The organism is Pseudoduganella sp. jia 12 (genome assembly GCF_055502675.1).
The window spans coordinates 115,344-229,156 of sequence record NZ_JBUXKP010000012.1 but is presented as its reverse complement, the minus strand read 5'-3'; the positions used below and the strand labels follow the sequence as shown (position 1 = coordinate 229,156).

Sequence of the window (113,813 nt, the reverse complement as noted above, 5' to 3'; positions counted from 1 at the left end):
GCAACTGGCCGCGAATCTGGACGATGCCGCGCCGGTTGCGCAGCCGGTGCCGCCTGCCGCGCAGGCCATGGCCGCCACCGTGCAGGCCGCCAATGCCGTGGCCGCGAACCAGTTGCAGGCACGGGTGGGCTCGAATGCGTGGGAACAGCAGCTGGGCCAGAAAGTGGTGTGGATGGTGGCCGGCGGCGACCAGAGCGCCTCGCTGACGCTGAACCCGCCCGATCTCGGCCCGCTGCAGGTGGTGCTGAGCGTGTCGAACGATTCGGCCACCGCCACCTTCACGGCGCACCAGCCGGAAACCCGGCAGGCGATCGAGAACGCGTTGCCGAAGTTGCGCGAGATGATGAGCGAGGCCGGCATCGCGCTGGGCGAAGCCAGCGTGTCCGCGGGTTCGCAGGAACAGCAGCAGGCATTTGCCGAACAGGCCCGCGGCGGCCAGGGCGGCAGCCGCTATGGCGATGGCGGCGATGCGGGCGCCACGGAAGACGCCCAGCCGGTCATCCGCCGCACGGTGCTGGGCGCCGTCGACACGTTCGCCTGATCCCCGGCGTTCTCCATACTGCAGAGCTGGCGGGTTTCTTGCCCGCTGTTCCGCGTATCCCGACGCGCCGCCTCTGCCGATAATGCCATAATGGCGATAAGTATCCACCGTGCATTGCAGGAGCATGCATGCATGACAAGCAGAGTCGAAAGCGGAACCACACATGAAAGCTGACCCGAAGGCAGACGCGGCGCCCGCTGGTGGCGGTAGCAAGAAACTGGTCATCATCCTCATTGCCGTGCTGGTGCTCGTGCTGGGCGGCGGCGGCGCGGCCGCGTTCTTCCTCATGAAGGGAGGCGACGCCGCCGAAGCGGAGCACGAGGAAGAAACCACCAAGCCGAAGAAGAAAAAGAAGAAGCACGACGAAGGCCCGCCCGTCTACGTGCCGGTGGAGCCGTTCACCGTGAACCTGAACCCCGAGGAAGGCGAGCAGTACCTGCAACTGGCCTTCACGCTGCAGGTGCCCGATGCCGAGCAGTCGGACGCCATCAAGAACAATATGCCAAAGGTGCGCAGCCGCATCCTGCTGCTGCTGTCGTCGAAGAAGGCTTCGGAAATCAATACGCCGGAGGGCAAGACGGCCCTCGCGGAAGAGATCCTGAAACAGGTGAACGAACCGTTCCAGGACCGCGGCGACGAGCAGGAAGTGACGGAAGTATTGTTTACGTCGTTCATTATCCAGTAGACACGGGTATCCAACAGGACCATGGCGGATAATTTTCTCTCCCAGGAAGAAGTCGATGCGCTGCTGAAGGGCGTCAACGGCGACCAGGACGACGTTGCGGCGCCGGAAGAAGTCGCGGGCGTCAGGACCTATAACCTGGCCACGCAGGAACGCATCGTGCGCGGCCGAATGCCGACGCTCGAGATCATCAACGAGCGTTTCGCCCGCCTGCTGCGCGTGGGGCTGTTCAACTTCCTGCGCCGCAGCGCCGAGGTGTCGGTGGGGTCGGTGCGCGTGTCGAAATACAGCGAGTTCATCCGCAACCTGGTGGTGCCGACCAACCTGAACCTGGTGCACATGAAGCCGCTGCGCGGCACCGCGCTGATGGTGTTCGACCCGGGCCTCGTGTTCCTGCTGGTCGACAACCTGTTCGGTGGCGACGGCCGCTTCCACACGCGCGTGGAAGGCCGCGATTTCACGGCAACGGAACAGCGCATCATCCTGCGCATCCTGGATATCGTGTTCGAGGCCTACACGAAATCGTGGGAACCGGTCTTCCCGGTCGAGTTCGAATACATCCGCTCGGAGATGAACACGCAGTTCGCCAACATCGCCACGCCGAACGAGGTGGTGGTGGCGTCCACGTTCACGGTCGAGCTCGGCTCGGTATCCGGCCAGATCCACTTCTGCATGCCGTATTCGATGATCGAGCCGATCCGCGATGCGCTGACGTCGTCGCTGCAGGGCGAGGCGCTGGAAGTGGACAAGCGCTGGATCCGCCTGATGACGCAGCAGATCCAGATCGCCGAGGTGGAACTGGTGGCGCGGCTGGGCACCGCGAAAGTGAGCTTCGACGATATCCTGAACATGCGCGTGGGCGACGTGATCCCGCTGAATATCCCGGAAACGATCGAAGCCACGGTCGATGGCGTGCCGGTGCTCGACTGCACGTATGGCGTGCTGAACGGACAATACGCGCTGAAGGTGGAGCGCCTGCTCGCCAACAGCGATAATCTCAGCAAATAAGTAAAGCAAAGTTTAGGAGTACATCATGGCGGACAACCAGGACGATCAAAGCCTCGACGACGATTGGGGCGCGGCGATTGCCGAACAGGCCAAGGCCGAAGCGGAGGCATTGCAGAAGGAGGCCGCCACCGCTGCCGTGTTCAAGGATTTCTCGAAAGGGGCCACGAAGACGGAAACCCACAACGATATCGATTTCATCCTCGATATCCCGGTCCAGCTCACGGTGGAACTGGGCCGCACGAAGATCGCCATCAAGAACCTGCTGCAACTGGCGCAGGGCTCGGTGGTGGAGCTGGACGGCCTGGCGGGCGAACCGATGGACGTGCTGGTGAACGGTTGCCTGATCGCACAGGGCGAGGTGGTGGTGGTGAACGACAAGTTCGGCATTCGCCTGACCGACATCATCACACCTTCCGAACGCATCCGAAAACTGAATAAATGAAGCGTGTCCTGGTTTCCGCATTGCTGGCGGGTGGCATCCTCGCCGGCGGCCTCGCGTCCGCCCAGGCGCCTGCGCCTGCTTCCACGCCTGCGCAATCGCCCGCGCCCGCCGCGGCGAATGCGCCCGTCATCACCAACCCTGCCGACCGTACCGTCGCGCCCGTGAAAGCGGGCGAACCGGCCACCGTCGTGTCGCCCGAACAGGCGCCGGCCCCCGGCCCCGTCGCACCGCCAGCCGCCACGCCCGAGCAGCAGGCCGCGCTGGCGGGCGCGCGCACGGCAACGCCGACCACGTTGCCCGCGCCGCCATCGGCGGCCGGCAGCCTGCTGCAGACCGTGGTTGCGCTCGGCCTCGTGCTGGCGCTGCTGGTCGGACTGGCCTGGGCGCTCAAGCGCTTCGGGCCGCGCAACGTTACCGGTGGCGGTACCGTCAAGCTGGTGGGCGCGCTGTCGGTGGGCACGCGCGAGCGCATTCTCGTCGTCGAGGTGGGCGACCAGTGGATCGTCGTCGGCGCCTCGCCGGGCCGCATGAACGCGCTGGCCACGATGCCCCGGCAGGAAGCGGAGCCGGGCGCCACCGCCGGGCAGCACGTCCTGCCCGGCACCAATTTCTCGGAATGGTTCAAGCAGACCATTGAAAAACGCAATGGCAAGTAATCTCGGGCGCGTGGCGGCCCTGGCGCTGCCGCTTTCCTTCCCCCTGCTGGCGGCCGCGGAGCCCACGATTCCCGCCTTCACCAGTTCGCCGGCCCCCGGCGGCGGCGTCCAGTACGGGCTGACGCTGCAGACGCTGATCCTGATGACGGCGTTGACGTTCCTGCCCGCCGTGCTGCTGATGATGACGGGCTTCACCCGGATCGTGATCGTGCTGTCGCTGCTGCGCCAGGCGATGGGCACGCAGTCGGCGCCGCCGAACCAGGTCATGGTGGGCCTGGCGCTGTTCCTCACGTTCTTCGTCATGGGCCCCACATTCGACCGCATCTATACGGAAGCGTATCAACCGCTGCAGGCCAACCAGATCACGATGCAGCAGGCGATCGAGCGCGGCGCGGCGCCCTTGAAGACGTTCATGCTGAAACAGACCCGCCAGGCCGACCTGGCGCTGTTCGTGAAGATCTCGCGCAGTCCGGCGCTGCGGGGGCCGGAGGACGTGCCGATGCGCATCCTCGTGCCGGCGTTCATCACCAGCGAACTGAAGACAGCGTTCCAGATCGGCTTTGCGATCTTCATCCCGTTTCTCATCATCGACATGGTGGTGGCATCGGTGCTGATGTCGATGGGGATGATGATGATGTCGCCGGCGGTAATCTCGCTGCCGTTCAAGATGATGCTGTTCGTGCTGGTCGACGGCTGGCAACTGCTGCTGGGCTCGTTGTCCCAGAGTTTTTACTAGTGTTCAGACAGGATACGGATCATGACTCCCGAAACCGTGATGACGATGGGCCGCCACGCGCTGGAAGTGACGCTGATGGTCTCCGCACCGCTGCTGCTGGTGGCGCTCGGCATCGGCCTCGTCGTCTCGATCTTCCAGGCCGCCACGCAGATCAACGAATCGACGCTGTCGTTCATTCCAAAGCTCGTGGGCGTGTTCGCCGCGCTCGTGGTGGCGGGGCCGTGGATGATCAGCGTGATGACGGACTATATGCGCGAAATCTTCGGCAACATTCCGGGCCTCGTCACCTGACACCGCGGCGCCCATGCAGCTGCTGACCATCGCCGAACTCAATACGTGGATCGCCGGCCTCATCTGGCCCCTGTCGCGGATCCTCGGGCTGATCGCCGCGTCGCCCGTGTTCGGCAATGCGCGCGTGCCGCGCACCGCCCGCGTGGGCTTCGGCATCGTGGTCGCGATCGCCATCGCGCCGCTCGTACCCGCGGTGCCCGCCACCGATCCCGCGTCGTGGGAAGGCATGCTGATCCTGGCAAAGGAAATGATCACCGGCGTCATGATGGGGTTTGCCGTGCGCATCGTGTTCGCCGCCGTCGAGATGGCCGGCGAGATCAGCAGCCTGACGATGGGCCTGGGTTTCGCCAGCTTCTTCGACCCGATGTCGCAGGGGCGCTCGTCGGCGATCTCGCAGTTCCTCACATGGATCGCCACCTTGATGCTGCTGGTGGCGAACGTGCACCTGTGGCTCCTTGAAGCGCTGGCCGAAAGCTTCTTCACGCTGCCGATCTCGGGGCGCATGCTCCACGGTGGCGGCTTCTGGGAGCTGGCGTTGTGGGGCGCAAAGATCTTCTCGGCCGGCGTGCAGCTCGCGCTGCCGCTCGTTGCGGCGCTGCTGATCGCCAACGTCGCCCTCGGCATACTGACCCGCGCCGCGCCGCAGCTGAACCTGTTCGGTATCGGCTTCCCGATCACGCTGGGCGCGGGCTTCGTCGTGCTGATGATCGCCCTGCCCTACCTCGCCACCCCGCTCGTCAACCTGCTCGGCCAGGGCGTCGAAAAAGCCCAGATGATCCCCCGCGCGCTGCAGGGCGAAGGGCAGTTTCCCAAGGCGGTCCCGGCACCGCCCCGCTGATCGGCATTCTCTGCGTAAAACAGGGGACGCAAAACAGGGGACGTACCGGAACGCCGGACCGCCTGGTTTTACGGAAACTCAGGAACCATCACGCCGACGTGGATGGCAAAGTTGCCTCAAAACAGGGGTACGTCCCCAGTTTTACCGGGACGCCGGACCGCCTGGTTTTACGGAAACTCAGGGTCCATCACGCCGGCGTGGATGGCGAAGTTGCCTCAAAACAGGGGTACGTCCCCAGTTTTATCGTCAGATGTAGTTGAACAGCGAAAGCTGGGTGACGGAGCGAAAAGTTTGCTGGGCGGCGGTCAGGCTGGTGATTTGCTGCTGGAAGAGCGAGGCCGCGGCGATCTGCCCCGCTTCGTCGAGGCCGACGAGGTCGATGATCTGGGACGCGTACTGGATTTTCATTGCCGAGCCCGAGTCATCCAGTATGTCGATCTCGCGCAGACGTGCGCCGGTCGTTGTTTGCACGGAGAGGATGTTGTCCGCCGCGCTCTGCAGGTTCTGGTTGGCGGTGTTCAGCGCGTTCGTCAATTGCGCGTTCGCCGTGGGCCCGACAGCCGGGCTGCGCAAGGCGGCCACGACGTCGCGGATCGTCGTGAACACGGACTGGTTCTTGCTGGGTTCGATCGTGAACACGTCCTGGTCGGCCGGCGCGCCGGCGATGTCGAGCGACATGCCGTCGAAGGTGATCGGTTCGCCGGCCTTGAAATCGGTCGCCGGCACGGCCACGGAACCGTCGGTGGTATTGGTCACCGAATACTGTACCAGGCCCGACGTGGCATCTTTCGTGAAATTGATCGTGTAGTTGTCGCCGGTGAGCGCGGCCGCGTCGATGACGGTGCCCGGCGAGATGACCCCGGTGCCGCCACGGGCCGCGTTGCCCGGGTCCGCCTTGGTCTGAAACGTGCCGTTGCCGGTCAGGTTCTGTTCGAAGACCTGGGAGCCGCTGGCGCTGATCGCCATCTGCCGGCTGGCCCCCACCTGCAGTTCGCGCTGGCCCTGGTCGCCGAAATACGTGGCACCGGTGGACGTCAGCGCGAACGGTTGCGTGTTGGTCTTGAAGCCCGAGAACAGGTAGCCGCCGGTGCCGTCCGCCGTGTTGGCCTGGCCCAGCAGGTCTTCGAGGTGCCCTTCCAGCGCCTTGGCGATCGTTTCGCGGTCCGCCGCACTCTGCCCTGGATTACCCGCCGACAATACCAACGTGCGGACCTCGCCCATGATGTCGACAAGCGTGTCCATCACCGAGCCGACCTGGTTCAGCGACGATACGGCGTTTTGCCGGTTGATCTCGAACTGGTCGTTCATCTGCTGCGACTGCGTCACTTCCAGTGCACGGGCCGACGCCACCGGATCGTCGGCAGGTGTCAGCACGCGCATGGTCTGGGCCAGCTGCAACTGCGTGCGCAGCAGATTGCCCTGCAAGTTCGCCTGCAGCGACACGTTGCGGTCATACATCATCTGGGTGCTGATACGGATAGCCATTTCCTGCCTCTTACTGTGCGATCGACAGCAGCGTGTCGAACAATTGTCCCGCCACCTGCATCACCTTGCCGGCGGCCTGGTAGGCCTGCTGGTAGCGCAGCAGGTCGGCAGCTTCCTCGTCGAGGTTGACGCCGGAAACGCTTTTCTGCGCGGCGAGCGCCTGGTCGGCCGTGGTATCGGCGGCGGCGCTGCCCACCTGCAATTCGCGTGTCTTGTTGCCGACGAAGTTGACGGTGCCGGCATAGGAACCCTGGAATGTCGACGTGCCGTTGTTCAGGATGTTCCGTGTCTGCAACCCCGCCAGCAGCACGCCGTTGCGGTTGTCGCCGACGCCGCTCGTGTTCGGGCCGATGCTGAATGTGTCGCCTTCGGCCGGCGTGCCCGAGATCGAGAAATTGATGCCGCCAAAGCTGAGCGGCTCGCCCTCCTCGTACGTGACCGAGCTGCCGTCCGGGAACCCGGTGATCTGGCCGCCCGTGAAGGTGAGCGTCACGGGCGCCGTCAGCGGATTGCCGACATAGGCGGCATCGACGACCCCGGGGCTGATCGTGCCGTTGCCCGAATTCGTCGTGGGCACCGACGTCGTGACCGGCGCCGCCAGCGCGATCTTGCGGTAGTCGGTGATGGCCACGTCGAAGTTGGCCGCGGCCGTGTACGTGGGGCGCACCTGGATGCGGTCGCCTTCCTGCGGCGCCCCGGTGAACGTGTAGGTGACGCCGTCGATTTCTTGCGGCACCGTCGGGTCGGCGATCGCCGTCACGGCGCCATCCGAGCGCGTGACGGTATAGCCGGCCGGCGTGCCGCCATAGTTCACTTCATAGTCGAGCCCGGTCAGCGCCCCGGCATCGGTGATCGACGCATCCAGCTCGGCCGTGGAGAGCGGCGAGTTGCGCGCGTCGTAGCCGACATAGCCCTTCAGCGGCGTGAAGAAGTCGCCGCCCAGGTCGCCATTCAGGTCCTGCCCCAGCCGGTGCTGCTCGTTGAATGACTGCGTGAGGCCGGCGGCAATCTGGCCGATCTCGTTCTGCACGCGGTCCAGCGACTCGCGGCGGAAATCCATCAGCCCGCCCAGTGCGCCGCCGGCGAACGTGTCGTCGGCAATGATCGTGCTGCGCCCCGTTGCCGGATACGACACGACGAGACGGCCCGGGTCGGTCGGCGACTGCACGGCCGCCATCTCCAGGTGGCTGGTGCCGACGACGAGCGGCTGTCCCGAACCGAACGTGATGTTCAGCATATTGTTATCGGAAGGCAGCACGGTGATCTTCACCTGCTGGTTCAGCTCGCGCACGAGCTGGTCGCGCTGGTCCAGCAGGTCGTTCGGCGGGTTCAGCGGATCGGTGGTCAGCGTGGCGATCTGGTTGTTCAGGTTGGCAATCTGCGCCGCATACGAGTTGATGCCGTTGACCGTGCTCGTGATATTGGTGTTGACGCCGTCCTGCAGTTCCTGCAGGCGGCCCGACACTTCATGGAAGCGCGCCGCCAGGCTTTCGGCGGACGACAGCATGGAGGCGCGCGACGATTGCAGCGACGGCGTGGAATTGGCCGTCTGCACGCCGCGGAAAAAATCCTGCATGGCCGGGGACAGGCCGATCGTGGTATCCGAGACCATGTTGTCGATCTGGGTCATCTGCGTGAGATACGCATTGACCGAACCCTGCGTCGACTGCGCGGTCATGACCTGCTTGTTCAGGAAATCGTCGTAATAGCGCTTGATCTGGGCCACCTGGGTGCCGGTGCCCACATAACCCACGCCCTGGCTCAGCGGTGGCAGCGTCGCCTGCACGATGCCCTGGCGTGTGTAGCCTGGCACGCTCGAGTTCGTGATGTTGTGGCCGGTGGTGGCGAGGCCTGTCTGCGCCGCCATCAAGCCGGTCCTGCCGATGCTGAGTAGATTGCTCATGCCGTGACTCTTTCCATGTATGGCTAGTTTACGGCAAATCAAACCGAAACTTGAGTTGCCGCAAAGCTAACGTGCAAGTGCCCCTTACACGAGCGTCTTGTTGATGACCGCGGCCAGTTTCGTGGCGTAGTTGGGGTCGGTCGCGTAGCCGGCTTTCTGCAGGTTGCGCGCGAAGGCCGCCGCATCGCCGGCGCTGGCCAGCACTTTTTCGTAGCGCGGGTTGTCCGTGATGAGCCTTGCGTAATCCTTGAAGCTGTCGGCATAGCTGTCGTAGGCGCGGAAGCGTTCGATCTTGCGCTGCGGGCGGCCGTTGACGTATTCGGTGGTGGCCACGTCCACCGTCTTGCCTTTCCAGTCGCGGCCGGCCTTGATGCCGAAAAGGTTGTGGCTGCTGGAGCCATCGGCGCCCTTGATCTCGCGCTTGCCCCAGCCGCTTTCCAGCGCCGCCTGGCCCAGCATGAACTTGGCCGGGATGCCGGTGGCGCGGCTGGCTTCTTCCGCATGGCCGGACAGCTTGTCGGCGAATGCGCGTACGTGGGCATGGCGAGACGTACTGGGTGCCACTGTGCCGCTCCCCACCGTGCTGACAGCCGTGCCTGCTTTGTTGCCGCCCGCCGCATCGATCGAACGCTGCAGCTTTGCCGCGTCGAGCATCGATTTCGTGAACCCGCCCTCCGGAACGCCCGTCTCCGCTTCCATGCCCGACAGGCCGGCGGTCTTCGACAATTGCCGCACCAGCACGTCGGCCAGCCCTACGCCCTTCTTGGCGATGTTCTGGCTGGTCTGCTGGTCGAGCATCGTGGTGAACATCTTCGTCTGCGAATTGTCCAGCAAGCCTTCCTGCGGCGTGGCGTCGCGCATGCTCTTCAACATCATGTTGACGAACATGGCTTCGAACTGCGTGGCCGCGCCCTTGAGCGCCTCGGGCGAACCCGCCCTGGCGCCCTGGCGCAGTTCCGCCAGGCCCTTGTTGTCCAGGGCCAGGTTGGCGGAAAGATCAGTCGGTGTGCTGGTCTGGCGGATCATGGCGACTCCCGGTCAGATAATCTCGAGTTCGGCGCGCAGCGCCCCGGATGCCTTCATCGCCTGCAGGATCGCGAGCAGGTCCTGCGGCGACGCGCCGATGGCGTTCAGCGCCTTCACCACGTCGGCCAGCTGGGCGCCGGCCTGCAGCTGCAGCACTTTGCCCGGCGCCTGCTGGATGTCGACGCTGCCCGGCTGCGTGACGGCCGTCTGCCCGCCGGCAAGCGGCCCGGGCTGGCTGACCTGCGTATCGGCCGAGACCGATACCTGCAGGTTGCCGTGCGAAACGGCGCACGCCTGCAGCGTGACGGACTGGTTCATCACCACCGAGCCGGTACGCGCATTCATGATCACCTTGGCCGGCAGCGTGGCCGGTTGCACGTCCAGCTCTTCGAGCTGGCCGATGAAGGCCACGCGCTGGTCGGAGGCGGCCGGCGACGTCACGCGGATCACCCGGCCATCGAGCGCATAGGCAATCCCTGCGCCGAAGCGGTTGTTGATGGCCGTGACCACCCGGCTGGTGGTGGCGAAATCGGCGTTCTTCAGTTCCAGGCGGATCTGGCCGCCCTCGCCCAGCGCCGTCGGCACCGCGCGCTCGACGGTGGCACCATTGCTGATACGCCCCACCGACAGGTGATTGACGACGGTCGCGGCGCCGCCGCCCGGCGCCTGCGCGCCCACGCCGCCCACCACCAGGTTGCCTTGCGCCATGCCGTAGACCTGGCCATCGGCGCCTTTCAGCGGCGTCATGATCAAGGTGCCGCCGCGCAGGCTGCGCGCATTGCCCAGCGACGACACGGTCACGTCGAGCTGCTGGCCCGGCTGTGCGAACGCCGGCAGCGACGTCGTCACCATCACGGCCGCGACATTGCGCAGCTGCAGTTGCGAGCCGGACGGCAACGTCACGCCCAGCTGCTGCAGCATGGAAGCCACGCTCTGGATCGTGAACGGGGTCTGCGTGGTCTGGTCGCCGCTGCCATCGAGGCCGACGACGAGGCCATAGCCCATCAGCTGGTTTTCCCGCACGCCGGCAATGCTGGCGAGGTCTTTCAGGCGCTCGGCCTGCGCCGCCGGCGCCAGCATGGCGAAACCGAGGGCAATCGCGGTGAGGATGGATTTCATGTGAGCTCACTCATATCAGAACGGCAGCAGGCTCAGGAAGAATCGCGACGCCATCGACGTCAGCTCGGCGCGGTCCAGGTGGGTATTGGTGCGGTATTCGACCCGCGCATCGGCGATCGCCGTGGACGACACCGAATTGCCGGCACCGATCGTGTCCGGGTTGACCGTGCCGGAGATACGGATGAACTCGGTGCCCTTGTCCATCGCGACCTGCTTCTCGCCGGCCACGACGAGGTTCCCGTTCGGCAGCACTTCCACGACCGTCACGCCCAGCGTGCCGGTGAACGCATTGCTGGCCGTCTGCGCGGCCGAGTCGGCATAGTTGTTGTCCGTCTCCGTGGCAACCCGCGCGCCGAAGCGGCCCTGCAGGGGGCCGGGAATGCCGATGCCCACGCCGCCCGTGCGGGTGGCCGAGCTGCTGCCGTTCTTGTTGGCCGTGGTGCGCTCGGTGATGATCACATTGATGATGTCGCCCACCATGCGGCCGCGGCGGTCCTCGAACACGGGCCGGAACGTTTGCGCCTGGTAGATCGCGCCATTGGCCGGCAGGGTCATTGGCGGCGTGGGGATCGGCCGCGCGGACGTGGGGCCGGCCACGATCGACGTGGGCTCGCTGGCGCAGCCGGCCAGCAAGGCGGTGATGACGACGGCGGCGAATGCGGAGTACTTCATGATGGATCCTTGCAGGTGCATCAGGGCTGGATTGGCGCCGATCAGAGCTGGGACAGCCGCTGCAGCATCTGGTCCGAGGTGGTGATGGCCTTGGAATTGATCTCGTACGCGCGCTGCGTCTGGATCATGTTGACCATTTCCTCGACCACGTTGACGTTCGACACTTCCACGTAGCCCTGCAGGATCTGCCCGAGGCCGTTGGAGCCCGGCGCATTGGCCTGCGCCGCGCCGGAAGCGCCCGTTTCAAGGTACAGGTTTTCGCCGATGGATTCGAGGCCGGTCGGGTTGATGAACGATGCCAGCTGCAGGTTGCCGATCTGCTGCGCGGCGGCCTGGCCTGGCAGCTGCACGGTCACCGTGCCATCCTTGGCCACGTTGATTTCGTCGGCATCGATGGGAATCGTGATCGGCGGTTGCAGCGCGTAGCCGCTGGAGGTGACCATCGCGCCATTGCTGTCGCGCTGGAACGACCCGTCGCGCGTGTAGCCGGTGGTACCGTCGGGCAGCAGCACGGTGAAGAAGCCATTGCCGTTGATCATCAGGTCCTTGTCGTTGCCGGTGGCCTGCGGGTTGCCCTGCGTGTGGATGCGCTCGATCGCCACGGGGCGCACGCCGGTACCCTGCTGCAGGCCGGACGGCAGTTGCGTCTGCTGCGACGAACTGGCGCCGGGCTGGCGCACGTTCTGGTACAGCAAATCCTCGAACACGGCCCGCGATTTCTTGAACCCGTTGGTGCTGACGTTGGCGAGGTTGTTCGCCACCGTATCCATCTGCGTTTGCTGCGCTTCCATGCCGGTCTTGGCAATCCAGAGCGAACGTATCATCTGCTTTCTCCCTGCCCCGGAGGGCTTTCATCCACGAAAGCATTATGCGATGAAGGGGATCAGTTCAAAGCAAGGATCTGGGCGGCTTTCGCGGCGTTATTCTCGGCGTTCTTCAGCAGGCTCATTTGTGTCTCGAACGACCTTGCCAGGGTGATCATGCTGACCATGGCATCGACCGGGTTGACGTTGCTGAGCTCCAGGCAGCCATCGGCCACGCGCACGGCAGGATCGGCCGCGGCCGGCTCGCCCGACTGCTGGCGGAACAGGCCGTCGTCGCCGCGCACCAGCCCGGCCACGTCGGGGTTGACGAGCTTCAGGCGCCCGATGATGTTGCTGGGCCCGGCCTGCACCTGGCTCGCATCGATGCCGCTGACGGTGCCGTCCGCAGCGATCGAGATTTCCGTATTGGGCGGCACGGCGATCGGCCCGCCCTCGCCCTGCAGCGTGAGGCCGTTCGACGTTTGCAGCAGGCCGTTCTCGCTGACCTTGAAGCTGCCGTTGCGGGTATAGGCTTCGGACCCGTCCGCCGATTGCACGGTAAACCACCCTTCGCCGCGGATCGCCGCGTCCATCGGCCGGCCCGTGGTTTCCATCGGCCCGGCGCGAAAGTCCGAACCCACCGTGTTGTCGACCACGAAGGTGCGCGTGGGCATGCCTTCGGACACGACCGGCACGGCGCGGAAGGCATCGAGCTGGGCCCGGAAACCCACCGTGGTGGCATTGGCAAGGTTGTTCGACGTTGTGGCCTGCTGGTCCAGGATGTGCCTGGCGCCAGTCATCGCCGTGTAGATCAGGCGGTCCATGGATACTCCTATCGCTTACATCTGAGAAAAACCGGGGACGTACCCTGGTTTTCAGGAAATTTCTTTAAAACAGGGGTCCGTCCCCAGTTTTGCCGGGCGGCTAGCTAAAGTGCTTACCGCAGGTTGATCAGCGTTTGCAGGATCGAATCCTCGGTCTTGATCGTTTGCGCATTGGCCTGGTAGACGCGCTGGGCGGTGATCATGTCCACCAGCTGCTCGGTCAGGTCCACGTTCGACGATTCCACCGACGACGCGCGCAGCTGGCCCATGCCGCCCGTGTTCGGCGTGCCGATCTGCGGCACGCCGGATGCGGCGCTCTCGGCCCAGGCGTTGCCGCCCAGCGGCGTCAGGTTGTCCACGCTGGCGAAGTCGGCGAGCACCACCTGGCCCAGCGCGCGCGACTTGCCGTTGCTGTACTGGCCCATGATGATGCCGTTCTCGTCGGCCGCGAAGCGCTGCAGGCTGCCGGACGAATAGCCGTCCTGCGTCGAGTTCTTCTCGCTCGTTTCGGTGCCGTACTGCGTGCTGCCGTCGAACGTGAGGGCAACCGGGATCTCCAGGAAGGCGCCGTTGTCCGGGAACACCGGCAAGGTCACGTTGAAGGGCAGCGTGAAGCCGGCGGCCTGCATCGCGGCCGAATCGATCAGGCCGTTTTTCGTGAAGATCAGCGAGCCCGCCCTTTCGGCCGGCACGTTCACGGCGTTGGCGAATGCGGCATCGATCAGGTCCGGCGTGTTGCTGGCCACGTTGCCCACGCTGGTGGCGGGATCGTACAGCGCGGCGATCTGGGCCAGGGCGGCGGGCGATGCGCCGGCCGCGGTGGCGGCGGCCGTGACGGCGCCACCGACCGTCGAGGCATAGGCCTGGCGCGCCGCGATGATGGCGGCGGCATCGCCGCCGGCGACCGCGGTGTTGTAGGCGGTGCGGGCGGCGATCACGGGCTCGCTCGTCACCACGCCGCGCATCACTTCCTGCGAATTGATCTGCACGCCATCGTTGGCCACGTACACATCCCACGTGCTGCCGCCGGTGCGCACGTAGTACAGGCCCATCGTGTGCTCGTTGCCCAGCGAATCGTAGACCGGGATCACGGTCTGCTTGTTGTAGGTGCGCGGATCGCCGGCATTGAACGGCTGCACGGTCGGCGTGGTGGAGTTCGACGACAGGTTGATCTGGAAGTTCGCCTGCGTGGTCTGCACCGGCGCCAGGTCGGCCGCGTCGATCTGCAGCGGCACCGGCGCGCCCTGCAGGATCTGGCCATCCACGGTGGCCAGGTAGCCGGTCAGCGCCGCGCCTTGCGCGTTGACGATCGTGCCCGTGTTATCGAGCAGGAACTGGCCGTTGCGGGTGTACTGGATCGCGCCATCCTGCACGGTGCGGAAGAAGCCGGCGCCGTTGATCGAAATATCCAGCGGATTGTTCGTGGTCTCGATATTGCCTTGCGAGAATTGCTGGGCGAGGCGGGCGACGGTCACGCCGATGCCGGGATTGCGGCCGCTGATGCCGTTCAGCGAATTCGCGTACAGGTCCGCGAATTGCGCCTCGGTGCTCTTGAAGCCGACCGTGCTGGCGTTGGCGACGTTGTTGCCGATGACGTCGAGTTGCGTGGAGGCGGCATTCAGGCCGCTGAGACCTTGCTGGAACATGGATTTCCCCTGCTGATTAAAGATGAAGCTGATGCAAAGTGGTCAGGGCCAGGCGTGGCTTCGCAGCCAGTGCTCCAGCACGGCAAGGAGTCGCAACGACGCCATGACCGCTTTTCATCGGCTTCTTACAGAACTTGTTTGATGTCGTCCATGCTCAGCTGCCCGAGCCCAGGAACGTTGAGTTTCGCGCCCGCGGGGCCCGTGGACACGCTGGCGACCGTGCCGAACGTGAGCGACTGCGCATCGGTCAGCGCCTTGCCGCCCGTGGTCGCGGCCAGCGACAGTGTGTAGATGCCGTCCGGCGCCGTGCTGCCGTCTTCCAGCTTGCCGTCCCACGCCAGCGGCAGCACGCCGGGCTCGACGCTCGACAGCGTCAGCGTGTGCACCGCCTTGCCGCTGGCGTTCTTGATCTCGAGCTGCACGTTGTCCGCGAACGAACCAACCTCGATGCCGAAGATACCCTTGCCCTCGGTGACCTGCATCGTCTTGCCGGCGGCCAGCACGCCATGGTTGATCATGTTGACCGCCTGGGCCGATTGCGAGGCGGCCATGTCGCTCTTCAGCGTTTCCAGCGTGTCGTTCAGCTTGTTGATGCCGGTAACCGTGTTCAGCTGGGCCAGCTGGCTGGTGACCTGCGCGTTGTCGAGCGGGTTCAGCGGATCCTGGTTCTTCAGCTGCGTGATCAGCAGCGTCATGAACTTGTCCTGCTCGGCCGAGATCTCGTTGCCGGTGCCGGCCTTCTTGTTCATCGAGTCCATCAGGGACTGCGAGACGCCATTCGTGGAGGTGGGGGTGGCAATGACGGCCATGGTGATCTTTCCGGTTATTGACCGATGGTCAGGGTTTTCAGCAGCAGGCTCTTCGCCGCGTTCATCGTTTCGACATTGTTCTGGTAGGAACGCGACGCCGACAGCATGTTGACCATCTCGTCGACGACGTTCACGTTCGGCATCGTCACATAGCCGTTCTCGTCGGCCAGCGGGCTTTTCGGGTCGTAGACCTGCTTCATCGGCGACGGATCCTCGATCACCTGCTGCACCTTGACGCCGGTGGAGGCATTGCTGGCCGATGGCGTCGCTTCGAACACGACCTGCTTGGCCCGGTAGGCTTCGCCGTTGGCGCTGGTGGCGCTGTCGGCGTTGGCCAGGTTGCTGGCGACCACGTTCAGGCGCTGCGACTGCGCGCTCATGGCCGAACCGGAAACATTGAAAATGCTGAACAACGACATGGCGATCTCCTTGTTGGCCGCGTGGCTTACTGGCCCTGCAGGGCCGTCATCAGGCCCTTGATCTGGCTGTTGATGAACGTGACGCCCGCCTCGTAGCGCAGCGCGTTGTCGGCGAACTGGTTGCGTTCGACGTCCATGTCCACCGTGTTGCCGTCGACGGCACCCTGCACGATGCCGCGGTACAGCAGCGGCGTGCCGTCCGCGAGCGTGCTGCCATCCGGCGCCGGGGTCGGGAAATGGCGCGCCGCGGTGGTGGCCAATGTGCCGGTCGCGGCCGTGTTATTCAGCGCGTTCTGCAGCGCGCTGGTGAAGTCGATGTCGCGCGCCTTGTAGTTGGGCGTGTCGGCATTGGCAATGTTCGATGCCAGCACGCTCTGGCGCGTGGAGCGCAGGCCCAGTGCGAGTTCGTTGAAGCGCAGGTGATTGTCGAGTTTTCCCAGCATGACGGCATCCTTTCCATCGGTGACAGATGCCATCTTACGGATGCTCCACGGCAAATGATCCGGGGATAAGCATGGACTTTGCCACGCTGTTCGCGGCTTTCGGCGCGGCGCGCGCGCGTAAGATGGCTGGCGTTGATTCAACTTCTCACGGCACACGACCGCACATGAAACCGCTGACCCTTGCCATTGCTTCACTATCGCTGGCCGCGAGCGCCGCGCAAGCCGCAACAAGCATGGACCCGGCCGTCCTGCGCCGTACCGTCGAGGGCTTCCTGCAAGTGCAGACCGCCGGCCTGCCGGGCAAGGTGACGGTCACGGTCGGCAATGTCGATACGCGCATGAACCTGGCGCAGTGCCCCGCTCCCGAAGCGTTCCTGATGCCTGGCGGTAAAGCCTGGGGCAAGACGACAGTGGGCGTGCGCTGTGCGGCGCCGGCGCAATGGACGGTGTATATTCAGGCGAACGTTGCGGTACTGGGCAATTACATTGCCGCGGCCACGCCGCTGTCGCAAGGCCAGCCGATCCTGGAAACACAGCTCGTGACCCAACAGGGCGACTTGACGTCGTTGCCTGCGAGCATTGCCACCGACAAGGCGCAGGTGATTGGCCGAAGCACCAATGTTTCCCTTTCGGCAGGCACGCCGCTGCGGCTCGACACGCTGCGCAGCCAGCCGGTGGTACTGAACGGACAGATGGTCAGGCTCGTCACGGCAGGTTCCGGGTTCCGTATCACGGCCGAAGGCAAAGCCATCGCCAACGCGGCGGAGGGCCAGGTGGTGCAGGTGCGCACGCAGGGTGGCAGGAGCGTCAGCGGGATTGCCCGCGCGGGTGGCCAGGTCGAGGTTGCATTCTAAAAAGATTCGACTCTCGCCGCTAAAGTTTGCAATGCGGCAGTCGTTAAGAACTCGTAGACCGGAGTAAAAGCTCGGAGTCAAAGCTCCTACCAGACGAGGAAGATGCTGTGAAAATCAACGATTCAGTAAAAAACGCGGGTGTGCCGGCGGCGTCCACGCCGACCACGAGCAATGCCCGCAACGCCGAAAAAGCGGCGGAAACGGCTTCCACGCAAAAAAATTCGGATAGCGTCAAGCTGTCGGCGCAGGGGCAGGCAATGGCCACCAACAGCAACAGCGGCGTGTTCGACACGAAAAAAGTGGAACGTATCAAGCTGGCCATCGCCGATGGCCAGTTCCAGGTAAACTCGGAGAAAGTGGCGGATGGCCTGCTGGATACGGTCAAGGACCTGCTGCATTCCCGTCAACGGTAGTCAACTTCAGGTAGTCAACCTCAGGTAGCCAACCTCGGGTAGTCAACCTCAAGTAGTCAACCCTATCAACTACGAGGCAAACCCATGCATGACGGCGCCCCGATCCAGAAGCTGCGCGAAGAGCAGCGCCTGATCACCGAACTGCTCGACCTCCTCAAGGACGAGCAGCAGTCGCTGGTGGCTGCCGACATCGACAAGCTGTCCGCGCTGACGCCGCGCAAATCCGAGGTGCTGGCCCGCATGGGCACCCTGGCCAGGGAGCGCCACGAGGCGCTGGGCCAGGCCGGATTCGAAGCGCGCGAAGCCGGCATGGAAACATGGCTGTGCGCCCACGGCACGCCGGACGACAAGGCGCTGTGGAACGAATTGCTCGCGCATACCCGCGAAGCCAAGGAATTGAACCGCCTGAACGGCATGCTGATCAACAAGCAGCTGTCGCACACCCAGGGCGCCCTGCAGGCGCTGCGCCCGCCCAGCCCCGCCGGCAATGTCTATGGCCCGAGCGGCCTGACCGCCACCAGCACCACCGTCTCGCGCGGTTTCCTCGCTGGCTGACCTGCCAAAATCCCGTACATGCGCACCAACCGTGTCAACTGACAGTAGTTGGCGCGCGAACACCGGTGTCTGACACCTTTTCTGGGTGAATCTTCCAGAAAAGGTGTCAGACACCGGTTCTCCACTGCCAACGATTTCCTATTGCGGCGCGGGACCGGTCGGGATTTCCGTTTCCGGATCCGGCACCGCCGACAGGATCGTCACCGCCACGCGCCGGTTGCGGGCGCGGTTGACAGGGTCGTCGTTCGGCGCCACCGGATGGTTGGAAGCATGCCCGACGGCGGTGAGCCGCTCGGGGGCGACGCCGGATTCGATGAACAGCCGCACCACGGTGGCGGCACGCATCGACGACAGTTCCCAGTTCGACGGATAGATGTTGCGCACCGGCTGGTCGTCGGTATGCCCTTCGACCTGCACCGCGTGCGGATCGTTCTTCAGCAGCGATGCCACGGCGGTCAGCGCCTCGCGCGACTCCTCCGTCAACCTGGCTTCGGCGGGATCGAACAGCACGCTGGCATTGATCTCGACGGACACGCCACGGCTGTTCTGCGTGACGCGCACCTTGCCTTCCTTTACCAGCGGCGCCATCGTGGACTGCAGGTCCTGCGCCAGCTTCGTCAGCGACGCGCGTTCCTGCCGCATCATTTCCTGGCGTTTCTTCAGGTTCGGATTCGGGATCGGCTGGTTCAGCACCTCGGTATTGGGCTTGACGTTGGCGCCCTGCCCGCCCAGCGCATCGCCGAGCGCATCGGAGAAGATCCGGTACTTGCCGATGTTGACCGACGAGATCGCATACATCACCACGAAGAACGCGAACAGCAGCGTGATGAAGTCGGAATACGAGATGAGCCAGCGTTCGTGGTTTTCCGGTTCCTCGTCGAACGGGCGGCGCGCACGGCGGTACTGGAAGCTCATGGGGGTGTGTCCTAGTAATCCTGCATCAGCGTGGCGATGCGCTCATCCATGATGCGCGAGAAGTCGCCGCTGGCGATGTCGTGGAAGACGGCGGCGGCGATTTCCTGCTGGTGCACCTGGGCGATGACGATGTTCTTGAGCTTGTTGGCGATCGGGTAGAAGAACAGGTTGGCCAGCCCGACGCCATAGATCGTGGACACGAAGGCCACCGCGATGCCGGGCCCGAGCCGGGAAGGATCGGTGAGGTTTTCCATCACGTGGATCAGGCCCAGCACGGCACCCAGGATGCCGATCGTGGGCGAGTAGCCGGCCGCCGATTCCCAGATGCGCACCGCCTGCCGCTCCGCCGTCTCGAACGCCGTGATCTCCGTATCGAGCAGCTGGCGCAGCTTGTCGGGGTTGATGCCGTCGATCACCATGCGCAAACCCTTGGCCAGGAAGACATTGCGCGCGCCGGTCATGTGGCGTTCCAGCGCCAGCGGCCCTTCGCGGCGGATGGTCTGGTTCCATGCCTGGATATCGCGCGCGAGCAGGATACGGCTGTCCGCCGGGGGCCGGAATACCCACCGCACCATGAGGATGCCGCGCCGCAACGTGGCGGGCCGGGTCTGCAGCAGCACGGCGCCGAACGTGCCGACGACCACGATCGCAAACGCGGCGGGCTGGATCAGCGACGACGGATTGCCGCCTTCCAGTGCCATGCCCACGATCAGGCCGGCCAGCGCCAGCAGCAAACCCGCTACGCTGGACCAGTCCATGCTTGCTCCCGCAACGTGGCGCGCAGCCGGGACACCGCCTGGGTATGCAGCTGCGATACGCGTGATTCGGAAACGCCCATCACGGCGCCGATTTCCTTCAGGTTCAGTTCTTCTTCGTAGTACAGGCCCATCAGCAGCTTTTCACGCGGCGGCAACGCATCGATCGCGTCGATGACGGCCTGGCGGAACCCGGTGTCCATCAGCGAGCGCAGCGGATCGGCTTCGTCGTCCTGTGCATAGCGGTCGAGGAAGCTGTCGCTGCCGTCCTCGTTCTTGAAGTCTTCGTAGTACAGCAGCTGGTGGCCGCCGCCCTCGCCCAGCATTTCCTGGTAAGCCTCGAGGGAGAGCTTGAGGGACTGGGCCACTTCGGATTCGGCGGGCGGACGTCCCAGCTTCTGCTGCAGCAAGGCCATGGCGTTCTCGATCTTGCGCATGTCCTGCCGCAAGCTGCGCGGCACCCAGTCGCTGCTGCGCAATTCGTCGATCATCGCGCCGCGGATGCGCATCACCGCATAGGTTTCAAACTGGGCGCCGTGCGTTTCTTCATAGCGGTTGATCGCGTCGAGCAGGCCGATCATGCCCGCCTGTACCAGGTCATCCACTTCCACGCTGGGCGGCAATTTTGCCTTCATGTGGTGGGCAAGGCGCTTCACGAGGGGCATGTGCTCCGTCAGCAGCGAATCCTTGTTCACCTTCCCTTTGACCGTGTACATATATTTCTATTCTTGTTCAGTGCTGCATAGGGTGGCCGCTCCCCGAAAGATGCGACGGCGTGGCCAGCGCGAACCGCCCCGCCAGTTGACGAAACGCGACCGAGGCACCCGCCAGCGGAAACGCGTCCACCACGGCGCGACCCAGGCGCGCCGCGCGGTGCAGGTATTCATCGGCTGGCACCGAGCCCATCGATACGAGATTCACGGCCAGGTAACGGCTTGCCGCCTGTGCCATATTATCGTAAACGACCCGCGCCTCCCGTTCGGACGCACCGGTGACGACGATGCCGAACGGCCGCCGGCCCAGCTCGTGGTTGAGCCGCTTGATCATCATGTAGGCATTCGTGATCGACGTGGCGCTGTTCGATACCTGCACCACGATTTCCGAGCTGGCCATGACCGGCACCGGGAACGCTTCGCCGTCGAATTCGCCATCCACGAGCACGATGCCGGCCTGCGCGGCCAGCACGTCGAACGCCTTGGCCAGCCGGCGCGCTTCATGCGGGCCGTTGCGGGATTCGCCGCGCGTCATCGATACCACGTTGAAGCCCTGCGGCACTTCATGGATGACTTCATTCAGCGCGCACTCCTGGCGCGCCACGTTCAGCAGGCTGGCACCATTGTCGATGCCCAGCCGCGAGGCCACGCCGTGCGCGCTGGCGCAGGCGTCGACCAGCACCACGTCGTTGCCGGCGCGCGCCAGCGAGGCACCCAGGTTGACGAGCATGGCGCCCTTGTCGTCCTGCGGCGTGGCGGAAAGGAACGTGACGATGCGGGGCCGCGGCGGCCCCGCCAGCATCCGCCGCAGTCCTTCCGCCTGGTCGAAATTGAAGTTAGCCAAGGTGTACCTCGCGCAGTCCATCGTTGCCGGCGGCCGCCATCAGCATCGGCAGCTCGCCATCCGTGTATTCGGATACATCCTTCTTCAGCCGGAACGCCCGCTCCACGAGCTCGGCCGGCTGGGCCAGGTGCAGGTCTTCCGGCACGCGCTGGCCATTCGATACATAGAACAGTTGCAGCTTCTGGCGGATCACGACATCGAGCACGTTGCCCAGCGACGCCGCTTCGTCCAGCTTGGTGATGATGCTGCCGGCAAGGCCGCTGCCCTGGTAGGCGCGCACGACTTCGGTCAGCGTTTCCTGCGTGGACGTGGCGTTCAGACACAGCAGCCGTTTGACGTCGACATCGGTGCCTTGCAGCATGGCCACCTGCTCGGTCACCATCTGGTCGCGCTGGCTGACGCCGACCGTATCGATCAGCACCGTGTGCTTGTTGCGCAGCTCCTTCAGTGCGATCCGTAAGTCGGCCTCATCCTTGACGGAATGTACCATCACGCCAAGGATCTTGCCGTAAATGCGCAGTTGTTCGTGCGCACCGATACGATAGGCATCGGTGGTGATGAGCGCCAGCTTTTCCGGGCCATGGCGCATCACGCAGCGGGCCGCCAGCTTGGCGGTGCTGGTCGTCTTGCCCACGCCGGTGGGGCCCACCAGCGCGAACACGCCGCCACGCTCGATCAGCGCATCCTCGTTGGCCATGGCGCCCACGTTGCGCGCCAGGACGGTGCGGATCCAGCGCGATGCCTCCTCGGCACTGCGGCCGGCCGGCAGCTTGTCCAGCAGGCGGCGCGCGAGCGTGGTGGAAAAGCCCGCCGCCAGCAATTCGCGCAGCACGGCCGCCTTGTGCGGCTCGCGCTGCTGTGCGCTGCCCCACGACAGTTCGGCCAGCTGGGTTTCCATCATGCCGCGCATGGCGCGCAGCTCGCTCATCATGCCGTGCATTTCGGCGGCCGCGTTGGCCTTGGCCGAGTTCACCGCCTCGGCCACCAGCGCCGTGATGCCGGCCATGTCCACCGCGGGCTGCGCAGGCGGCATCGTCTGCTGCACCGCTTGCGGCACGGGCTGCATCGCCTGCGCGAACGGCGCGCGCGGCACCGGTGCCGCCGCCATCGACGGGCGGGCGGCCATCATCGGCTCCGGCGCGGCCGGGCGTGCAGCGGGCGCGGCGGGGCGCTGCATCTGCGGCACTTGCGAGCGCGGCACGGGCGCCGCGGCATAGCCGTCGTCCAGGTCCAGGTGGGGCGCGCCGGGCGGCGCATCGTCGACGGGGCTGACCAGCGACGCGGCATCGTCATTGGCCAATGCCAGGATCTCCACCACGCCATCCATCGGGCGATTCGACAGGATCACCGCATCCGGCCCCAGCGCCTCGCGCACCTTCCGCAGCGCCTCACGCGACGTGGGCGCGGTAAATTTCTTGACGTTCATTGCTGCTCCTGTTCGCCATGCACAGAGTTTTTCTCGATGGTGAAATTATTGACGATGCCGCAGAGTAAGCATCATTTGAACAGGCGGGGAAAAGGGGGGTATTTCGCTGCACGGGAGTCTGATGAGCCCGTGTCCCGTGCCAGGCAGTGGGCCTATAGGCCCACAACACGGGCTCGACAGAACTGATTGCCGGAGAGCCCTACCCCTTTCGACGTACGCAAATTGCGGATGAGGCCGTGTCCTCGTGCCAGGCAGTGGGCCTATAGGCCCACAACACGGGCTCGACAGCAGTTATCAGGTATTCCCCACCAGCGCCGTTACCCGGATCGTCTTCGCTTCCGGGATCTCCGCATGCGACAGCACCTTCAGCTGCGGCAGCGCGCGCCGCAGGAAGCGCGACAGCAGCGGCCGCAGCGGGCCCGGTACCAGCAGCACGGGGTTGACGCCGAGCGCTTCCTGCTGGGCCGACGCTTGCGCGGCCTGCTGGGCGATCGTGTCGGCCAGGCCCGGCTCGATGCCGGCGCCGTCGGCACCGCCCTGTGCCAGCGCCTGCATCAGCAAGCGTTCGAGGCGGTTATCGAGGGTCATCACGGACAGTTCGCCATTGCCGGGGAACAGTTGCTGGACGATCGCCCGGCCCAGCGCGATGCGCACGAGCGACGTGAGCTCGTTCGGATCCTGCGTGTGCACGGTATGTTCGGCAAGCGCCTCGATGATGGTGCGCATGTCGCGGATGTGCACGCCCTCGGACAGAAGGTTCTGCAGCACTTTCTGCAGCGCCGACAGCGAGATCGTCTTCGGCACCAGGTCTTCGGTGAGCTTGGGCGCTTCCTTGCCCAGGTGGTCGAGCAGTGCCTGCACCTCGCCGCGGCCCAGCAGTTCCGCCGCATGCGACGTGATCAGGTGGTTCAGGTGCGTGGCGACGACGGTGCCGGCATCGACCACCGTGTAGCCCATGCCCTGCGCCTGGTCGCGCAGGCTGGCATCGATCCACACGGCCGGCAGGCCGAACGCGGGATCGGTGGTGGCCAGGCCCGGCAGCGTGCCGCTCGCCATGCCCGGGTTGATCGCCAGGTACTGGCCGTTGAACGCTTCGCCCGTGCCCACTTCCACGCCCTTGAGCGTGATGCGGTAGGCGGAGGGCTTCAGTTCCAGGTTGTCGCGGATGTGCACCGGCGGCGCCAGGAAGCCCACTTCCTGGGCGAATTTCTTGCGGATGCCCTTGATGCGCTTGAGCAGCTCGCCGCTCTGCGCCTTGTCCACCAGCGGGATCAGGCGGTAGCCCACTTCCAGGCCCAGCGTGTCGACGGCCAGCACGTCGCTCCACGTGGCTTCCTCGCTCTCGGCCGCCGGGCCGCCCTGCCCGCCCGCTGCCGGGCCGCCTGCCCCCGCGCCCGCGCCGCCGCCGGCACCGCCACCCGGGCTTGCCGGACGGGGCGCGGTGCCGCTTTCCTCCGCCGCCTTGTCGCGCTTCGCCAGCAGGTAGCCGCCACCGGCCAGCGCACCGCCCAGCAGCAGGAACACCAGGTTCGGCATGCCGGGGATCAGGCCCAGGCCGCCGATGATGGCGGCGGTGATGTACATGACCTGCGGCTTGGCGAACAGCTGGCCGACCAGCTGCGAGCCGATATCCTTTTCCGACGCCACGCGCGACACGACCGCGCCGGCCGCCAGCGAGATGATCAGCGATGGGATCTGCGCCACCAGGCCGTCGCCGATGGCCAGCAGCGTGTACGTACGCACGGCGTCGCCGAACGCCATGTCGTGCATGAGCAGCCCCACCAGCAAACCGCCGACGATATTGATGACGGTGACCAGGATGCCGGCCACCGCATCGCCCCGCACGTATTTCGACGCACCGTCCATCGCGCCGTAGAACTCCGCTTCCATCGACACTTCGGCGCGCCGCTGCTTGGCATCGGCCTCGCCGATCAGGCCTGCATTCAGGTCGGCGTCGATCGCCATCTGCTTGCCCGGCAGCGCATCGAGCGCGAAGCGGGCGCCCACCTCGGCGATCCGGCCCGCGCCTTTCGTGACCACCACGAAGTTGATGATGGTGAGGATGATGAACACCACGATACCCACCGTGTAGTTCCCGCCGATCAGGAAGTGGCCGAACGCCTCGACCACCTTGCCGGCCGCATCGGGCCCCGTGTGCCCTTCGGTCAGCACGATACGGGTGGATGCCACGTTCAGCGCCAGCCGCAGCATGGTGGTCAGCAGCAGCACGATCGGGAATGCCATGAAATCGAGGGGCTTGACCGTGTACAGGGCGGTCAGCAGCACGATGACGGAAATGGCGATGTTGAAGCTGAAGAACAGGTCGAGGATGAACGCCGGCAGCGGCAGGATCATCATCGCCAGCAGCATGATGATCAGGATCGGCGCGGCCAGGGTCTGCGGCTTGCCGCCGGTAATGGTGTTCGTCCATGCGGGCATCTTGAGCGCTTGCATCGGGTTCTTCCTCAGGTATTGCGGTTGCGGTTGCGGTTATGGCTGCGACTACGGTTTGGGCGTTGCGGTGTTCGGGTCCATGTCCGGCGGCACGTCCAGCTTCGTGGGGCGATCCGGATAGTGGCCGCCCGGGCGGTAGGCGCGCAGCTGGTACACATAGGCCAGCACCTCGGCCACGGCCGCATACAGCCGCTGCGGGATCTCGTCGCCGATGTCGGTGTGCTTGTGCAGCGCGCGGGCCAGTGCCGGCGCTTCCAGGATCGCCACCCTGTTTTCCTTGGCCAGCTCGCGGATCTTCGCGGCCACCGCGTCCGTGCCCTTGGCCACCACCTTCGGTGCGCCCTTCGAGCCATCCGCATATTTCAGCGCCACCGCATAATGGGTCGGGTTGGTGACCACCACGTCGGCGGTCGGCACATCCTGCATCATCCGGCGCCGCGCCATCTCGCGCTGCATCTGGCGGATCTTGCCCTTGATCTGCGGGTTGCCGTCCGACTCCTTCGATTCCTGGATCATCTCCTGGCGCGTCATCTTCATCTTGTTCGCGTAGTGCCACATCTGGTACGGCGCATCGATCATGGCGATGAAACCCAGCGAGCTCACGAGGATCAGGAAGCTCATCGCCAGCATGTCGAGCATGTGGGCATAGCCTTCGTTCGCCGGCTCGGCAGGCAGGCCGAAGATCGCATCCTTGTAGCGCATCACCACCATGTAGGCGACGGCGCCGACGATGATCGTCTTGATGATCGCCTTCACCAGTTCCACCAGGGCGTTCTTCGACACCATGTTGGCGAGGCCCTTCATGGGATTGAGCTTGCCGAACTTGGGCATGAAGCCCTTGGCGGTGAACAGCCAGCCGCCCACGAACACGGGCGAAGCGATCGCCACCATCATCACGGCCAGGCCCAGCGGCAGGAACGTGATCAGCACCTGCACCACGTCGGCCAGGATGCGGTGGCCCAGCACGTCCATGTCGAACGCCTGTTCGCGCGTGAGCGACAGGCCGGAAGCGAGCGTGGCCGACAACTGGCGCGCCATGGTCGCACCAAAGACGTACAGGCCGGCGCCCGCGGCCATGAGCACGGTAAACGTCGCGACTTCGCGCGAACGGGGAACGTCACCTTCCTCGCGCGCCTTCCTCAGGCGCTGCTCTGACGCTGGTTCTGTCTTCTCGGCGTCGCTATCTTCTGACATCGGGTGCTCCGGCTACCTGTGCTCGACTGTATTGATTCTGAGCATGCATTGTCGGGCATGGTGCCGTTGGCTGAAGGAACGAACAAAGAGGGAATAGGGGGGCAATTCGATGCCGACCGCCAGCTGGTGGCGTGCCGGGCCCTGGTCCAGGCGCCGTGAGGAACTGGACAACGTGCTACTTCAAGACCATCGATCGGGTGATTTAGCCAACGCGCCATGGTGGCGGCTGCAATACAGGAAAACCGGCAGGGCGGCGGCATCGCCCTGTGACATGCGGGCCGAGGCGGTCAGGTGGCCGCCAATAACCCCAGCTGCTCTTCCTCCAGATAACACCACTCCCCTTCCTTCAATCCGAGGTCGGCCAGCTGCAACGCGCCAATGGCCGACCGGTGCAGCGCAGTGCAATGGTTTCCTGCGGCCGCCAGCATCCGCTTGACCTGGTGATACTTGCCCTGCTCCAGCACGATCTCGAGCTGGTGCTCGCCTTTCGGCGCACAGACGAGCGCCGCAAGAGGTGCCGGCTCGTCGTGCAGCTGCACGCCGGACAGCATCTGCGCCACCAGCGCATCGGTCACCGGTTCGGCCGTCGTGGCCTGGTAGACCTTCGGCACGTGGCGTTTCGGCGAGGATTGGGCATGGATGAACGGGCCATCGTCGGAGATCAACAGCAGGCCGGTGGTGTCATGGTCGAGGCGGCCGACCGGCTGCACGTCGCGCCACGTGAACTGCTCGGGCAGCAGCTTGAGCACGCCGGGGTGGTGGCTCGGCTTGCGCGAACATTCGTAGCCTGCCGGCTTGTACAGGGCAATGTACACATGCTGCCTGTACCGCCATTCTTCGTCGAAGATGGTGAGGACGAGGCCGTCGGTGTCGATGGTCGATTTGTAATCGTCGACGATGGTGCCGTTGACAGCCACTTCGCCGTCCTCGATCAGTGCGCGGCAATATTTTCGGGTACCGAAACCCTGGGATTGAAGGATGCGATCCAGCGATAGTTTGCTCATGGGCGGCATTCTACCGGATTGCAAGGAACGATCAGTTCGTAGTTGAGGAATATCAAGTAGGAAACCTGTGTCGTTGATACACTGAAACGCATGTAGGAATCTGCTGAACCGCAGCCAATCTTCCTACCCTATCGTTAAGAAAGTATCCGCGATCCCGATACGATCACCTGGAGGCCGTAATGATCACCGCTGAATGCCGCTCTGCCACTTCCCGCAACGCCGCGGGCCGGTTTGCCACCGAACTGTTGATCTCCCGCTGCCAAAGCGGCGCCGAACCGGCACTGATGCCGCAAAACCGCTGGTTCACGGCGACCGCGCAAGGCTTTCACGACTGGCTGCGCGCAGGCGGCTTCGAGAGCGGGATCGAGATCGAAGCGATGCGGCGCCAAAACACGTGACGAACAAGCAAGGCTACAGACGAAAACAGCAGCCAGAGGCTGCTGTTTTCCAGTCCCCGGAAGGGACCAGTGAGGAATATAATTCTCTCAATTCGCTGATGCGATAGATAGTCTACTACGCGAGGTGATACGGATAACAACCGCGCGATCGAATGTTGAGTGCTTTTAAGATTGCGCCCTCCGTTCAATAACTACAGGACTACTATAACCTATCTGCAGTCGTTTTCAAGCTTCCGACTGCTTTTGTTTGAAAACGGCTCATCATCACGGCGCATCACAGCGCATCACAGCGGTCACTTGATGACCGGCACTCCCACCGCTGCCGCCGCCTTCACCGCGCCACTGCCGACCGCGGCGCCGAACTTCTTCAGCACGCGCTCGGGCAAGCCTTCATGTTGCGTGTAGTCGATGATGTCCTCGGCTTTCACCACATCGCGCGCCACGCTGTCCACGCTGCCCAGTTCGTCGGCGAGGCCCATGTCGATGGCCCGCGCGCCTGTCCAGAACGAACCGGAAAACGTTTCCGGTGTTTCCTGCAAACGCTTGCCGCGGCCGACGCGCACGGTTTCGATGAATTGCTGGTGGATTTCGTTCAGCATCGCCTGGGCATGCTGCTTCTGCTTGTCCGATTGGGGGCTGAACGGATCCATGAAGCCCTTATTGGCGCCCGCCGTGATCAGGCGGCGCTCCACGCCCAGCTTTTCCATCGTGCCCGTGAAGCCGAAGCCATCCATCAGCACGCCGATCGAGCCGATGATGCTGGCCTTGTTGACATAAATCTTGTCCGCCGCGGAAGCGATGTAATAGCCGCCCGACGCGCAGATCTCGTCGACCACCACGTACAGCGGTTTTTCCGGATAACCCTGGCGCAGGCGGCGAATCTCGTCGACGATCATGCCGGCTTGCACCGGGCTGCCGCCCGGGCTGTTGATGTGCAGTACCACGGCGACGGAGCCGTCATCCGAGAACGCCTTGTTCAATGCCGGAATGACGACCGCGGCCGCGCCGCTGCCCTGTGCCTCGATATCGCCTTCGATCTCGACCAGCGCCGTATGGCGGCCAACGTCGCCTTCGCTGCCGAGCAGGTCCACTTCGAAGTAGCTGGCGATCGCAAAGAACACGAGCAGCAGCATGACCACCTTGTAGAAGATGCTCCAGCGGCGGTTGGCGCGCTGCTCCTTGATCGTGGCGAACACGAGCTTCTCGAGCACTTCGCGTTCCCACTTGATGGGCGGCGTGTCCGGGCGGGACGGCCCGGGCGGTTGGATACCCGGCGTTTCTTGGTTATCGTTACTCATAAAGCCGATGTCGGGGGACGGATGTAGTCGTCCGGTTGCCAGTACAGGTTGCCGTCGCGCTCAGCCAGCGCCACCGGTCGCAGCCGGCCACCGCGGCACGGGCCGCCGGCGCACTGGCCACTGCTGGGAATGTATACGGCACCGTGCGTGGAGCACATCAGGTACAAGCCGCTGGACTCGAAGAACTCGCCTTCGTTCCAGTCCAGTTCGATCGGCACGTGCGCGCACCGGTTCAGGTACGCATAGGCGATGCCGCCGTGCCGGATCACGAAGGCCGTGGCCGATTCGCCGCCGGCCAGCACGGCAAAACGAATGCCCTTGCCGCCGTCCGGCACCGCGTCGGCGGCGCAGATCAGTATATCGTTGCTCACAGCTTGGTCATTTCTCCTTGGGCCTGCCGATGCGCCGGCCTTCAGGCGTTGGCGCTCAGCCAGGCATGCAGCTCCGGCACGTTCTTCGCGGAAAACACGGGGCGGCATGCATGCAGCTGGTCCACCGGGTGCGCGCCGTATTCGACGGCAATGCCGGCCGAACCGGCGTTCTGCGCCATCATCAGGTCATGCGTGGTATCGCCGATCATCACGGTGCGGCGCAGGTCCTGGCCGAGCTCGCGCGTCAATTCCTGCAGCATCGCCGGGTGCGGTTTCGAAAACGTTTCATCCGCGCAGCGGGTGGCATGGAACGTGGACAGCAGCTTTGCCGCATCCAGCGCGCGGTTCAGGCCCACGCGGCTCTTGCCGGTGGCCACGGCCAGGAAATACCCCTGCTGGGTCAGCTCGTCCAGCAGTTCGCGCACGCCGTCGAACAGTGTCAGTTCATGGTCCTTGGTCAGGTAGTGGTACCGGTAGCGCTCGACCATGCGCGGGTAGTATTTCGGATCCACGTCGGGGCCGAGCACCTTTTGCATGGCTTCCGACAGGCCCAGGCCGATCACGTGCGAGGCGGCATCACGCGATGGAATGGGCAGGCCCAGGTCCCTGGCCGCCGACTGGATGCTTTTCACGATGGTTGCGGTACTGTCCATCAATGTGCCGTCCCAGTCGAAGACGATCAGGTCAAATTGCTTTCTTGCCATGTGCTCCGGCGCTGCCGGCTCCAGGTTTGTGTCCGCTATTGCAGAGCAGAGTTATCGGGTTGGCCCAAGCTTACCAAGAATTTTTCGCATTCGGGGGCAAGCGGAGCGTTCAGCGTCATGATTTTCCCGCTCTCGGGGTGGCGGAATGTGATCTGGTGGGCGTGCAGGAACATGCGCTTCAATGGCACGGGCCGCTTTTGCAGCGCCTTGTTCATCGCGAAATCGCCGTATTTGTCGTCGCCGGCAATCGGGAAGCCGGTCGACTGCAGGTGCACGCGGATCTGGTGCGTGCGGCCGGTCTTCAGTTCCGCCTCCAGCAGCGCGAATTGTGCATATTTCCTCAACAGCGTGAACACTGTGTGCGACGGCATGCCGGTTTCCATGACCGCCACCCGGCGCTCGCCGTCGCCCGTCGTGTATTTGTGCAGCGGCGCCTTCACGTGCTGGCGCTTGTTCTTCCAGTCGCCGGTGGCCAGCGCAAGGTAACGCTTGTCCGTCTCGCCCTCGCGCATCTGTTCATGCAGGCTGGTCAGCGCGGAACGCTTCTTCGCCAGCAGCAGCAGGCCCGACGTTTCACGGTCCAGCCGGTGCACCAGTTCGAGGAATTTCGCATCGGGACGGGCGGCACGCAATTGTTCGATCACACCGAACGACACGCCGGAACCGCCATGCACGGCCACGCCGGCCGGCTTGTCGATGACGAGCAGGTGCGCATCTTCGTAAATGATGGGAAATTCGGTGGCTGGCGCGCCATTGTCCGGCTTCTCCGCGATACGTACGGGCGGGATGCGCACGATGTCGCCTGCCACCAGGCGGTACAACTGGTCGATCCGGCCCTTGTTGACGCGCACTTCCCCGGAACGCAGGATGCGGTACACGTGGCTCTTCGGCACACCTTTGCAAACACGCAACAAGTAGTTATCAATACGCTGTCCGGCCTCTTCTTCGCCGATCGTCACGAATTGTGCTTGTGGCAGGACTGTCTGGGGGGAAGACTCCGCGGCGCTTTGCCGGGCCTTTTGGGTTGTCTTCCCAGAAAATCTCTCTAAGTCCTTCATTTTGAATATATAATCAATTCGCCGTAGCAATTCGGCACTTGAAACAGTGCTCTCTTGCTGTTGCAGTGTAAGAAGTAAAACCACGATTTTACACAGGGGCGCATCCGCTGGCCTCGCTTAAATGCTAATTCAGCGGAAATAAACGTATACGCACATACGGGCACGGATCAGGGTGGCAACCAATGTTGTCATCGGGTCGGTGGACGGATGTTGGAATGAGATTGGCTGGATCGTTAGGATAAATCCGGCAAGCAAGCACAGAGTCGTTGCTTGCCGGTTGATGAAGCTGATAACGCTTGCCGTTTTCGCCGGCTACCACACAAGATGGCCGGCTCGACCAATTGCGCACGCCCGCATTCTCCGCGGCCCCACCACAGCGATGGGGCCGGACAGGATGAGTTGCAGGTGGTGCGAACTCGGCATGACGATCAGCATCATGCGCCCACTGTGGCAGCTGCGCCTGCGCGCTGCCGCACGACGAGGCATTTCCCCGCAGCCTCCCTGATTCCCGCGTATATCCTTGTACGGTTGCCGCCCTCGCGGGCGGCTTAACTCGACCGAAGGGTCGCGGAGTCAAATAAAAAATGAAACGCATGTTGTTCAACGCTACGCAGCAGGAAGAGCTGCGCGTAGCCATTGTCGATGGTCAGAAACTGATCGACATCGACATCGAAACCGCTGGACGCGAGCAACGCAAGTCCAACATCTACAAAGGCGTCATCACCCGCATCGAACCGTCGCTGGAAGCCTGCTTCGTCAGCTATGGCGAAGACCGCCACGGTTTTCTGCCATTCAAGGAAGTGGCCCGCAGCTACTTCCGTGAAGGCTGCGACGTGCGCAACGCCACGATCAAGGAAGCGCTGCGCGAAGGCCAGGAGATCGTTGTCCAGGTAGAGAAGGAAGAACGCGGCAACAAGGGCGCCGCCCTCACCTCGTTCATCTCCCTGGCCGGCCGCTACCTGGTGCTGATGCCGAACAACCCGCGCGGCGGCGGCGTATCGCGCCGTGTCGAGGGCGAGGAGCGCCAGGAACTGCGCGAAACGATGGACAAGCTCGATTTGCCGCAGGGCATGTCCGTGATCGCCCGCACCGCCGGCATCGGCCGCAATGTCGATGAACTGCAGTGGGACCTGAATTATCTGATGCAGCTGTGGCGCGCGATCGAAGGCGCGTCCAAGTCGGCATCCGGCGCCTTCCTGATCTACCAGGAATCGTCGCTCGTGATCCGCGCCATCCGCGATTATTACCAGCCCGATATCGGCGAGATCCTGATCGATACGGACGAGATCTACGAACAGGCGCACCAGTTCATGAGCCACGTGATGCCCGATATGGTGCACCGCGTGAAGCGCTACAGCGACGACGTGCCGCTGTTCTCGCGCTTCCAGATCGAACACCAGATCGAAACGGCCTACAGCCGCACCGTGCCGCTGCCGTCCGGCGGCGCCATCGTGATCGACCACACCGAAGCGCTGGTGTCCGTCGACGTCAACTCGGCGCGCGCCACCCGCGGTTCCGATATCGAAACCACCGCGTTCAACACCAACTGCGAAGCGGCCGAGGAAGTGGCCCGCCAGCTGCGCCTGCGCGACCTGGGCGGCCTGATCGTGATCGACTTCATCGACATGGAAGTGTCGAAGAACCAGCGTGAAGTGGAACAGCGCCTGAAGGATGCGCTGCACCACGACCGTGCGCGCGTGCAGATGGGCAAGATTTCCCGCTTCGGCCTGATGGAGCTGTCGCGCCAGCGCCTGCGCCCTTCGCTGTCCGAAGGTTCGCACGTGACGTGCCCGCGCTGCTCCGGCACCGGCCACATCCGCGATACCGAATCGTCCGCCCTGCAGGTGCTGCGCATCATCCAGGAAGAGGCGATGAAGGAAAACAGCGCCGCGATCCACGTGCAGGTGCCGGTCGACGTGGCCGCCTTCCTGCTCAACGAGAAGCGCGGCGAAGTGCTCAAGATCGAGAACCGCCACCGCATCACCGTGATCCTGGTGCCGAACAAGCACCTCGACACGCCGCACTACAAGCTCGAGCGCATCAAGCACGACGATCCGCGCCTGGAAGAAGCGCCGGCCAGCTATTCGATGGCCGAGCAGGCGGAAACCGACATGGGCTTCGCCAAGCGCCAGAAGGAAGAGCAGAAGCCGCGCCAGGAAGCCGTCGTCAAGACGATCACCCCAAGCCAGCCGGCACCGATCGTGGACCGCACGCCGGCACCGGAAGCGGTCAAACCGGTCGTGGCCCCGGCCCCGGTCGCCGCCCCTGCCCCGGCTGAAAAAGGTTTCTTCTCGAAACTGGTGTCGTTCTTCACCGGCAAGACCGAGGAACCGGCACCGCCGGCCGCCCCGGCCATCGTTTCGAAGCCGGTCGTTGCACCGGCCGAGCGCGCCGACAAGAATGGCCGTGGCCCGCGTGGCCGCAATCCGCGCGGCCCGAAGGAACGCGAACCGGGTGCCCGCGACGAGGCCGTCAAGCCGGCGGCGGAAGCACGCCCGGCACGGCCGCCGCGCCCGCCGCGCGAGCCGCGTGAAAAGCTGGAGAAGTTCGCCGACAAGGCGGGCGAGAAAGTGGAAACGGCCGAAGGCGCCGTGGCGCCGCGAGCCGAGCGTGCCGAGCGCCCGGAACGGGCGGAACGCCCGCAGCGCGAGCCCCGCGAAGCCCGCCCGCCGCGCGAACCGCGCGAGCAGCGTGAACCGAAAGCGCAGCCTGCCGAAGCCAAGGCCGACGAACTCGCGCTGGCCGCGGCCGGTGTCGGCCCTGTCGGCACGGGCACCGGCACCAGTACCAGCACCATCGCACCAGCCGCTGCGCCATCCGTCGCGCCATTTGCCGAAACACCAGGCCTGGTGAAACCGCTTGGCAATACGGGGCCGGATAGCGACGACCTGGAAGCGGGCGAAGGCGGCGACGAGCCGCGCCGCCGCCGCCGCCGTGGTGGCCGCAACCGTAACCGCCGCGAACGCGAAGGCGCCGAAGGGATCGACGGTATCGAATCCGGCGACGAGTTCGGCAGCACCGCGGCCGATGGCGACACCATCAAGGCCGTTACCGCCACCGTCGTCGCCGAGGAAGCACAGGCGATCGCTCGCGAAGAAGCCGCCAAGCCTGCAGAGACGCCGGTTGTGACGGCTGCGGCTGCGGCTGAGCCGGTGGCTGCCGCCGCGATCGACGCTGTCGAGCAGGCGCCTGTTGCTGCGGAGCCAGTCCAGGGCGCCGCTGCGGCCGAGGTGCAAGCGGCCACGGCCGGCGTGGCGGCAACGCAGCCGGTTGCTGTCGAGCCTGCCGAAGCGGAAATCGTCCAGGCGCCAGCCGCCGAAGCGCTGCCGGTAACGGCAACAGCGGAAGCGCCAGCCGCTACCGTTGCGATCGAACCCGCCGAAGCGGAAATCGTGCAGGCACCGGCCGCGGAAACGCTGCCGCCGGTAACGGCCGAGGCAGCCGCAGCGGTGGCCATCGAGCCCGCCGAAGCGGAAATCGTGCAAGCGCCGGCTGCCGAGCCGTTGCCGGAGGTGGCCTCGCAGGCTGCGCCAGCCGAAACGCCAGTCGTCGCGGATGTCGTGCCCGTCACGGAAACCGCCATCGTCGTGCCTGCCGCCGCCGAGATTGCAACAGCCGAGGCGGTTGCCGCCGAAGCCGTGGCAACCCAGCCGATCCCGGTTGCCGAGCCGGTGACGCAGCAAGCCGCCGTGGAAGCCACTGCTCCTGCTCCTGCTCCTGCTCCTGCTCCTGCTCCAGCTCCAGCTGCTGCTCCGGCACAGCCTGCCGCTGCGGCGACGGACCTGCAATCGATCCTGGAAGCTGCCGGCCTGCAAATGGCCGCGACCGATCCGGCCAAGCTGCGCGCCGCCCAGGAAGCGGCCGCGCATGAAGAGGCACCGGTGCGCGTGCGCCGCACCCGCAAGCCCGCGCCGCCGGTGGCGGACGAGCCGCTGGTGCAGGTGGATACCCGACGCTGATCTTCAGCCGGCAAAAAGGGAAGCCACGGCTTCCCTTTTTTTTCGCTTATGATGCCAACCCCGACGCCAACCCCGACGCCACCCTCGACGCCAACCCCGACGCCAACTCCTTCCCTGTCGAGCGCATTGCGTTACTGGCTGAAGCTGGGTTTCATCAGCTTTGGCGGGCCGGCCGGCCAGATCGCGCTGATGCATGCCGAGCTCGTCGAGCGGCGACGCTGGATTTCCGAGCAGCGCTTCCTGCATGCGCTGAACTATTGCATGCTGCTGCCGGGGCCGGAAGCCACGCAGCTGGCCGTCTATATCGGCTGGCTGCTGCACCGGGCGCGCGGCGGCATCCTGGCCGGCACGCTGTTCGTGCTGCCGTCGCTGCTGATCCTGATCGGACTGGCATGGGTCTACCTGGCCTTCGGCCACTTGCCCGCCATCGCGGCCGTGCTGTATGGCATCAAACCGGCGGTGGTGGCACTCGTGCTGGCGGCCACCTGGCGCATCGGCCGGCGCACGCTGCGCAACGGCTTGCTGGCGGGCCTTGCCTGTGCCGCGTTCCTGGCCATCCTGGTGGACGTGCCCTTCCCCGCCATCGTGCTGGCTGCCGCCATGCTCGGCTGGCTGGGCGGGCGGCTGCGGCACGCGGCATTCGTTCCGGGCATGCCGGGCCACGGCAAGGCGTTGGCGAGCCATGGCCCGGCCGTGATCGACGACGACACGCCCACGCCGCCGCATGCCCGCTTCACCTGGAGCAAGCTGCTGGCGGCGTGCGCGGCAGGCGTTGTCCTCATGGCCGGCAGCTGGGGGGCGGTGGCCGTGCTCACGGGCCTGTACAATCCGCTCGCGCAGATGGGCTGGTTCTTCACCAAGGCGGCGCTGCTGACGTTCGGCGGCGCCTATGCGGTGTTGCCGTATGTGTACCAGGGTGGCGTCGAAACCTATGGCTGGCTCACGCCGGCCCAGATGATCGACGGCCTGGCCCTGGGCGAAACCACGCCCGGCCCGCTGATCATGGTGAATGCGTTCGTGGGCTTTGTCGGCGGCTGGCGCAGCATGGTGCTGGGCGATCCGGCCATGTCCGGCGTGGCCGGCGCGGTGGTGGCGGCCTGGTTTACGTTCGTGCCGTCGTTCATCTTCATCCTGGCCGGCGCCCCGCTGGTGGAAGCCACGCGCGGCAATATCGGCATGACGGCACCGCTGACGGCGATCTCGGCGGCCGTCGTTGGCGTGATCGCCAGCCTGGCCGTGTTTTTCGGCGGGCATGTCTTTTACGCCGGCGGGCGCTGGGACTGGGCGGCGCTGGCGATTGCCATGCTGGCGGCATGGGCGTTGCTGCGCTGGCAAACCGGCCCCTTGAAGTTGCTCGGCGCCTGTGCAATCGCTGGCCTCGTGCTACATTACGCTAATGAAATCAACGCTTTAGTACAGTTTAGTTAAGTCTGGCCAAGTTTGGCTTAGTTTGGCTTGGTTTGGATATGGCAGCTCCATGCTGCGAACCGGGTAATACTTGCAATGACCGAAAAAATCATCATCCTGTCCGACGGCCGCAGCCGGCCGCCGGCCATCCCCGCCACGATCGAGGCGCCCACCGGCGAAGTGCGCGACCGCCTGGCGCGGCCCCTGCGCGACCTGCGCATCTCGATCACCGACCGCTGCAACTTCCGCTGCGTGTACTGCATGCCGAAGGAAGTGTTCGACAAGGATTACCAGTACCTGCCCCACTCGTCGCTGCTGACGTTCGAGGAAATCACGCGCCTGGCGCGCCAGTTCGTTGCCCATGGTGTCGAGAAGATCCGGCTGACCGGCGGCGAGCCGCTGCTGCGCAAGAACATCGAACGGCTGATCGAGATGCTGGCCGCGCTGCGCACCGTCGACGGCAAGCCGCTCGACCTGACGCTGACCACCAACGGCTCGCTGCTGGCGCGCAAGGCGAAATCGCTGAAGGCCGCCGGCCTGCAGCGGGTGACCGTATCGCTCGATGCACTCGACGATGCCACGTTCCGCGCGATGAACGATGTCGATTTCGCCGTCTCCGACGTGCTCGAAGGCATCGAGGCCGCCCATGATGCCGGCCTGGGGCCAATCAAGGTGAACATGGTGGTCAAGGCCGGCACCAACGAACAGGAGCTGCTGCCGATGGCGCGGCACTTCCACGGTACCCCGCACATCCTGCGCTTCATCGAATTCATGGACGTGGGCGCATCGAACGGCTGGAACATGAAGGATGTGATCCCATCGGCCGAGATCGTCCGCCGCATCGGCGCCGAACTGCCGCTGGTGCAGGTGGACCCGAATTACACGGGCGAGACGGCGGCGCGCTGGCGCTATGCCGATGGCGGCGGCGAGGTGGGCGTCATTTCCAGCGTCACGCAGGCGTTCTGCCGGGACTGCACGCGGGCACGCCTGTCCACCGAGGGCAAGCTGTACACCTGCCTGTTCGCCACCCAGGGCCACGACCTGCGCGCCCTGCTGCGCGACGGCCACAGCGACGCAGAGCTGGCCGCCGCGGTCGGCGCGCTGTGGCGGGCGCGCGGCGACCGCTATTCGGAGTTGCGTACCATCAATACGGATGGGCTGTCCGGCAGCGCCGCGCGCAAGGTCGAGATGTCCTACATCGGCGGGTGATGCGAGGTGGACAATGCGAGGCGGGCAATGCGAGATGGGTAATGCAAGCGGGCAATGCGTGGCGGATGAAAACTGGGAGGTAAGTTGAGCGACAACGACATCAGCGGCCTGGTCCTGGCGGGCGGCCGCGGCAGCCGCATGGGCAACGTGGACAAGGGCCTGCAGCCGTTCCGCGGTGCGACACTGGTCGCGCACGTGCTGCGCCGCTTTGCCCCGCAGGTGGCAGCGGTGGCAATCAGCGCCAATCGCAGCCGCGAAGCCTATGAGGCGCTGGGGACGCATTGGCAGGCGAATGTGCTTGCCGATGAACTGACGGGTTTCGCAGGCCCGCTTGCCGGTTTGCAGGCGGGCCTGCGTCAATGCACCACGCCGCTGCTCGCGACCGTGCCATGCGATTCGCCTTTCCTGCCGGAAGACCTGGTGCAGCGGCTGCGCGACGCGCTGCTGGCGCAGGATGCGGACGTGGCGCTGGCCGTGACGATGGAGGCGGACGAGGCCGGCGCGGCACGCAAGCAGCCGCATCCGGTATTCGGGCTGATGAAAGCAAACGTGCTGCCCCGCCTGGACGCCTACCTGGCGGGCGGCGGGCGCAAGATGGATGGCTGGCACGACGGCCTGAAGGTGGCCGAAGTGCTGTTCAACGATGCCGCGGCGTTCCGTAACATCAACACCCCCGAAGAGCTGCGGCGCGAAGACCGCGCGCAACGCCTGCACGATCTCACGTGCGATGTCGATCCCCGCGCGATGCCGGTACGGCGTGCGCGCGAAGTCATCGAACAGTTCGTGCGCCCCGTGCGCGGCGTGGAAAAAGTGGCACTGCGCGCCGCGCTGGGCCGCGTGCTGGCCGAGGACATGATCTCTCCCATCAGCGTGCCGGCGCACGACAATTCGGCGATGGATGGCTTTGCATTCGCCGGCGCCCAGCTGTCGCCGGACCATCCGACGAAGCTGAAGGTGATCGGCACCGATTTCGCCGGCCGCCCGTCCGGCCTGCAGCCCGGCCCCGGCCAGTGCCTGCGCATCATGACGGGCGCCGTGATGCCGGCCGGTTGCGATACGGTGCTGCCGCAGGAGCGCGCCGAAGGCATCGAGGACGACTGCGTGACGATCGCCCCGCGCAGCGTGCGCACCGGCGACAACCGCCGCCTGGCCGGCGAAGACCTGATGGCGGGCCGCCCGGCCCTCGTGGCCGGCAAGCTCGTGCGCCCTGCCGACCTGGGCCTGATCGCCTCGCTCGGCATCGCCGAAGTGCCGGTGCGGCGCCGGCTGCGTGTGGCGTTCTTTTCCACTGGCGACGAACTGCGCTCGGTCGGCGAACCGCTGGCGCAGGGCTGCGTGTACGACAGCAACCGTTACACGCTGTTCGGCATGCTCACCCGCCTGGGCTGCGAACTGGTGGACATGGGCATCGTGAAGGACGACCCCGCGGCGCTGGAAGCGGCGCTGCGCGACGCGTGCCAGAGCGCGGACGCCATCGTCACCTCCGGCGGCGTCTCGGCCGGCGCCGCCGACTACACGCGCGACATCATGGCCAGACTGGGCGAGGTGGCGTTCTGGACGATCGGCATGCGCCCCGGCCGCCCGATGGCGTTCGGCCGCATCGGCGCCGAGGGCCACGAGGCGTTCCTGTTCGGCCTGCCGGGCAATCCCGTGGCCGTGATGGTGTCGTTCTACTTCTTCGCCCGCCCCGCCCTGCTGCGCATGATGGGCGCCGAAGCGCCGGCCGACCTGCTGGTGCAGGCGTGCTCCGCTGAACCGATCCGCAAGCGCCAGGGCCGCACCGAATTCCAGCGCGGCGTGCTGTCCGTTGCCGCAAACGGCACCCGCGAAGTGCGGATCACCGGCGCTCAGGGTTCCGGCATCCTGCGCTCGATGACGGAGGCGAACTGCATCGTCGTGCTGCCGGATGAGCGGGGCAACGTGGCTGCCGGGGAACCGGTGGAGGTGCTGATGTTCGAAGGGCTGGTCTGATGCCGTGAGAATGCGAGGATTTTCAGCGATGCCGGTCTGGTAGCATCAGGGGGATGATCCCGTCGAATGCCACAGCACATGAAAGCCTGTTTCTCCGCAGCGACCTCGGCAGCCGGACTGATGTTCCTGATGTGGCTATTTTTCATTCTTCCTGCCGTCCACGACGTGGAGCCTGGACTTCGCCTCAGCTCGGCGTCGATGGGCATCTGGGTGATCACGGCGGCAGTAGGGAGCGGCAAACTGGTATCGCGTATGGAAACCTGGACGCTGGGCTTGTCCGCCATCATCGGGATCGGGGTATTCCTTGTCGGGATGTTTGCCTTGCTCTTGCGGTGAACAGCTGACTCGTCCAGAGCCAGGCCGGGAGGTCAACGTCCGGCGCCCGGCCCCATCGCCCCTTCGCCGAACAGCCGCGCATCCATCGGTTTCACCACATCGGCAATGCGCGGCACGAAATCCATCCGCGCCAGGATATCGCGTTCGATATCGATGCCCGGCGCCACCTCGACCAGTTCCAGCCCCTGCGGCGTCAGCCGGAACACGCACCGCTCCGTGACGAACAGCGCCTCCTGCCCGCGCTCGAGGGCGACGGCGCCGCTGTAGGTGCGGTGCTCGACCTCGTGCACGAACTTGCGCGACTCGCCTTCGCGCACGATGCGCAGGCCGCCGTCGCCGATCGCCACTTCCAGCGCGCCGGCCGTGAAGGTGCCGATGAACACCACCTTGCGGGCACTCTGGCTGATGTTGATGAAGCCGCCGGCGCCGGCCAGCTTGCGGCCGAACTTGCTCACGTTCAGGTTGCCCTGCCGGTCGGCCTGCGCCAGGCCGAGGATGGCCACGTCGAGGCCGCCGCCGTCGTAGAAATCGAACTGGTAGGGCTGGTCGATGACGGCGTCCGGATTGACGGTGGCGCCGAAATCCAGGCCGCCGGCCGGCATGCCGCCGATCACGCCCGGTTCGGCCGTCAGCGTGAAACGGTCGAGCATGCCCTCCTCGGCCGCGACGGCCGCCACGCCTTCCGGCATGCCGATGCCGAGGTTGACGACGTTGCCGTCGGACAGCTCCAGCAGCGCGCGGCGGGCGATCACCTTGCGGGCGGACAGCGGCATGGGGGCGATGCCGTCGAGCGGCACGCGCAATTCGCCGGCGAATGCGGCATCGTAGGGCGTGCCGAAGGTTTGCATGTGGTATTCCGGCTTCTCGGCAACGACCACGCAATCGACGAGGATGCCGGGGATGCGCACCTGGCGCGGCGGCAGCGTGCCGCTGGCAGCCAGCCGCTCGACCTGCACGATAACGATGCCGCCGCTGTTGTGCGCGGCCATCGCGATCGCCAGCGCTTCGAGCGTGAGCGCTTCGCGCTCCATCGTCACGTTGCCGGCGCTGTCGGCCGTGGTGCCGCGGATGATCGCCACGTCCACGGGAATCGATTTGTAGAACAGCCATTCCCGGCCGCCGATCGTCGTCAGCTCGACCAGGTTCTCGACCGTGCGGCCATTCACCTTGCCGCCGCCATGGCGCGGGTCGACGAAGGTGCCGAGCCCCACGTGCGTGAGCAGGCCGGGTTTGCCGGCGGCCGTGTCGCGGAACAGCTGGCTGATCACGCCTTGCGGCAGGTTGTAGGCTTCGATGCGGTTGTCGATGGCGAGGTGCTGCAGCTTCGGCACCAGGCCCCAGTGGCCGCCGATCACGCGCCTGACCAGGCCTTCGTGGCCAAAGTGGTTCAGGCCCCGCTCGCCGCCGTCGCCCTGCCCGGCCGCGTACAGCAGCGTCAGGTCGCGGGGAACGCCCTGGGACGTGAAGCGCCGCTCGAGGGCGATGGCGATGTTTTCCGCGAAGCCCACGCCGACGAAGCCGCCGGTTGCCACCGTATCGCCATCGTGGATCCTGCCGGCTGCCTCCTGGGCACTGACGACCTTGTTACGCATGCGCTGCTCCTGATCGGGTTTGTCGGAAAACTTTACATATCGGGTCATCGTAAACAGCGCCGCGCGCGCAAGCCGTTGATAAAACCGTCAAACCGGCTTGTGGCATGCAATCTGCGTCACTCAATGTCCGCGGATCTGCAGGGGAGTATGCAATGAAATTCCATAAATGTTGCACGGTTTTCCTGACTGGCCTGTTAGCCGGCATCAACATGGCGCATGCCGCGGTCAGCTATGCCGTCACGCCTTTGTCCGACGACCGGTGGCGCTACGAGTACGTCGTCACCAATGCCATCCTGCCCGGTCCGATCGAGGAATTCACCATCCTGTTCGACGTGAACCTGGTCGGCACGCTGCTGGCTGCCGACGGGCCGCCCGGATGGGACTTGCTGCTGATACAACCGGACGTGCATTTGCCGGCGGCCGGCTTTCTCGACGGGCTCGCCATCACGGGTGGGATCACCCCCGGCGACAGCGCCATCTTCACGGTCGAGTTCACTTACCTCGCCGGCAGCGTGCCTGGCGCCCAGTTGTTCACATTCGTCGACCCGGTCACCTTCGCTACACTGGAAATCGGCATGACGACGCCCGTTCCCGAGCCGGAAGCCACATGGCTGCTGCTCTCGGGCCTCGGCGTTCTGCTGCTGGCGCGGCGCCGCGTCGCCGCCGGCAAGCGGCATGAAACGGAGGTCTGCCATGTCTAGGCACATGACCCGCCGCTTCGGCCTGGCTGTGCTGGCCGCATTCGCGTGCCTGGCGGCGCCAGCCCTGGCGCAGGCGGAGGACCGGTTTACCGTCACGAGCATCGAGAATGTGGGCGAGCGAAGGGTTTCCCGCACGGTGTTCGAATACACCTACCGCATCTGGGTCCGCAATGACGGCAGCGAAGAAGGGGCCGACGTGGTGGCGACGCTCGTCGCGGTACCGTCCGGTACAGCGATCGTCGACGGCAGTGTCGCGTTGGGCAACATCGCGCCCCAGGGCACGGCGGCACCCGGCCGCGATCACATCGTGATCCGCCACGACCGCACGGTGCAGTTCGATCCCACCGGCCTGGCATGGTCGTTCGCCACCGCGACGCTCGTCGAACTCGATCCGGTGAAGCCGGCGGACCTGGTGGTCCTGGCCGCCGCCGACCTGGGATTGCCTGCTTCGGGCGCGACCGTCACCACGTCCGGCGCCATCGGCGAGGCCTTGCTCAGGGATGGCACGCTGCGCTTCGCGACGCCCGGTGACAGCGGCTCGGAACAGCGGGGCCGGATAACGGTGCGCGGCGACGGCGTCAACACTGTGCTGGATGTGACGGTCCGCACCCTGCGCCCGACGGCGCCGGCGGCCTACGAGGAGCCGGGCGAGGATGGCAATCCGCCGGCAGCCGCGCCGGCACTGGAGCTGACGGGGTTCTGGCTCACTGCGCTGACCGGCGGGGATATCGCTTTCCGCCTGGCCGACAGTGCGGGCCTCGACCTCGCCGACGACAGCATCGGCACGGCGACCGGGCGCAATGGCGCGCGGATCGCGCTGCACGACTACTGGACCTTCGATCGCGCAACCGCCACGTTTTCGATCAGCGGCACGGCACGGGAACAACTGCTGGCCGCCCTGCCGGTCGGCCCGCTCGCGTTGGCGCTCAATTTCGTCTCGAAGGATGGCATGTTTGCCGCCAGCTACGATGTGCTGGCGGCCCATCGCGGCGCACAGCTGCTGGGCAGGATCGTGGACAGCAACGGTGCGCCCGTGACCTCCCTGCAGGACAAGACCATTTTGCTGGCCGGATATAACGCCGGACAGCGCGTTGCCAGCCCCATCAACTACAGGGGCGAATTCGGCTTCGTCGACGTGATTCCCGACACCTACCAGCTCACGCTGGTCGAGCTCGACAATCCGGATGTCACCAGCGTCAGCACGGCCATCTACGACACGACCACCGAAGCGACCGTGACCATCGTCTACGCCCTGCCTGGCCAGGAAACCGCGGCTGGCGGGGCGCGAGGCCCGGCCTTCTACGCGGCCAGCAGCGTCATACAGGATGGCGCGCCGCCACCGCCACGCCAGGCGGTTCGCGGCGGGCAGCGGCAGCCCGCCCTTGCGGCTGGCGCCACCGTGTTCTCGGCAGTCGCGGGGGCGCAGGACGAGACCGTATCGGTACCGGTTTCCTTCCCGGTACCGCAGGGAACGCAGGGAGTCAACGTACAGGTCTCGGTGTTTACCGAAGAGTATCCCTATTACACCTCGCAGCACAGCGAGTACAACGATACCTGGTCCTACTCGGTGAGCGGCCTGCCGGGAGTCAGCCTGTTGGCGAACGGTTCCGTCAACGACTCCCATTATCACCAGCCCACGATCACGCGCAGCCAGTGCGTCGACGTGCGCGAGCAGACCACTGCGGGCGCGCTGACGATCGGCGGCAAGGTCAGTGCCACCAATATCGGCGATGGTGAACTGCCGACCACCACCACCGTGGAGCTGACGCTGGGCTGCACGGACCTGCAGGTCTCCAGTGCCCGGTTCATGTCCCCCAACGCCAGCGGCAACCCCGTCCTGGATCCGGCCAACCCGACCGACAGCTCAGGCGACATCGTGAGCATCCCGGGGCCCTACCTGTCGATCCAGAGGACGGCGGCCGACGCCACCCACACGCTGCCACTGGAAATACGCTATACGCCAGCGAATGCCACGATCACCGAAGTGCATGTCGGTGTGTCGTCCGATCCCCTGCAACCGCGCTTGAGCAGCGTGAACCTGCTCGACCAGCCGCATGTGAAAACGCCGGGCAAGCTCACGTTCCCGCGCCTGTCCCTGCCGCCCTTCCCCGGCGATACCGTCGCCGGCAAGGTCACGGCGACAGTGCGCTTGCGTGGCGTCGTCGATGGTTCCGAAAAGGAATCAAACCCGAGAAAAGGCGGACAGGTGACATTCGACGGCAAGAGCGCCTTCATTCCGCTCTACCTCGCGGCCACGTTTGCGCCGCTCGATACCCGGCGGTACAACGCGCCGCACGATGTCGGCGGCGATTCGTGGGCCACGCGCCAGGTGATCGACTGGCTGCTTGCGCGCCCCTACCGGTTCGACGACATCAGCGGCATGCACGTGGCGCAAACCCCGGGGGGCCGTTCGATCCTCGGCCATGCGGGGCACAACGACGGCCAGACCATCGACATCCGCTATGCCGATGGACAAGGTGGTTACTCGGACGAGCTGGGCGGCCACGGCGACGGCAAGCACATCAAGGCGCTGATCCAGGCCGCCGCCCAGGAAGTGGCCAGCAATGCAGCGCAAAAGCCCAAGCTGGCCGCATTGCAGGCCTGGATCACGGCAAACCGGGCCATGCTCGAAGCCGAAGCCACCACGAGTTATACCCGCAAGATCTATATCGGCAAGAAGTTCATCAAGGTGGCATTAATCAATGGCAAGTTCGCTGCCGGTGACGAGACGCTCATTCCAGGGATTACCAAATGGAATCGGCCGCCGACAGTCCACACGAGCGGCGGCCACCTGCATCACTGGCACCTCATGATGTCGCTGCACCCGTAAAGGCAGCCGGGCGGCGCTGGAAAACCGGTGCCGCATGCCATGCATGGCCGGCGCGCGGTCAGTCCGGCAGTTCGCCGCTCGTTGCCAGGTCCGCCTGCCGGCCCAGCAGCAGTTCCGCCGCCTCGGCCGGCAGCGCCTCGACGGATTTCAGTTTCTTCGCCATCTGGCGGCTGCGCACTTCCGCCGACTCGATGTTTTTCGCCGCCCGTTCCAGCGTGGTCTTCGTGGCCGCCAGCACGTCGCCGAACTTGCCGAACTCCGTTTTCACGGCGCCCAGCACCTGCCACACCTCGGACGAGCGCTTTTCCAGCGCCAGCGTCCGGAACCCCATCTGCAGGCTGTTCAGCAGCGCCGTCAGCGTGGATGGGCCGGCGATGCTGATGCGGTTCACGCGCTGCAGTTCGTCCGCCAGGCCCGGGCGCCGCATCACTTCCGCATACAGCCCTTCGGTCGGCAGGAACAGGATGGCGAAATCGGTCGTCTGCGGCGGGCATACGTACTTGTCCGCGATGGTTTTCGCTTCGTTGCGCACGGCCCGTTCCAGTTCGCGGCCGGCCAGCGCCACGCCGTCGGCATCGGCCCGCTCTGCCGCTTCCAGCAGGCGTTCATACTGCTCCTTCGGGAACTTGGCGTCGATCGGCATCCACACCGGCGGCCCGCCCTCCTTCTGGCCCGGCAGTTTCAGCGCGAATTCGACACGCGCATTCGTGCCGGCCACCGTTTCGACATTTTTAGCATACTGGTCGGGCGTCAGCACTTGCTCGAGCAGCATTTCGAGCTGCACTTCACCCCACGTGCCGCGCGTTTTGACGTTCGTGAGCACGCGTTTCAGGTCGCCCACGCCCAGCGCGAGCTGCTGCATCTCGCCCAGGCCCTGGTGCACGCGTTCCAGCCGGTCCGATACCTGCCTGAACGATTCCGTGAGCCGCGATTCCAGCGTGGCATGCAGCTTTTCATCGACGGTCTGGCGCATCTCTTCCAGGCGTGCGGAGTTGTCGGCCTGCAGGTCGCGGATGCGCGTTTCCAGCGTGGCGCGCACTTCGGCCATGCGGCGCGCGTTCGATTCCGTCAGCACTTCGATCTGGCGGCGCATGCCGTCGAGCTGCTGGACGGTGGCGGCATGAGATTGGGCGAGGGTGTGGCTCATTTCCTGCCGCTGGGCCTGGGCGGTGGCCTGCAATTGCATGCGCACTTCGCGCTCGACCCGTTCCAGGCGTTCGGCGATGTCGGCACCCTGTCCCGCGTTGCCGTTGTTACCACGAAGGAGAATGACGATCTGCACCGCGAGGATCGCGATGGCGAGCGCCAGCAAGGCGTAGATTTCCATGGTTCAGGGCGCCCTTGTCGGCTCAGTCGGCTTTATTGCGCATCCAGTCCGCGGTCTGGTAGAACGATTGCATGAGGCGCAGGCGCAGGTCTTCGGCAATGCCCACGTCTTCCATTGCCCAGGCCATCGCGCGCAGCCACTGGTCGCGCTCGCTGCTGCCGACCGGGAACGGCAGGTGCCGGGCGCGCAGCCGCGGGTGGCCGAACTGCTCCTGGTACAGGTCGGGGCCGCCCATCCAGCCGGTGAGGAACCAGTACAGTTTGTCGCGCGAGCCGTCCGTGGCGGGCGGGTGCATGGCGCGGATGCCGGCGAATTCCGGTTCCAGTTCCATCAGGTCGTAGAAACGGTCGACCATCTCGCGGAGCTTTTCAGCGCCGCCGATGACCTCGTAAAGGGTCGTGGATTCGGTACGTGATTCAGTCATAGTCACAATGATAGCGCACTGCACGTAAGCTGATTGATCCAAATCAATTCCCCATGCGATACCGCTCAACATGGCTGGGTTTGGTAGGAAGATGGTTGCTTGTTTCGAGCCATTTACACAGCCATGCGTCACGATGCAATCGAACGCGCGGTCGGCGGCTTCATCGGCCGGCTGGCGCGGCGCCACCGCGGCGGTGAACGCGCGGCCATCCAGGCCTTTGTGCTGGGTTGGCTCAGCGTCATCCTCCACCCCCTCTATTTCGTGATGTTCACGTGGGTGTTCCCGCAACCCTACGAAAGCCTGGCTCTCCGGGTGCTGGGCACGCTGCTGGGCGTGGCCGGCATTGCCGCGGCGCGCTACCACACCCGCTGGTGCGAGCTGTACGTGCCGTTCGCGCTCACCTTCGTGCTGCCGTTCTACGGTGCCTACATGTTCATGATGAACGGCGCCGCCGGCGCGTGGACACAGTGCCTGACCGTGATGATCGTGGGCCTGTTCCATTTTCCGACGAAACTGGCGCTGCGCTGCTATGCGACCGGCACCCTGCTCGCCGGCCTGTGCGTCATCCTGCAAGGCAAGGGTGACGTGATCCTGTCGGCGGGCGTGCTGCAGCAGTTGCCCGTGCACGGGCTAATCGTCCTGCTGCTGGGGCTGGCCCGTTTTTCCCGCGTGGCGCTGGAGCAGGAAAAGATGGCGGGCCTGGGCGAAGGCCTGGGCGCCGTGGCGCACGAGATGCGCACGCCGCTGGCGAGCATGGAAGCGAATGTGCGCGGCCTGACGCGGATGCTGGGAGCGCTGCCAGCCGGCCAGCCGGACGATGTCCGCGATGCGATGTCGCGCGTGCATTACGAAGTGCGCCACATGAACCACCTGATCGACCTGTTCCTGCTGTCGGCCAACGCGGTGCGGCGCCGCCATGAGCCGTTCGAAACGGTGTCGATGGCCGACGCCGTGCAATCCGTGCTGCGCCGCTATCCGTTCACGGGCCCGGACCAGAGCGATGCGGTCACGGTGGAGGTGCGCGGCAATTTCCGCTTTGCCGGCCAGCACGAGCTCACGGTGGTCATCCTGCTCAACCTGCTGCGCAATGCGCTGAAGGCCATCCACCGCGCCGGCAAGGGCCGCGTGCGCATCGTTGTCGACGGCAACCGCAAATCCCCCAGGCTGCTGTTCATCGACACGGCCTGCGGCATCGCCGCGCGCCGCCTGCCGCTGATCTTCCAGCGCTTCTACGCCTACCCCGCGCACAACGGCACCGGCATCGGGCTCGCCCTGTGCCGGCAGATCATGCGCGCATGGAACGCCGATATCCGCTGCGTGTCGCGCGAGCACGCCTACTCGATCTTCGTGCTGGAATTCCCGACTCCGCGCACCCCGCCATCAGGTGACTCATGAGACTTCCGATCCTTTCCCATCCGACCACGGTCGTGCTGGTGGACGACAGCGATTCGTTCCTGAAAAGCCTGACGTTCCAGCTCGACCCGCTTTTGCCGAGCAAGACCTTCCACGACACGGCGGTGGCGCTGGACTGGTTCGCGCGCAGCACGCGGCGCGAAGACCTGCCCCTGCACGTGGACTTCGACAGCCTGAACCAGTCGCCCGACCAGCCCAACGTGGCGGTCGACATGCGGCGCATCCACCGCGTGTGCGAGCAGCCGATGCGCTTCACGATCCCATCCGTGCTCGTCGTCGACTACTCGATGCCGCAGATGAACGGCGTGGAATTCTGCGAAGCGCTGCAGCACCTGCCGACCAAGAAGATCCTGTTTACGGGGGCGGCGGATGAAAAGATCGCCGTGGACGCGTTCAACCGCGGCCTGATCGACCGCTACATCAAGAAAAGCGACGACGATGCGCTCGACCGGCTGGAAGTCGAAATCGTCAGCATGCAGCGCGCCTTCTTCCTCGACTACACGCAAACGCTGGGGGACATGCTGGCCCTGCACGACTTCAGCTTCCTGCGCTGCCAGGCGATGGCCGCGGTGGTGCAGGACCTGTACCGCCGCCATGGCTTCGTGGAGCACTACCTGTATCCGGGCCCGGCCGGCATCCTGTTCCTCGACCGCTACGGCCGGGCCAAGCTGATGGTCATCGAGACGGAACAGGGCATGTGCGCCCAGTACGAGGTGGCGCGCGACAACGATGCGCCCCATTCGCTGCTGCTGGCGCTCTCGGAACGGCGCGTGCTGCCGTTCTTTCCGCCCGGCGACGGCATGTATTCGACCGAAGCGGGCGACGAGTGGCACCGCCACTGCCGCGCGCCGCAGGTGTGCATGGGCCGCGAGAAGTATTACTGGGCGCTGTTCGACTTTCCCGAACACTACCTGGCCTCGCCGCCCGCGCCGTTCGAGCAGTTCCTGAATGACCGGCAGGCCGATGCCTACCTGGCGGCGTGAAAAGTGTCCGGCACCGGTGTTCGCCTGCCTTTTGATACCTCGGCAGAAAAACGGTGTCCGACACTTCTTCCGGATAACCCGCTCGGAAAGACGTCCGACACCATTACGCTGACGACTACGCCTCCCGCAGCGTTTGAAGCGGCGGTTGCCGCAGCACATTGCGCAACCCGAGCCAGCCGCCGATCGCGGCGCACATGGCGCCCACCACCACACCGGCCAGCCAGGCCGTGGGGCTGAACACCCAGTCGAACTTGAACTGGTAGGTTGCCAGTCCCCAGCCCATCGCGGCGGCGCCGGTGGCGGCCAGCAGGCCGGCCAGCGAGCCCACGAGCAGGAACTCGATCATCTGCGCGCGCGACAGCTGGCGCCGGGTGGCGCCCAGCGCGCGCAGCAGGCCCGATTCGCGGGTGCGCTCATCCTGCGAGCCCATCAGGGCGGCATACAGCACCAGCAGGCCGGAAGCGAGCGTGAAACCGAACAGGAATTCCACCGCCTGGATCACTTGGTCGAGCACGGACTGGATCTGGCGCAGCACGCCGCCCACGTCGATCACCGTCAGGTTCGGGTAGTCGCGCGACAGCTGCGTGCCCAGCGCGGCCGATTTCTTCGGCAGGTGGAACGAGGTGATCCACGTTTGCGGCGTGTCGGCCATGGCGCGCGGATTGATGATGACGAAGAAATTCACCCGCATCGAGCCCCACTCCAGCTTGCGCAGGCTGGTGATCTTCGCTTCCACCGGCGAGCCGGCGATATCGAACCGCATCGTGTCGCCCAGTTTCAGGCCCAGCGTCTTTGCCAGCCCTTCCTCGACGGACGCTTCGGCGCTGCCGGGCGCATCGTCGAACCACTTGCCCGCCGTGAGCCGGTTCTGGGAGGGCATGTCGGCCATTGTCGACAGGTTGAATTCGCGCTCGGCCAGGTTGCGCGCGCGCCCTTCCGGGTAGGTGGCGGGCGTCACCGGCTTGCCGTTGACGCCCGTCAGCCGGCCGCGGATCATCGGGTACAGCGGCGCTTCCAGCGCGCCGCCGGTACGCAGCTTGCCGGCGATTTCGTCCTTCTGGTCCGGCTGGATGTTGATGACGAAGTGGTTCGGCGCATCGGGCGGCGTGGCATTGCGCCAGGACGACATCAGGTCGTCGCGCACGATCGTGAGCACCAGCAGCGCCATCAGGCCCAGGGCAAGCGATACCACCTGCACCACGGTGGCGCCGGGGCGGCGCTGCAGCGACGTGACGGCAAAGCGCCACGCCGGGTGCTTGAGCGACGTGCGCAGCGACTTCAATGCGGCGAGGCCGCCGTAGCCGGCCAGTGCGAACACGCCGAACGCGCCCACGAAGCCGAGCGCCGTGTACAGCGCCAGCTTCAGGTCGCCGGCCTGCCACAGCAGCAGCACGACGAACGCGGCCAGGCCGAGGCCATATGTGGCCAGCGCCATCGGCTGGGGCGGCGCCTGCTCGCGACGGATCACCCGGTTGTGCGGCACGTTGCGCAGTTGCAGGATCGGCGGCAGCGCGAAGCCGGCCAGCAGCAGCATGCCGGTGGCCAGCCCCTGCAGCGCCGGCACGATCGATACCGGCGGCAGGTCGGCCTGCACCAGGCGCCCCAGCAGCTCGAGCAGCACGAAGTGGCTGCCGAAGCCCACCAGCACGCCGATCACGCTGCCCGCCAGCCCCACCAGCAGGAATTCGATCAGGTAGATGGCCGTGACCTGGTTCTGCGTCAGGCCCAGGCAGCGCAGCATGGCGCACGCATCGAGGTTGCGCAGCATGAAGCGGCGTGCCGCCATGGCCACCGCCACGGCGGCCAGCATCGCCGACAGCAACCCCACCAGCGACAGGAAGCGGTCGGCGCGCTCCAGCGTTTCACGCATTTCCGGGCGGCCTTCTTCCAGCGTGTCGATGCGGATGTTGCGCGCCTTGCCGGCATTGATCTCGCCGCGTACCCAGTCGTTGAATTCTTGCACCGCGGCGCGGCCGTCCGGCCCCTGCCCCGCGACCAGCAGCCGGTACGTGATGCGCGAGCCGGTCTGCACCAGGTTGGTTTTCGCCAGCTCGTCATGGCGCAGCATCACGCGCGGCGCGAAGTTGATGAAGCCGGTGCCGCGATCCGGCTCGGCGGCGATGAGCTGCGCGACGCGGAAGGTGGCGTCGCCCACCCGCACCGCGTCGCCGACCTTCGCGTTCAGCGCGCGCAGCACGGCTGCGTCGATCCACACGGTGCCCGGCGCCGGAATGTCGGGCGCCGGCGTGCCCACGCTGTCGTTGGCCTGCTCCGGATCGGTCGTGACCTTCACGCGGCCACGCAGCGGATACCCGGCGCCGACGGCCTTCAGCGAGGCCAGCACCGATTGCGCGGCCTCGCCTTCGCCGGCCTGCGCCATGCTGGGGAAGACGGCCGTATCGGCCAGCAGGAGGCCGCGGCGCCTCGCTTCGTCACGCCAGGCATCGGCGATCTGCTGGTCGCCGGCGATCACGAGATCGGCCCCCAGCAGCTGGTGTGCGTCGCGATTCAGGCCGGCGCGCAGCCGGTCGATGAAGAAGCCGGCCGCCGACAGCGCGGCGACGGCGACGATCAGCGCAACCAGCAGGAAGCGCAACTGGCCGGCGCGCCAGTCGCGCGCGGTCATGCGGAGGGCCTGGAGGAACATGGTTTTCTTATCCGGTATGAGTGCCGCTGCCCGCATTCAACCCCAAGGCAGGGGCCGGGGTCAGACCCGCCGGGTCTGACCCCAGGGTGACGGCGTTGGGGTGAAATTTGATCGCGACAAGCGCGTTAAACGACGTCGAACGCCGAGAAATACGCATCCACTTCATCGAGGAACTTCTGCTTCTGCTCCGCCGGCAGGAACGAGGCGGCGAAACCGTTCTTCGCCAGCTCGTGCGCATGCTGCAGGCCGAGCGGCAGCGAGTCGAACGTGGCCAGGTAGTTCTCGTTCAGGTAGCCGCCGAAGTAGGCCGGGTCGTCCGAATTGATCGTCACCACGATGCCGGCGTCGAGCAGCGACAGCAGGTTGTGCTTGCCCATGTCATCGAAGACGCGCAGCTTGACGTTCGACAGCGGGCACACCGTGAGGGCCATTTTCTCGGCGGCCAGGCGGCGCGTGAGTTCGGCGTCTTCCAGGCAGCGCACGCCATGGTCGATGCGCTCCACGTGCAGCACGTCCAGCGCCGACCAGATGTAGGCGGGCGGGCCCTCCTCGCCGGCATGCGCCACCAGGTGCAGGCCCAGTTCGCGGGCGCGCGCGAAGACGCGGGTGAACTTTTCCGGCGGATGGCCGACCTCGGAAGAATCGAGGCCCACGCCGATGAACTTGTCGCGGTACGGCAGCGCCGCCTCCAGCGTGGCCAGCGCGTCTTCCTCGGACAGGTGGCGCAGGAAGCACAGGATCAGCGTGGCCGACACATCGCTGTCGGCGCAGGCCCGGTGGATACCGCTGATCACGTCGCCCATCGGCACGCCGCGCGACGTGTGCGTTTGCGGATCGAAGAAGATCTCGGCGTGGCGCACGTGGTCGGCCTTGGCGCGCGCCAGGTAGGCGGCTGTCATGTCGTAGAAATCCTGCTCCTTGAGCAGCACGCTGGCGCCGGCATAGTAAATGTCCAGGAACGATTGCAGGTCCTTGAATGCGTAGGCCGCGCGCAGGGCATCCACGGACGGATACGCGAGCTGCACGCCGTTGCGCTGCGCCAGCGCGAAGATCAGTTCGGGTTCCAGCGAACCTTCGATGTGGATGTGCAGTTCGGCTTTCGGCATGTTCTGCACGATATGGCGGATTTGGGTGTTCATTGGTGTCCTTTGTTCCTGGTAAAGCGCATCTTATCGCAAGATCAAATCTTTTTTGAATCCCTGCCCTGGCGCACGGTTTGCATGGTCCTCAGCACAGCTTGAACAACCATGCTACTGTGGTGCCAAGCGTGAAGGAATTGGCAACAATGCCGTGCGTGGCATCAAGCGTGTGAGCGTTTTCCCTTGTGGATCATGGTTTTACAGATGAAATTGACGATGTTGGATAATCTTTTGACTTCCCGCACCATAAGCGCAATAATCAATTTCATCTGCGTAAGATGCGTTTCGGCGCACACACACGCAAGCCGGCACCTTTCCACCGCACGGCATATAAGAAACTCAGCTCACGGCGCGCGCAACGCGTGCCACAGCCAGAAGCTGAAAGTATTCATGGACAACCAAGGAGCAGCACCCAGGATCAGGCCGACAGCCTTGCATGACGACTGCCGACCGCAATAAGGGAGCCTGACGAACCGCCGCGCACATCCACAAGATTGGCGGCGCGGCAGCGACGGCGGAATCCCGTGACTTGTAGGTTTTCATCAGAGGACACGCACATGACGATCTTTGACACTTACGCAGCACGGTACGAGCGCACCCGGGAAGAGGAGATGTCCCTTTCCGAATATCTGCAGTTATGCAAGAAGGATCACCTGACTTACGCGACAGCGGCGGAGCGGATGCTGGCCGCGATCGGAGAACCGACGCTGGTCGATACGCGCAACGATACCCGGCTGTCCCGCATCTTCGCCAACAAGGTCATCAAGATCTATCCCGCCTTCCGCGAGTTCTACGGCATGGAGGAAGTGATCGAACAGGTGGTGTCCTACTTCCGTCACGCGGCCCAGGGCCTGGAAGAACGCAAGCAGATCCTGTACTTGCTGGGCCCCGTGGGCGGCGGCAAATCGTCGATCGCCGAAAAGCTGAAGTCGCTGATGGAGCAGGTGCCGTTCTATTGCCTGAAGGGTTCGCCCGTCAACGAATCGCCGCTCGGCCTGTTCAACGAAACGGAAGACGGCGTGATCCTGGAAGAGGACTACGGCATCCCGCGCCGCTACCTGCGCAGCATTCCCAGCCCGTGGGCGGTGAAGCGGCTGCACGAGTTCAACGGCGACATCAACCAGTTCCGCGTGGTCAAGCGCTACCCGTCGATCCTGAAGCAGATCGCGATTTCGAAAACCGAACCGGGTGACGAGAACAACCAGGACATCTCCTCGCTGGTCGGCAAGGTCGACATCCGCAAGCTCGAGGATTACGCGCAGGACGATCCCGATGCCTACAGCTACTCCGGCGGCCTGTGCCTGGCGAACCAGGGCCTGATGGAATTCGTGGAGATGTTCAAGGCCCCGATCAAGGTGCTGCACCCGCTGCTGACGGCCACGCAGGAAGGCAACTACAAGGGCACGGAAGGCTTCGGCGCGATCCCGTTCGACGGCGTGGTGCTGGCCCACTCGAACGAATCGGAATGGAAAAGCTTCCGCAACAACCGCAACAACGAGGCATTCCTCGACCGTATCTACATCGTCAAGGTGCCGTATTGCCTGCGCGTGTCGGACGAGGTGAAGATCTACGACAAGCTGATGCGCAACTCGTCGCTGGCCGCGGCACCCTGCGCGCCGGGCACGCTGCGCATGATGTCGCAGTTCGCCATCCTGTCGCGCCTGAAGGAACCGGAGAACTCGTCGATCTTCTCGAAAATGCTGGTCTACGATGGCGAGAACCTGAAGGATACCGATCCGAAGGCGAAGTCGATCCACGAATATGTCGATTACGCTGGCGTGGACGAAGGCATGAACGGCCTGTCGACCCGCTTTGCCTTCAAGATCCTGTCGAAGGTATTCAACTTCGACTCGACCGAAGTGGCGGCCAATCCGGTGCACCTGCTGTACGTGCTCGAGCAGCAGGTCGAGCGCGAACAGTTCCCGCCGGAGACGGAACAGAAATACTTCTCCTATATTAAGGAGCACCTGGCGCAGCGCTACGTGGACTTCATCGGCAAGGAAATCCAGACCGCCTACCTGGAGAGCTATTCGGAATATGGCCAGAATATCTTCGACCGCTACGTCACGTTCGCCGACTTCTGGATCCAGGACCAGGAATACCGCGATCCGGATACCGGTGAAAGCTTCGACCGCGAATCGCTGAACGCCGAGCTGGAAAAGATCGAGAAGCCGGCCGGCATCAGCAATCCCAAGGATTTCCGCAACGAGATCGTCAACTTCGGCCTGCGTGCCCGGGCCAACAACGGCGGCAAGAATCCGGCATGGACGTCGTACGAGAAATTCCGCACGGTCATCGAGAAAAAGATGTTCTCGAACACCGAAGAGCTGTTGCCGGTGATCTCGTTCAACGCCAAGGCCAGCGCGGAAGATGCCAACAAGCATGCGGACTTCGTGGCCCGGATGGTGGAAAAAGGCTACACCGCCAAGCAGGTCCGGCTGCTGTGCGAGTGGTATCTGCGTGTGCGGAAGTCGTCTTGAGGCTGTCGGTGCCATAATAGGTTCAACAAGCGAGTCTGGTTCACAGCCGTACCGGGCTTCGCGCTCCCGCCTTTCGGTGGGAGCGCGGTCCCAACCGCAGGAGGATTCTTTTGAGTTACCTCATCGACAGACGTTTGCAAGGCAAGAACAAGTCCGCGGTCAACCGCGAACGGTTCCTGCGGCGCTACAAGGCCCAGATCAAGGACGCGGTCGGGCGCGCCATCAAGGGCCGTTCGATTACCGACATTGAAAATGGCGAGAAGGTGTCGATTCCCGTCAAGGACGTGAACGAGCCCAGTTTCGGCCACGCCCACGGCGGCGTATGGGAAGTCGTCAATCCCGGCAACCAGGAATACCAGAAGGGCGACCAGATCGCCCGGCCCAAGGGCGGCGGCGGTTCCGGCCGCGGCAAGGCGGGCAACAGCGACCAGACTTCCGAAGACGATTTCATCTTCGAACTGTCGCGCGAGGAATTCATGAATTACTTCTTTGAAGACCTCGAACTGCCGAACCTCGTCAAGACCCAGCTCACAGCCACCACCGATTTCAAGAGCCAGCGCGCCGGGTATACCGTGTCCGGCACGCCCAGCAATATCCACGTGCTGCGCTCCCTGCGCGGCGCGCTCGGCCGGCGCATCGCCGTCGGCGGCCCGTCGCGCAAGGCGCTGGCCGAAGCGGAACTGGAACTGGAAACACTGCTGCTGGCCGATGTGCCGCTGGACGACTTCCGTGTCGTCGAGCTGAAGAAGCGCATCCACCACCTGCACACGAAGCTGCTGGCGATTCCGTACATCGACCCGTTCGACCTGCGCTACAGCAACCGCATCAAGATTCCCAAGCCCATGACGCAGGCGGTGATGTTCTGCATCATGGACGTGTCCGGTTCGATGGATGAACAGCGCAAGGACACCGCGAAGCGTTTCTTCATCCTGCTGTACCTGTTCCTGAAGCGGGTCTACGACAAGATCGAAGTGGTCTTCATCCGGCACCACACGGCGGCGGCCGAAGTGGACGAGCATGAGTTCTTCCACTCGCGCGAGTCGGGCGGCACCGTGGTGTCGTCGGCGCTGAACCTGTTGAACAAGATCATCGACGAGCGCTACGGCGCCGGCCAGTGGAACAGCTACGTGGCCCAGGCATCCGATGGCGACAACTGGGACAACGACTCGGTGCTGTGCCGCCAGCTGCTCGCCAATACGATCATGCCGAAGGTGCAGTACTACACCTACGTGGAAATCACCGACGGCCCGCCGCAGAATCTGTGGGAGCAGTATGCGCAGGTGCCCGAGATCCACCGGCACTTCGCCATGCAGAAAATCGTCACGCCGGCCGACATCTATCCGGTATTCCGCGAACTGTTCAAAAAGCAGCCCAAATAGTCAACCACCCCGCCCCCAGGGGCGGAGCTCGACAGGCACATGCCTCGACAGCTCGGGTTTGGAGCAAAACCAATGAACCAGATGATGAAACGACCGCCCCACCCGCGCGCGCTGCCGGAACAGTCGGAATGGACGTTCGAGCTGATCGAGCAGGCGCACGAGGAAATCAAGCGGGTGGCCGAGGCGTTCGGCCTCGACACCTATCCGAACCAGCTCGAGATCATCACGGCCGAGCAGATGATGGATGCCTACACGTCCGTCGGCATGCCCGTGTCGTACAGCCACTGGTCGTTCGGCAAGCACTTCCTGTCGACCGAAAAAGGCTACAAGCGCGGCCAGATGGGCCTGGCCTACGAGATCGTCATCAACAGCAATCCCTGCATTGCCTACCTGATGGAAGAAAACAGCCTGACGATGCAGGCGCTGGTGATCGCGCACGCGGCCTATGGGCATAACTCCTTCTTCAAGGGGAACTACCTGTTCCGCACGTGGACCGATGCCGAGGCGATCATCGACTATATGGTGTTTGCCAAGAATTACATCGCCGAGTGCGAACAGCGGCACGGCATCGATGCGGTCGAGCTGCTGCTCGATTCCTGCCATGCGATCCAGAACTATGGCGTCGACCGCTACAAGCGGCCGGCCAAGCTGTCGCTGGCGCAGGAGCAGCGCCGCCAGAAGGAGCGCGAAGCCTACCTGCAGTCACAGCTCAACGAGCTGTGGCGCACATTGCCGAAAAAGGCCGAAGAGGAAACGGTGGCCCAGGCCCCCAACCGCTTCCCGCCCGAGCCCGAGGAAAACCTGCTGTACTTCATCGAGAAGTACGCGCCGCTGCTGGAACCCTGGCAGCGCGAACTGGTGCGCATCGTGCGCAAGATCTCGCAGTACTTCTACCCGCAGCGGCAAACGCAGGTCATGAACGAAGGCTGGGCCACGTTCTGGCACTACACGATCCTGAACCAGCTCTATGACGAAGGGGTGGTCGGCGATGGCTTCATGATGGAATTCCTGAAGAGCCACACCAATGTCGTCTACCAGCCGCCGGTGCACAGTCCCTATTACAATGGCATCAATCCGTATGCGCTCGGCTTCGCGATGATGACGGACATCCGCCGCATCTGCGAGAATCCCACGGCGGAAGACCGCGAATGGTTCCCGGACATCGCCGGCAGCGACTGGAAGCAAACGCTGCACTTCGCAATGCGCAACTTCAAGGATGAAAGCTTCATTGCCCAGTACCTGTCGCCGCGCCTGATCCGGGAATTCCACTTCTTTGCCGTGCTCGATGACGACCGCAATGAAAAACTGTCCGTCTCGGCCATCCACGATGAGATGGGCTACCGATACGTGCGGCAGCAGCTGGCCGACCAGTACAACCTGGGCAATCGCGAACCGAACATCCAGGTCTGGTCCGTCAACACGCGCGACGACCGCGCGCTGACCTTGCGCCATACCCAGTTCAACCGCCGGCCGCTGAACCAGCAGGCACATGAAGTGCTCAAGCACGTCGCGCGCCTGTGGGGCTTTGACGTGCATCTCGATACCGTATCGCCCGAAGGCAAGCTGATCAGCACTCTGGAATGCAAGCGTGAAAAGCGCGGCCGCATGATCTGACCCGTTTCATCCGGTCCTACATATCGGCGGGCAGCCTGGCGGCTGCCCGCCGCTGTTTCTCCGGACCGGACATGGTGTCGCAAGGCTGGTTCCTCCCCCTCCCCCTCCCTCTTTGCATGCCATCGGAGCCTCTCATTGGCATGGCTTCCACGGCTTCCAAAACGGCACTGACTGGTCTGACCGCATTACAAGATCGGTTCGACCGGACCTACATTTCCTGGCTGCCTCGGCATTTTTTCTGTAGTGAACTTTCAAGCTTGTTTTTTTTGCATTCGCATACCCCGTGCGGGCTGCAAATTGCATATACTGGAAGGTCAAAGGTACCGCTCCCATTCTTATGAAATAGCAAGTTTCGGTACCAAATTTTTCATTGCTCAAAGGGAGGGAAACGCGCAGAAAATTCTGTTTTTTTCGCATTTGGAAAACTTCAGGACATTGTTTGCACGGCTTGCACAGCGTTGGTCATCGGTGCCCTGGAACGGACGCCAGATTGGTGCAAGGAAGCAGCTAAGGGCATGAAATTTAACCAGTTTTTTGAGCCCAAAATTCTATGTACAATGAAGAATTCGTATGTATAATTCGCCGACGTCCCGGATGCGGCTGTAGCTTTGTGTCGCTATTTTGGGGTTCAAGTAGAGTAGGTATTGGAGAAAGCAGGCATGAATTTTAGTGATAACGGGAAGGTCAAAAAGAACTATACCGGCATCGTGGTAGTGGTTGCTTTGCACATCGTTGCTGGTTACGCATTGGTGTCGGGCATGGGCAAACGGATCGTCACTAAAATGATCGAGCCGGTTGAAACCAAGATCATCGAAGAGGTCGCTCCACCGCCGCCGAAGGAGCTGCCTCCGCCGCCTCCGCCGCCGGAAATGAAAGCACCGCCACCACCGTTCATTCCGCCGGTCGAAGTGAACGTGCAACAGCCGCCGCCACAGCAGAACGTGATCGCCAACACGACCCAGCAAAAGCCGGCAACGACCGAGCTGGCGAAAGCGGCACCACCGGCACCTCCTGCACCGCCGGCGCCGCCAGCCCAGTCCGTACGGGTTCCTGCAGTGGCTGACTTCAGCACCTGCGCGAAACCGGAATGGCCGAAGTCGTCGCTGCGTAACGAAGAAACCGGTACGGTCACCCTGTCGTTCCTGATCGGTGTCGACGGTCGCGTGGCCGATTCCAAGATCGTGAAATCCAGTGGTTTCAGGGATCTGGACAAGGCCGCCGTGAATGGTATCGGCAAGTGCAAGTTCAAGCCGACCATGGTCGATGGCAAGCCGGAGCAGGCGTGGATGCAGATGCAATACGTCTGGACGCTGGAATAACCCGAGACAAAGTCTCATTTAGCAAGATTCGTTGTCGTTACGTTCAGCGAACTGATCTTTTATCAATTTGGAGGAAGCATGTTTAAGAATACCCGTTTGTCCGCTGTACTGGCCGCTGTGCTGTTCTCGGTGACCGCAGCAACCGCCCTGGTAAGCGCGCCGGCCATGGCCGATGCACCTGCCCCGGCCGCCGCGGACGCGCCTGCAGCGCCGGCAGCGGATGCGGCAGCAGCACCAGCAGCTGATGCTGCTGCACCGGCAGCCGACGCAGCAGCGCCTGCTGCCGACGCAGCACCAGCTGCTGCTGGCGGCCATGGCGCCACGGAAGAAGTGGAAAACCCATTCGGCTTCAAGGCAGCATGGGAATCCGGCCCTGTCGCCAAAGGCACCATCATCATCATGTCGATCATGTCGATCGGTTCGTGGTACATCATCATCACCAAGTTCCTGGACCAGATGAAGATCATGCGTCAAGCACGTGAAGCGACTGCCAAGTTCTGGAAAGCGTCGTCGATCGCCGCCGGCACCACGACCCTGGCCGAAGGCTCGCCGTTCCGCTTCATCGCTGAATCCGGCACCAAGGCTTCCGCTCACCACGATGGCGCCCTGCTGGAGCAGATCGACCTGTCGACCTGGGTGACGATGTCGATCCAGCGTTCGGTGGACAAAGTGCAATCGCGCCTGCAGGACGGCCTGTCGTTCCTGGCAACCGTGGGTTCGACCGCACCGTTCATCGGTCTGTTCGGTACGGTGTGGGGTATTTACGGTGCACTGACCGCCATCGGCATGACCGGTAACGCGTCGATCGACAAGGTTGCAGGTCCGGTCGGTGAAGCACTGATCATGACGGCATTCGGTCTGGCAGTCGCAGTTCCGGCCGTTCTGGGCTACAACTGGCTGGTGCGTCGTAACAAGTCCGCAATGGAAGAAGTGCGTACCTTCGCTGCTGACGTGCACTCGGTGCTGATCTCCGGCGCGATGTCCACCGCTGACTCCGCTACTCGTGCGAAAAAAGTAGGCTAATACCATGTCGATGTCCGTAGGCTCCGATAGCGGAGGCGAAGACCAGGTCATGTCGGAGATCAACACGACGCCCCTCGTGGACATCATGTTGGTTCTCCTGATCATCTTCCTGATTACCAGCCCGGTCGTTCTCAAACTGCAGAAAATCACGCTGCCGTCGGAGATCAACCAGGCGATCCAAACGAAGCCGGAAAATGTCAACATCGTCGTCAACAAGGACGGTGACATCTACTGGAATCAGAAGAAAATGGCGGACACCAATGAGTTGTTCGATTTTCTGAAGGTCGAGGCTGTGAAGGTGCCGCAACCCGAAGTGCATGTGCGTGGCGACAAGGAAGCCAAGTACGAGTCCATCGGCCGCGTGATCTTCACGACCCAGCGTGCTGGCATCCAGAAGGTTGGTTTCATTACCGAACCGCCTGACAAGATGTAAGGCCCCTGCCCGGCCGGCTGTTTATTTACTGCCGGCCGGGCAGTCTTTGAAAAAGGAACACACCCATGAGTATGAATGTCGGTTCGGGCAGCGCCGCTCCCAACGCGGATCCGGAACCAATGATGGAAATGAACATGACACCGCTCATCGACGTGATGCTGGTGCTGATCATTATGCTGATTATTACGATCCCGAAAGCAAACCACTCGGTGAACCTGAACATGCCGGTCGGTACGCCGCCGCCATCGACGGTGGAACCGGTGGTCGTGACGATCGACGTGGACTTCGACGGTACGATCCTGTGGGACGGCCAGACGGTCCCGGATCGCGCAACGCTGGAGCAAAAACTGATGAACGTGGCAGCGCAGGCGGATCAGCCTGAAGTGCACCTGCGTCCCAACAAGCTGGTCGAGTACAACGCCGTTGCAGGCGTGATGGCTTCGGCTCAGCGCCTGGGCGTCACGAAAATCGGCCTCGTCGGTAACGAGCAGTTCCAGTAAGAGTATTCCCTGGACAGTTTCGATTCCGGTATACAAAGATCGCGGTACTTCGGTACCGCGATTTTTGTAAGCGCGGGTAACTTTTGAAACTCAGGAGTACGGCTCTTTATTTTCCACGATAGGCAGGTTATCCTGCCTATTCTTGTTTTTTGATGAAAGATACCTCGCTTATGTCCAAGTTCCGTCTCGCCCATCTCGGCCTGGTAATGGCCGCCGTCGGCTTTACCGCTGCAGCTCCCATGGCTGGCCTGGTGTCCGCTGCCCATGCTGCCGATACGGTCCGTGCCGAAGTGGGCAAACCATTGCAGGAAGCGCAGCGACTGCTGAGCAGCGGCAAGGCCCGCGAAGCAGTGGCCAAATTGAAAGATGCCGATGCCGTCGGCAACAAGACCGAATTCGAGAAGTACCAGATCGAGCGCGTGCGCGCAGCCGCCGCCTCCACTGCCGGCGACACCCCGACCGCCATCAGGGCCTTCGAGACGCTGATCGCCTCGGGTCGCCTGTCGGCTTCCGAGAAAGGCAAGTTCCAGGAAGGCCTGGCCGGCATGTACTACCGCGCCAAGGATTACCCGAAAGCGATCACGGCGATCCAGGGTGTCCTGAAGGACAATCCGAACAACTCCACGATGCAGCAGCTGCTGACGCAGACCTACTTCATCAGCGGCCGTTTCAACGAAGCCGCTGCCGCGCTGAAGTCCGGCAAGCAGAACGAGGAAAGCCTGCAGATGCTGGCCAACATCCAGCTGAAGCAGAACGACAAGGCCGGCTACGTGCAGACCATCGAGAAGCTGGCCGCCAGCTACCCGAAAGCCAGCTACTGGGCCGACCTGCTGAACCGCGTGCAGGGCAAGCCGGGCTTTTCCCGCACGCTGGGCCTGGACCTGATGCGCCTGCGCCTGGCGCTGGGCCAGATGACCAAGCCTTCGGAGTACATGGAAATGGCCCAGCTCGCACTGCAGGCCGGCAATGCGCCTGAAGCGATCAAGATCATCGACCAGGGCTACAAGAAAGGCGCGCTGGGTACCGGCACCGACGCAGCCCGCCACCAGCGCCTGAAAGACCTGGCCAACAAGACCCTGGCCGACAATACCGCCGCCCAGGCAACCCATCAAGCCACCCTGATCAAGGAGAAGGATGCGGACGGCCTGTTCAATATGGGTTATGCCATGGTTACCGCGGGCAAGGCCAGCGAAGGCATTGCGCTGATGGACCAGGCAATGGAGTTCGGCACGGCACGCCGTCCGGAAGAAATGAAGCTGCACTATGGCATCGCGCTGTTCAACGCCGGCAAGAAGCAGCAGGCGCTGACGGCCCTGAAGAACGTCAAGGGCACGGCCGGCGAATCCGACCTGGCACGTTACTGGACCCTGTATATCAACAATCCGAACGTGGCCGCGTAATTTCCTGCACGGTTCCCGTTCTGAAAGCGCCGTCCTGCTCCGCAGGCGGCGCTTTTTACTTGGGTCGCCGCGGACTCCCCTGGTGCGCTGCGGCATTTCCCATGTGAATTTGTAAAACCGCCGTATAATCCGTGGTTCAGGCAAAAGATTGCATATCCATGAAGGTATTTCGCGGACTTCCCAACGCAGCGTCCCGTGCGCCCTGCGCCCTCACCATCGGTAATTTCGACGGCGTCCACCGAGGCCACCAGGCCTTGCTGGCCCACGTCCGCACCGCCGCATCCCGCCTTGGCCTGGAAGCAGCCGTCATGACATTCGAGCCGCATCCGCGCGAGTTCTTTGCCCACAAGCACAAAGACCTGTCGAAGGCGCCACCGCGTATCGCCAACCTGCGCGACAAACTGGCCTCGCTGGAGGCGAACGGCATCGACCGCGTCATCGTCGAACATTTCTCCGACAGCTTTGCCGCCCTCACCCCGCAGGAATTCACCGAGCGCGTGCTGGTCGATGGGTTGCACGTCAAATGGCTGATGGTCGGCGACGATTTCTGCTATGGCGCCCGCCGCGCCGGCAATGTGCAGATGCTGCACGAAGCCGGCGAGCGCTACGGTTTCGAGGTGGAAACGCTGGAAACCGTGATGAGCGGCGCCACCCGCATTTCCTCGTCGGCGGTGCGGTCGGCGCTGGCGCACGGCAACTTCCCGCAGGCCGAGCAATTGCTGGGCCATCCCTACTCGATTTCCGGCCACGTGATCCATGGCCAGAAGCTGGGCCGCACGATCGGCTACCCGACGCTGAACCTGCGCGTGCCGCACCGCCCTGCCCTGTCCGGCATCTTCATCGTGCAGGTGCATGGCATCGCCGACACGCCGCTGCCCGCCGTGGCCAGCCTGGGCGTGCGCCCCACCGTGGAAGATGCGGGCCGCGTGCTGCTCGAGGTGCACATCTTCGATTTCGCCGCCAACTTGTACGGCCGGCGCATCAAGGTGGAATTCCTGGAAAAGATCCGCGACGAGGAAAAGTTCGTCGACCTGCCCACGCTGACGGCGGCGATCGACCGCGACGCGGCGCAGGCGCGGGCCTGGTTCCGCGAACGCGGCGCCATTACGGCCACCGACCGAATTTGAGTGCCGGCGACCTGTCCCGTACAGCGCCGGCCTCCATTGCGCCGTCCTTCAAACCGACGCTACTGAACCGAATTACTCCATAAAGAATCACCATGTCCGACAAACCAAAAAAGGCCGACAGCAAGGCCCCAAGCAAATACGCGGTCAACATGACCGACACCCCGTTCCCGATGCGCGGCGACCTGGCCAAGCGCGAGCCGAACTGGGTGAAACAATGGCAGGACAAGAAGGTCTACCAGCGCATCCGCAAGGCCGCCAAGGGCCGGCCGATGTTCGTGCTGCACGACGGTCCGCCGTATGCCAACGGCGACATCCACCTGGGCCACGCCGTCAACAAGATTCTGAAGGACATGGTCGTCAAGTCGCGCACGATGGCCGGCTTCGACGCGCCTTATGTACCAGGCTGGGATTGCCATGGCATGCCGATCGAGATCCAGATCGAAAAGCAGTACGGCAAGAACCTGCCGACCGCCGAGGTATTGACCAAGGCGCGCGCCTATGCGCTCGAGCAGATCGACAGGCAGCGCGCCGGCTTCATCCGCCTGGGCGTGCTGGGCGAATGGGACAACCCCTACCTCACGATGGCCTACGGTAACGAGGCCGACGAACTGCGCGCGCTCGGCAAGCTGCTGGAAAAGGGCTACGTGTACCGCGGCCTGAAGCCCGTGAACTGGTGCTTCGACTGCGGTTCGGCGCTGGCCGAGGCGGAAGTGGAATACCAGGACAAGCGCGATCCGGCCATCGACGTGGGTTTCCCGTTTGCGGAGCACGAGAAGATCGCCGCCGCATTCGGCCTGCCGGCACTGCCCACGCAGACGGGTTTCATCAACATCTGGACCACCACGCCCTGGACGATCCCGTCGAACCAGGCGCTGAACGTGCATCCGGAAGTGACGTACGCGCTCGTCGAAACGTCGCGCGATGTCGATGGCGCACCAGCGCCGCTGCTGCTGATCCTCGCGCAAGACCTGGTCGAAGCCGCGCTGCAGCGCTACAAGCTGGAAGGCAAGATCATCGCCACGACCACGGGCGCGCAGCTGGAAAACATCCGCTTCAAGCACCCGCTGCATGCGCGCGACGCGTTCTACGACCGCTATTCGCCGGTGTACCTGGCCGACTACGTGACGACCGATTCCGGCACCGGCATCGTGCACTCCGCGCCGGCCTACGGCCTGGAAGACTTCGTGTCGTGCCGCCAGCACGGCATGAAGGATGACGAAATCCTGACCCCGGTGATGGGCGACGGCAAATACGTGTCGACCCTGCCGCTGTTCGGCGGCATGACGATCTGGGAAGCGTCGAAGCCCATCTGCGACGCGCTGCGCGAAGCGGGTGCGCTGTTCGAGCTGAAGATGTTCGACCACAGCTACATGCACTGCTGGCGCCACAAGACCCCGATCGTCTACCGCGCCACGTCGCAGTGGTTCGCCGGCATGGACGTGCAGCCGATCGATGGCGGCTCCACGCTGCGCGAAACGGCGCTGGAAGGCATCGCCGAGACGCAGTTCTTCCCCGACTGGGGCAAGGCGCGCCTGCACGGCATGATCGCCAACCGCCCGGACTGGACCCTGTCGCGCCAGCGCCAGTGGGGCGTGCCGATGGCCTTCTTCGTGCACAAGGAAACGGGCGAGCTGCACCCGCGTACCGCCGAACTGCTGGAGCAGGTGGCGCAGCGCATCGACAAGGGCGGCATCGACGCCTGGCTGGCGCTCGACCCGCAGGAACTGCTGGGCGACGATGCGGCCCACTACGTGAAGAACAAGGACACGCTGGACGTGTGGTTCGATTCCGGCATCACGCACCAGACCGTGCTGCGCGGCTCGCACGCCGCGCAGTCGCACTTCCCGGCCGACCTGTACCTGGAAGGCTCGGACCAGCACCGCGGCTGGTTCCACTCGTCGCTGCTCACGTCGTCGATGCTGAACGGCCGCCCGCCCTACAAGGCGCTGCTGACGCACGGCTTCACCGTCGATGGCGAAGGCAAGAAGATGTCGAAGTCGCTGGGCAACACGCTGGCGCCGCAAAAGATCTCGGACACGCTGGGCGCCGACATCCTGCGCCTGTGGGTCGCCTCCACCGACTATACGGGCGAGCTGTCGATCTCCGACGAGATCCTGAAGCGCGTGACGGAATCGTACCGCCGCCTGCGCAACACGCTGCGCTTCCTGCTGGCGAACACGTCGGACTTCGATCCGAAGGCGAACGCCGTGCCGACCGCGGAACTGCTGGAGACCGACCGCTACGCGCTGGCCAACCTGGCCGTGCTGCAGCAGTCCGTCGAGAAGCACTACGAACAGTATGAATTCCACCCGGTGGTGTCGAAGCTGCAGAACTACTGCTCCGAAGACCTGGGCGGCTTCTACCTCGACATCCTGAAGGATCGCCTGTACACGACGGCCGTCGATTCCACGGCGCGCCGCTCGGCGCAGACCGCGCTGTGGCACATCACGCAAAGCCTGCTGCGCATGCTGGCGCCGGTGCTGCCGTTCACCGTCGAGGAAGCGTGGGCCGTGTTCGCCGCGGGCGAGCAGTTCGCCGCGTCCGACGAAACCATCTACACGCAGACGTTCTGGCAGCTGCCGGCGATCGCCGATGCCGAAGCGCTGCTGGCCAAGTACGCGACGATCCTGGCCGTGCGCGCCGAAGTGACGAAGCAGCTGGAAGACCTGCGCACGTCCGGCGCCATCGGTTCGTCGCTGCAGGCCGAGCTGGAAATCAGGGCGGCCGGCGACAAATACCGCGCCCTGGCCAGCCTGGACGACGACCTGAAGTTCGTGTTCATCACATCGCTGGCGCAAGCCGTCGAAGTGGCGAACGATGTCGAGGAAGCGGTCGCCGTGGCCGCATCGAAGGCGGAAAAATGCGAACGCTGCTGGCACTACCGCGCCGACGTGGGCGCGCACGCCGACCATCCCACGCTGTGCGGCCGCTGCTACAGCAACCTGTTCGGCGCCGGCGAAAAGCGCCGTTTCGCGTAACGCAAAGCCGGCAGCGGATACGAATGCCGTTCGGTTGGCGGCATTCGCTGTCATTCGCGTCGCTGGCGCACTGGTGTCGGACACCCGCCTTTTGGTGTCGGACACCGGTTTTCGGCGAAGACATCTTCGAACGCTGGCTTGCACTACCAGTGTCGGACACCGGTAGTGCAAGCGCTAACTGAACGGCATGCACGATAGCGACCGGTTTTTTGAAACATTTCATTAAAACCGGTGTCTGTCACCGGTTTTTCTGCAATATTCCTGGCGGACCCACGGACCCGACAACAACAATGGCAAAATCCAAGAAAACCTTCTCCAGCAAACCCGCCGGTGGCAGCATGGCGCCGTGGCTCGGCATTGCCGCCATCATCATCCTGGTCGACCAGCTGACCAAGATCACGATCGAAAAGCTGTTCACCTATGGCGAGGAGCTCTACGTCACCAGCTTCTTCAACCTGGTACTGGCATACAACAAGGGGGCGGCGTTCAGCTTCCTGTCCAACCAGGGTGGCTGGCAGCGCTATTTCTTCACGGCGATCGGCATCGGCGCCGCCCTGTTCATCGTCTACCTGCTGCGCAAGCACGCGGCGCAGCGGCTGTTCTGCTGGTCGATGTCGCTGATCCTGGGCGGCGCAGTGGGCAATGTGATCGACCGCATGGTCCACGGCCACGTGATCGACTTCCTCGATTTCCACTGGCGCGGCATCGGCCACTTCCCGGCCTTCAACGTGGCCGATACGGCGATCTGCATCGGCGCGGGGCTGCTCATCCTCGATGAGCTGCGGCGCGTGAACAAATAATGCGAGTCCCTCAAGACAATCGCGGCGAAGGAACGGCATGGAACTGACCGGCAAGAAGATCGTCCTCGGCCTGTCCGGCGGCGTGGCGTGCTACAAGGCGGCGGAACTGTGCCGCGCGCTCACGAAGGAAGGCGCATCCGTGCAGGTAGTCATGACGGATGCCGCCACCCACTTCATCACGACGGTGACGATGCAGGCCCTGTCGGGCAAGCCCGTCTACACCGACCAGTGGGACCCGCGCGTCGACAACAACATGGCGCACATCGACGTCACACGCAACGCCGATGCGATCGTGATCGCGCCATGCTCGGCGGACTTCATCCGCAAGCTGGCCCACGGCGCCTGCGACGACCTGCTGTCGACGATGTGCCTGGCCCGCCCGCGCCACGTGCCACTGCTGGTGGCCCCGGCCATGAACGTGGAAATGTGGACCAATCCGGCCACCCTGCGCAATGCCGAACAATTGCGCGAGGACGGCATCCGCATCCTCGGCCCGGCCGCCGGTGAACAGGCGTGCGGCGAAGTGGGCATGGGCCGCATGCTGGAACCGCAGCAGCTGCTCGACGAGATCGTGGCGGCCTTCCAGCCGAAGGTCCTGGCGGGCAAGCGCGTCCTGATCACGGCCGGTCCCACGTTCGAGGCCATCGATCCCGTGCGCGGCATCACCAACCTGTCGTCCGGGAAGATGGGCTACGCTGTGGCCCGCGCCGCCCGCGAAGCCGGCGCCGACGTCACGCTGGTCTCCGGCCCCACCGCGCTGCCCACGCCGCACGGCGTCATGCGCATCGACGTGCAGAGCGCCCGGGAGATGATGGACGCCGTGAACCGCCACATCGATGGCCAGCACGTGTTCATCGCCGTGGCCGCCGTGGCGGACTGGCGGGTGGCCAATCCCAGCACGCAGAAGGTCAAGAAGACCGAAGGCGGTGCAGGGGGAGCAAAAGGCCCGGAACTGCAGTTCGAGCAGAACCCCGACATCCTCGCCACCATCGCCGCCCGCACCACGCTGGCCGGCCATCCTTACTGCGTTGGTTTCGCGGCCGAATCGGAGAACCTGCTCGAATACGGCTCGGCCAAGCGCGAACGCAAGGGCATCCCCCTTCTGGTGGGGAACATCGGCCACCACACGTTCGGCCAGGACGACAACACGATCGTGCTGTTCGACGAGCACGGCCACACGATCCTGCCGCAGGCATCCAAGCTCACGCTGGCACGCCAGCTGATTTCCGAAATCTCGAAACGCACCAGCAAACACTCGCTGTTCCAATAATGAAATCCATCGACGTCAAAATCCTCGACCCGCGCATGCACGACCTGATGCCGGCCTACGCCACGCCCGGCAGCGCCGGCCTCGACCTGCGTGCCTGCCTCGACGCCCCGCTCACGATCGAGCCCGGGCAGACCGTGCTGGTGCCCACGGGCCTGGCGATCCATATCGGCGATCCGGGCTATGCGGCGATGATCCTGCCCCGCAGCGGCATGGGCCACAAGAACGGCATTGTTCTGGGGAATCTGGTAGGCTTGATCGATTCCGACTACCAGGGCCAGTTGATGGTCTCGACGTGGAACCGGGGCCAGAACGCATTCACGCTGCAACCGATGGAACGCCTGGCCCAGCTGATCGTCGTGCCCGTGCTGCAGGTCGGCTTCAACGTGGTGGAGGAATTCGGTGCCAGCGAACGGGGCGAAGGAGGCTTCGGCAGCACCGGCAAGCATTAAGTATCAAGCATCAAGTATCAAGCATCAAGCACCAGGGTCCAGGAACAATACAGGAAGGAACCATGGCAGGAACCGCGGTACACGTCACTTTGCAAGTCGCTTCGCGCACTATTCCCATCACCCATCGCGCATCGGTCCTGAGCGCGGTCGCGGCGGCCATGCTGCTGTCCGCCTGCTCCACGGTACCGCTGTCCCAGCCCTCCGCGCCGGTCGTCGACTCGTCGCAACCGGCCGTGGAAGCGCCGCTGGTCACGCCGCGCATGCAGGCGGCACGCGCCGCGCTGGACACGATGGTCACCCAACAGGACAGGCTGTACCGTGTGGCGGCCCCCCTGCTGATCAATAACGTCGACCTGTGCCGCACCGCGGCGCGCGGCCTGCTGGGCTTTACGGCAAAGAACAAGTGGTCGTATCCGGGCGACTATGCGGATGCCGCGGCGGCCGTGCTCGGCTATGACGATACGCTGCGCGTCTCCGGCGTGCTGCCGGGCAGCGGCGCCGCGCGCGCCGGCCTGCGCAAGGGCGACCTGCTCATTGCCGCCGACGGTCGCGCGCTGCCCACCGGCTCGGGTGCTGAAACGGCCGCCGCCGGCGTCTTCGCCCCCCTCGTTTCCGGCCGTACCCAGTTGTCGATGACGGTCGGCCGCGACGGGAAGACGCAGATGCTGAAGGTGCCCGTCACGCGCGCCTGCGCGATGCGGGTCGACCTGGGCAATGCCGACAACGTCAATTCCTACGCCGACGGCGGCCGCATCGCGGTCACGCGCGGCATGATCAATTTCGCCGGTGGCGACGAAGCGATCGCCTACGTGCTGGCCAAGGACATCGCCCACAACGTGCTGGGCCACGCGGCCGTCGCGCGCAACACGGCCGCCATCGCGGCCATCATCGACAACGTCACGCGCGTGCAGCCGGACCAGACGCAACTGGCCGGCACCGGCAACGTGAAGCCGTTCGCCGCCGGCCAGGAGACGGCGGCCGACTCGCTGGCGCTGTACATGCTGGCGCGCGCCGGCTATGGCGTCGAGCGCTACAAGGCGTTCTGGCAGCGGCTCGCGGCGCAGTATCCGGCTTCGGTGCCGAACGGCTACATGGCGGTCCATCCGAACCTGGCACCGCGCCTTGCCGCGATCGACAAGGTGGTGGCCGACATCAAGGCCAAGCAGGCCGCGAAGAAGCCGCTGGTGCCGTGATGCTGCGTGCCACCCTCTTCGTCCTGTGCACGGTACCCGCCCTGGCGCATGCTGTCACGTGGACGAAGGCCGGCAGCACGAAGGACAGCCGCGTGTACATCGACAAGGCATCGGTCAAGAAGGGCGGAGCGAAAGGCGACGAGGGCGCTCGCCGTGCGTGGACGCTCGAATCGTTCGGCAAGCCGCAAACGGCGCCCGACGGCAAGCAGTACCTGTCCGTCAAGGCGCTGCACCTGTACGACTGCGAGGAGCGCAGCGTGACCTTGCAATCGCAGACGTTCTACCCCGAGGCGATGGCAAAGGGCGAAGCCGTCGGCACCTACAAGTTCGAAGCTTTCGATGCCGAGAAGGTGGAAGCGGATTCCCGCTATGCGACGGCCATGAACACCGTGTGCGGCCGGGCGCGGGCAGCGAAAGCGGCGTCGTAGTATAGTCCGGCCATGGACAGCATCGATCTCGAAGTACTCAAGACCAGCGCTGCGTGGATCGCGGCCGGGCACCGCTGCGAACTCGTTACCGTGATCCGCACGTGGGGCTCGAGCCCGCGCCCCGTCGGCGCCACCCTGGCCATCTGCGACGATGGCCGCGTCGTCGGCTCCGTCTCCGGCGGCTGCATCGAGGACGACCTGATCGACCGCGTGCGGCGCGAAGGCATCACCCGCATGCTTCCCGAAATCGTCAGCTACGGCATCACGGCCGACGAAGCGCACCGCTTCGGGCTGCCCTGCGGCGGCACCATCGAACTGGCACTCGAACCGCTGTCCGAACACAGCCGGATCGCCGAACTGCTCGAGCGCCTGGAACAGCACCAGCTGGTGGAACGCCGGCTCGACCTGCGCACCGGCGCCGTGCGCCTCGACCGCGCCGTCGCCGGCAACGTGCTGACACGTACCGACGATGAACTGGTCACCCAGCACGGCCCGCGCTGGCGGCTCCTGATCATCGGTGCCGGGCAGCTGTCGCGCTTCGTCGCGCAGATCGCCATCGCCATGGACTATCACGTCACCGTCTGCGATCCGCGCGAGGAATACCGCGCCGGCTGGATGCTGCCCGACGTGCGGCTGGTGCACGCGATGCCCGACGACCTGGTGATCGAAATGAAACTGGACCGGCGCAGCGCCGTGATCGCGCTGACGCACGACCCCAAGCTGGACGACCTGGCGCTGATGGAAGCGCTGAAGTCCGAAGCGTTCTACGTGGGCGCGATCGGCTCGCGCGCCAACAATGCCAAGCGGCGCGAACGGCTGCTGCAGTTCGACCTCGACGAAGCGCAGCTGGCCCGGCTGCACGGGCCGATCGGGCTGTACATCGGCAGCAAGACGCCTTCCGAGATCGCCATCTCGATCCTGGCCGAAATGACGGCGGTGAAGAATGGCGTGCCCCCGTCGCTCCAGGTCAATCACGCCGCCGCCCTCGAAGCGCCGGGCGACAACGTGTGCGCGGTCGAATTCGACAACAAAGTCAAGGTTGCCTGACCCGGTAGCCTGAAGCGGGCCACCGCCGCAGCAATGGCCGCAGCAATGGCCGCAGAGTGAGCTCATGTCCGCCATCCCGGGCATGAGCCGAACAATAACGACAAGCCCCATGTCCACCGCCAACCTGTTCCGCCTGATCCTGCTCGCCGCCATCTGGGGCGCCTCGTACCTGTTCATGCGCATCGCCGCACCCGTGCTGGGCCCGGCCATACTGATCGAATACCGCGTCGTGTTCGCGGCGCTGTTCCTCGCGGTCATCGCGGTGATGATGAAAAAGCCGCTGCACTGGAAACGCCACTGGAAGCATTACGTCATCCTCGGCTTCTTCAATTCCGCGCTGCCGTTCCTCCTGTTCGCGTGGTCGGCGCGCACCTTGTCGGCGTCCGTGCTCGCCGTGCTCAATGCCACGGCGCCCATGTGGGGCGCGCTGATCGGCGCCGTATGGCAGCGGCAGATGGTCGGCCCGCGCGTGCTGCTGGGGATCGCGCTCGGCACGGCCGGCGTTGCCTTGCTGGTCGGCTTCGACCATGTGAGTTCGCGCGACGGCGCCGGCCTGGCGATCGCCGCCGCGCTGTTCGCATCGTTCAACTACGGCATCGCCAGCACCTATGCGAAGGCGGCGCCGGCCGTGGAACCGTTCGCCAATGCGCACGGCAGCATGTGGACGGCCGCACTGATGGTGCTGCCGTCGCTGCTGTTCTTCCCTGCACCCGGCGAGCCGACCGCCGGCATCATGGCCGCCGCCGTCGCGCTGGGCGTGCTGTGCAGCGGCGTCGCCTACCTGCTGTATTACGGATTGATCCGCGATGTCGGCGCGACATCGGCGTTGACCGTCACCTTCATCAGCCCGCTGTTCGGCATCCTCTGGGGCGCGCTGTTCCTGGGTGAAGTCGTTGGCTGGTACACGGTGGCCGGTGCCGTCATCGTGATTGGCGGCACCGTGCTCGTCACCGGCTACCGGCCCGGCTTCGGCGGCAAGGCCAGGCCGGCATGACACTGCAGCGCACGATCCCGCTGCCGCCGGGCTACCGCCTGCGCGACGTGCTGGCCTTTCACCGCCGCGATGGCGAAAATACCGCCGAAATCGTCGGACCGGATTCGCTGCGCAAGGGCGTGATGCTGGACGGCGTGCCCGTCGTGCTGGCGGTCGGCTTCACGTCATCGGCGGCATTCTGCACGGGAGAGATCGACGGCGAGGCGATGCCCGTGCTGGAGCGCCGGATCGACGAGGCGTTTCGCAGCATCCTCGGCCTGCGCATCGATCCTGATCCGTTTTGCGCATTCGCGGCGGCCGATCCCCTGCTCGGTGCACTCGTGCAGCGCCAGCCGGGCTTGCGAATCGTGCAATCGGCTACCGTGTTCGAAGCACTGACGTGGGCCATCATCGGCCAGCAGATCAACCTGCCCTTTGCCATCGCGCTGCGCCGTACCTTCATCGTGCTGGCGGGGCGCCGGCATTCGAGCGGCCTGTGGTGCTATCCCGAAGCGGCCGACGCGGCGCGCATCGCGGTCGACGATTTCACGTCCCGCAAGTTCTCCCGTTCGAAAGCGGAAACACTGCTGCGCTTTGCCCACCTGGTGGCAAACGGCGAACTCGACCTCGAACCGGGCCCGGACAATCCGATCGAGGCAATCGGTGAGCGCCTGCTGGTGATCAAGGGCATCGGCCCGTGGACGGTCAATTACGGCATGCTGCGCGGCTACGGCCATGCCGACTGCTCGCTGCATGGCGACGTGGCCGTTCGCGCGGCGCTGCAACGCCTGCTCGGTGAGGAAAACCGGCCCGATATCGCCCGCGCCGAGCGGATCTTGCAACAATATCAACCGCACCGTACGATGGCCGCTGCGCACCTGTGGGCCAGCCTGGCCAAGCCTGAAGACCCTTCCTGAAAAAACTGTTGACCCTCACGCAACGTCAGGCTTCACGATGGCCTTACCGAAGAGGAGCTGACGATGCTGAAGATTGGACAACTGGCGAAACACGCAGGCCTGACGGTCCGCACCCTGCACCATTACGACGAAATCGGACTGCTCCGCCCTTCGGTCCGCACCGATGCCGGCTACCGGCTGTATCACCGCGATGACGTTGCCCGCCTGCAGCAGATCCAGGCGCTGCGTCAACTCGGCATGCCGTTGGCCGACATCGGACATTTCCTGGCCCATTCCGGCACCTCCGCCCTGGCGATCGTCGAACGCCAGTTGGCGGCGCTGCAAGACCGGATCGACGAAGCGACGCGCATGCATGCGCATTTGCTGGGTTTGCACGCGCGGCTGGCGCGCGGTGAACAACCGGAATTGGCCGATTGGCTGACCACACTGGAGCAAATGAACATGTACGACAAATATTTTTCAAAGGAAGAACTGGCAAACCTGCGCATGGTGCACGATGAAGATTGCCGCGCCGAATGGGCGGCATTGGTTGCCGAGGTCGGCAAGATCATGGCGGCGAAAATAGCACCGACCAGCCTGGAAGCAAAACAACTGGGGCAGCGCTGGCTTACGATGCTCGAACGCGATACCGGCGGCAATGCCTCGCTCATTGCCCGCCTCGATTCAATGCATGTCAACGAGCCGGCGCTTCAGGAAAGCACCGGCATTACGCCGGCCATGCACGCCTATATCGCCGAAGTAATCGGCGAAGTGAAACTGGATGCCTGGTCCAAGCACTTGCTGCCTGCGGAAGTGGAACGCATGCGCCGTCACCAGCGTTCGCGCGGCAGGGAGTGGTTTCCATTATTCGAATCGATCCGTCAGCAATTCCATGCCGACCCGGAGGGGAATATGCCCGAATCGAAACGCATTGCCCGCCACAAGTTTGAATTATTCCACGATATGGTGGGCGATCATCCCGAAACGCTGGGACGCTTTCGCACGGCAGTGGAAAACGAGCCGGTGCTGCGCGTGGCCCGCGGGTTGACGGATGAGATGGTTGCCTGGCTGCGCGCAGCCTATCAAAGCGCCTGAAAGAACATTTATCCGCTAGTGATCGCCAGATCATGCTGTAATCCTGTCTGATCGAACCAGATTCCAGCATAACTTTGGCGTAATTCACTTGGCGCCGCGCCCGAAACGCCTTGGGCAACTCGTCACCCTCGGTTGCCGGGCCGCCGCGCCGCCTCCGCTGTCTTCATAGATGCTCGGGTAAAACAGGCAATATGTCCCGAAGGCGGTTTTCACCTGGTAAATCTTTTTCGGATCGTTCGGTGCACTGAACAATTCAATACGCGCCGCCTCGTACCATTTGAGGGGCACGGCCAGTTTTGCCGCGGTAAAAGCCCGGTTCATGACGGCTTCGATCGAATCCGGCGTCGGGCCATATGTGTGGATTTCATTGATGGGCCGGGTTTCCCGATCGGCTTTTCCCGCCTGCCTGACCAGGCTGTCGATATCCAGGCGCGCGGGTTCCGGAAATGAATCGGCATGATCGATGGGAGCCGGCTTTTCCATGGGCTCCGGTTCCGCAGCCGTATTTACGATGTATGGCGGTATTGCCACCGCAGCCCTGGACGATAGGGTGAGCCGAGCGGTGGCGGGTGTGGCCGGAAGGGTCGGGATTTTGGCCACCACCGGCTTGCGGGGCGCCTGGATAAACACGAGGCGGGAATACCGGGAGGCCGGTGCCTGGCCTGCACGGAAATGATCCTGCAGCAGCAGATAAAATGTGAGCAGGTGCAGCGCTGCCACCAGGATAAACCCCGCCAGCGAATTTCCGCCGCGCGTCACGATTTTCATGCGAGCCGCCGATATTTACGAAATAGCAAGTATATCGGCGACGTGAAGGAAATACCGCCCTGGAAATAAAAAAACCGCCATCGTGAATGATCACAATGACGGTTTTTTCGGAATTCTGGTTGCGGGGACAGGATTTGAACCTGTGACCTTCGGGTTATGAGCCCGACGAGCTGCCAGACTGCTCCACCCCGCGTCTGATGAAATGAATTATACGGGGTTCCACTGCTTTAGGCAATATCAATCCTCGTTTTCTGCATGATAGACCGGCTGTATATGTCAGCAGGCATGGCCCGGCGGTGTGGCGCAGGTTCCGCGCGGGCAGGCAAACGGTGTAAAGTAGACACGACAACCGAAACCGAACTGTATGCAAATTTTATGAAATACTGCTCCGAATGCGCCAACCCTGTCGAGCTGATGGTCCCGGCCGGGGACAATCGCCCACGCTACGTCTGCACGCATTGCGCCGCGATCCATTACCAGAATCCGAAAATGGTGCTCGGCACGATCCCCGTGTGGGAGGGCGACGGCGAAGTGCGCGTGTTGCTGTGCCGGCGGGCGATCGAGCCGCGCTACGGGTACTGGACGCTGCCGGCCGGCTTCATGGAAAACAATGAAACCACGGCCGATGCCGCCGAGCGCGAAACCCAAGAGGAAGCGGGCGCCAATATCGCGCTCGGCCCGCTGTTCGCGCTGCTGAACGTGAAGCACGTGCACCAGGTGCACATGTTCTACCTGGCCACGCTGCGCGACCTCGACTTCGCGCCCGGCGAAGAGAGCCTCGATGTGAAAATGTTCACGGAAAGCGAAATCCCGTGGGAGGAGCTGGCCTTCCCCACGATCCGCACCACACTGGAATGCTTCTTTGCCGACCGCGCCAGGGTGCTGGAGGGCGGCAGCTACGGGTTCCACACGCAGGACATCACGCGTCCCATGCGCGGCGACTCATGATCCCCTGGCTCGGCGCCCACACCCCGTTCCCCGACGTATCCGAAGCGCTCACCACCGAGGCGCCCGGTTTGCTGGCGGCCGGCGGCGACCTGTCGCCCGAGCGGCTGCTGGCGGCCTACCAGCGCGGCATCTTTCCCTGGTTTTCGGAAGGGCAGCCGATCCTGTGGTGGAGCACCGATCCGCGCATGGTGCTGCATACGGACGAGTTCAAGATCTCGGACAGCCTGGTGAAAACGCTGAAGAAGGTGGAAAAAAGCGCTCGCACGGACGGGCGCTGGCAGGTGCGCTTCGACAGCGCGTTCGAGGCAGTGATGCGCTCGTGCGCGGCGCCGCGGCGCGACGGCCCCGGCACCTGGATTTCCGAAGACATCATCCGCGGCTACACCGGCCTGCACGGCCTGGGCTTTGCCCATTCGTCCGAGGTGTGGCTCGATGGCGAGCTGGTGGGCGGTGCCTATGGCGTGTCGATCGGCCAGATGTTCTATGGCGAATCGATGTTCGCCCGCGTGTCGGACGCGTCGAAGGTGGCACTGGCCTACCTCGTGCATTTCCTGAAACTGCAAGGCGTGGAGATGATCGACTGCCAGCAGGAGACGGGCCACCTGGCCTCGCTGGGTGCGCGCCCGATACCGCGCGCGGCCTTCCTCGCCCACCTGAAACGGGCCATCGCAAAGCCGCGGATTCGCGACTGGCGGCCGATATCGCCCGTGGTTGTCAAATAATACGCCGACACCGCTGAGGGCCGGGTGCACAGCGTTTTTCGTGAACGCGCTATGATACGAACAACCGCCATCCCCTCGACAGGTTCTGCATGACGCAGCTGAACGACCTCCCCTTTGCCGCGCTCCAGTTCTACACCACCGCGCCCTACCCTTGCAGTTACCTGGAGACGCGCCAGGCCCGCTCCCAGGTGGCCACGCCGTCGCACCTGATCAATGCGGACGTGTATTCCGAACTCGTGCGCAACGGCTTCCGCCGCAGCGGCATCTTCACGTACCGCCCGTATTGCGACGGGTGCCAGGCATGCATCCCCGTGCGCGTGGTGGCGGAAGCATTCGCGCCCACGCGCGGCCAGCGCCGCGCATGGGCCCGGCACAGCGACCTGCGCACGGGCGTGGCCACCCTGTCGTTCTCGGACGAGCATTACGCGCTGTACCTGCGCTACCAGAGCACGCGCCATGCCGGTGGCGGCATGGACCAGGACAGCCGCGACCAGTATGCGCAATTCCTGCTGCAGAGCCGCGTCAACACGCGGCTGGTGGAATTCCGCGACCCGGATGGCGTGCTCCGCATGGTATCGATCATCGACGTGCTGTCCGACGGCCTGTCTTCCGTGTACACGTTCTTCGATCCGGACGTGCCGGGCGCATCGTTCGGCACCTACAACGTGATGTGGCAGATCCAGCAGGCGCGCGAGCTGGGCCTGCCCTATGTCTACCTGGGCTACTGGATCGAGGAAAGCCCGAAAATGAGCTACAAGATCAAGTTCCAGCCACTGGAGGCGCGCCGCAAGGGCGTATGGGCCGTCATGCCGCGGGTGGAGGACGGAACGCAGTAGCAGGCGGGCAAGGTAGAATATCGGGCATTGCGCTTTTATTGCGTCTTCGACCCATCCCGCTGTTTTCCTCGCCCCCTCCATGTCCGACAAATTCCTGTATTCCCTCGCGCGTCCGGCGCTGTTCTCGATGGACGCCGAATCCGCCCACCATTTCACCCTCGACAACCTGAAACGCCTGGCGAAACTCGGCCTGCTGCGCACGATCGTACGGGCGCCGAAACCGGACCCGCGTACCGTGATGGGCGTGCAGTTCAGGAACCCTGTCGGCCTCGCCGCCGGCCTGGACAAGGATGGCGCCTACATCGATGCGCTGGCCGACCTGGGCTTCGGCTCGATCGAAGTGGGCACCGTGACCCCGCGCGCCCAGCCCGGCAACCCGAAGCCGCGCATGTTCCGCGTGCCCGCCGCGCACGGCATCATCAACCGCATGGGCTTCAACAACGGCGGCGTGGATGCGTTCGTCGCCAACGTGCAGTCGTCGCGCTTCTACCAGCAAGGTGAAGGCGTGCTGGGCCTGAACATCGGCAAGAACGCCGACACGCCGATCGAGCGCGCGGCCGACGACTACCTGCACTGCCTGCAGAAGGTCTATCCCTACGCCAGCTACGTGACCGTGAACATCTCGTCGCCGAACACGAAGAACCTGCGCCAGCTGCAGGGCGGCTCCGAACTCGACGGCCTGCTGGGGCAACTGAAGGATGCCCAGCAGCGCCTGGCGGACCAGCACAAGCGCTATGTGCCGCTGGCGCTGAAGATCGCCCCCGACATGGACGAGGACCAGGTGAAGAATATCGCCGATGCGCTGGTGCGCCACCGCATCGATGGCGTGATCGCCACGAACACCACGCTGTCGCGCAGCGCCGTCGAAGGCATGCAGCATGGCGCCGAAGCGGGCGGCCTGTCCGGCGCGCCCGTGTTCGAACTGTCGAACCGCGTCATCCGCCTGCTGAAGGCCGAGCTGGGCGACGCCCTGCCGATCATCGGCGTGGGCGGCATCATGCGCGGAAATGATGCAAAGGTTAAGATCGATGCCGGTGCCCAGCTCGTGCAGCTGTACAGCGGCCTGATCTACGCGGGCCCGGCGCTCGTTCGCGATTGCGCGGACGCCATCCGTAAAACCTGACGCAAATTCGAGGAGTTCATGGAAAAAATCAAACTGGGCCGTACCGATGTCGACGTCACGAAGATCTGCCTCGGCACGATGACGTGGGGCCGGCAGAATACGGAAGCCGATGCGCATGGCCAGCTCGACTACGCGATCGAGCGCGGCATCAACTTCATCGACACGGCCGAGATGTACCCGGTGCAGCCGAGCGCCGAAACGCAGGGCCTCACGGAGCGCTACATCGGCACGTGGCTGAAGAAGAGCGGCAGGCGCGACGGCATCGTGCTGGCCACGAAGGCGGCCGGCCCGAACCCGAACATCCACTGGGTGCGCGGCGGCGAGCAGAACTTCGACGAGAAGAACCTGCGCGCCGCGGTCGAGACGAGCCTGCAGCGCCTGCAGACGGACTACATCGACCTGTACCAGCTGCACTGGCCGAGCCGCAACGTGCCCATCTTCGGCAACAACGCCTTCGATCCGGCCGCCGAACGCCCTTGCGTGGCGATCGAGGACACGCTGGCCGCGTTGGGCAAGCTAGTCGACGAAGGCAAGATCCGCCATATCGGCGTGTCGAACGAATCGAGCTGGGGCGTGTCGGAATTCATCAAGCAGTCCGAAACGAAGGGCCTGCCGCGCATCGCCACGATCCAGAACCTGTACAACCTGACCGCGCGCCACTACGAGACGAGCTTCCTGGACGAGACGTGCTTCCGCGAAGACGTGACGCTGCTGGCCTACAGCCCGCTGGCGTTCGGCCAGCTGACGGCGAAGTACCACGACGACCCGAAGGCGCACGGCCGCCTGACGATCTTCCCGCCGACGTGGAGCCCGCGCTACCTGCGTCCCGCCGTGCTGGAGGCCGTGGCGCAGTACACGAAGCTCGCGCGCGACAATGGCCTCACGCCCACGCAGCTGGCGCTGGCCTGGTGCTACTCGCGCTGGTTCGTGGGCTCCACCATCATCGGCGCCACCACGCTGGCGCAGCTGCAGGAAAACATCGACGCCTACGCCGTGAAGCTGCCGCAGCACGTGCTGGAAGCGGTCGATGCGATCCATGCCAGCCTGCCCAACCCGGGGCAGTAGCCGAGGGCGTAAGCCTGGTTCCATCCACCCGCAACTGCCGGGGTCAGACCCGGCGGGGCTTTGCCGGGGTTTCAAGGAGCACTGCTCCTTGCCGGCAAAGCGGTGTTGGCATGCAGGCCAACACTCTTCCTGACCCCAGGGCCTGCCTTGGGGTGGAAGCAGGCCCGCGGCTCACTGCCTATATGCACCCCGCGCATAAGCAAACCCCTACTCCGTCGTTCGTGCCGTGCGGTCGACCAGCTAACATAGCGCGGTCAATCAACTCACCACCATCACGATGAGCACACGCTACAGGCATTCCCCCTTCGTCCTCACCCTGATCGCAGCCGCTGCGGCCACCGTCACCGTTCCCGCCGGCGCGCAGCAACAGCCGCAAGCCCCCGCCGAAGAACTGCAGACCGTCGTGGTCACCGGCACGTACGCGAAGAACCGGCGCACCACCGATTCCGAATCGCCGATCGACATCATCGGCGCGAAGGAATTGCAGGCCACGGGGTCGACCGAGCTGGCCACCGTGCTGTCACGCCTGCTGCCATCGATGAACTTCCCGCGCCCGTCCGGTGCCGATGCATCGGACGCGGTGCGTCCCGCGCAGCTGCGCGGCCTGGCGCCCGACCAGGTGCTGGTGCTGGTGAACGGCAAGCGCCGCCATGCTTCGGCCGTGGTCAACGTCAACGGCACGGCGGGCCGCGGCTCGGCGCCCGTGGACCTGAACGCGATCCCGCTGGCCGCGATCGATCACATCGAGGTGCTGCGCGACGGCGCCTCGGCGCAATACGGTTCGGATGCGATCGCCGGCGTCGTCAACATCATCCTCAAGAAAGGACCGACCGGCGGCGACGTTGAAATCGGCACCGGCTGGTATGGCGAAGGCGACGGCGAGCAGGTATCGCTGAAGGCATCGGCCGGCTTCGCGCTGGGCGACAAGGGCTGGCTGCGCCTCGCTGCCGAGGGCGCGGACCGCAATCCCACCAACCGCGCGGGGGCCGACAGCCGCAACCGGCTCGAGCCGCTGTACGGCCAGGTCACGCAGCGCTACGGCGATTCGGAAACGAAGCCGCGCAATGTGTTCTTCAACACGCAATACCAGCTGGGCGAGAACACCGACTTCTATGCGTTCGGCCAGTACGGCGAGCGTGACAGCGAGGCGGCCGCCACGTGGCGCACCGCCCTCGTCACGGTGCAGGACCCCGCCGTGAACGGCGTGCTGCCGCCGGTGCGCTACGTGCAGCGTACGCCGCTGTTCGCACAAGGCTTCCTGCCGCTGCAGAACAGCACGTCGACCGATTCGTCGATCGTGGCCGGCGTGCGCGGCGACATCGGCGAATGGCGCTGGGATGCCAGCGTGGACTGGGGACGCAACAGCTTCTGGCTCGACATCGACAATACCGTCAACCAGGACCTGGGCGTGGCCAGCCCGACCCACTTCCACCTCGGCAAGCTGACGAACACGCAATCCGTCGCCAACTTCGACCTTGCGCGTGAAATCCCGGTGGCGGCGTTCTCCGGCCCGCTGACGGTGGCAACCGGCCTGGAAATCCGCCACGAGGAATACGAGATCGACGCGGGCGATGCCGCGTCGTACACCGGGTCGGGTGCGCAGGGCTTCTCGGGCTTCCGCCCCGTCAACGCGGGCAAGAACAGCCGCAGCAACCAGTCCGCCTACGTGAACCTGGAGGCGCAGGTGACGCCGAAGCTGTCCGGCGCGCTGGCCGCCCGGTACGAGCACTACACGGACTTCGGCAGCACCACGTCGGCCAAGGCCTCGGCGCGCTATGCGTTCAACGACCAGCTGTCGGTGCGCGGCACGGCGTCGACCGGTTTCCGCGCGCCGTCGCTGGCGCAGCAGTTCTACACGATCACCACCACCAACTTCGCTGTCGTCAACGGCGAGAACAGGCCGATCGAAACGGGCACGTTCGCCGTCGGCAGCGCCGCCGCGCAGGCGCTGGGCGCCACGCAGCTGAAGGCCGAGAAGGCCCGCAACTACGGCATTGGCGTGCAATGGGCGCCTACGCGCAACTTCAACACCACCGTGGACGTATACCGCATCTTCGTCGACGACCGCATCGCGCTGTCGGCCAACATGACACTGTCGCCGGCCCTGCGCAATACGCTGGCCGCCCAGGGCGTGCAGGTGGGCGCGGGCCGCTATTTCACCAACGCGATCGACACGAAGACCACCGGCGTGGATATCGTCAGCACCTACCGCTGGAACCTGGCCAACCGCGATCGCGTGGACTTTACCGCCGCCTACAACCACAACAAGACGACCGTGGAAAACGTGGCGGCCAACCCGGCGATCCTCAGCCAGAACAACCTGCTGCTCATCGACCGCCAGACCGTGCTGCGCAACACGGTGGGCTCGCCGAAGGACAAGTTCAGCCTCGGTGCCGACTACACGGCGCAGGCGTGGAGCGCCCGGGCGCTGGCCACGCAATACGGCGAGTTCACCGTCCCGCAGAACAACGCGTCGAACGACCAGACCTATGGAAGACAATGGGTACTCGACGTTTCCGCCACCGTGCGGCTGGCCGACAACTGGCGCGTGACCGCCGGCATCGACAACCTGGCCGACAGCTATCCCGACAGGACCACCACCGTGGCCAACCTGAACACGAACGGCATCTATCCGTACTCGAACTTCTCGCCGGCCGGATTCAATGGGCGGTTCTTCTATGCGAAGGTGGGGTATAGCTGGTAAGCGCCTGTCCCCTCAACGAAAAATCCCGCTTGCAAGCGGGATTTTTTTATCGCGACAAAGTTGGCGCAAAAAAAATCCCGGCCTGCGCCGGGATCAACTGCTGTACTTTCCCATGAAGCCCACCATCACGCCGCCTCGCTGCCCAGCAGCGCCAGCTCGATATCGCCCCGCTTCAACTCGGGCGCGAACTGCGTGATGAATTCATACGCATACTGCCGCAGGTAAGCGCCGCGCCGCACGGCGAGGCGCGTGGTATTGGAGGCGAACAGGTGCGATGCCTCGATCGCGCGCAGGCCCTTGTCGCGGCCGTGGTCGAACGCCATCGATGCCACGATGCCCACGCCCAGGCCCAGCGCCACGTACTGCTTGATCACGTCCGAATCCATCGCGGTCAGCACGATGTCCGGCCGCACGCCGGCCTTGTCGAACGCATCGTCGATGTGGCCGCGGCCCGTGAAGCCCACGTCGTACGTGATCAGCGAGAACTCGGCCAGGTCTTCCAGCCGCACCGGCGTGCGCGTCAGCAGCGGGTGGTCGTCGGGCACGACGACCAGGTGGCTCCAGCGGTAGCACGGGAACGACACCAGGTCCGGGAACTGCGACAGGCCCTCGGTAGCGATACCGATATCGGCCTTGCCGGACAGCACCCACTCTGCGATATGCTCCGGCGCGCTCTGCTGCAGCGCGATACGCACGTCGGGGAACGCGGTGCGGAAGTGCGACACGGCGCGCGGCAGCGCATAGCGCGCCTGCGTGTGCGTGGCCGCCACCTTCAGCGTGCCGGTGCTCTGGCCCTTGTATTCCATGCTGGCATGCTGCAGGTTCTCGGCCTCGATCAGCAGGCGGTCGATGATCTTCAGGATGCCCTTGCCAGGGTCGGTCAGGCCCGTGAGCCGCTTGCCGTTGCGCTCGAAGATGACGACGCCCAGCTCGTCCTCGAGTTCGCGGATCTGGCGGCTCACGCCCGGCTGCGATGTGAACAGCGCATTGGCCACTTCGGTCAGGTTGTAGTTGCGGCGGGCCGCCTCGCGGATGGACCGCAGCTGCTGGAAGTTCATATGGAAGCTCCTTCATCGACGAATACGCGCAGGCGTTTCGGCCTCACCACGAGGGTCTCGCCCTCTTTCAGTTCCAGGTTGCGGAACCGCTCATTGGAAATCGTTGCCTCGATCAGCTGCGCATTGTCGGTGCGCTCGAGGTCCAGCTGGGCCAGCGGGCCGATCGCATGCGCGCGGCGCAGCTTGACGACGATGCCTTCCGCGCCGCTGACATAACGGTCCACTTCCATTTCGTGCGGCCGCACGTAGGCGGTGCCCTTCGCGTCGCGCACGTGGGTGTGGTCCGGCACGTCGAGTTGCGCGCCTTCGCTGGCCAGCACGCCTTCATGCACGCGGCCATGGAAGACGTTGACGTTACCGAGGAAGCCATACACGAATGGCGAGGCCGGGTGGTTGTACACCTGGTCCGGCGTGCCGATCTGCTCGACGGTGCCCTTGTTCATCAACACCACCTGGTCGGCCACTTCGAGGGCTTCTTCCTGGTCGTGCGTGACGAAGATGGACGACACGTGCAGGTCGTCGTGCAGGCGGCGCAGCCAGCGCCGCAGTTCCTTGCGGACCTTCGCGTCCAGCGCGCCGAACGGTTCGTCCAGCAGCAGCACGCGCGGCTCCACGGCCAAGGCGCGGGCCAGCGCGATCCGCTGGCGCTGGCCGCCGGAGAGCTGCGGCGGATAACGGTCGGCCAGCCAGTCCAGCTGCACCAGTTCCAGAAGATCTTTCACCTTCCTGCGGATCTGGTCTTCGGAAGGACGCTCGGCGCGCGGCTTGACGCGCAGGCCGAACGCCACGTTCTCGAACACGGTCATGTGCTTGAACAGCGCATAGTGCTGGAACACGAAGCCGACCTGGCGTTCGCGCACGTGGCGGTCGGACGCATCCTGGCCATCGAGCAGCACCTGGCCGGAATCCGGGTGTTCCAGGCCGGCGATGCAGCGCAGCAGCGTGGTCTTGCCGCAGCCCGAAGGGCCCAGCAGCGCGGTCAGTTCGCCGGCCGGGAAATCCAGCGACACGTTGTTCAGCGCAACGAAGTCGCCGAAGCGCTTGTTGATGTTCTTGACTGCGATCGTCATGTCTTGCTCCAGCTTTTATTGACCATTAATTGTTGTCGTCGGCATTGCGCGATTCATGCAGGCGCCACTCGATGAAGGATTTCAGCGCCAGCGTCACCAGCGCCAGCAGGGCCAGCAGGGAGGCGACGGCGAAGGCCGCGACGAAGTTGTATTCGTTGTAGAGGATCTCCACCTGCAGCGGCATCGTGTTGGTTTCGCCGCGGATGTGGCCCGACACGACGGACACCGCGCCGAACTCGCCCATTGCGCGGGCGTTACACAAGATCACGCCATACAGCAGGCCCCACTTGATGTTGGGAAGCGTCACGCGGAAGAACGTCTGCCAGCCGGAGGCGCCCAGCACCACGGCCGCCTCCTCTTCCTCGCTGCCCTGTGCCTGCATCAGCGGGATCAGCTCGCGCGCCACGAACGGGAACGTGATGAAGATGGTCGCGATGACGATGCCGGGCACGGCAAACAAAATCTTGATGTCGTGCTCGGCCAGCCACGGACCGAACCAGCCTTGCGCGCCGAACAGCAGCACATAGATCAGGCCGGAAATCACCGGCGACACGGAAAACGGCAGGTCGATCAGCGTGAGCAGCAGGCTCTTGCCGCGGAACTCGAACTTGGCGATCGCCCACGATGCGGCCACGCCGAACACCAGGTTCAGCGGCACTGCGATGGCCGCCGTGATCAGCGTGAGCTTGATGGCGGCGATCGCATCGTCCTCGCGGATGGCTTCGAGATAGACGTCGAGCCCCTTTTTCAGCGCCTCGACGAACACGGCGATCAGCGGCACGAACAGGAACAGCGTCAGGAACGCCAGCGCCACGGTCACGAGCGCATAACGCACCCAGCGCGGTTCCAGCACTTCGGATACGGACGGCAGTTCGCCGCGCTGCGAAGCTCCACTCATTTCAATGCTCCACTCATATTATTTTCCAGACTTTCCGCGGGCCCAGGCCTGCAGCAGGTTGATACCCAACAGCATGATGAACGACGTGATCAGCATGACGACGGCGATCGCCGTGGCCCCCGCGTAATCGTATTGTTCCAGCTTGGTGATGATGAACAGCGGCGTGATCTCGGAGACCATCGGCATGTTCCCGGCGATGAAGATCACGGAACCGTATTCGCCCGTGGCGCGTGCGAACGCCAGCGCGAAGCCGGTCATCAGCGACGGCAGCACGGTCGGGAACACCACCTTGGTGAACGCCTGCCACGACGACGCGCCCAGCGAAGCGGCGGCTTCCTCGATTTCGCGCTCGGCATCTTCCAGCACCGGCTGGACCGTGCGCACCACGAACGGCAGGCCGATGAAGGTCAGTGCCAGCACCACGCCGAGCGGCGTGAACGCGACCTTGATGCCCAGCGTGCCTTCGACGAATTGGCCGATCCAGCCATTCGACGAATACAGCGCCGTCAGCGTGATGCCGGCCACCGCGGTGGGCAGCGCGAACGGCAGGTCGACCAGCGCATCGATGAAGCGCTTGCCGGGAAAACGGTAGCGCACCAGCACCCACGCCACGATGAAGCCGAAGACGGCATTGATCGCGGCGCCGATCAGCGAAGCACCGAACGTGAGCCGGTAGGAAGCCATCACGCGCTCGGACGTGACGGCTTGCCAGAAGCCCTCCCACGTCATCGTGAAGGTTTTCAGGAACAGTGCCGACAGCGGGATCAGCACGATCAGCGTCAGGTAGAAGATCGTGAAGCCCAGCGAAAGCTTAAAGCCCGGCATCACCCGGTACGGCGCCCGCTTCCTTGCTTCGAACGGCACCGGTTGCGTTACCGGCAGTACTGCAGACATGGTGGCCTCTTATTACAATTTCGGATAATGAGGCCGAAGTCTCGCATCTGGGCGTTATAAACCAAACTAACCTTTTGTCATTTGCTTAGATGCAGGAACTGATATGACGCAACCATGCGGGCTGCCAGCCAGTTTCTCCGGGAAATGTTTCCTAGAACCGGGGGCGCAGCAGGGGTTTCGAGGAGCATGCTCCTCGCCTGCGTAGCGGAGAAGGCTCTGCCTTCTCCTCCCCTGACCCCAAGTTCAGGAAATGTTTCCTAGATTTAGGGTCTGACCCCGGTTTCAGGCAACAAAAAACCCGGGCGGACCCGGGTTTGTCGTGATGCGGTGCCGCTTACTTGTTCGGCTGCGGCGTCAGGCGCAGGTACGGTTTCGGGGCGGTGAAGCCTTTCGGGTACTTCTGCTTGATCACTTCCGGATCCTGCACGGTCAGCGGAATGATCACGTCGTCGCCATCCTTCCAGTTGCCCGGGGTGGCCACGGTGTGCTTGTCGGTCAGTTGCAGGGCGTCGATGACGCGCAGGATTTCGTCGAAATTGCGGCCCGTGCTCATCGGGTACGTGAGTTGCAGGCGGATCTTCTTGGCCGGGTCGATGAGAAACACCGAGCGCACGGTGGCGGTGGCCGATTGTTCCGGGTGGATCATGTCGTACAGCGTGGCCACTTTCTTGTCGGCGTCGGCGATGATCGGGAAGCCCACGACGGTCTTCTGCGTTTCCTCGATATCCTTGATCCATTCCTTGTGCGCATCGGCCGGGTCGACGGACAGGGCGATCGCCTTCACGTTGCGCTGGTCGAATTCGGGCTTGAGCTTCGCGGTCAGGCCCAGTTCCGTGGTGCAGACGGGCGTGAAGTCGGCCGGGTGCGAGAACAGCACGACCCAGGAATCGCCCGCCCAGTCATGGAACTTGATGCGGCCAATCGAGGAATCCTGCTCGAAGTCAGGTGCGGTATCGCCAAGGCGTAGCGTCATGGAGTTCTCCAGTAATAGACAAAGATCAATATTGTAGTGGTTTCATATTCTGCGCCCGATCCGCCAGCAATTGCAACTGCTGCTGGCCGAACAGCCAGTCGCGCAGGTTGGATTCGGCATTGATGTGGCCCAGGGCCCCGGCGTCGATGAAGGTGCTGTTCCAGCGCTGCGCCCATTGCCGCGCGCGCTCGATCGGCATCCACGGATCGTTCGTGCTGCCGATCATGATGGAAGGGATGGACAGCGGTTCATGCGGCAGCAGCGCAGCCACGCCGAACTTGTCCGGATCGGCCGGGCCTACCAGCAGCAGGCCGGCCACCCCCGCCGGATCGGCGGCCACGCTGTGCACCGATGCCAGGCAACCGAAGCTGTGGGCGACGATCAGCACGGGGCGCGTATCGCGCCGGCGCATTTCGTCGACCCGCGCGCTCCATACCGGCAGGACCGGATCGCTCCAGTTATCCTGCCGCACCCGCTCGAAGGCGGGATACAGGCGCTGCCAGCGGCTTTGCCAGTGCTCCGGACCGCTGTCGTGCAAGCCCGGCGCCACGAGCACGCGGAATCGCGAAACATTGCCAGCCATGCGCCCTCTCCTTCCCCAGGCCGGGCCGGTTATTTCTGGTAGATCTGGTCGAACACGCCGCCATCGGCAAAGTGCGTTTTTTGCGCCTTGGCCCAGTCACCCGACACATCGGCAATGGTGAACAGCTTGATGGCCGGGAACTGCGCCGCGTATTTCCTGGCTTCCTTTTCCACCGTCGGGCGATAGTAGTTCTTGGCGATCAGCTCCTGTGCCGCATCGGTGTACAGGAAATTCAGGTACGCCTCGGCCACCTTGCGGGTGCCGCGCTTGTCGACGACCTTGTCGACGACGGCCACCGGCGGTTCGGCCAGGATCGACACGGACGGCGCCACTATCTCGAACTTGTCCGGTCCCAGTTCCTTGATGGCCAGCAGCGCTTCGTTTTCCCAGGCGATCAGCACGTCGCCGATACCGCGCTCGACGAAGGTGGTGGTGGCGCCACGGGCGCCGGAATCGAGTACCGGCACGTTCTTGTAGAACTTCTTCAGGTAGTCGCGCGCGGTGGCATCGGTGCCGCCCGGCTGGCGCAGCGCGTAGCCGTAGGCCGCCAGGTGGTTCCAGCGCGCGCCGCCGGAGGTTTTCGGATTCGGCGTGATCACGGCGACACCCGGCTTGACCAGGTCGCCCCAGTCCTTGATGCCCTTCGGATTGCCCTTGCGGACCAGGAACACGATGGTCGAGCTGTAGGGCGTGGAATTCTTGGCCAGGCGCTTCTGCCAGGCCTTGTCGACGATGCCTTTTTCCGCGATCGCGTCGATGTCGTAGGCGAGGGCCAGCGTGACGATGTCCGCCTGCAGGCCGTCGATCACGGAGCGGCCCTGCTTGCCCGAGCCGCCGTGCGATTGCTTGACTTTCACGTTGTCGCCCGTTTTTGCCTTCCATTCCTTGGCGAAGGCGGCGTTGACGTCCTGGTACAGCTCACGCGTCGGATCGTACGATACGTTCAGCAGCGTGATGTCGGCCGCGTGTGCGGTCAGCGATACGGCGAGGGTCGTAACAACTGCGGCGGCCAGCGTGGAAAGTTTTTTGGACAGCATCTGATTCCCCTTTTTGTTGGAGGTTGCAGGTTAGCTGCTGAGCTTATAAATGAGAACGAAGTTTTCGTCCATTCCTTATGCATAAAACTTATAACGCCGCCCCGATCACCAGAACCGGTTGAACAGCACGACACCCCACGTGGCTGCGGCCAGCAGGCAGGCCATCAGCACGGCGGCGCTGCCCAGGTCCTTGGCATTCTTGGACAGCGGATGGCGCTCCAGCGAAACGCGGTCGACCACGGCTTCGATGGCCGAATTGACCAGCTCCACCATCAGCACGATGACAAGCACGCCGATCAGCGCGAGTTTCTGGAAAGCGGACACCGGCAGCAGCAGCGCGACGGTGGCGGCGAAGGTAAAGACAACCAGCTCCTGCCGGAATGCAAATTCGTTGCGCCAGGCGGTTTTCAAGCCGTCGAACGAGTAGGACAGGGCGGACAGGATGCGCTTCAAGCCATTCTTGCTCTTGAATTCGCTGATGGGTTCGGCCATGGAAATGATCTGGAAAGTAAGTGCGCCATTATAGCGATCCGGCATGGTCATGATACGCGTCCAATTTCCCATTATTTTCACATCATGGTATAAATAACCGGACACATACTGCACCGCACCAACCACATCATGAAAATCGAATCCGTTCCAGAACAAAAAACGACCATTCAGGTCATCGAACGCATGGTGGGCCTGCTCGATGCGCTGGCGAAGTACCCGGACCCGGTAAGCCTGAAGGAATTATCGAAGGTTTCGGGGCTGCACCCGTCGACGGCGCACCGCATCCTGAACGACCTGGTACTGACGCGCTTCGTCGACCGTATCGAGCCGGGCACATATCGCCTTGGCATGCGCCTGCTGGAATTGGGCAATGTCGTCAAGAGCCGGCTCTCGGTACGGGAAGCGGCGCTGGACTTCATGCGCGCACTGCACAAGAAAACCCAGCAGACCATCAACCTGTCGGTGCGCCAGGGCGACGAGATCGTTTATATCGACCGCGCGTTCTCCGAGCGCTCCGGCATGCAGGTGGTGCGCGCGATCGGCGGCCGCGGGCCGCTGCACCTGACATCGACGGGCAAGCTGTTCCTGTCCGTGGATGAACCGAAGGCGATCCGCGCCTATGCCACGCGCACCGGGCTGGCGGGGCACAACAAGAATTCGATCACGGACCTGTCGAAGCTCGAACGCGAGCTGTCGCTGGTGCGCTCGCGCGGCTATGCGCGGGACAACGAGGAACTGGAACTGGGCGTACGCTGCATGGCCGCCGGCATTCGCGACGACAGCGGCAAGCTGGTGGCGGGCCTGTCGATCTCGGCGCCGGCCGACCGCCTGCAGGATGACTGGCTGGAAGACCTGGTCAATACCGCCAACCAGATCTCCGCCACGCTGGGTTACATGCCGGCCGCGGAGTGAGTCATCGCGGCGGCGCCGGCACTGAGCGCGCTGCCGGTACCCATGGCCGTACCGATGGTGGTGCCGCTGCCGACGGTTTCGGCGAACGGCGCCGGCCGCAAGGCCGTCAGCCACTTCTTCATGCGCATCGCATCGGCCACGCGCGCCGCGGTGCCCTTTGCATCGAGCAGCACCATGATCACGGAGCGCCCTTCGATCACGGCCTGCATCATCACGCAGCGGCCCGCTTCGTTGATGAAGCCCGTCTTCTGCAAGCCGATCTGCCAGCCGGACGTGGGCACCACGAGGCCATTGGTGGTACCGAACTGCACCGGACGGCCATTGCGTTCGATCACGGCCTTGGCATCGGTGGAAAACTCGCGCAGGATCGGGTGTTCATAAGCCGCCATCGCCAGCTTCGCCAGGTCGCGCGCGCTGGCCACGTTCTGTTTCGACAGCCCCGTCGAGTCGGCATAACGCGTGTCGGTCATGCCCAGCGCGCGCGCCTTGGCGTTCATCGCGGACACGAATGCGGGCAAGCCACCCGGGTAGTTGCGGCCCAGCGCCGAAGCGGCCCGGTTTTCCGAACTCATCAAGGCGATGTGCAGCATGTTGCGGCGCGTCAGCCTGTCGCCCACCTTCAGGCGCGAGCTGGAGAACTTGGCGCGGTCGACATCGTCATCGGTGACCGTGAGTTCTTCTTCCATGTCCTGGTTGGCTTCGACGACGACGAGACCCGTCATCATCTTCGTGATCGAGGCGATCGGCAGGGCCACGCCGGCGTTCTTTTCGAACAGCACTTCGGCATTGGCCTGGTCGACCACGAGCGCCACGTTGGACTTCAGGTCGAGCGGGTCGCGCGTGAGGTTCAGGCCGGCCAGGTCGCCCATCGTGGGCCGGGCGGCAACCACGGCAGGCACGGCCGCCGCGGCCACGATGGCGCGCTGGTAGACCACCCTTTTCTTGCCCCGCACGGTCACGACGCGGCGCACGACCTTGCCACGCGGCTCAGCCACGGCCTTGCGGCGCACGCCTGCTTTCTTGACCACCTTCTTCTTGGCGGAAACCTTTTTTACAGCAACCTTCTTGGCACCGTTCGCTGCCTGCACGGTCGTCACCGGCAAGGAGATGCACAAGGCGGAAATCAAGGCGGCTACGATCACTTTGTACATACGATATCCCCGGTCAGCAGCTGTACGTCATTGGTACGATACGTTGCAGTGTAGCAAAACACTGATCGCGCACAATCGAATTTCACATTGTCGAGCACAAAATTCCACCGAATCGATAGCGCAATCAACAACCCTGACGCAACGCTGCAACGAAAAATTATCGGTCAATAAATTCTGTCATGAAGGTGGCAAAACCGGCGACGGGCTCGCGCTCGGTAACCAGCGAATTCTCGATCCTTGACGGATCGGCAACGCCGAGCGCCATTCCGCACACCACCATTTCATTGTCGGGCAATGCCAGCCGTTGCGCAATGATTGCATGGAATTGTGTAAAGGCCGCCTGCGGACAGGTATCGAGGCCGCGTGCCCGTGCGGCCACCATCACATTCTGCAGGAACATGCCGTAGTCGAGCCACGACCCCTGTTCCATGCTCCGGTCGATCGTGAAGATCATCCCGACCGGCGCATCGAAAAAGTTGAAATTGCGGGCATGCTGGGCGGCCATGCCTTCCTTGTTGTCGCGCGTGAGCCCCAGCAGCGAGTACAGATCCCACCCAACTTTACGACGACGGTCGATATAGGGCGATTTCCATTCGCGCGGGTAATACGCATATTCTTCCTGGTGCCGGCGATTCAGTTCCGGGTCGCGATAGGCCGCCGTGATGCTGGCGCACAGCGCGTCGCGCGCGGCGCCCGTCAGCACATAGGCCTTCCACGGCTGCGTATTGGTGCCGGACGGCGCCCGGCTGGCCACCTCGAGGATCGCGGCGATGTCTTCGCGCGCCACCGGTGTCGGAAGAAAGGCGCGGATCGACCGGCGCGACGTGATGGCGGCATCGACCGCCTGCTGTGCGGGAGTAGAAATCATCGCTATTCCTGTTATTTCTTGACCACGAAGAATACGCCGGCCACGGCCAGCGCCATGCCCGCCACGCCGAGCGGACTGAATGCTTCGCCGAACATCAGCCAGGCCATCAGCGCGGTCGTCGGCGGTGTCAGGTAAAGCAGGCTTGTTACACGTGTCGCATCGCTGCGGCGGATCAGCGCGAACAGCAGGAAGATGGCACCGATCGACAACCCGAACACGGACCATGCCAGCGCGCCGCCGAAACGCGGCGTCCATTCGACCGCCGCGAACGCGGGCGTCAATCCTTCGAACACCACGGCAAAGGGCAGCGTTGCAACGAAGCACGCGGAAAACTGGATCGCCGTCCCGGTGCGCAAATCGAATTGCGGACAATTGCGCTTCTGGTACAAGGTACCCGCCGTAATCGACAGCAGCGCGCCCAGGCACAGGGCGATCGCTTGCCAGGACAGGCCCGTCAGCGTGATCTTCGCATACACGACCAGCGCCACGCCGGCCAGCCCGAAAACCAGTCCCAGCCATTGGCGCGGCGTGACGCGCTCGCCGATCAGCGGCGCTGCGAAAGCGGTCAGGATGGGTTGCATGCCGACGATCAGCGCCGACAGCCCGGCAGGCATGCCCAGCTTGATCGCGCACCACACACCGGCCAGGTAGCCGCCATGCAGCAGCAGGCCGGCCACGGCGATATGCCCGGCCTTTCCTTTCGGCCACGGCGCCTTCAGCAGCCAGACCAGTGGCGCCAGCACGGCCATCGCGCAGGCATAGCGCAGCAGCAGGAACGTCAGCGGCGGCGCATACGGCAGGCCGAATTTGGCCACGATGAATCCCGTGCTCCACAGGAAAACGAAAAACAGGGGAACCGGCGAGGCAAGCGAGGACATCTCTTTAGTCTAACACGGCAGGGTTGACTGGACCGTGCTGTTGCCAGTGCCGATGCGCGCCTTTGTGCAATGCACAAATTTTTGACTCGTTGCCGCGTTGCCATGAAGCGAATGCAATGCGCTCAGGTGTAATGCATCAGTTTTGCTTCTGTCAAATGCCGCGAGAAGCGACAGCCATAGCTTTGCTGCAATGCACAAACCTCGTTGTGCTTCGGTATTGTCAAACGTGGCTGATCCGTTCTCGGTGCATGCACAATTTGACGTTATTCCGTTATTGCAAAATGTGACTGGACTGTTCCTCGTGGCAATAAATAAAAGACGCTTGAGCTCGATGTTGTCCAACGTGACTGCCCCGTTCTTTGGTGCAATGCACAAATTTCGCTTGACTTAATTTTGCGCAGCCGTAAAATTGGGCATGTTGCGTTGCACAATAGCTGTCATAGACCACAGCAAGCTTTCATCAACGATATTCCATTTCTGGAGAGCCACATGTTTTCGATTCCTGAGCAATTTTCCAATGCGACCAAGGCGAGCTTCGAAAGCCAATTCGCGATTTTCTCCACCCTGACGAACAAGGCGTTCGAAGGCGTTGAGAAGCTCGTCGACCTGAACCTGACGGCTGCCAAAGCTTCGCTGGAAGATACCTCCGCCACCGCGAAGCAACTGCTGGCTGCCAAGGATCCGCAAGAATTCTTCTCGCTGAGCGCTTCGCGTGCCCAGCCGAACGCCGAAAAAGCCATCGCTTACAGCCGTAACCTGGCATCGATCGCATCGGGTACCGCCGCCGAGTTCTCTAAGGCCGCCGAAGCACAGATCCTGGAAACCAACCGCAAGGTCGTCGCGCTGGTTGACGAAGTGAGCAAGAACGCCCCGGCCGGCACCGAAAACGCCGTGGCCCTGTTCAAGTCCGCACTGGGCAGCGCCAACGCCGGCTACGAGCAGATCACCCGTACCGCCAAGCAAGCCGCTGAAACCTACGAAGCCAACGTGAACGCCGCCGTGAACCAGTTCACGTCCGCCGTCAAATCCGCACCGGCCGCCAACGCCGCCGCGGCTGCCGCGTAATATCTGCGCCGGCCGCGCCGGCGCACTGAAAGCATCGCTGTCCCAGGTCTCCTCGGCATCCGTGGATCCTCTCAGCGGATGTCCTTCGCATGCCCCGGCTGGTTCGGGGCTTTTTTTCGCTCCTCTTCTATACAGTTTATCCAAAATAAGATAATCTGTTTAGAAATTGACTTGAGATGCCACTTGCGAGGACATGATGACCGACATGAAGCTGCCAACTTACGATGACGTCGTTGCCGCCGCTGGCCGTATTGCCGGGCATGCCCACCGCACGCCTGTGCTGACATCGCGCACCGCCAACGAACAGCTGGGGGCCGAGCTGTATTTCAAGGCCGAAAACTACCAGAGGATGGGGGCATTCAAGTTTCGTGGCGGCTTCAATGCGCTGGCGAAATTCGACGCGGCACAGCGCGAGGCCGGCGTCGTCGCGTTCTCGTCGGGTAACCACGCGCAGGCGATCGCCCTGTCGGCGAAGTTGCTGGGCATTCCAGCCACGATCGTGATGCCGCTCGATGCCCCGGCGGCCAAGGTGGCCGCAACGCGCGGATACGGCGCCACGGTCGTTACCTATGACCGCTATACCGAGGACCGCGAACAGATCGGCCGCGACCTGGCGGCAAAGCATGGCCTGACGCTGATTCCGCCCTACGACCATGCCGATGTGATCGCCGGCCAGGGCACGGCGGCAAACGAACTGTTCGAGGAAGTGGGCGAGCTGGACTACCTGTTCGTGCCGCTCGGCGGCGGCGGGCTGCTGTCCGGCACGGCGCTGGCGACGCGGGCGCTGTCGCCCCGCTGCAAGCTGTTCGGCGTTGAGCCGGAAGCCGGCAACGACGGCCAGCAATCGTTCCGCGGCGGCGCCATCGTCCACATCGACACGCCGAAGACCATCGCCGACGGCGCGCAGACCCAGCACCTGGGCAACCTGACCTTCCCGATCATCCAGCGCCACGTGGACGACATTCTCACGGTAACCGACGCCCAGCTGGTCGACGAGATGCGCTTCCTGGCCAGCCGCATGAAGATGATCGTCGAACCCACCGGCTGCCTCGGCCTCGCCGCCGCCCGCGCATTCGGCGACGCACTGCATGGCAAGAAGGTGGGCATCATCATCAGCGGCGGCAACGTCGACCTGCCCCGCTTCGCCGAATTGCTGGCCTAAAAAACTGGGGACGTACCCCTGTTTAGAGGCAATTTCTGAACTTGCAGACAGGCCGGCTCGCGTATAAGCCGATTGTTTCCTGAAAACAGGGGTACGTCCCCAGTTTTTCCAGGGGGCAGCGATTATTCGCCGAGGTAGGCGGCTTTTACGCGCGGGTCGTGCAGCATGTCGTCCGCATTGCCCGTCATGGTGATCGCGCCGGAATCCATCACGTAGCCGCGATTGGCGGCCTGCAGCGCCAGCTTGGCGTTCTGCTCCACCAGCAGGATCGTGATGCCCTGCTTCGACACATCGCGGATCACCTCGAAGATCTTGTCGACCATGATCGGCGACAGCCCCATCGACGGCTCGTCCAGCAGCAGCAGGTGCGGATGGCACATCAGTGCGCGCGCCATGGCCAGCATCTGCTGTTCGCCGCCGGACAGCGTGCCGGCCAGCTGCGCCGAGCGTTCCTTCAGCCGGGGGAAGATGTCGAACCACTTGGCGATGTCGGCCTCGATGCCAGCCTTGTCGTTGCGCGTGTAGGCGCCCATCATCAGGTTTTCGTGGATCGTCATGCGCGTGAAGACGCCCCGCCCTTCCGGCACCATCGCCAGCTTTTTCTCCACGAGATGGAAGCTCTGCATGCCCTTCAGCGGCTGGCCCAGGTAGGCGATCGTGCCTTCCACCTTGCAGGCCGGCAGCGTGCCGGTGATGGCCTTGAGCGTCGTGGTCTTGCCGGCGCCGTTGGCGCCGATCAGCGTGACCAGTTCACCCTCGTTGACTTCCAGGTCGATGCCCTTGACGGCCTTGATGCCGCCATAGGCGACGTGAAGGCCGGAGATTTTCAGGACATTTTTTGCGCTATCGACCGCCATCAATGCGACCCTCCCAGATAGGCGTCGATGACGGCCTGGTTGCTTTGGATTTCATGCGGCAGGCCTTCGGCGATCAGCTTGCCGTATTCGAGCACGCTGATGCGGTCGCACAGGCCCATCATCAGCTTCACGTCATGCTCGATCAGCAGCACGGTCTTGCCTTCGGCCTTGATCTTGACGAGCAGTTCGCGCAGCGCCAGTTTTTCGGTGGCGTTCATGCCGGCGGCCGGCTCGTCGAGCGCCAGCAGTTGCGGGTCGGTGGCCAGCGCGCGGGCGATTTCCAGGCGCCGCTGGTCGCCATACGACAGGTATTTCGACGTGCGGCTGGCGAACTGCCCGATGCCCACGAAGTCCAGCAGTTCCTGCGCACGGATGCGGATCGCCTTTTCCTCTTCGCGCGCCGCCTTGTGGCGGAAGACCGCGCCGAACACGCCCTGGTGCGTGCGCACATGGCGCCCCACCATCACGTTTTCCAGTGCCGTCATCTCGCCGAACAGGCGGATGTTCTGGAACGTGCGGGCGATGCCCGCCTTCGCCACCGCGTGCGGCGCCGAGGGCGAATACGGCTTGCCGGCCAGTTCGAAGGTCCCGGTATCGGGCTGGTACAGGCCCGTGATCACGTTGAAGAACGTGGTCTTGCCGGCGCCGTTCGGACCGATCAGGCCATAGATCTGGCCCCGTTTGATGTTGATGCGGACGTCCGTCAGCGCCTGGAGCCCGCCGAACCGTTTATTGACGCCCTGGATGTTCAGGATGACTTCTTCGCTCATCTGTTTTCCTTACGCCGCCACGACGCCGGTCGCCTTGCCCTTGGTATCGGAATCGCCGTCGGGGCGGTCTTCGTGCTTCGGCGAAGGCCACAAGCCCGCCGGGCGCACCAGCATGATCAGCACCAGCGCCAGGCCATACAGCAGCTGGCGCAGCACTTCGGCCTCGATCAGCACCTTGCCGAACAGCTGCATCTGCACCGGTTCGACGACGTGGCGCAGCACTTCCGGCAGCGCCGCCAGCAGCAGCCCGCCCAGCACCACGCCCGGGATGTGGCCGATGCCGCCCAATACCACCATCGCCAGCACGGCGATCGATTCGGTCAGCGAGAACGATTCGGGCGACACAAAGCCCTGGAACGCGGCGAACATGGCGCCGGCCACGCCGCCGAACGAGGCGCCCATCGAAAAGGCCAGCAGCTTCACGTTGCGGGTGTTGATGCCCATGGCCTTGGCGGCGATTTCATCCTCGCGGATCGCCACCCAGGCGCGGCCCAGGCGCGAATGCTGCAGGCGCGCCGTGATGAAGATCGTGGCGATCGTGAGCGCCAGGAACAGGAAATAGTACGCATTGACGGACGGGATCTGCCAGGCACCGATGGACACCATCGCACCGGAGCCCTGCTCGCCCGCCAGGTCCACGCCGAACACCCGGATCGGATCGATCAGGTTGATGCCCTGCGGCCCGTTCGTGAAGTTGACCGGATCGTTCAGGTTGTTCATGAAGATGCGGATGATCTCGCCGAAGCCCAGCGTGACGATGGCCAGGTAGTCGCCGCGCAGCTTCAGCGTGGGCGCGCCCAGGATGGCGCCGAACAGGCCGGCCAGCCCCGCTGCGAACGGCACGATGAACCACACGGACAGGTGGATGCCGTTGGTACGGATCTCCTCGCCGAGGATGGCCACCAGCGTTTCACCGAACGCCGGGTGCAGCATGATGATCGATTCGAGGAGCGCGGCGAATTGTGGCGAGGCCAGCAGGCCCGTCAGGTACGCGCCCACCGCGTAGAACGCGATATAGCCCAGGTCGAGCAGGCCGGCAAAGCCGACCACCACGTTCAGGCCCAGCGCCAGCATGATGTACAGCAGCGCCAGGTCGGCGATGCGCACCCACGAGTTGCCGTAGTTCTGGGCGATGAACGGGAAGATGAGCATGACCGCCAGCAGCAGCGCCATGCTGGTGTAGGCCTTTTTCGGATCGCGCGACGTATCGAAATTGAGCAGTGCCATGTTCGTCTCCTCAGGCGCGATCGGCCACGCGTTCGCCCATGATGCCGGACGGGCGCACCGTCAGCACCAGGATCAGCACGATGAACGCGAAGATGTCCTGGTAATGGCTGCCGAGGAAGCCCCCGGTCAGGTCGCCGATGTAGCCGGCCCCCAGGCTTTCGATGATGCCCAGAACGATCCCGCCGATCATCGCGCCATAGATGTTGCCGATGCCGCCCAGCACCGCGGCGCAGAACGCCTTCAGGCCGGGGATCGTGCCCATCGCGAACTGGATCGACGCATAGTTGGCGCCCCACATCACGCCCGCCACGGCGGCCAGCGCGGCACCGATCGCGAACGTGTAGACGATCACGCGGTTCGAATCGACGCCCATCAGGCCCGCCACGCGCGGGTTCTCGGCCACGGCGCGCATGGCCCGGCCCATCTTGGTTTTTTCGACGAGCAGCACCAGCGCGCACATGGACAATGCGGCCAGGGCCAGCAGCAGGATCTGCGTGATGCTGATGACGGCGCCGCCGATGGCGATCGGGTCGGAAGGCAGCAGTTGCGGGAACGGCAGCGGGTTGCGGCCCCAGATCATCATCGCGAACGTCTGCAGCAGGATCGACATGCCGATCGCGGTGATCAGCGGTGCCAGGCGCGGCGCATTGCGCAGGCGGCGGTAGGCGATGCGTTCGATCAGCACGTTGACGATGATGCAGCCGGGGATGGCGCCCAGGATGGCGATGCCCAGTTGCAGCCAGCCGTTCATCTCGGGGAAATGGGCGCCGAGGAGGCTCAGGATCGTCAGGCCGATCATGGCGCCGATCATCAGCACGTCGCCGTGGGCGAAGTTGATCAGGTTCAGCACGCCGTACACCATCGTGTACCCCAGCGCGACCAGCGCATACATGCTGCCCAGCACCAGCCCGTTGATAATCTGTTGGATGAAGGTGTCCATCGCTCCCCTTGGTTTGCTCGACCTTTTTTGCGGCGGCCGGCGTATCGCCCGCCGCCGCGTAACAAAAACGGCACCCGGAGGATAGCCCCGCAGTGCCGCCGCATGGCGCATCGTTCGCGCCGCTGTCCCTTGCCGCTGTTTGTTTCCGCCATCGTCCCTGTCGGTCACCAGGCGGCCTGCATCCTACTACTTCCGCGCGCCTCCCGGAAGCCGGTCAAAAAGAAGTCTGATCGGCAATGAGGAGGTCGCCGGCTCGCCATCATAGCGATTCCGGCCGAAAACTTCGCGTGGAAAAATCCCGTGAATGCTGAACAATATTTAGTTTACAGCATGGCGGGTCAAACGAGGCCTTTCGGCAATGGGAACGTGACGTTTTCCTCGACGCCTTCCAAAGGGCGAACGCTCTTCGCGCCCAGCTGCTTGAGCCGGTCGATGACGGCCTGCACCAGCACCTCGGGCGCCGAGGCGCCCGCCGTGACACCGATGCGCTGGTGGCCTTCGAGCCAGGCCGGATCGATCTGCTCGGCCCGGTCCACCATGTAGGCGGGCGTGCCCATCTTGCGCGCCACTTCGCGCAGGCGGTTCGAGTTCGAGCTGTTCGGGCTGCCGACGACGACGACGACTTCGACCTGCGGCGCCATGAACTTCACCGCTTCCTGGCGGTTCGTGGTGGCATAGCAGATATCGCCCTTCTTCGGCTCCTGGATGGCCGGGAAGCGCGCCTTCAGTGCCTCGATGATCTCGGCCGTGTCATCCACCGACAGCGTGGTTTGCGATACGTAAGCCAGGTTTTCAGGGTTGGCCACCTGCAGGGTTGCCACATCGTCGATGGTTTCCACGAGATGCATGCCTTCCTCGGCCTGCCCCATCGTGCCTTCCACTTCCGGGTGGCCGTCGTGGCCGATCATGATGATCTCGCAGCCGGACTTGCGCATCTTGGCCACTTCCACGTGCACTTTCGTCACCAGCGGGCAGGTGGCATCGAAGATGGCCAGGCCGCGCGCTTCGGCCTCGGCGCGCACCGCCTTCGACACGCCATGCGCGGAAAACACCAGCGTGTTACCAGCGGGTACGTCATCGAGCTCCTCGATGAAGATCGCGCCCTTGGCGCGCAGGTCTTCGACGACGTAAGCGTTGTGCACGATTTCGTGACGCACGTAGATCGGCGCGCCGAACTGCTGCAGTGCACGCTCGACGATCTCGATCGCGCGGTCGACGCCCGCGCAAAAGCCGCGGGGCTGGGCCAGGAGGATTTCTTTATCGGTTTGCATGGCGATGGTCATGGGCTTGCTTGTCCGGTTACAGCACGGAGATCAGGTTCACTTCGAAGCGCACCGGCTGGCCGGCGAGCGGGTGGTTGAAGTCGAAGATGGCGGCGTCGTCATGCAGTTCGCGCAGGATGCCGGAAAACCGCCCGCCGCCCGGCGCCGCGAAGTCGACCAGGTCGCCCACGCGGTATTCCGCGCCGGGAACCGAATTCTCGTCCAGCGTGGCACGGGTGACAGGGCGGACCAGGTCGGGATTGCGCGGACCGAAGGCCACGCCCGGCTCCAGGTCGAACGTTTTCTGCGTGCCTTCCGGCAGGCCGAGCAGCAGCTCCTCCAGCACCGGCGCCAGCTGGCCGGAACCGAGCATCAGCGTGGCCGGGTTGCCGCCGAAGGTGGAGACGATATCGGTACCGTCCAGCTGGGCCAGGCGGTAATGCAGGGTGAGGTACGCGGAAGGAGTGACGACGTTCGACATGATGGGGGCGAAATGGGTGCGGTGGGCGGGCAAACCGGTATTGTAAGCCAGCTTGGCATTGCCTGGCGGATCGCGCAGTGTTCCCGGCAAGTCGCCGATGTCTTTGCCATATCAGTATGCGCGGCTCCGCCCGCTTTCATAATGGCCTTCCGATCACGTCACGAAAGGCAACCCATGAGCATCTCGAACTGGCCGGTCCACCAGCGCCCGCGCGAACGCCTGATCCGCGACGGCGCGCAGGCATTGTCGGACGCGGAATTGCTGGCCGTCTTCCTGCGCGTGGGGGTGCGCGGCAAGAATGCCGTGGAACTGGCGGGCGACATGGTGCGCCACTTCGGTTCGCTGCAAGCCTTGCTGCGCGCCAGCCTGAAGGACTTTACCGACGTGCCGGGCCTGGGGCCGGCCAAGTATGCGCAGCTGAACGCCGTGATCGAACTGGCGCGGCGCGCAATCAGCGACGAGATGCTGTCCGGCGAATCGATCTGCTCACCCCAAGCGGCGAAGCAATACCTGCGGCTGGCCATGGCGGGCCGGCCCTACGAATCGTTCCATGTCCTGTTCCTGGATGTGCGCAATCGCCTGATCGCCGCGCGCGAGCTGTTTCGCGGCACGCTCACGCACACCAGCGTCTATCCGCGCGAAGTGGTGCGCGAGGCGCTGACCCGCAATGCCGCCAGCGTGATGCTGGCGCATAACCATCCATCGGGCACGCCGGAGCCCAGCGAGGCCGATGTGCTGCTGACACGCTCTCTCGTACAGGCACTGGCACTGGTCGACATCCGCATCCTCGACCATTTCGTTGTGGCCGGGCATCGTGTCCATTCTTTCGCGGAGAACGGCCAGATTTAACGATTCGCGCCCCGCCCTTGCTGCAGTTTACCGTTAGATATCAATGACTTCGGTTTGCGCCAAGCAATCGCTTCGTCATGCATCGGCTAAATGTTAAATATTTTCCCAAGTCTATGACACAATTGTTTTTCACAAGTGATTGAAAAAGCTCAGTTTTTTGGATACACTGCTGTTTTTCCGAATTCGGAAGTAATTTTAAGGAGTGCAACATGGCACGTGTTTGCCAAGTCACTGGGAAGAAGCCGATGGTCGGCAACAACGTTTCCCATGCAAACAACAAGACGAAGCGCCGTTTCCTGCCGAACCTGCAGAATCGCCGCATCTTCGTTGAATCTGAAAACCGCTGGGTCTCCCTGCGTCTGTCCAACGCCGGTCTGCGCGTGATCGACAAGGTCGGCATCGACGCCGTCCTGGCCGACATGCGCGCTCGTGGCGAAAAAGTCTAATAGGGAGCTATCATGGCAAAAACTGGCCGCGACAAAATCAAGCTGGAATCGACCGCTGGTACGGGTCACTTCTACACCACGACCAAGAACAAGCGCACGATGCCTGGCAAAATGGAGATCATGAAGTTCGATCCCAAAGCCCGCAAGCACGTGACGTACAAGGAAACCAAGATCAAGTAATCGATCTTGCTCCATTAAAAAAGCCGCTCTCGAGCGGCTTTTTTGTTGCCTCGGCAAATCAATTGCCTAAAACCGGGGTCAGACCCCGTTTTTAGGCAATTTACCGCCAAGCGCACATTGCTCACCATGACGCCCAAGTTGCCAGCCCGGGATCCTTGCTTGGAGCTCTCCTATCTGTCGCGCCGCCACCACAGATAGACGGTGAATTTCCCAAAACCGGGGTCAGACCCCGATTCTCGGCAATTTCGCCAATGCACTTCGCTAACTATGACGCCAGGGTGCCAGCCCGGATCCTTGCTCTAAAGGTCTCCTATCTGTCGCGCCGCCGCGACAGAATAGCCCGTGGATTTACAGGAAAGAAACAGGGGACTGTCCCCGAATATTGGCAACAGTGTGAGCGCAGGCAATAAAAAACGGCCCCGAAGGGCCGCTTTTGATGAAGCATTGGAAATCAGGCGTAGCTGCGCAGGCGCAGGGAGAACTCTTGCAGCGCCTTGATGCCGGACGTTTCGGCGCGGTGGCACCAGTCCTGCAGCTTGTGCACCAGCTCTTCGCGGGTGAAGTGCGAGCGTTCCCAGATCACGCCCAGTTCGACGCGCATATTGTGCATCGTTTCGAGGGCCTTGCTGTGCTGGAACAGCTCGGTCAGATGTTCCTTCTGCGCCGCTTCCAGCTTGCCTGGTTCACGCTGCATCAGCTTGCGGGCCGACTTCAGGAAGCCCGATTCCAGCTGGGACTTGTTCTTCAGGTGCTCGACTTCCTCGTCCCATGCGTGCTTGACCGACTTGGCATATTTCGACATCACGTCATAACGGTTGGCGATCACCGCATGCAGCGTTTCGATGTCGGCCTGCAGCTTGCCAGGAGCAAATTTCGGCTTCGGCGGCAGCTTCTTCACCTTTGCCAGGCCAACCATTTCCATCATGCGGATGTAACCCCAGCCGATGTCGAACTCATACCACTTGGACGACAGCTTGGCCGACGTCGCATACGTGTGGTGGTTGTTGTGCAGCTCCTCGCCGCCGATGATGATGCCCCAAGGAATGATGTTGGTGGCGGCATCCGAGCAGTCGAAGTTGCGGTAACCCCAGTAGTGACCGATGCCGTTGATGATGCCGGCGGCGGTGATCGGGATCCACAGCATCTGCACGGCCCAGACCGTGAGGCCCTTGGCGCCGAACAGCGTGACATTCAGGATCAGCAGCAGCGCCACGCCCTGCCAGCTGTATTTCGTGTACAGGTTGCGCTCAATCCAGTCGTTCGGCGTGCCGTGGCCGTACTTGTCCAGCGTTTCCTTGTTCTTCGTTTCAGCGCGGTACAGCTCGGCGCCTTCCCAGAACACCTTCTTGATGCCGCGCGTAACGGGGCTGTGCGGATCTTCTTCGGTATCGCATTTGGCGTGGTGCTTGCGGTGCACGGCTGCCCATTCCTTCGTGACCTGGCCCGTGGTCAGCCACAGCCAGAAACGGAAGAAATGACTCGGGATCGCATGCAGCTCCAGCGCGCGGTGCGCCTGGTGCCGGTGCAGGTAGATCGTGACGGCCGCGATCGTGATGTGGGTGACGATCAGCGTATAGATGACGGTTTGCCAGTTAGACAGACCAGTAATGCCATGCGTCAGGAAGTCCAAAACAGCGTTCAAGCTCTATCCATCCAATGAAATGATTTCCAGGCGCGCGGAAATCTTGCGCAACGCCAGCAGACGTTACCATCAATTGTACGCGCATTCGTCCGGGACAGGCAGAACGATTACCGAACGTCATGTGGTATTTCGGGGATCGGCAGTTGCCCGATGATGCGCATTTCCCGTTGCGGGAACGGCACCGAGATCTGATGGTCCTTCAAGGCCTTCCAGATGGCCCGGTTGACATCGGACGTGACGCCGCCGCGGCCGTTTTCCGGATCGCCGATCCAGAAGCCCACCTGCAACTCCAGGCCGTCGGCGCCGAAGTTGAGCAGCGTGGCGCCCGGCGGCCGCGATTTCAGCACCCGCGGCACCGATGCCGCCGCATCTTCCAGCAACTTCAGCGCATAGTCGAGATCCGTGTCGTACGCCACCGACACTTTCGTGCCGATCCACACTTCCTTGTTCGTCAGCGTGGTGTTCTGCACCGGGCTCGACACGAACATTTCGTTCGGCACGATCGATTCCACGCCATCGAGCCCCTGCAGGATCGTGTAGCGCGTGTTGATCCGCGCCACCCGGCCGCTGAACTTGTCCACGGTGATCATGTCGCCGATCTGCAGGCTGCGGTCGAGCAGGATGATGAAGCCGGAGATGTAGTTGCTGGCGATCTTCTGCAGGCCGAGACCGAGGCCGACGCCGAGCGCGCCGCCGAACACGGACAGCACCGTGAGATCGATGCCCACCAGGTTCAGGCTGAACAGCACGGCAAACACGATCAGCAGCGCCCGCCCCACACGCGCCAGCACCACCCGCACGTTGGAATTGAGCGTATCCACGCCCATCAGCCGTTCTTCCAGCGCTGCGCCGGCCCACATCGCCAGCACCAGCGTGACCACCACCGACACCAACCCCTGCAGGATCTCCGCCGCCGTCACCTTGTTCTTGCCAAGGCGCAGCGTCATATTGTCGAGATAGCGGTAGATGTCGTCCCAATAACCGGTGATGTACAGCGCGAACGCCCCCCACACCACCAGCTGGAAGATCTTTTCGAACGTCAGCATCGTCGCGCCGATCTCGCCACGGCGCGCGAACACCCGCCGCAACAGATAGAACGTGAGACGGATCACGGCCAGCGAGCCCCAGATGGGCAGCGCCACCCTCAGCAGGTTGACGTGATACCAGCGTGAGAGCACGATCTGCGACAGCCACAGCAGGCAGACGATCGCCAGCGGCCCGATCACACGGGCAAAGCCTTCGACGCCGAACCGGGCCATCGTGCCGCGGTCTTCGCGCCGTCCGATCCGGGACAGCGCCATGCGCGACAATGTCCAGCCCAGCACCACGGACAGGACCAGCGCTCCCAGCTGCCACATCAGGCCGGGATCGCGCAGGTCACCCAGCAGGTCGTTCCATAATGCCGACAGCGGGATCTGCTTCATCAGTCAGCGGCCTCGTCTTCGGAAGGCTCGTCGGCCGGCACCGCCTTGGCCATCGGCTTGCGCTCGAACACGGCGGCAAAGAATCCATCGGTCTGGTGCCGGTGCGGCAGCAGCTTCAGGTAGTCGCCCATTTCCAGGTCGATCTTCTGTTCGGCCAGTACCTGGCTCATCGGCACGAGCTGGAAATCCGGATGGCTGGCGATGAACTGTTCCGCCACCGCGTCGTTTTCCTCGTTCAGCAGGCTGCACGTGGCATACACGAGGCGGCCGCCGCTTTTCACCAGGCGGGCGGCGCCGTCCAGGATCGACACCTGCTTGGCGTGCATCTCGGCGATCGCCTCCACTGGCTGGCGCCATTTCACGTCCGGGTTGCGGCGCAGCGTGCCCATGCCGGAGCACGGCGCGTCGACCAGCACGCGGTCGATCTTGCCGGCCAGGCGCTTGATCTTGGCATCGCGTTCATGCGCGATCGCCACCGGGTGCACGTTCGACAGGCCCGAGCGCGCCAGGCGCGGCTTCAGCTTGGCCAGGCGCTTTTCGGAAACGTCGAACGCATAGAGACGGCCCGTGTTGCGCATCTGCGCGCCCAGCGCCAGCGTCTTGCCGCCGGCACCGGCGCAAAAGTCCACCACCATCTCGCCGCGGCGCGCGCCCAGGATCTGGGCCAGCACCTGGCTGCCCTCGTCCTGCACTTCGATCGCGCCTTCCTTGAACAGCGGCAGGTTCTGCAATTGCGGCTTTTTCAGCACGCGCAGGCCCAGCGGCGCGAACGGCGTGGCCGTGGCGGCAATCGGCGCCTGGGCCAGCTGCTCGATGACCTTGTCGCGGTCCGCCTTCAACGCGTTCACGCGCAGGTCCAGCGGTGCGGGCGTATTGAGCGCATCGGCAAGCTGCAGCGCTTCTTCTTCGCCATATTGTTCGGCAAGCTTTTCCCACAGCCACTTCGGCATATTGGTGCGCAGCGACTTGTGCAGCAGCGTGCGGTCGATGTCCTTCATTCGCTTCAGCCACTCGACTTCCTCGTCCGACAGGCCGGGCAGCGCGTCGATGCCCACGGCATCGACCAGGCCCAGCAACGTCAGGCGGCGCATCGTCGCGCCGCCGTTCGGCTCGGAAAACTCGGTGAAGAAATTCTTGTTGCGCAGCACCGCATAGATGCATTCGGCGATGGCGCCGCGCTCGCGGCCGCCGAGGCGCGGGTGGTCCTTGAAGTAGCGCGACAACGTGGTGTCGGCCGGCGCGGTAAAGCGCAAGATCTCGCGCAGCACTTCTTCGGCGCTGGCGAGTACTGCTGGTGGCAATCTCATGGGGAATCCTGGTGATGAATTAGTCCGCGGGGCGCGGGTTGTGCGGGGTATGGACCTGGCCGTTCTCGACGGTCAGTTTATCTTCGATGAACCAGCGGATGGCGCGCGGATACAGCATGTGCTCCTGCACCAGCAGGCGCGCCGACAGGGTGTCCGGCGTATCGCCCGGCAGGATCGGTACCGCTACCTGGTCCACCATCGGGCCATGGTCCAGTTCCGCGGTCACGAAATGCACGGTGGCGCCGTGTTCGGCATGCCCGGCGGCCAGCGCCGCCTCGTGCGTGTGCAGGCCCGGGAACAACGGCAGCAGCGATGGATGGATGTTCAGCATCCGGCCGCTGTAATGCTCGACGAAAGCGGGCGTGAGGATGCGCATGAAGCCCGCCAGCACCACGAGATCCGGGGAGAACCGGTCGATCACGGCCTGCAGCGCGGCATCGAATGCTTCGCGGGTCGGGTATTCCTTGTTCGGCACCACGGCGGTCGGAATACCGCGCGCCGCGGCGAATTCCAGGCCCTTGGCATCGGCACGGTTGCTGATGACGGCGGCGATCCGCGCCGGCCACTGCTCCGCTTCGGCGGCGCGGACCACGGCTTCCATATTGCTGCCGCGGCCCGAAATGAGGATGACGATATTTTTCATGGCCGACATTGTACCCGGTGCCGTCGGGCCGACCAACGGCCGGCGGCGCGGGATGCGGCTGCCGGCGTTATTCGAACGAATAAAAGACGCGGAACGGCACTTTCTTTTCAGCCCACCAGTCGGAGGAATCGCGGAACACGTCGAGCAGCGTTTCGCGTGCTTCGCGGTCGAATTTCTGGGTATTGGGCAGTTGTTCGAGCACGATCACGAAGCCGGGTTGCTCACCGGCCGCGGACAGCGTTTCCGTCAGCGTGGTGCGCAGCGCGTCGAAATTCTTGCCGCAGGGCTTGGGGAACCTGAATGATTCGGCGATGATGCCCAGTACTTGCTGCTTCGTCAGGCCGGTATGGCAATACGCATACAAAAAATGCTGGCCCAGGCGGCCGGCCTCCTCTTGCAGTTCAGCGATCCGGAATGCCCTGATGGACTGAACGAGATTGGGCGGCACGGTTAAGAACAAACTCATTTTTCCCTCAAAATCGACCTGTTGTACGGTATGTGTTTTATATTGAAGGCACCTATACAAGGCATGCGGCGCGACACGATGAGACATCGATGGAATGCCTGGTGGGATACCTGATGGCATACCTCATGGCATACCTGATGAGGAATCCCGTGTGCTTCCCGATGTGTACCCGTCAGTCGCACGCTACGCCGCTGCACGGCAGCGCTAGTCGCGTTTCTCTCCGTCAATTCGATCCCTAGAGTGTAAGGGTAACGTGTTGTACAGCATGAATCAACTTTAATGTGACAGCGTGCGCAAGATTTGTTAAAAGCTGGTCATCTTCAGGGCCATTTAAGATGCTTTGCCGACAATCCTCCACCTTGGCGCATTCGCCGTCTTGCCGCGCCCCCATCTGCATCGGGTTACATTTTGTTGCCATGAGCCCAGATTACAGCCGCGCGCCGGCATTACCATTGAATCGCATAATGCATATTTCCTGTCTTGTCCTGATAAAAGACAATCACCTATCGAGGTACCCCAAATGAAACTGCAAGCCCGGTTGCCATTGAAACTTTTATTGTCGGCCACGCTGATCGGTGCCCTGCCGGCCGTGCAGGCTGCCGATTTCGAGGATTACGGCCGTGTCGTGCGCGTGACGCCGCAGGTCGAGCGGGTGAACCGCCCGCAACAGGAATGCCGTACGGAATACGTGCAGGTGCAGCAGCCGCAGCAGCGCGGCGTGGGTGGTTCGATCGTCGGCGGCATTGCCGGCGCCCTGCTGGGCAGCCAGGTGGGCAGCGGCAGTGGCCGCACGGCAGCCACCGCCGCCGGCGCCATTGCCGGCGCGGTGGTCGGCGACCGCGTCGGCAACCAGAATGCCGCGCCGGCGGGCGTGCAGGAACAGGCAGTGAAGCAATGCCGCACCGTGGACAGCTGGGAATCGCGCACCACCGGTTATGAAGTCGTGTACGACTACCGTGGCCGCAATTACACCAGTTATATGTCGCAGGACCCGGGCGAACGCGTGCGCCTGCGCGTATCGGTGGAACCGATCCAGTAATCGATTTACCGGAACATGAAACTGCCGGCCTTGTGCCGGCAGTTTCATTCGGACGCCATATTGGCATCGCGCGGGGGCGTACCCGGATCGCAGGTTCGATGCACGAACTTGATACAGTGCTTGATACAGTGCAAAGCGGCGCGGGATAATAGGCCCCCACCTGGATCCCCACCATGCTGATCAAACGTAAATCCATCGAAAAAGAAGAATCGTCCCGCCCGGCCCGGGCAGCGGCAAAAACCGCCGCGCGCAAGCTGGCTCCCTATAAACCGAAATTCGCTCCCATCACCTTGTCCGAACTGGATGGCGTGCGCTACCTGCATTTCGGTACCGAATGGGTGCAGGGTGCGATGCGCATCCGCAAGCCCGACTGGCCCGAACTGGAATACGCGCAGCAGATGATGGCGTGGATGCTGTGGAACGCGGCGCCGCGGCGGATCGCGCAACTGGGCCTGGGCACCGCCGCGCTGACGAAGTTCTGCTACCGCGCCTTCCCCGAGGCGCAGGTCACGGCGGTGGAACTGAATCCGCACGTGATCGCGATCTGCCAGTCGATGTTCAAGCTGCCGCCGGACGACGCGCGGCTGCGCGTGCTGGAAATGGATGCGCTGGACTTCGTCAACGACCTCGGCAACCACAACACGCTCGATGCCTTGCAGGTCGACCTGTACGACGCCACCGCGCGCGGACCGGTGCTCGACTCGGCGGAGTTCTATTCCGCCTGCGCCGCCTGCCTGACCGACGACGGCATCATGACCGTGAACCTGTTCGGCGACCACCCCAGCTATGCGAAAAACCTGAAGGCGATGAAATTCGCCTTCCCGCAGGTGGTGAGCCTGCCCGAGGTCCACGACGGCAACGTGGTGGCGCTGGCATTCAAGCGCGCCCGCCCCATCGATATCCCGGCCCTGGAAGCGCGTGCAAAGGAGATCCTTGCGCAGACGAAGCTGCCGGCGAAATCCTGGGTCAAGGGCCTTGCCACGACAAAGACCTGACACCATGACCAGGACACTCGACCTGCAGCAGATCTTCACGTGGCTCCTTGCCGACGGCATGGTCGAGAAAGCCGGCGTCAAGGCACTCTACGCGCAGGCGCAGGGCATCCTGCGCAATACCGCCGGCTCGATGCACCCGCTGTGCGCCGTTGCGCACTGCAAGATCCTGTCCGCGCAGCCGCCGCACAGGCAATTGACGCTGGACCTGCTGACCGAATGGCTGGCGCAGCGCGCGCGGCTGCCGCTGTACCGCATCGATCCGCTGAAGGTGGATTTCACACGCGTGGCGGACGTGATGTCGGCCAGCTACGCGGCCCGCTTCAACATCCTGCCCGTCGAGATCTCGGCCGATACGTTGACCGTCGCGACGGCCGACCCGTTCGCGCTCGAATGGGAGCCGGAAATCGCGAAGATATCGCGCCGCTCGATCCGCCGCGTGATCGCCAACCCGCTCGATATCGCCCAGTACACATCGCAGTTCTTTTCCCTTGCGAAGTCGATCCGGGATGCCAACAAGTCCACCGGCCAGGACCTGGCGCTGCGCAACAACTTCGAGCAGCTGGTCGAGATGGGCAAGAGCAACCGGCAGGTCGATGCCAACGACCAGCATGTGATCAACATCGTCGACTGGCTGTGGCAATACGCGTTCGAGCAGCGCGCCTCCGACATCCACCTGGAACCGAAGCGCGACATCGGCAACATCCGCTTCCGCATCGACGGCGTGCTGCACCAGGTGTACCAGGTGCCCGCCGTGGTGATGATCGCGATGACCGCGCGCATCAAGCTGCTGGGGCGGATGGACGTGATCGAAAAGCGCCGCCCGCAGGATGGCCGCATCAAGACGCGCACGGCCGGCGGCCAGGAAATCGAGCTGCGGCTGTCCACGCTGCCCACGGCGTTCGGCGAGAAGCTCGTGATGCGCATCTTCGACCCGGACGTCGTCGTCAAGACGCTGCCGGAACTGGGCTTCCCGCCCGAGGATGCGGCACGCTGGGATGCGCTCACGAGGCGCCCGCACGGCATCATCCTCGTCACCGGCCCCACCGGCTCGGGCAAGACCACCACGCTGTACACCACGCTGAAGGCGCTCGCCACCTCCGAGGTGAACGTGTGCACCGTGGAAGACCCGATCGAGATGGTGGAAGCGTCGTTCAACCAGATGCAGGTGCAGCCGGGCATCGAGCTGTCGTTCGCCGATGGCGTGCGCGCGCTGATGCGGCAGGACCCGGACATCATCATGGTCGGCGAGATCCGCGACCTGGCAACGGCCGAGATGGCGATCCAGGCGGCACTGACGGGCCACCTGGTGCTGTCGACGCTGCACACGAACGACGCGCCATCGGCCGTGATGCGGCTGCTGGAACTGGGCGTGCCGTACTACCTGCTGGAGGCGACGATGATCGGCATCATGGCCCAGCGCCTCGTGCGCACGCTGTGCCCGGACTGCAAGACCCCCGACGGCGAACTGGCGGACGATATCTGGGAAAGCATCGGCGGCGCATGCAACCTGCCGAAGCCCCAGCAGGTGTACCGCCCGGCCGGCTGCCCCGAATGCCGGCAGACGGGCTTTCGCGGGCGCACCGGCATCTATGAACTGCTGACCGTCAGCGCCGCGTTCAACGACCTGGTGCAGGAAGAAACCGATATCGCCGCGCTGCGCCGGCAGGCAGTCGCCGACGGCATGAAGCCTTTGCGCATCGCCGGCGCATGGAAGATCATCGAAGGCGTGACGACCGCGGAAGAAGTGCTGAAGGCAACGGCGTCGCTTTCCTGATGCAGGTTCGCCAAGGCCGTTCTGATACCGCACAATTTTTTATATCGAGGGCCTTGGCATGGCGCAAGGACCCCTATATAATACGGCCTCTTTCGGGTCGTTAGCTCAGCTGGTAGAGCAGCGGACTTTTAATCCGTTGGTCGCAGGTTCGAATCCCGCACGGCCTACCACGAATAGATCAGAGAAGCCAACCGTTCGCGGTTGGCTTTTTTGTTTGGCGCTGTCACCCGAGCCCATGGGGTGAACTGAACCATTGCCGCACTCGCTGTCTCATCCTGTCGGCCACCGTCACGGCAGTTTCCCACCTTGCGCAAGGTCATACAATCATGACAATTTCGCGCAACTATCCCTGAACATCGGCTTCCCCGTCCCGCTACGATAGCGCTCGTTCATGGCATTGGCCACATCGTGCACAGGCGCAAGGAGCATGCGCCGCGATTCATGAATCGACCACGAACTCTGCACCATTGCCTGACACTCCCCATTCGGCCAACCCTCGCGGTTGGCCTTTTTTTTCGTGAAACTTTCACGACAAATCCGCGCAACAATCACGCAAGACGCCGCTACCGGCCGGGCTAACATGATGTTCTTTCCATAACACGCCGGAGCCCAAGAACATGAAACTGTCCGCTATCGCCGCCGCCCTTGCCCTGTCGCTGCCAC

At 63.9% G+C, this 113,813-nt stretch carries 106 protein-coding genes, 2 tRNA genes and 1 pseudogene (2 of these 109 cut by a window edge); 57 read left to right on the top strand and 52 right to left on the bottom strand.

The window, feature by feature from the left end; genetic code table 11:
* From ACY65G_RS24865 to fliR, 8 genes are all read left to right on the top strand, one after another.
* Window positions 1-541, top strand: the 3' portion of a protein-coding gene (locus ACY65G_RS24865) for a flagellar hook-length control protein FliK (protein WP_464999961.1). The gene continues 656 nt to the left of window position 1, outside the view; only the last 541 of its 1,197 coding nucleotides appear in the window; its start codon lies off the left edge, out of view; the stop codon is at window positions 539-541.
* Between the two features lie 163 nt (window positions 542-704).
* Window positions 705-1,226: a flagellar basal body-associated protein FliL gene (gene fliL, locus ACY65G_RS24860; protein WP_464999960.1), complete on the top strand. Its 522-nt coding sequence runs from the start codon at window positions 705-707 to the stop codon at window positions 1,224-1,226.
* A gap of 21 nt (window positions 1,227-1,247) precedes the next feature.
* Window positions 1,248-2,231 carry a flagellar motor switch protein FliM gene (gene fliM, locus ACY65G_RS24855; RefSeq protein ID WP_464999959.1) on the top strand — a complete coding sequence of 328 codons (984 nt, stop codon included), beginning with the start codon at window positions 1,248-1,250 and terminating at the stop codon, window positions 2,229-2,231.
* A 25-nt stretch (window positions 2,232-2,256) separates the two neighbouring features.
* Window positions 2,257-2,673, top strand: a complete 417-nt coding sequence (fliN, locus tag ACY65G_RS24850; RefSeq protein WP_130187954.1) for a flagellar motor switch protein FliN — start codon at window positions 2,257-2,259, stop codon at window positions 2,671-2,673.
* A complete protein-coding gene (fliO, locus tag ACY65G_RS24845; protein ID WP_464999958.1) occupies window positions 2,670-3,329 on the top strand; it encodes a flagellar biosynthetic protein FliO in 660 nt (219 codons plus the stop codon). Before fliN ends, fliO begins: the two co-directional genes overlap by 4 nt.
* Window positions 3,319-4,065 (top strand): flagellar type III secretion system pore protein FliP, encoded by a 747-nt coding sequence (fliP, locus tag ACY65G_RS24840; RefSeq protein WP_464999957.1) that lies wholly within the window; start codon window positions 3,319-3,321, stop codon window positions 4,063-4,065. Before fliO ends, fliP begins: the two co-directional genes overlap by 11 nt.
* A 21-nt stretch (window positions 4,066-4,086) precedes the next feature.
* A complete protein-coding gene (gene fliQ / locus ACY65G_RS24835) occupies window positions 4,087-4,356 on the top strand; it encodes a flagellar biosynthesis protein FliQ (protein ID WP_464999956.1) in 270 nt (89 codons plus the stop codon).
* A 13-nt stretch (window positions 4,357-4,369) separates the two neighbouring features.
* Window positions 4,370-5,194 (top strand): flagellar biosynthetic protein FliR, encoded by an 825-nt coding sequence (fliR, locus tag ACY65G_RS24830; protein ID WP_464999955.1) that lies wholly within the window; start codon window positions 4,370-4,372, stop codon window positions 5,192-5,194.
* A gap of 246 nt (window positions 5,195-5,440) precedes the next feature.
* On the opposite strand, the gene flgL is transcribed toward fliR, so the two are convergent.
* From flgL to flgB, 11 genes are all read right to left on the bottom strand, one after another.
* On the bottom strand, window positions 5,441-6,679 hold the full coding sequence (gene flgL, locus ACY65G_RS24825) for a flagellar hook-associated protein FlgL (protein ID WP_464999954.1): 1,239 nt from the start codon (window positions 6,677-6,679) through the stop codon (window positions 5,441-5,443).
* A 10-nt stretch (window positions 6,680-6,689) separates the two neighbouring features.
* Complete coding sequence (flgK, locus tag ACY65G_RS24820; RefSeq protein WP_464999953.1) at window positions 6,690-8,582, bottom strand: flagellar hook-associated protein FlgK; 1,893 nt, start codon at window positions 8,580-8,582, stop codon at window positions 6,690-6,692.
* A gap of 84 nt (window positions 8,583-8,666) precedes the next feature.
* Entirely contained in the window at window positions 8,667-9,608 is a 942-nt protein-coding gene (gene flgJ / locus ACY65G_RS24815; RefSeq protein ID WP_464999952.1) for a flagellar assembly peptidoglycan hydrolase FlgJ, read from the bottom strand.
* A 12-nt stretch (window positions 9,609-9,620) separates the two neighbouring features.
* The gene (locus ACY65G_RS24810; protein WP_464999951.1) at window positions 9,621-10,727 is read right to left on the bottom strand and encodes a flagellar basal body P-ring protein FlgI; all 1,107 of its coding nucleotides are present in this window, start codon (window positions 10,725-10,727) and stop codon (window positions 9,621-9,623) included.
* A gap of 15 nt (window positions 10,728-10,742) precedes the next feature.
* Entirely contained in the window at window positions 10,743-11,399 is a 657-nt protein-coding gene (locus ACY65G_RS24805) for a flagellar basal body L-ring protein FlgH (protein WP_464999950.1), read from the bottom strand.
* A gap of 41 nt (window positions 11,400-11,440) precedes the next feature.
* On the bottom strand, window positions 11,441-12,223 hold the full coding sequence (gene flgG / locus ACY65G_RS24800) for a flagellar basal-body rod protein FlgG (protein WP_464999949.1): 783 nt from the start codon (window positions 12,221-12,223) through the stop codon (window positions 11,441-11,443).
* 59 nt (window positions 12,224-12,282) lie between these two features.
* Window positions 12,283-13,026: a flagellar basal-body rod protein FlgF gene (gene flgF / locus ACY65G_RS24795; protein WP_464999948.1), complete on the bottom strand. Its 744-nt coding sequence runs from the start codon at window positions 13,024-13,026 to the stop codon at window positions 12,283-12,285.
* Window positions 13,027-13,139: 113 nt separating this feature from the next.
* Window positions 13,140-14,672, bottom strand: a complete 1,533-nt coding sequence (locus ACY65G_RS24790; RefSeq protein WP_464999947.1) for a flagellar hook protein FlgE — start codon at window positions 14,670-14,672, stop codon at window positions 13,140-13,142.
* Between the two features lie 125 nt (window positions 14,673-14,797).
* The gene (locus ACY65G_RS24785; protein WP_464999946.1) at window positions 14,798-15,481 is read right to left on the bottom strand and encodes a flagellar hook assembly protein FlgD; all 684 of its coding nucleotides are present in this window, start codon (window positions 15,479-15,481) and stop codon (window positions 14,798-14,800) included.
* Window positions 15,482-15,495: 14 nt separating this feature from the next.
* Window positions 15,496-15,900, bottom strand: coding sequence for a flagellar basal body rod protein FlgC (gene flgC / locus ACY65G_RS24780; protein WP_464999945.1), 405 nt, complete (start codon window positions 15,898-15,900; stop codon window positions 15,496-15,498).
* Between the two features lie 26 nt (window positions 15,901-15,926).
* On the bottom strand, window positions 15,927-16,343 hold the full coding sequence (gene flgB / locus ACY65G_RS24775; RefSeq protein WP_464999944.1) for a flagellar basal body rod protein FlgB: 417 nt from the start codon (window positions 16,341-16,343) through the stop codon (window positions 15,927-15,929).
* Between the two features lie 164 nt (window positions 16,344-16,507).
* Here flgB and flgA point away from each other — a divergent pair, with 164 nt between their 5' ends.
* From flgA to ACY65G_RS24760, 3 genes are all read left to right on the top strand, one after another.
* Complete coding sequence (gene flgA, locus ACY65G_RS24770) at window positions 16,508-17,197, top strand: flagellar basal body P-ring formation chaperone FlgA (protein ID WP_464999943.1); 690 nt, start codon at window positions 16,508-16,510, stop codon at window positions 17,195-17,197.
* 107 nt (window positions 17,198-17,304) lie between these two features.
* Window positions 17,305-17,610, top strand: a complete 306-nt coding sequence (flgM, locus tag ACY65G_RS24765; RefSeq protein WP_464999942.1) for a flagellar biosynthesis anti-sigma factor FlgM — start codon at window positions 17,305-17,307, stop codon at window positions 17,608-17,610.
* Window positions 17,611-17,694: 84 nt separating this feature from the next.
* Entirely contained in the window at window positions 17,695-18,165 is a 471-nt protein-coding gene (locus tag ACY65G_RS24760) for a flagella synthesis protein FlgN (RefSeq protein ID WP_464999941.1), read from the top strand.
* A gap of 138 nt (window positions 18,166-18,303) precedes the next feature.
* On the opposite strand, the gene motD is transcribed toward ACY65G_RS24760, so the two are convergent.
* The 8 genes from motD to ACY65G_RS24720 all read right to left on the bottom strand — a co-directional run bounded on the left by motD (window position 18,304) and on the right by ACY65G_RS24720 (window position 27,470).
* Entirely contained in the window at window positions 18,304-19,080 is a 777-nt protein-coding gene (motD, locus tag ACY65G_RS24755; protein ID WP_464999940.1) for a flagellar motor protein MotD, read from the bottom strand.
* Between the two features lie 11 nt (window positions 19,081-19,091).
* Entirely contained in the window at window positions 19,092-19,838 is a 747-nt protein-coding gene (locus ACY65G_RS24750) for a flagellar motor protein (RefSeq protein WP_464999939.1), read from the bottom strand.
* On the bottom strand, window positions 19,820-20,551 hold the full coding sequence (locus ACY65G_RS24745; protein ID WP_464999938.1) for an RNA polymerase sigma factor FliA: 732 nt from the start codon (window positions 20,549-20,551) through the stop codon (window positions 19,820-19,822). Before ACY65G_RS24745 ends, ACY65G_RS24750 begins: the two co-directional genes overlap by 19 nt.
* Window positions 20,552-20,567: 16 nt before the next feature.
* Window positions 20,568-21,392 (bottom strand): MinD/ParA family ATP-binding protein, encoded by an 825-nt coding sequence (locus tag ACY65G_RS24740; RefSeq protein WP_464999937.1) that lies wholly within the window; start codon window positions 21,390-21,392, stop codon window positions 20,568-20,570.
* Window positions 21,385-22,818, bottom strand: a complete 1,434-nt coding sequence (gene flhF / locus ACY65G_RS24735) for a flagellar biosynthesis protein FlhF (protein ID WP_464999936.1) — start codon at window positions 22,816-22,818, stop codon at window positions 21,385-21,387. Before flhF ends, ACY65G_RS24740 begins: the two co-directional genes overlap by 8 nt.
* A 294-nt stretch (window positions 22,819-23,112) precedes the next feature.
* Window positions 23,113-25,272 (bottom strand): flagellar biosynthesis protein FlhA, encoded by a 2,160-nt coding sequence (gene flhA / locus ACY65G_RS24730; protein ID WP_464999935.1) that lies wholly within the window; start codon window positions 25,270-25,272, stop codon window positions 23,113-23,115.
* Window positions 25,273-25,320: 48 nt separating this feature from the next.
* Window positions 25,321-26,466: a flagellar biosynthesis protein FlhB gene (flhB, locus tag ACY65G_RS24725; RefSeq protein WP_464999934.1), complete on the bottom strand. Its 1,146-nt coding sequence runs from the start codon at window positions 26,464-26,466 to the stop codon at window positions 25,321-25,323.
* A 287-nt stretch (window positions 26,467-26,753) separates the two neighbouring features.
* Window positions 26,754-27,470, bottom strand: coding sequence for a pseudouridine synthase (locus ACY65G_RS24720; protein ID WP_464999933.1), 717 nt, complete (start codon window positions 27,468-27,470; stop codon window positions 26,754-26,756).
* A gap of 179 nt (window positions 27,471-27,649) precedes the next feature.
* On the opposite strand from ACY65G_RS24720, the gene ACY65G_RS24715 reads away from it, so the two are divergent.
* Window positions 27,650-27,868 carry a hypothetical protein gene (locus ACY65G_RS24715; RefSeq protein ID WP_464999932.1) on the top strand — a complete coding sequence of 73 codons (219 nt, stop codon included), beginning with the start codon at window positions 27,650-27,652 and terminating at the stop codon, window positions 27,866-27,868.
* A gap of 293 nt (window positions 27,869-28,161) precedes the next feature.
* On the opposite strand, the gene ACY65G_RS24710 is transcribed toward ACY65G_RS24715, so the two are convergent.
* Genes ACY65G_RS24710 through rluC form a run of 4 tightly spaced genes read right to left on the bottom strand, consistent with a single transcriptional unit; the run spans window position 28,162 to window position 31,299 of the window.
* Complete coding sequence (locus ACY65G_RS24710) at window positions 28,162-29,166, bottom strand: S49 family peptidase (protein ID WP_464999931.1); 1,005 nt, start codon at window positions 29,164-29,166, stop codon at window positions 28,162-28,164.
* A complete protein-coding gene (locus ACY65G_RS24705; RefSeq protein WP_464999930.1) occupies window positions 29,163-29,537 on the bottom strand; it encodes a Rieske (2Fe-2S) protein in 375 nt (124 codons plus the stop codon). The genes ACY65G_RS24710 and ACY65G_RS24705 overlap by 4 nt, the downstream gene beginning before the upstream one ends.
* 41 nt (window positions 29,538-29,578) lie before the next feature.
* Window positions 29,579-30,241, bottom strand: a complete 663-nt coding sequence (locus tag ACY65G_RS24700; protein ID WP_464999929.1) for an HAD-IIIA family hydrolase — start codon at window positions 30,239-30,241, stop codon at window positions 29,579-29,581.
* Window positions 30,242-30,276: 35 nt separating this feature from the next.
* Window positions 30,277-31,299, bottom strand: a complete 1,023-nt coding sequence (gene rluC / locus ACY65G_RS24695) for a 23S rRNA pseudouridine(955/2504/2580) synthase RluC (RefSeq protein ID WP_464999983.1) — start codon at window positions 31,297-31,299, stop codon at window positions 30,277-30,279.
* A 584-nt stretch (window positions 31,300-31,883) separates the two neighbouring features.
* Between rluC and ACY65G_RS24690 the strand changes: the two genes are divergently transcribed.
* The 5 genes from ACY65G_RS24690 to ACY65G_RS24670 all read left to right on the top strand — a co-directional run bounded on the left by ACY65G_RS24690 (window position 31,884) and on the right by ACY65G_RS24670 (window position 40,181).
* Window positions 31,884-35,258, top strand: coding sequence for an Rne/Rng family ribonuclease (locus ACY65G_RS24690; protein WP_464999928.1), 3,375 nt, complete (start codon window positions 31,884-31,886; stop codon window positions 35,256-35,258).
* 51 nt (window positions 35,259-35,309) lie between these two features.
* Window positions 35,310-36,686, top strand: coding sequence for a chromate efflux transporter (chrA, locus tag ACY65G_RS24685; protein WP_464999982.1), 1,377 nt, complete (start codon window positions 35,310-35,312; stop codon window positions 36,684-36,686).
* Window positions 36,687-36,761: 75 nt separating this feature from the next.
* Window positions 36,762-37,874, top strand: coding sequence for a GTP 3',8-cyclase MoaA (gene moaA, locus ACY65G_RS24680; RefSeq protein ID WP_464999927.1), 1,113 nt, complete (start codon window positions 36,762-36,764; stop codon window positions 37,872-37,874).
* An 84-nt stretch (window positions 37,875-37,958) separates the two neighbouring features.
* On the top strand, window positions 37,959-39,845 hold the full coding sequence (moeA, locus tag ACY65G_RS24675; protein WP_464999926.1) for a molybdopterin molybdotransferase MoeA: 1,887 nt from the start codon (window positions 37,959-37,961) through the stop codon (window positions 39,843-39,845).
* A gap of 78 nt (window positions 39,846-39,923) precedes the next feature.
* Complete coding sequence (locus tag ACY65G_RS24670; protein WP_464999925.1) at window positions 39,924-40,181, top strand: hypothetical protein; 258 nt, start codon at window positions 39,924-39,926, stop codon at window positions 40,179-40,181.
* A 50-nt stretch (window positions 40,182-40,231) separates the two neighbouring features.
* Here ACY65G_RS24670 and ACY65G_RS24665 read toward each other — a convergent pair.
* Window positions 40,232-41,821, bottom strand: a pseudogene (locus ACY65G_RS24665) (acyl CoA:acetate/3-ketoacid CoA transferase); the annotation flags it as partial.
* A 104-nt stretch (window positions 41,822-41,925) separates the two neighbouring features.
* Here ACY65G_RS24665 and ACY65G_RS24660 point away from each other — a divergent pair.
* Window positions 41,926-42,474: a PEP-CTERM sorting domain-containing protein gene (locus tag ACY65G_RS24660; RefSeq protein WP_464999924.1), complete on the top strand. Its 549-nt coding sequence runs from the start codon at window positions 41,926-41,928 to the stop codon at window positions 42,472-42,474.
* The gene (locus tag ACY65G_RS24655) at window positions 42,467-45,304 is read left to right on the top strand and encodes a hypothetical protein (protein ID WP_464999923.1); all 2,838 of its coding nucleotides are present in this window, start codon (window positions 42,467-42,469) and stop codon (window positions 45,302-45,304) included. The genes ACY65G_RS24660 and ACY65G_RS24655 overlap by 8 nt, the downstream gene beginning before the upstream one ends.
* Window positions 45,305-45,362: 58 nt before the next feature.
* Here the strand turns inward: ACY65G_RS24655 and ACY65G_RS24650 are convergent, their stop codons facing one another.
* Complete coding sequence (locus ACY65G_RS24650; RefSeq protein ID WP_464999922.1) at window positions 45,363-46,631, bottom strand: DNA recombination protein RmuC; 1,269 nt, start codon at window positions 46,629-46,631, stop codon at window positions 45,363-45,365.
* A gap of 22 nt (window positions 46,632-46,653) precedes the next feature.
* Complete coding sequence (locus ACY65G_RS24645) at window positions 46,654-47,055, bottom strand: group II truncated hemoglobin (RefSeq protein WP_464999921.1); 402 nt, start codon at window positions 47,053-47,055, stop codon at window positions 46,654-46,656.
* Window positions 47,056-47,178: 123 nt separating this feature from the next.
* Between ACY65G_RS24645 and ACY65G_RS24640 the strand changes: the two genes are divergently transcribed.
* Together ACY65G_RS24640 and ACY65G_RS24635 are read left to right on the top strand one after the other, a co-directional pair.
* Window positions 47,179-48,450, top strand: a complete 1,272-nt coding sequence (locus ACY65G_RS24640) for a sensor histidine kinase (protein WP_464999920.1) — start codon at window positions 47,179-47,181, stop codon at window positions 48,448-48,450.
* Window positions 48,447-49,451, top strand: coding sequence for a response regulator (locus ACY65G_RS24635; RefSeq protein ID WP_464999919.1), 1,005 nt, complete (start codon window positions 48,447-48,449; stop codon window positions 49,449-49,451). The genes ACY65G_RS24640 and ACY65G_RS24635 overlap by 4 nt, the downstream gene beginning before the upstream one ends.
* 115 nt (window positions 49,452-49,566) lie before the next feature.
* Here ACY65G_RS24635 and ACY65G_RS24630 read toward each other — a convergent pair whose 3' ends face one another.
* On the bottom strand, window positions 49,567-52,098 hold the full coding sequence (locus ACY65G_RS24630) for an ABC transporter permease (RefSeq protein ID WP_464999918.1): 2,532 nt from the start codon (window positions 52,096-52,098) through the stop codon (window positions 49,567-49,569).
* Window positions 52,099-52,223: 125 nt separating this feature from the next.
* Window positions 52,224-53,237, bottom strand: a complete 1,014-nt coding sequence (locus tag ACY65G_RS24625) for an adenosine deaminase (protein ID WP_464999917.1) — start codon at window positions 53,235-53,237, stop codon at window positions 52,224-52,226.
* A gap of 557 nt (window positions 53,238-53,794) precedes the next feature.
* Here ACY65G_RS24625 and ACY65G_RS24620 point away from each other — a divergent pair.
* The 19 genes from ACY65G_RS24620 (at window position 53,795) to ACY65G_RS24530 (ending at window position 75,641) form a co-directional block, all read left to right on the top strand.
* Window positions 53,795-55,717 carry a PrkA family serine protein kinase gene (locus ACY65G_RS24620; RefSeq protein ID WP_464999916.1) on the top strand — a complete coding sequence of 641 codons (1,923 nt, stop codon included), beginning with the start codon at window positions 53,795-53,797 and terminating at the stop codon, window positions 55,715-55,717.
* Between the two features lie 110 nt (window positions 55,718-55,827).
* Window positions 55,828-57,096, top strand: a complete 1,269-nt coding sequence (locus ACY65G_RS24615; RefSeq protein ID WP_464999915.1) for a YeaH/YhbH family protein — start codon at window positions 55,828-55,830, stop codon at window positions 57,094-57,096.
* Between the two features lie 39 nt (window positions 57,097-57,135).
* The gene (locus tag ACY65G_RS24610) at window positions 57,136-58,710 is read left to right on the top strand and encodes a SpoVR family protein (RefSeq protein WP_464999914.1); all 1,575 of its coding nucleotides are present in this window, start codon (window positions 57,136-57,138) and stop codon (window positions 58,708-58,710) included.
* 659 nt (window positions 58,711-59,369) lie between these two features.
* Entirely contained in the window at window positions 59,370-60,029 is a 660-nt protein-coding gene (locus ACY65G_RS24605; protein ID WP_137314331.1) for an energy transducer TonB, read from the top strand.
* Between the two features lie 78 nt (window positions 60,030-60,107).
* Window positions 60,108-61,052 (top strand): MotA/TolQ/ExbB proton channel family protein, encoded by a 945-nt coding sequence (locus tag ACY65G_RS24600; RefSeq protein ID WP_464999913.1) that lies wholly within the window; start codon window positions 60,108-60,110, stop codon window positions 61,050-61,052.
* Between the two features lie 4 nt (window positions 61,053-61,056).
* Window positions 61,057-61,485, top strand: a complete 429-nt coding sequence (locus ACY65G_RS24595; RefSeq protein WP_130187905.1) for an ExbD/TolR family protein — start codon at window positions 61,057-61,059, stop codon at window positions 61,483-61,485.
* Window positions 61,486-61,550: 65 nt separating this feature from the next.
* Entirely contained in the window at window positions 61,551-61,985 is a 435-nt protein-coding gene (locus tag ACY65G_RS24590) for an ExbD/TolR family protein (RefSeq protein ID WP_464980235.1), read from the top strand.
* Window positions 61,986-62,155: 170 nt separating this feature from the next.
* Entirely contained in the window at window positions 62,156-63,385 is a 1,230-nt protein-coding gene (locus ACY65G_RS24585) for a tetratricopeptide repeat protein (RefSeq protein ID WP_464999912.1), read from the top strand.
* A gap of 158 nt (window positions 63,386-63,543) precedes the next feature.
* Window positions 63,544-64,512, top strand: coding sequence for a bifunctional riboflavin kinase/FAD synthetase (locus ACY65G_RS24580; RefSeq protein ID WP_464999911.1), 969 nt, complete (start codon window positions 63,544-63,546; stop codon window positions 64,510-64,512).
* 92 nt (window positions 64,513-64,604) lie between these two features.
* Window positions 64,605-67,490, top strand: a complete 2,886-nt coding sequence (ileS, locus tag ACY65G_RS24575; RefSeq protein ID WP_464999910.1) for an isoleucine--tRNA ligase — start codon at window positions 64,605-64,607, stop codon at window positions 67,488-67,490.
* Window positions 67,491-67,780: 290 nt separating this feature from the next.
* Window positions 67,781-68,290, top strand: coding sequence for a signal peptidase II (gene lspA, locus ACY65G_RS24570; protein ID WP_464999909.1), 510 nt, complete (start codon window positions 67,781-67,783; stop codon window positions 68,288-68,290).
* Between the two features lie 37 nt (window positions 68,291-68,327).
* Window positions 68,328-69,560 carry a bifunctional phosphopantothenoylcysteine decarboxylase/phosphopantothenate--cysteine ligase CoaBC gene (coaBC, locus tag ACY65G_RS24565; protein ID WP_464999908.1) on the top strand — a complete coding sequence of 411 codons (1,233 nt, stop codon included), beginning with the start codon at window positions 68,328-68,330 and terminating at the stop codon, window positions 69,558-69,560.
* A complete protein-coding gene (gene dut / locus ACY65G_RS24560; protein WP_464999907.1) occupies window positions 69,560-70,009 on the top strand; it encodes a dUTP diphosphatase in 450 nt (149 codons plus the stop codon). The genes coaBC and dut overlap by 1 nt, the downstream gene beginning before the upstream one ends.
* 62 nt (window positions 70,010-70,071) lie before the next feature.
* A complete protein-coding gene (locus ACY65G_RS24555; protein ID WP_464999906.1) occupies window positions 70,072-71,202 on the top strand; it encodes a M48 family metallopeptidase in 1,131 nt (376 codons plus the stop codon).
* Entirely contained in the window at window positions 71,202-71,630 is a 429-nt protein-coding gene (locus ACY65G_RS24550) for a surface-adhesin E family protein (protein WP_464999905.1), read from the top strand. The genes ACY65G_RS24555 and ACY65G_RS24550 overlap by 1 nt, the downstream gene beginning before the upstream one ends.
* A 12-nt stretch (window positions 71,631-71,642) precedes the next feature.
* Window positions 71,643-72,677, top strand: a complete 1,035-nt coding sequence (locus ACY65G_RS24545; RefSeq protein ID WP_464999904.1) for an XdhC family protein — start codon at window positions 71,643-71,645, stop codon at window positions 72,675-72,677.
* Window positions 72,678-72,786: 109 nt separating this feature from the next.
* On the top strand, window positions 72,787-73,671 hold the full coding sequence (locus tag ACY65G_RS24540; RefSeq protein ID WP_464999903.1) for a DMT family transporter: 885 nt from the start codon (window positions 72,787-72,789) through the stop codon (window positions 73,669-73,671).
* The gene (locus ACY65G_RS24535) at window positions 73,668-74,567 is read left to right on the top strand and encodes a DNA-3-methyladenine glycosylase family protein (protein ID WP_464999902.1); all 900 of its coding nucleotides are present in this window, start codon (window positions 73,668-73,670) and stop codon (window positions 74,565-74,567) included. Before ACY65G_RS24540 ends, ACY65G_RS24535 begins: the two co-directional genes overlap by 4 nt.
* A 63-nt stretch (window positions 74,568-74,630) precedes the next feature.
* The gene (locus ACY65G_RS24530; protein WP_464999901.1) at window positions 74,631-75,641 is read left to right on the top strand and encodes a MerR family transcriptional regulator; all 1,011 of its coding nucleotides are present in this window, start codon (window positions 74,631-74,633) and stop codon (window positions 75,639-75,641) included.
* A gap of 84 nt (window positions 75,642-75,725) precedes the next feature.
* On the opposite strand, the gene ACY65G_RS24525 is transcribed toward ACY65G_RS24530, so the two are convergent.
* Together ACY65G_RS24525 and ACY65G_RS24520 are read right to left on the bottom strand one after the other, a co-directional pair.
* Window positions 75,726-76,409, bottom strand: a complete 684-nt coding sequence (locus ACY65G_RS24525) for a hypothetical protein (protein ID WP_464999900.1) — start codon at window positions 76,407-76,409, stop codon at window positions 75,726-75,728.
* A gap of 116 nt (window positions 76,410-76,525) precedes the next feature.
* A tRNA-Met gene (locus tag ACY65G_RS24520) sits at window positions 76,526-76,602 on the bottom strand.
* Between the two features lie 182 nt (window positions 76,603-76,784).
* On the opposite strand from ACY65G_RS24520, the gene ACY65G_RS24515 reads away from it, so the two are divergent.
* The 6 genes from ACY65G_RS24515 to ACY65G_RS24490 all read left to right on the top strand — a co-directional run bounded on the left by ACY65G_RS24515 (window position 76,785) and on the right by ACY65G_RS24490 (window position 83,807).
* Complete coding sequence (locus ACY65G_RS24515; RefSeq protein ID WP_464999899.1) at window positions 76,785-77,357, top strand: NUDIX hydrolase; 573 nt, start codon at window positions 76,785-76,787, stop codon at window positions 77,355-77,357.
* Window positions 77,354-78,079, top strand: a complete 726-nt coding sequence (aat, locus tag ACY65G_RS24510) for a leucyl/phenylalanyl-tRNA--protein transferase (protein WP_464999898.1) — start codon at window positions 77,354-77,356, stop codon at window positions 78,077-78,079. The genes ACY65G_RS24515 and aat overlap by 4 nt, the downstream gene beginning before the upstream one ends.
* Before the next feature lie 89 nt (window positions 78,080-78,168).
* On the top strand, window positions 78,169-78,915 hold the full coding sequence (locus ACY65G_RS24505) for an arginyltransferase (protein WP_464999897.1): 747 nt from the start codon (window positions 78,169-78,171) through the stop codon (window positions 78,913-78,915).
* A gap of 79 nt (window positions 78,916-78,994) precedes the next feature.
* Entirely contained in the window at window positions 78,995-80,038 is a 1,044-nt protein-coding gene (locus ACY65G_RS24500; RefSeq protein WP_464999896.1) for a quinone-dependent dihydroorotate dehydrogenase, read from the top strand.
* A gap of 18 nt (window positions 80,039-80,056) precedes the next feature.
* Window positions 80,057-81,103, top strand: a complete 1,047-nt coding sequence (locus ACY65G_RS24495; RefSeq protein ID WP_464999895.1) for an aldo/keto reductase — start codon at window positions 80,057-80,059, stop codon at window positions 81,101-81,103.
* Between the two features lie 277 nt (window positions 81,104-81,380).
* Window positions 81,381-83,807, top strand: a complete 2,427-nt coding sequence (locus ACY65G_RS24490; protein ID WP_464999894.1) for a TonB-dependent receptor plug domain-containing protein — start codon at window positions 81,381-81,383, stop codon at window positions 83,805-83,807.
* A gap of 125 nt (window positions 83,808-83,932) precedes the next feature.
* Here the strand turns inward: ACY65G_RS24490 and ACY65G_RS24485 are convergent, their stop codons facing one another.
* From ACY65G_RS24485 to ACY65G_RS24450, 8 genes are all read right to left on the bottom strand, one after another.
* The gene (locus ACY65G_RS24485; RefSeq protein ID WP_464999893.1) at window positions 83,933-84,865 is read right to left on the bottom strand and encodes a CysB family HTH-type transcriptional regulator; all 933 of its coding nucleotides are present in this window, start codon (window positions 84,863-84,865) and stop codon (window positions 83,933-83,935) included.
* A complete protein-coding gene (locus ACY65G_RS24480) occupies window positions 84,862-85,935 on the bottom strand; it encodes a sulfate/molybdate ABC transporter ATP-binding protein (RefSeq protein ID WP_464999892.1) in 1,074 nt (357 codons plus the stop codon). Before ACY65G_RS24480 ends, ACY65G_RS24485 begins: the two co-directional genes overlap by 4 nt.
* Window positions 85,936-85,960: 25 nt before the next feature.
* Window positions 85,961-86,833, bottom strand: a complete 873-nt coding sequence (gene cysW, locus ACY65G_RS24475; RefSeq protein ID WP_464999891.1) for a sulfate ABC transporter permease subunit CysW — start codon at window positions 86,831-86,833, stop codon at window positions 85,961-85,963.
* Window positions 86,834-86,851: 18 nt separating this feature from the next.
* A complete protein-coding gene (gene cysT / locus ACY65G_RS24470) occupies window positions 86,852-87,727 on the bottom strand; it encodes a sulfate ABC transporter permease subunit CysT (RefSeq protein WP_464999890.1) in 876 nt (291 codons plus the stop codon).
* Between the two features lie 334 nt (window positions 87,728-88,061).
* Complete coding sequence (locus tag ACY65G_RS24465; RefSeq protein WP_464999889.1) at window positions 88,062-88,700, bottom strand: peroxiredoxin; 639 nt, start codon at window positions 88,698-88,700, stop codon at window positions 88,062-88,064.
* 25 nt (window positions 88,701-88,725) lie between these two features.
* A complete protein-coding gene (locus ACY65G_RS24460; protein ID WP_464999888.1) occupies window positions 88,726-89,283 on the bottom strand; it encodes an RBBP9/YdeN family alpha/beta hydrolase in 558 nt (185 codons plus the stop codon).
* A gap of 29 nt (window positions 89,284-89,312) precedes the next feature.
* On the bottom strand, window positions 89,313-90,320 hold the full coding sequence (locus tag ACY65G_RS24455) for a sulfate ABC transporter substrate-binding protein (protein WP_464999887.1): 1,008 nt from the start codon (window positions 90,318-90,320) through the stop codon (window positions 89,313-89,315).
* A 105-nt stretch (window positions 90,321-90,425) separates the two neighbouring features.
* Complete coding sequence (locus ACY65G_RS24450) at window positions 90,426-90,857, bottom strand: diacylglycerol kinase (protein ID WP_464999981.1); 432 nt, start codon at window positions 90,855-90,857, stop codon at window positions 90,426-90,428.
* Between the two features lie 84 nt (window positions 90,858-90,941).
* Here ACY65G_RS24450 and ACY65G_RS24445 point away from each other — a divergent pair, with 84 nt between their 5' ends.
* A complete protein-coding gene (locus ACY65G_RS24445) occupies window positions 90,942-91,724 on the top strand; it encodes an IclR family transcriptional regulator (RefSeq protein ID WP_130187879.1) in 783 nt (260 codons plus the stop codon).
* Here ACY65G_RS24445 and ACY65G_RS24440 read toward each other — a convergent pair.
* From ACY65G_RS24440 to ACY65G_RS24430, 3 genes are all read right to left on the bottom strand, one after another.
* On the bottom strand, window positions 91,703-92,875 hold the full coding sequence (locus ACY65G_RS24440) for a serine hydrolase (RefSeq protein WP_464999886.1): 1,173 nt from the start codon (window positions 92,873-92,875) through the stop codon (window positions 91,703-91,705). The two genes, ACY65G_RS24445 and ACY65G_RS24440, sit on opposite strands and share 22 nt — an antisense overlap.
* A 157-nt stretch (window positions 92,876-93,032) precedes the next feature.
* Complete coding sequence (locus tag ACY65G_RS24435) at window positions 93,033-93,743, bottom strand: nitroreductase (RefSeq protein ID WP_464999885.1); 711 nt, start codon at window positions 93,741-93,743, stop codon at window positions 93,033-93,035.
* 11 nt (window positions 93,744-93,754) lie between these two features.
* Complete coding sequence (locus ACY65G_RS24430) at window positions 93,755-94,621, bottom strand: DMT family transporter (RefSeq protein ID WP_464999884.1); 867 nt, start codon at window positions 94,619-94,621, stop codon at window positions 93,755-93,757.
* 489 nt (window positions 94,622-95,110) lie between these two features.
* Between ACY65G_RS24430 and ACY65G_RS24425 the strand changes: the two genes are divergently transcribed.
* Both ACY65G_RS24425 and ACY65G_RS24420 read left to right on the top strand, forming a co-directional pair.
* The gene (locus ACY65G_RS24425) at window positions 95,111-95,686 is read left to right on the top strand and encodes a phasin family protein (protein ID WP_464999883.1); all 576 of its coding nucleotides are present in this window, start codon (window positions 95,111-95,113) and stop codon (window positions 95,684-95,686) included.
* 196 nt (window positions 95,687-95,882) lie between these two features.
* A complete protein-coding gene (locus ACY65G_RS24420) occupies window positions 95,883-96,848 on the top strand; it encodes a threo-3-hydroxy-L-aspartate ammonia-lyase (RefSeq protein ID WP_464999980.1) in 966 nt (321 codons plus the stop codon).
* Between the two features lie 122 nt (window positions 96,849-96,970).
* Here the strand turns inward: ACY65G_RS24420 and ACY65G_RS24415 are convergent, their stop codons facing one another.
* The 6 genes from ACY65G_RS24415 to ACY65G_RS24390 all read right to left on the bottom strand — a co-directional run bounded on the left by ACY65G_RS24415 (window position 96,971) and on the right by ACY65G_RS24390 (window position 102,385).
* Entirely contained in the window at window positions 96,971-97,705 is a 735-nt protein-coding gene (locus ACY65G_RS24415) for an ABC transporter ATP-binding protein (RefSeq protein ID WP_464999882.1), read from the bottom strand.
* Window positions 97,705-98,475 carry an ABC transporter ATP-binding protein gene (locus ACY65G_RS24410; RefSeq protein ID WP_464999881.1) on the bottom strand — a complete coding sequence of 257 codons (771 nt, stop codon included), beginning with the start codon at window positions 98,473-98,475 and terminating at the stop codon, window positions 97,705-97,707. Before ACY65G_RS24410 ends, ACY65G_RS24415 begins: the two co-directional genes overlap by 1 nt.
* Before the next feature lie 9 nt (window positions 98,476-98,484).
* Entirely contained in the window at window positions 98,485-99,702 is a 1,218-nt protein-coding gene (locus tag ACY65G_RS24405) for an ABC transporter permease subunit (protein ID WP_464999880.1), read from the bottom strand.
* Between the two features lie 10 nt (window positions 99,703-99,712).
* Complete coding sequence (locus tag ACY65G_RS24400; RefSeq protein WP_464999879.1) at window positions 99,713-100,642, bottom strand: branched-chain amino acid ABC transporter permease; 930 nt, start codon at window positions 100,640-100,642, stop codon at window positions 99,713-99,715.
* A 338-nt stretch (window positions 100,643-100,980) separates the two neighbouring features.
* A complete protein-coding gene (gene ispH, locus ACY65G_RS24395; protein ID WP_464999878.1) occupies window positions 100,981-101,913 on the bottom strand; it encodes a 4-hydroxy-3-methylbut-2-enyl diphosphate reductase in 933 nt (310 codons plus the stop codon).
* Window positions 101,914-101,941: 28 nt separating this feature from the next.
* The gene (locus tag ACY65G_RS24390; RefSeq protein ID WP_464999979.1) at window positions 101,942-102,385 is read right to left on the bottom strand and encodes an FKBP-type peptidyl-prolyl cis-trans isomerase; all 444 of its coding nucleotides are present in this window, start codon (window positions 102,383-102,385) and stop codon (window positions 101,942-101,944) included.
* A gap of 174 nt (window positions 102,386-102,559) precedes the next feature.
* Between ACY65G_RS24390 and radC the strand changes: the two genes are divergently transcribed.
* The 3 genes from radC (at window position 102,560) to rpmG (ending at window position 103,860) form a co-directional block, all read left to right on the top strand.
* A complete protein-coding gene (gene radC, locus ACY65G_RS24385) occupies window positions 102,560-103,234 on the top strand; it encodes a RadC family protein (RefSeq protein WP_130187869.1) in 675 nt (224 codons plus the stop codon).
* A 209-nt stretch (window positions 103,235-103,443) separates the two neighbouring features.
* On the top strand, window positions 103,444-103,680 hold the full coding sequence (rpmB, locus tag ACY65G_RS24380) for a 50S ribosomal protein L28 (protein WP_008451488.1): 237 nt from the start codon (window positions 103,444-103,446) through the stop codon (window positions 103,678-103,680).
* A 12-nt stretch (window positions 103,681-103,692) separates the two neighbouring features.
* Window positions 103,693-103,860 carry a 50S ribosomal protein L33 gene (gene rpmG, locus ACY65G_RS24375; RefSeq protein ID WP_050411857.1) on the top strand — a complete coding sequence of 56 codons (168 nt, stop codon included), beginning with the start codon at window positions 103,693-103,695 and terminating at the stop codon, window positions 103,858-103,860.
* A 451-nt stretch (window positions 103,861-104,311) separates the two neighbouring features.
* Here the strand turns inward: rpmG and ACY65G_RS24370 are convergent, their stop codons facing one another.
* From ACY65G_RS24370 to ACY65G_RS24350, 5 genes are all read right to left on the bottom strand, one after another.
* Window positions 104,312-105,502, bottom strand: a complete 1,191-nt coding sequence (locus ACY65G_RS24370) for a DesA family fatty acid desaturase (protein ID WP_464999877.1) — start codon at window positions 105,500-105,502, stop codon at window positions 104,312-104,314.
* A gap of 107 nt (window positions 105,503-105,609) precedes the next feature.
* Complete coding sequence (locus ACY65G_RS24365; protein ID WP_464999876.1) at window positions 105,610-106,926, bottom strand: mechanosensitive ion channel family protein; 1,317 nt, start codon at window positions 106,924-106,926, stop codon at window positions 105,610-105,612.
* Window positions 106,926-108,233, bottom strand: coding sequence for an RsmB/NOP family class I SAM-dependent RNA methyltransferase (locus ACY65G_RS24360; protein ID WP_464999875.1), 1,308 nt, complete (start codon window positions 108,231-108,233; stop codon window positions 106,926-106,928). The genes ACY65G_RS24365 and ACY65G_RS24360 overlap by 1 nt, the downstream gene beginning before the upstream one ends.
* A gap of 19 nt (window positions 108,234-108,252) precedes the next feature.
* Entirely contained in the window at window positions 108,253-108,876 is a 624-nt protein-coding gene (gene purN, locus ACY65G_RS24355) for a phosphoribosylglycinamide formyltransferase (RefSeq protein ID WP_464999874.1), read from the bottom strand.
* 67 nt (window positions 108,877-108,943) lie between these two features.
* Window positions 108,944-109,342, bottom strand: coding sequence for a barstar family protein (locus ACY65G_RS24350; protein ID WP_464999978.1), 399 nt, complete (start codon window positions 109,340-109,342; stop codon window positions 108,944-108,946).
* Window positions 109,343-109,862: 520 nt separating this feature from the next.
* Between ACY65G_RS24350 and ACY65G_RS24345 the strand changes: the two genes are divergently transcribed.
* From ACY65G_RS24345 to ACY65G_RS24325, 5 genes are all read left to right on the top strand, one after another.
* On the top strand, window positions 109,863-110,381 hold the full coding sequence (locus tag ACY65G_RS24345) for a glycine zipper 2TM domain-containing protein (RefSeq protein WP_464999873.1): 519 nt from the start codon (window positions 109,863-109,865) through the stop codon (window positions 110,379-110,381).
* Between the two features lie 173 nt (window positions 110,382-110,554).
* The gene (locus ACY65G_RS24340) at window positions 110,555-111,376 is read left to right on the top strand and encodes a spermine/spermidine synthase domain-containing protein (protein WP_464999872.1); all 822 of its coding nucleotides are present in this window, start codon (window positions 110,555-110,557) and stop codon (window positions 111,374-111,376) included.
* A 4-nt stretch (window positions 111,377-111,380) separates the two neighbouring features.
* On the top strand, window positions 111,381-113,150 hold the full coding sequence (gene tfpB / locus ACY65G_RS24335) for a type IV pilus assembly ATPase TfpB (protein ID WP_464999871.1): 1,770 nt from the start codon (window positions 111,381-111,383) through the stop codon (window positions 113,148-113,150).
* Between the two features lie 94 nt (window positions 113,151-113,244).
* A tRNA-Lys gene (locus ACY65G_RS24330) sits at window positions 113,245-113,320 on the top strand.
* A gap of 447 nt (window positions 113,321-113,767) precedes the next feature.
* Window positions 113,768-113,813, top strand: the 5' portion of a protein-coding gene (locus ACY65G_RS24325) for a PEP-CTERM sorting domain-containing protein (RefSeq protein WP_464999870.1). 674 nt of this gene lie beyond the right edge of the window; the window shows 46 of its 720 coding nt (coding positions 1-46); the start codon lies at window positions 113,768-113,770; its stop codon lies beyond the right edge, outside the window.

Bases quoted from the DNA above. Each gene is read 5' to 3' on its own strand.
- ACY65G_RS24690 (WP_464999928.1), top strand. From the start codon at position 31,884: ATGAAACGCATGTTGTTCAACGCTACGCAGCAGGAAGAGCTGCGCGTA.
- ACY65G_RS24400 (WP_464999879.1), bottom strand. From the start codon at position 100,642: ATGGACACCTTCATCCAACAGATTATCAACGGGCTGGTGCTGGGCAGC.
- flgF (WP_464999948.1), bottom strand. From the start codon at position 13,026: ATGGACCGCCTGATCTACACGGCGATGACTGGCGCCAGGCACATCCTG.
- flhF (WP_464999936.1), bottom strand. From the start codon at position 22,818: ATGAACGTCAAGAAATTTACCGCGCCCACGTCGCGTGAGGCGCTGCGG.
- lspA (WP_464999909.1), top strand. From the start codon at position 67,781: ATGGCAAAATCCAAGAAAACCTTCTCCAGCAAACCCGCCGGTGGCAGC.
- ACY65G_RS24405 (WP_464999880.1), bottom strand. From the start codon at position 99,702: ATGGCACTGCTCAATTTCGATACGTCGCGCGATCCGAAAAAGGCCTAC.
- flhA (WP_464999935.1), bottom strand. From the start codon at position 25,272: ATGCAAGCGCTCAAGATGCCCGCATGGACGAACACCATTACCGGCGGC.
- ACY65G_RS24625 (WP_464999917.1), bottom strand. From the start codon at position 53,237: ATGAACACCCAAATCCGCCATATCGTGCAGAACATGCCGAAAGCCGAA.
- ACY65G_RS24505 (WP_464999897.1), top strand. From the start codon at position 78,169: ATGACGCAGCTGAACGACCTCCCCTTTGCCGCGCTCCAGTTCTACACC.
- ACY65G_RS24600 (WP_464999913.1), top strand. From the start codon at position 60,108: ATGTTTAAGAATACCCGTTTGTCCGCTGTACTGGCCGCTGTGCTGTTC.
- coaBC (WP_464999908.1), top strand. From the start codon at position 68,328: ATGGAACTGACCGGCAAGAAGATCGTCCTCGGCCTGTCCGGCGGCGTG.
- fliP (WP_464999957.1), top strand. From the start codon at position 3,319: ATGGCAAGTAATCTCGGGCGCGTGGCGGCCCTGGCGCTGCCGCTTTCC.
- tfpB (WP_464999871.1), top strand. From the start codon at position 111,381: ATGACCAGGACACTCGACCTGCAGCAGATCTTCACGTGGCTCCTTGCC.
- ACY65G_RS24645 (WP_464999921.1), bottom strand. From the start codon at position 47,055: ATGACTGAATCACGTACCGAATCCACGACCCTTTACGAGGTCATCGGC.
- ACY65G_RS24650 (WP_464999922.1), bottom strand. From the start codon at position 46,631: ATGGAAATCTACGCCTTGCTGGCGCTCGCCATCGCGATCCTCGCGGTG.
- aat (WP_464999898.1), top strand. From the start codon at position 77,354: ATGATCCCCTGGCTCGGCGCCCACACCCCGTTCCCCGACGTATCCGAA.
- ACY65G_RS24550 (WP_464999905.1), top strand. From the start codon at position 71,202: ATGCTGCGTGCCACCCTCTTCGTCCTGTGCACGGTACCCGCCCTGGCG.
- ACY65G_RS24460 (WP_464999888.1), bottom strand. From the start codon at position 89,283: ATGGCTGGCAATGTTTCGCGATTCCGCGTGCTCGTGGCGCCGGGCTTG.
- ACY65G_RS24655 (WP_464999923.1), top strand. From the start codon at position 42,467: ATGTCTAGGCACATGACCCGCCGCTTCGGCCTGGCTGTGCTGGCCGCA.
- ACY65G_RS24630 (WP_464999918.1), bottom strand. From the start codon at position 52,098: ATGTTCCTCCAGGCCCTCCGCATGACCGCGCGCGACTGGCGCGCCGGC.
- ACY65G_RS24545 (WP_464999904.1), top strand. From the start codon at position 71,643: ATGGACAGCATCGATCTCGAAGTACTCAAGACCAGCGCTGCGTGGATC.
- ACY65G_RS24340 (WP_464999872.1), top strand. From the start codon at position 110,555: ATGCTGATCAAACGTAAATCCATCGAAAAAGAAGAATCGTCCCGCCCG.
- fliN (WP_130187954.1), top strand. From the start codon at position 2,257: ATGGCGGACAACCAGGACGATCAAAGCCTCGACGACGATTGGGGCGCG.
- motD (WP_464999940.1), bottom strand. From the start codon at position 19,080: ATGAGCTTCCAGTACCGCCGTGCGCGCCGCCCGTTCGACGAGGAACCG.
- flhB (WP_464999934.1), bottom strand. From the start codon at position 26,466: ATGTCAGAAGATAGCGACGCCGAGAAGACAGAACCAGCGTCAGAGCAG.
- ACY65G_RS24440 (WP_464999886.1), bottom strand. From the start codon at position 92,875: ATGTACAAAGTGATCGTAGCCGCCTTGATTTCCGCCTTGTGCATCTCC.
- ACY65G_RS24415 (WP_464999882.1), bottom strand. From the start codon at position 97,705: ATGGCGGTCGATAGCGCAAAAAATGTCCTGAAAATCTCCGGCCTTCAC.
- purN (WP_464999874.1), bottom strand. From the start codon at position 108,876: ATGAAAAATATCGTCATCCTCATTTCGGGCCGCGGCAGCAATATGGAA.
- flgB (WP_464999944.1), bottom strand. From the start codon at position 16,343: ATGCTGGGAAAACTCGACAATCACCTGCGCTTCAACGAACTCGCACTG.
- fliR (WP_464999955.1), top strand. From the start codon at position 4,370: ATGCAGCTGCTGACCATCGCCGAACTCAATACGTGGATCGCCGGCCTC.
- ACY65G_RS24365 (WP_464999876.1), bottom strand. From the start codon at position 106,926: ATGAAGCAGATCCCGCTGTCGGCATTATGGAACGACCTGCTGGGTGAC.
- ACY65G_RS24515 (WP_464999899.1), top strand. From the start codon at position 76,785: ATGAAATACTGCTCCGAATGCGCCAACCCTGTCGAGCTGATGGTCCCG.
- rpmB (WP_008451488.1), top strand. From the start codon at position 103,444: ATGGCACGTGTTTGCCAAGTCACTGGGAAGAAGCCGATGGTCGGCAAC.
- fliL (WP_464999960.1), top strand. From the start codon at position 705: ATGAAAGCTGACCCGAAGGCAGACGCGGCGCCCGCTGGTGGCGGTAGC.
- ACY65G_RS24595 (WP_130187905.1), top strand. From the start codon at position 61,057: ATGTCGATGTCCGTAGGCTCCGATAGCGGAGGCGAAGACCAGGTCATG.
- moaA (WP_464999927.1), top strand. From the start codon at position 36,762: ATGACCGAAAAAATCATCATCCTGTCCGACGGCCGCAGCCGGCCGCCG.
- ACY65G_RS24455 (WP_464999887.1), bottom strand. From the start codon at position 90,320: ATGCTGTCCAAAAAACTTTCCACGCTGGCCGCCGCAGTTGTTACGACC.
- fliM (WP_464999959.1), top strand. From the start codon at position 1,248: ATGGCGGATAATTTTCTCTCCCAGGAAGAAGTCGATGCGCTGCTGAAG.
- flgJ (WP_464999952.1), bottom strand. From the start codon at position 9,608: ATGATCCGCCAGACCAGCACACCGACTGATCTTTCCGCCAACCTGGCC.
- cysW (WP_464999891.1), bottom strand. From the start codon at position 86,833: ATGAGTGGAGCTTCGCAGCGCGGCGAACTGCCGTCCGTATCCGAAGTG.
- ACY65G_RS24715 (WP_464999932.1), top strand. From the start codon at position 27,650: ATGATCACCGCTGAATGCCGCTCTGCCACTTCCCGCAACGCCGCGGGC.
- chrA (WP_464999982.1), top strand. From the start codon at position 35,310: ATGCCAACCCCGACGCCAACCCCGACGCCACCCTCGACGCCAACCCCG.
- ACY65G_RS24360 (WP_464999875.1), bottom strand. From the start codon at position 108,233: ATGAGATTGCCACCAGCAGTACTCGCCAGCGCCGAAGAAGTGCTGCGC.
- ACY65G_RS24790 (WP_464999947.1), bottom strand. From the start codon at position 14,672: ATGTTCCAGCAAGGTCTCAGCGGCCTGAATGCCGCCTCCACGCAACTC.
- ACY65G_RS24420 (WP_464999980.1), top strand. From the start codon at position 95,883: ATGACCGACATGAAGCTGCCAACTTACGATGACGTCGTTGCCGCCGCT.
- ACY65G_RS24670 (WP_464999925.1), top strand. From the start codon at position 39,924: ATGAAAGCCTGTTTCTCCGCAGCGACCTCGGCAGCCGGACTGATGTTC.
- ACY65G_RS24720 (WP_464999933.1), bottom strand. From the start codon at position 27,470: ATGAGCAAACTATCGCTGGATCGCATCCTTCAATCCCAGGGTTTCGGT.
- ACY65G_RS24435 (WP_464999885.1), bottom strand. From the start codon at position 93,743: ATGATTTCTACTCCCGCACAGCAGGCGGTCGATGCCGCCATCACGTCG.
- ACY65G_RS24485 (WP_464999893.1), bottom strand. From the start codon at position 84,865: ATGAACTTCCAGCAGCTGCGGTCCATCCGCGAGGCGGCCCGCCGCAAC.
- ACY65G_RS24410 (WP_464999881.1), bottom strand. From the start codon at position 98,475: ATGAGCGAAGAAGTCATCCTGAACATCCAGGGCGTCAATAAACGGTTC.
- ACY65G_RS24805 (WP_464999950.1), bottom strand. From the start codon at position 11,399: ATGAAGTACTCCGCATTCGCCGCCGTCGTCATCACCGCCTTGCTGGCC.
- flgK (WP_464999953.1), bottom strand. From the start codon at position 8,582: ATGAGCAATCTACTCAGCATCGGCAGGACCGGCTTGATGGCGGCGCAG.
- ACY65G_RS24580 (WP_464999911.1), top strand. From the start codon at position 63,544: ATGAAGGTATTTCGCGGACTTCCCAACGCAGCGTCCCGTGCGCCCTGC.
- ACY65G_RS24425 (WP_464999883.1), top strand. From the start codon at position 95,111: ATGTTTTCGATTCCTGAGCAATTTTCCAATGCGACCAAGGCGAGCTTC.
- ACY65G_RS24390 (WP_464999979.1), bottom strand. From the start codon at position 102,385: ATGTCGAACGTCGTCACTCCTTCCGCGTACCTCACCCTGCATTACCGC.
- ACY65G_RS24750 (WP_464999939.1), bottom strand. From the start codon at position 19,838: ATGGACTGGTCCAGCGTAGCGGGTTTGCTGCTGGCGCTGGCCGGCCTG.
- ACY65G_RS24465 (WP_464999889.1), bottom strand. From the start codon at position 88,700: ATGACGCTACGCCTTGGCGATACCGCACCTGACTTCGAGCAGGATTCC.
- ACY65G_RS24540 (WP_464999903.1), top strand. From the start codon at position 72,787: ATGTCCACCGCCAACCTGTTCCGCCTGATCCTGCTCGCCGCCATCTGG.
- ispH (WP_464999878.1), bottom strand. From the start codon at position 101,913: ATGCAAACCGATAAAGAAATCCTCCTGGCCCAGCCCCGCGGCTTTTGC.
- dut (WP_464999907.1), top strand. From the start codon at position 69,560: ATGAAATCCATCGACGTCAAAATCCTCGACCCGCGCATGCACGACCTG.
- ACY65G_RS24660 (WP_464999924.1), top strand. From the start codon at position 41,926: ATGAAATTCCATAAATGTTGCACGGTTTTCCTGACTGGCCTGTTAGCC.
- ACY65G_RS24710 (WP_464999931.1), bottom strand. From the start codon at position 29,166: ATGAGTAACGATAACCAAGAAACGCCGGGTATCCAACCGCCCGGGCCG.
- ACY65G_RS24640 (WP_464999920.1), top strand. From the start codon at position 47,179: ATGCGTCACGATGCAATCGAACGCGCGGTCGGCGGCTTCATCGGCCGG.
- ACY65G_RS24495 (WP_464999895.1), top strand. From the start codon at position 80,057: ATGGAAAAAATCAAACTGGGCCGTACCGATGTCGACGTCACGAAGATC.
- ACY65G_RS24500 (WP_464999896.1), top strand. From the start codon at position 78,995: ATGTCCGACAAATTCCTGTATTCCCTCGCGCGTCCGGCGCTGTTCTCG.
- ACY65G_RS24530 (WP_464999901.1), top strand. From the start codon at position 74,631: ATGCTGAAGATTGGACAACTGGCGAAACACGCAGGCCTGACGGTCCGC.
- ACY65G_RS24345 (WP_464999873.1), top strand. From the start codon at position 109,863: ATGAAACTGCAAGCCCGGTTGCCATTGAAACTTTTATTGTCGGCCACG.
- rluC (WP_464999983.1), bottom strand. From the start codon at position 31,299: ATGAAGGACTTAGAGAGATTTTCTGGGAAGACAACCCAAAAGGCCCGG.
- ACY65G_RS24430 (WP_464999884.1), bottom strand. From the start codon at position 94,621: ATGTCCTCGCTTGCCTCGCCGGTTCCCCTGTTTTTCGTTTTCCTGTGG.
- ACY65G_RS24605 (WP_137314331.1), top strand. From the start codon at position 59,370: ATGAATTTTAGTGATAACGGGAAGGTCAAAAAGAACTATACCGGCATC.
- ACY65G_RS24555 (WP_464999906.1), top strand. From the start codon at position 70,072: ATGGCAGGAACCGCGGTACACGTCACTTTGCAAGTCGCTTCGCGCACT.
- ACY65G_RS24810 (WP_464999951.1), bottom strand. From the start codon at position 10,727: ATGAAATCCATCCTCACCGCGATTGCCCTCGGTTTCGCCATGCTGGCG.
- flgG (WP_464999949.1), bottom strand. From the start codon at position 12,223: ATGATACGTTCGCTCTGGATTGCCAAGACCGGCATGGAAGCGCAGCAA.
- ACY65G_RS24610 (WP_464999914.1), top strand. From the start codon at position 57,136: ATGCCTCGACAGCTCGGGTTTGGAGCAAAACCAATGAACCAGATGATG.
- ACY65G_RS24445 (WP_130187879.1), top strand. From the start codon at position 90,942: ATGAAAATCGAATCCGTTCCAGAACAAAAAACGACCATTCAGGTCATC.
- ACY65G_RS24760 (WP_464999941.1), top strand. From the start codon at position 17,695: ATGCATGACGGCGCCCCGATCCAGAAGCTGCGCGAAGAGCAGCGCCTG.
- rpmG (WP_050411857.1), top strand. From the start codon at position 103,693: ATGGCAAAAACTGGCCGCGACAAAATCAAGCTGGAATCGACCGCTGGT.
- flgC (WP_464999945.1), bottom strand. From the start codon at position 15,900: ATGTCGTTGTTCAGCATTTTCAATGTTTCCGGTTCGGCCATGAGCGCG.
- ACY65G_RS24700 (WP_464999929.1), bottom strand. From the start codon at position 30,241: ATGGCAAGAAAGCAATTTGACCTGATCGTCTTCGACTGGGACGGCACA.
- radC (WP_130187869.1), top strand. From the start codon at position 102,560: ATGAGCATCTCGAACTGGCCGGTCCACCAGCGCCCGCGCGAACGCCTG.
- ACY65G_RS24585 (WP_464999912.1), top strand. From the start codon at position 62,156: ATGTCCAAGTTCCGTCTCGCCCATCTCGGCCTGGTAATGGCCGCCGTC.
- flgA (WP_464999943.1), top strand. From the start codon at position 16,508: ATGAAACCGCTGACCCTTGCCATTGCTTCACTATCGCTGGCCGCGAGC.
- ACY65G_RS24490 (WP_464999894.1), top strand. From the start codon at position 81,381: ATGAGCACACGCTACAGGCATTCCCCCTTCGTCCTCACCCTGATCGCA.
- ACY65G_RS24525 (WP_464999900.1), bottom strand. From the start codon at position 76,409: ATGAAAATCGTGACGCGCGGCGGAAATTCGCTGGCGGGGTTTATCCTG.
- ileS (WP_464999910.1), top strand. From the start codon at position 64,605: ATGTCCGACAAACCAAAAAAGGCCGACAGCAAGGCCCCAAGCAAATAC.
- cysT (WP_464999890.1), bottom strand. From the start codon at position 87,727: ATGTCTGCAGTACTGCCGGTAACGCAACCGGTGCCGTTCGAAGCAAGG.
- ACY65G_RS24535 (WP_464999902.1), top strand. From the start codon at position 73,668: ATGACACTGCAGCGCACGATCCCGCTGCCGCCGGGCTACCGCCTGCGC.
- ACY65G_RS24590 (WP_464980235.1), top strand. From the start codon at position 61,551: ATGAGTATGAATGTCGGTTCGGGCAGCGCCGCTCCCAACGCGGATCCG.
- ACY65G_RS24745 (WP_464999938.1), bottom strand. From the start codon at position 20,551: ATGTACACGGTCAAAGGGAAGGTGAACAAGGATTCGCTGCTGACGGAG.
- ACY65G_RS24350 (WP_464999978.1), bottom strand. From the start codon at position 109,342: ATGAGTTTGTTCTTAACCGTGCCGCCCAATCTCGTTCAGTCCATCAGG.
- ACY65G_RS24785 (WP_464999946.1), bottom strand. From the start codon at position 15,481: ATGGCCGTCATTGCCACCCCCACCTCCACGAATGGCGTCTCGCAGTCC.
- ACY65G_RS24635 (WP_464999919.1), top strand. From the start codon at position 48,447: ATGAGACTTCCGATCCTTTCCCATCCGACCACGGTCGTGCTGGTGGAC.
- ACY65G_RS24450 (WP_464999981.1), bottom strand. From the start codon at position 90,857: ATGCCGGATCGCTATAATGGCGCACTTACTTTCCAGATCATTTCCATG.
- fliQ (WP_464999956.1), top strand. From the start codon at position 4,087: ATGACTCCCGAAACCGTGATGACGATGGGCCGCCACGCGCTGGAAGTG.
- ACY65G_RS24620 (WP_464999916.1), top strand. From the start codon at position 53,795: ATGACGATCTTTGACACTTACGCAGCACGGTACGAGCGCACCCGGGAA.
- ACY65G_RS24480 (WP_464999892.1), bottom strand. From the start codon at position 85,935: ATGACGATCGCAGTCAAGAACATCAACAAGCGCTTCGGCGACTTCGTT.
- flgL (WP_464999954.1), bottom strand. From the start codon at position 6,679: ATGGCTATCCGTATCAGCACCCAGATGATGTATGACCGCAACGTGTCG.
- fliO (WP_464999958.1), top strand. From the start codon at position 2,670: ATGAAGCGTGTCCTGGTTTCCGCATTGCTGGCGGGTGGCATCCTCGCC.